At 71.3% G+C, this 115343-nt stretch carries 96 protein-coding genes and 2 pseudogenes (2 of these 98 cut by a window edge); 46 read left to right on the top strand and 52 right to left on the bottom strand.

Going from position 1 to position 115343, the window contains the following annotated elements; translation table 11 throughout:
- On the top strand, positions 1–636 hold the 3' portion of the coding sequence (locus IE262_RS02855) for an AraC family transcriptional regulator (RefSeq protein WP_189871015.1). Its footprint begins 135 nt before the window's first position; the window shows 636 of its 771 coding nt (coding positions 136–771); the start codon falls outside the window, past its left edge; it ends in the stop codon at positions 634–636.
- Here IE262_RS02855 and IE262_RS02850 read toward each other — a convergent pair.
- Positions 626–1774, bottom strand: coding sequence for a methyltransferase (locus IE262_RS02850; RefSeq protein WP_189871013.1), 1149 nt, complete (start codon positions 1772–1774; stop codon positions 626–628). The two genes, IE262_RS02855 and IE262_RS02850, sit on opposite strands and share 11 nt — an antisense overlap.
- Positions 1775–1872: 98 nt before the next feature.
- Here IE262_RS02850 and ku point away from each other — a divergent pair, with 98 nt between their 5' ends.
- Positions 1873–2658 (top strand): non-homologous end joining protein Ku, encoded by a 786-nt coding sequence (ku, locus tag IE262_RS02845; protein WP_134030377.1) that lies wholly within the window; start codon positions 1873–1875, stop codon positions 2656–2658.
- A gap of 69 nt (positions 2659–2727) precedes the next feature.
- Positions 2728–3963, top strand: a complete 1236-nt coding sequence (locus tag IE262_RS02840; RefSeq protein ID WP_134031598.1) for an ROK family protein — start codon at positions 2728–2730, stop codon at positions 3961–3963.
- A 4-nt stretch (positions 3964–3967) separates the two neighbouring features.
- Here the strand turns inward: IE262_RS02840 and IE262_RS02835 are convergent, their stop codons facing one another.
- Complete coding sequence (locus tag IE262_RS02835; RefSeq protein ID WP_189871011.1) at positions 3968–4159, bottom strand: hypothetical protein; 192 nt, start codon at positions 4157–4159, stop codon at positions 3968–3970.
- Positions 4160–4638: 479 nt separating this feature from the next.
- Here IE262_RS02835 and IE262_RS02830 point away from each other — a divergent pair, with 479 nt between their 5' ends.
- Positions 4639–4929, top strand: coding sequence for an SHOCT domain-containing protein (locus IE262_RS02830; protein ID WP_189871009.1), 291 nt, complete (start codon positions 4639–4641; stop codon positions 4927–4929).
- Positions 4930–5066: 137 nt separating this feature from the next.
- On the opposite strand, the gene IE262_RS02825 is transcribed toward IE262_RS02830, so the two are convergent.
- Together IE262_RS02825 and IE262_RS02820 are read right to left on the bottom strand one after the other, a co-directional pair.
- Positions 5067–5573, bottom strand: a complete 507-nt coding sequence (locus IE262_RS02825; RefSeq protein WP_134030368.1) for an ATP-binding protein — start codon at positions 5571–5573, stop codon at positions 5067–5069.
- A 247-nt stretch (positions 5574–5820) separates the two neighbouring features.
- Positions 5821–6144: a hypothetical protein gene (locus tag IE262_RS02820; protein ID WP_134030365.1), complete on the bottom strand. Its 324-nt coding sequence runs from the start codon at positions 6142–6144 to the stop codon at positions 5821–5823.
- A gap of 347 nt (positions 6145–6491) precedes the next feature.
- Here IE262_RS02820 and IE262_RS02815 point away from each other — a divergent pair, with 347 nt between their 5' ends.
- Both IE262_RS02815 and IE262_RS02810 read left to right on the top strand, forming a co-directional pair.
- Positions 6492–7628, top strand: coding sequence for a PLP-dependent cysteine synthase family protein (locus IE262_RS02815; RefSeq protein WP_189871007.1), 1137 nt, complete (start codon positions 6492–6494; stop codon positions 7626–7628).
- Between the two features lie 165 nt (positions 7629–7793).
- The gene (locus IE262_RS02810; protein WP_189871005.1) at positions 7794–10667 is read left to right on the top strand and encodes an AfsR/SARP family transcriptional regulator; all 2874 of its coding nucleotides are present in this window, start codon (positions 7794–7796) and stop codon (positions 10665–10667) included.
- A 24-nt stretch (positions 10668–10691) separates the two neighbouring features.
- Here the strand turns inward: IE262_RS02810 and IE262_RS02805 are convergent, their stop codons facing one another.
- Positions 10692–11525, bottom strand: coding sequence for a DeoR/GlpR family DNA-binding transcription regulator (locus tag IE262_RS02805; RefSeq protein ID WP_189871003.1), 834 nt, complete (start codon positions 11523–11525; stop codon positions 10692–10694).
- 405 nt (positions 11526–11930) lie between these two features.
- On the opposite strand from IE262_RS02805, the gene IE262_RS02800 reads away from it, so the two are divergent.
- Positions 11931–14183 (top strand): hypothetical protein, encoded by a 2253-nt coding sequence (locus IE262_RS02800; protein WP_189871617.1) that lies wholly within the window; start codon positions 11931–11933, stop codon positions 14181–14183.
- An 84-nt stretch (positions 14184–14267) separates the two neighbouring features.
- On the opposite strand, the gene IE262_RS02795 is transcribed toward IE262_RS02800, so the two are convergent.
- The 4 genes from IE262_RS02795 to IE262_RS02780 form a co-directional block, all read right to left on the bottom strand.
- Positions 14268–16715 (bottom strand): right-handed parallel beta-helix repeat-containing protein, encoded by a 2448-nt coding sequence (locus IE262_RS02795; protein ID WP_166681555.1) that lies wholly within the window; start codon positions 16713–16715, stop codon positions 14268–14270.
- A 159-nt stretch (positions 16716–16874) separates the two neighbouring features.
- The gene (locus tag IE262_RS02790; RefSeq protein WP_189871001.1) at positions 16875–17480 is read right to left on the bottom strand and encodes an Rv1733c family protein; all 606 of its coding nucleotides are present in this window, start codon (positions 17478–17480) and stop codon (positions 16875–16877) included.
- 211 nt (positions 17481–17691) lie between these two features.
- A complete protein-coding gene (locus IE262_RS02785; RefSeq protein ID WP_189870999.1) occupies positions 17692–18516 on the bottom strand; it encodes an MOSC domain-containing protein in 825 nt (274 codons plus the stop codon).
- A gap of 44 nt (positions 18517–18560) precedes the next feature.
- Positions 18561–19001: a DUF6643 family protein gene (locus IE262_RS02780; protein WP_134030349.1), complete on the bottom strand. Its 441-nt coding sequence runs from the start codon at positions 18999–19001 to the stop codon at positions 18561–18563.
- Between the two features lie 299 nt (positions 19002–19300).
- Here IE262_RS02780 and IE262_RS02775 point away from each other — a divergent pair, with 299 nt between their 5' ends.
- Positions 19301–20581 (top strand): TerD family protein, encoded by a 1281-nt coding sequence (locus IE262_RS02775; protein ID WP_189870996.1) that lies wholly within the window; start codon positions 19301–19303, stop codon positions 20579–20581.
- 31 nt (positions 20582–20612) lie between these two features.
- Here the strand turns inward: IE262_RS02775 and IE262_RS02770 are convergent, their stop codons facing one another.
- Positions 20613–21782, bottom strand: a complete 1170-nt coding sequence (locus tag IE262_RS02770) for a glycosyltransferase (RefSeq protein ID WP_189870994.1) — start codon at positions 21780–21782, stop codon at positions 20613–20615.
- Positions 21783–21855: 73 nt separating this feature from the next.
- Here IE262_RS02770 and IE262_RS02765 point away from each other — a divergent pair, with 73 nt between their 5' ends.
- Both IE262_RS02765 and IE262_RS02760 read left to right on the top strand, forming a co-directional pair.
- On the top strand, positions 21856–22629 hold the full coding sequence (locus IE262_RS02765; protein ID WP_166681554.1) for a glutamate racemase: 774 nt from the start codon (positions 21856–21858) through the stop codon (positions 22627–22629).
- Between the two features lie 84 nt (positions 22630–22713).
- Positions 22714–23274, top strand: coding sequence for a hypothetical protein (locus tag IE262_RS02760; RefSeq protein ID WP_134030337.1), 561 nt, complete (start codon positions 22714–22716; stop codon positions 23272–23274).
- A 9-nt stretch (positions 23275–23283) separates the two neighbouring features.
- Here the strand turns inward: IE262_RS02760 and IE262_RS02755 are convergent, their stop codons facing one another.
- Complete coding sequence (locus IE262_RS02755) at positions 23284–24363, bottom strand: O-antigen ligase family protein (protein WP_189870990.1); 1080 nt, start codon at positions 24361–24363, stop codon at positions 23284–23286.
- A gap of 204 nt (positions 24364–24567) precedes the next feature.
- Between IE262_RS02755 and lnt the strand changes: the two genes are divergently transcribed.
- The 4 genes from lnt to IE262_RS02735 all read left to right on the top strand — a co-directional run bounded on the left by lnt (position 24568) and on the right by IE262_RS02735 (position 29596).
- Positions 24568–26181 carry an apolipoprotein N-acyltransferase gene (gene lnt, locus IE262_RS02750; protein WP_189870988.1) on the top strand — a complete coding sequence of 538 codons (1614 nt, stop codon included), beginning with the start codon at positions 24568–24570 and terminating at the stop codon, positions 26179–26181.
- Positions 26182–26247: 66 nt separating this feature from the next.
- Entirely contained in the window at positions 26248–26721 is a 474-nt protein-coding gene (locus IE262_RS02745; protein ID WP_134030326.1) for an NUDIX hydrolase, read from the top strand.
- Positions 26722–26781: 60 nt separating this feature from the next.
- Complete coding sequence (locus tag IE262_RS02740) at positions 26782–27582, top strand: 3-hydroxybutyrate dehydrogenase (protein ID WP_189870986.1); 801 nt, start codon at positions 26782–26784, stop codon at positions 27580–27582.
- A gap of 100 nt (positions 27583–27682) precedes the next feature.
- A complete protein-coding gene (locus IE262_RS02735; protein ID WP_134030320.1) occupies positions 27683–29596 on the top strand; it encodes a helix-turn-helix domain-containing protein in 1914 nt (637 codons plus the stop codon).
- A 26-nt stretch (positions 29597–29622) separates the two neighbouring features.
- On the opposite strand, the gene IE262_RS02730 is transcribed toward IE262_RS02735, so the two are convergent.
- Positions 29623–31002, bottom strand: coding sequence for an MFS transporter (locus IE262_RS02730; protein ID WP_134030317.1), 1380 nt, complete (start codon positions 31000–31002; stop codon positions 29623–29625).
- A 275-nt stretch (positions 31003–31277) separates the two neighbouring features.
- Between IE262_RS02730 and IE262_RS02725 the strand changes: the two genes are divergently transcribed.
- Complete coding sequence (locus IE262_RS02725) at positions 31278–31922, top strand: DUF998 domain-containing protein (RefSeq protein WP_189870984.1); 645 nt, start codon at positions 31278–31280, stop codon at positions 31920–31922.
- On the opposite strand, the gene IE262_RS02720 is transcribed toward IE262_RS02725, so the two are convergent.
- On the bottom strand, positions 31870–32274 hold the full coding sequence (locus tag IE262_RS02720; RefSeq protein ID WP_189870982.1) for a DUF5997 family protein: 405 nt from the start codon (positions 32272–32274) through the stop codon (positions 31870–31872). The genes IE262_RS02725 and IE262_RS02720 overlap by 53 nt on opposite strands.
- Before the next feature lie 96 nt (positions 32275–32370).
- Here IE262_RS02720 and IE262_RS02715 point away from each other — a divergent pair, with 96 nt between their 5' ends.
- Complete coding sequence (locus IE262_RS02715) at positions 32371–33147, top strand: LysR family substrate-binding domain-containing protein (protein WP_134030308.1); 777 nt, start codon at positions 32371–32373, stop codon at positions 33145–33147.
- A 115-nt stretch (positions 33148–33262) separates the two neighbouring features.
- On the opposite strand, the gene IE262_RS02710 is transcribed toward IE262_RS02715, so the two are convergent.
- A complete protein-coding gene (locus tag IE262_RS02710; protein WP_189870980.1) occupies positions 33263–34717 on the bottom strand; it encodes a glyceraldehyde-3-phosphate dehydrogenase in 1455 nt (484 codons plus the stop codon).
- 438 nt (positions 34718–35155) lie between these two features.
- Here IE262_RS02710 and IE262_RS02705 point away from each other — a divergent pair, with 438 nt between their 5' ends.
- The gene (locus IE262_RS02705; RefSeq protein WP_189870978.1) at positions 35156–36169 is read left to right on the top strand and encodes a LacI family DNA-binding transcriptional regulator; all 1014 of its coding nucleotides are present in this window, start codon (positions 35156–35158) and stop codon (positions 36167–36169) included.
- A 94-nt stretch (positions 36170–36263) separates the two neighbouring features.
- On the opposite strand, the gene IE262_RS02700 is transcribed toward IE262_RS02705, so the two are convergent.
- The 6 genes from IE262_RS02700 to manD form a co-directional block, all read right to left on the bottom strand.
- Entirely contained in the window at positions 36264–37274 is a 1011-nt protein-coding gene (locus tag IE262_RS02700; protein WP_189870976.1) for a sugar ABC transporter substrate-binding protein, read from the bottom strand.
- 281 nt (positions 37275–37555) lie between these two features.
- The gene (locus IE262_RS02695; protein ID WP_229877062.1) at positions 37556–38530 is read right to left on the bottom strand and encodes a sugar kinase; all 975 of its coding nucleotides are present in this window, start codon (positions 38528–38530) and stop codon (positions 37556–37558) included.
- A 104-nt stretch (positions 38531–38634) separates the two neighbouring features.
- Entirely contained in the window at positions 38635–39681 is a 1047-nt protein-coding gene (locus tag IE262_RS02690; RefSeq protein ID WP_134030296.1) for an L-idonate 5-dehydrogenase, read from the bottom strand.
- Positions 39678–41078: an MFS transporter gene (locus IE262_RS02685; RefSeq protein WP_229877061.1), complete on the bottom strand. Its 1401-nt coding sequence runs from the start codon at positions 41076–41078 to the stop codon at positions 39678–39680. The genes IE262_RS02690 and IE262_RS02685 overlap by 4 nt, the downstream gene beginning before the upstream one ends.
- Before the next feature lie 55 nt (positions 41079–41133).
- Positions 41134–42546, bottom strand: a complete 1413-nt coding sequence (locus IE262_RS02680) for a mannitol dehydrogenase family protein (protein WP_189870974.1) — start codon at positions 42544–42546, stop codon at positions 41134–41136.
- Positions 42547–42551: 5 nt separating this feature from the next.
- Positions 42552–43760 (bottom strand): D-mannonate dehydratase ManD, encoded by a 1209-nt coding sequence (manD, locus tag IE262_RS02675; protein WP_189870972.1) that lies wholly within the window; start codon positions 43758–43760, stop codon positions 42552–42554.
- Positions 43761–43947: 187 nt separating this feature from the next.
- Between manD and IE262_RS02670 the strand changes: the two genes are divergently transcribed.
- Positions 43948–44670 carry a GntR family transcriptional regulator gene (locus IE262_RS02670; RefSeq protein ID WP_189870970.1) on the top strand — a complete coding sequence of 241 codons (723 nt, stop codon included), beginning with the start codon at positions 43948–43950 and terminating at the stop codon, positions 44668–44670.
- 41 nt (positions 44671–44711) lie between these two features.
- Here the strand turns inward: IE262_RS02670 and IE262_RS02665 are convergent, their stop codons facing one another.
- Positions 44712–45617, bottom strand: a complete 906-nt coding sequence (locus IE262_RS02665) for a 2-hydroxy-3-oxopropionate reductase (protein ID WP_189870967.1) — start codon at positions 45615–45617, stop codon at positions 44712–44714.
- A 304-nt stretch (positions 45618–45921) separates the two neighbouring features.
- Here IE262_RS02665 and IE262_RS02660 point away from each other — a divergent pair, with 304 nt between their 5' ends.
- Positions 45922–46827 (top strand): sugar phosphate isomerase/epimerase family protein, encoded by a 906-nt coding sequence (locus IE262_RS02660; protein ID WP_134030280.1) that lies wholly within the window; start codon positions 45922–45924, stop codon positions 46825–46827.
- Positions 46806–47825, top strand: coding sequence for a Gfo/Idh/MocA family protein (locus IE262_RS02655; RefSeq protein WP_189870965.1), 1020 nt, complete (start codon positions 46806–46808; stop codon positions 47823–47825). The genes IE262_RS02660 and IE262_RS02655 overlap by 22 nt, the downstream gene beginning before the upstream one ends.
- Before the next feature lie 58 nt (positions 47826–47883).
- On the opposite strand, the gene IE262_RS02650 is transcribed toward IE262_RS02655, so the two are convergent.
- From IE262_RS02650 to IE262_RS02635, 4 genes are read right to left on the bottom strand one after another with little or no spacing between them, the layout of a single operon-like run.
- Positions 47884–48903, bottom strand: a complete 1020-nt coding sequence (locus tag IE262_RS02650) for a Gfo/Idh/MocA family protein (RefSeq protein WP_189870964.1) — start codon at positions 48901–48903, stop codon at positions 47884–47886.
- Entirely contained in the window at positions 48900–49904 is a 1005-nt protein-coding gene (locus IE262_RS02645) for a Gfo/Idh/MocA family protein (protein ID WP_189870962.1), read from the bottom strand. Before IE262_RS02645 ends, IE262_RS02650 begins: the two co-directional genes overlap by 4 nt.
- A 29-nt stretch (positions 49905–49933) precedes the next feature.
- Positions 49934–50695: an SDR family oxidoreductase gene (locus IE262_RS02640; protein ID WP_134030267.1), complete on the bottom strand. Its 762-nt coding sequence runs from the start codon at positions 50693–50695 to the stop codon at positions 49934–49936.
- Between the two features lie 16 nt (positions 50696–50711).
- Positions 50712–51890 (bottom strand): phytanoyl-CoA dioxygenase family protein, encoded by a 1179-nt coding sequence (locus IE262_RS02635; RefSeq protein ID WP_189870959.1) that lies wholly within the window; start codon positions 51888–51890, stop codon positions 50712–50714.
- Positions 51891–52036: 146 nt separating this feature from the next.
- On the opposite strand from IE262_RS02635, the gene IE262_RS02630 reads away from it, so the two are divergent.
- Both IE262_RS02630 and IE262_RS02625 read left to right on the top strand, forming a co-directional pair.
- A complete protein-coding gene (locus IE262_RS02630) occupies positions 52037–53068 on the top strand; it encodes a LacI family DNA-binding transcriptional regulator (protein ID WP_134030261.1) in 1032 nt (343 codons plus the stop codon).
- Between the two features lie 237 nt (positions 53069–53305).
- Positions 53306–56680, top strand: coding sequence for a pyruvate carboxylase (locus IE262_RS02625; RefSeq protein WP_189870957.1), 3375 nt, complete (start codon positions 53306–53308; stop codon positions 56678–56680).
- 257 nt (positions 56681–56937) lie between these two features.
- Here the strand turns inward: IE262_RS02625 and IE262_RS02620 are convergent, their stop codons facing one another.
- Positions 56938–57843 carry a LysR family transcriptional regulator gene (locus IE262_RS02620; RefSeq protein ID WP_189870955.1) on the bottom strand — a complete coding sequence of 302 codons (906 nt, stop codon included), beginning with the start codon at positions 57841–57843 and terminating at the stop codon, positions 56938–56940.
- A 146-nt stretch (positions 57844–57989) separates the two neighbouring features.
- Between IE262_RS02620 and IE262_RS02615 the strand changes: the two genes are divergently transcribed.
- Positions 57990–58406 (top strand): tautomerase family protein, encoded by a 417-nt coding sequence (locus IE262_RS02615; RefSeq protein ID WP_189870953.1) that lies wholly within the window; start codon positions 57990–57992, stop codon positions 58404–58406.
- A gap of 17 nt (positions 58407–58423) precedes the next feature.
- On the opposite strand, the gene IE262_RS02610 is transcribed toward IE262_RS02615, so the two are convergent.
- Positions 58424–59713 carry an alpha-L-fucosidase gene (locus tag IE262_RS02610; protein ID WP_134043996.1) on the bottom strand — a complete coding sequence of 430 codons (1290 nt, stop codon included), beginning with the start codon at positions 59711–59713 and terminating at the stop codon, positions 58424–58426.
- Between the two features lie 233 nt (positions 59714–59946).
- Between IE262_RS02610 and IE262_RS02605 the strand changes: the two genes are divergently transcribed.
- Entirely contained in the window at positions 59947–60366 is a 420-nt protein-coding gene (locus tag IE262_RS02605; RefSeq protein ID WP_134043993.1) for an SseB family protein, read from the top strand.
- A gap of 81 nt (positions 60367–60447) precedes the next feature.
- On the opposite strand, the gene IE262_RS02600 is transcribed toward IE262_RS02605, so the two are convergent.
- From IE262_RS02600 to IE262_RS02575, 6 genes are all read right to left on the bottom strand, one after another.
- Positions 60448–60852: a MarR family winged helix-turn-helix transcriptional regulator gene (locus IE262_RS02600; RefSeq protein WP_189870951.1), complete on the bottom strand. Its 405-nt coding sequence runs from the start codon at positions 60850–60852 to the stop codon at positions 60448–60450.
- An 87-nt stretch (positions 60853–60939) separates the two neighbouring features.
- Positions 60940–61290, bottom strand: coding sequence for a VOC family protein (locus IE262_RS02595; RefSeq protein WP_134043987.1), 351 nt, complete (start codon positions 61288–61290; stop codon positions 60940–60942).
- A 134-nt stretch (positions 61291–61424) separates the two neighbouring features.
- A complete protein-coding gene (locus IE262_RS02590) occupies positions 61425–62456 on the bottom strand; it encodes a LacI family DNA-binding transcriptional regulator (RefSeq protein ID WP_189870949.1) in 1032 nt (343 codons plus the stop codon).
- The gene (locus IE262_RS02585; protein WP_189870947.1) at positions 62453–63358 is read right to left on the bottom strand and encodes a carbohydrate ABC transporter permease; all 906 of its coding nucleotides are present in this window, start codon (positions 63356–63358) and stop codon (positions 62453–62455) included. The genes IE262_RS02590 and IE262_RS02585 overlap by 4 nt, the downstream gene beginning before the upstream one ends.
- Positions 63355–64329, bottom strand: coding sequence for a carbohydrate ABC transporter permease (locus IE262_RS02580; protein WP_189870945.1), 975 nt, complete (start codon positions 64327–64329; stop codon positions 63355–63357). The genes IE262_RS02585 and IE262_RS02580 overlap by 4 nt, the downstream gene beginning before the upstream one ends.
- Positions 64326–65642: an ABC transporter substrate-binding protein gene (locus IE262_RS02575; protein ID WP_189870943.1), complete on the bottom strand. Its 1317-nt coding sequence runs from the start codon at positions 65640–65642 to the stop codon at positions 64326–64328. Before IE262_RS02575 ends, IE262_RS02580 begins: the two co-directional genes overlap by 4 nt.
- 187 nt (positions 65643–65829) lie before the next feature.
- Between IE262_RS02575 and IE262_RS02570 the strand changes: the two genes are divergently transcribed.
- From IE262_RS02570 to IE262_RS02525, 10 genes are all read left to right on the top strand, one after another.
- Positions 65830–67851, top strand: coding sequence for a beta-galactosidase (locus IE262_RS02570; protein WP_189870941.1), 2022 nt, complete (start codon positions 65830–65832; stop codon positions 67849–67851).
- Between the two features lie 69 nt (positions 67852–67920).
- Positions 67921–69498 carry a glycoside hydrolase family 53 protein gene (locus tag IE262_RS02565; protein ID WP_189870939.1) on the top strand — a complete coding sequence of 526 codons (1578 nt, stop codon included), beginning with the start codon at positions 67921–67923 and terminating at the stop codon, positions 69496–69498.
- Positions 69499–69606: 108 nt separating this feature from the next.
- A complete protein-coding gene (gene crcB, locus IE262_RS02560; RefSeq protein WP_189870937.1) occupies positions 69607–70086 on the top strand; it encodes a fluoride efflux transporter CrcB in 480 nt (159 codons plus the stop codon).
- Positions 70083–70424 (top strand): DUF190 domain-containing protein, encoded by a 342-nt coding sequence (locus IE262_RS02555; protein ID WP_189870934.1) that lies wholly within the window; start codon positions 70083–70085, stop codon positions 70422–70424. The genes crcB and IE262_RS02555 overlap by 4 nt, the downstream gene beginning before the upstream one ends.
- Positions 70425–70534: 110 nt before the next feature.
- Complete coding sequence (locus tag IE262_RS02550; RefSeq protein WP_189870932.1) at positions 70535–71368, top strand: undecaprenyl-diphosphate phosphatase; 834 nt, start codon at positions 70535–70537, stop codon at positions 71366–71368.
- A gap of 133 nt (positions 71369–71501) precedes the next feature.
- A complete protein-coding gene (locus tag IE262_RS02545) occupies positions 71502–72179 on the top strand; it encodes a FadR/GntR family transcriptional regulator (protein WP_134044011.1) in 678 nt (225 codons plus the stop codon).
- On the top strand, positions 72176–73612 hold the full coding sequence (locus IE262_RS02540) for an amino acid permease (protein ID WP_134043956.1): 1437 nt from the start codon (positions 72176–72178) through the stop codon (positions 73610–73612). Before IE262_RS02545 ends, IE262_RS02540 begins: the two co-directional genes overlap by 4 nt.
- A 47-nt stretch (positions 73613–73659) precedes the next feature.
- Entirely contained in the window at positions 73660–74658 is a 999-nt protein-coding gene (locus tag IE262_RS02535) for an asparaginase (protein WP_189871611.1), read from the top strand.
- A 118-nt stretch (positions 74659–74776) separates the two neighbouring features.
- Positions 74777–76192 carry an aspartate ammonia-lyase gene (gene aspA, locus IE262_RS02530; protein ID WP_134043952.1) on the top strand — a complete coding sequence of 472 codons (1416 nt, stop codon included), beginning with the start codon at positions 74777–74779 and terminating at the stop codon, positions 76190–76192.
- Between the two features lie 233 nt (positions 76193–76425).
- Positions 76426–80094, top strand: coding sequence for a family 78 glycoside hydrolase catalytic domain (locus IE262_RS02525; RefSeq protein ID WP_229877060.1), 3669 nt, complete (start codon positions 76426–76428; stop codon positions 80092–80094).
- Positions 80095–80104: 10 nt separating this feature from the next.
- On the opposite strand, the gene IE262_RS02520 is transcribed toward IE262_RS02525, so the two are convergent.
- Positions 80105–81622 carry a discoidin domain-containing protein gene (locus tag IE262_RS02520; RefSeq protein WP_189870930.1) on the bottom strand — a complete coding sequence of 506 codons (1518 nt, stop codon included), beginning with the start codon at positions 81620–81622 and terminating at the stop codon, positions 80105–80107.
- Between the two features lie 169 nt (positions 81623–81791).
- Here IE262_RS02520 and IE262_RS02515 point away from each other — a divergent pair, with 169 nt between their 5' ends.
- From IE262_RS02515 to IE262_RS40140, 3 genes are all read left to right on the top strand, one after another.
- Complete coding sequence (locus IE262_RS02515) at positions 81792–81959, top strand: hypothetical protein (protein ID WP_189870928.1); 168 nt, start codon at positions 81792–81794, stop codon at positions 81957–81959.
- 267 nt (positions 81960–82226) lie between these two features.
- Positions 82227–83615, top strand: a complete 1389-nt coding sequence (gene mptB / locus IE262_RS02510) for a polyprenol phosphomannose-dependent alpha 1,6 mannosyltransferase MptB (protein WP_134043946.1) — start codon at positions 82227–82229, stop codon at positions 83613–83615.
- Positions 83612–85126: a glycosyltransferase 87 family protein gene (locus IE262_RS40140; protein ID WP_189870926.1), complete on the top strand. Its 1515-nt coding sequence runs from the start codon at positions 83612–83614 to the stop codon at positions 85124–85126. Before mptB ends, IE262_RS40140 begins: the two co-directional genes overlap by 4 nt.
- An 11-nt stretch (positions 85127–85137) precedes the next feature.
- Here the strand turns inward: IE262_RS40140 and IE262_RS02500 are convergent.
- Both IE262_RS02500 and rho read right to left on the bottom strand, forming a co-directional pair.
- Positions 85138–85956, bottom strand: a pseudogene (locus IE262_RS02500) (D-alanyl-D-alanine carboxypeptidase family protein); the annotation flags it as partial.
- 184 nt (positions 85957–86140) lie between these two features.
- A complete protein-coding gene (gene rho / locus IE262_RS02495; RefSeq protein ID WP_189870924.1) occupies positions 86141–87283 on the bottom strand; it encodes a transcription termination factor Rho in 1143 nt (380 codons plus the stop codon).
- 211 nt (positions 87284–87494) lie between these two features.
- Between rho and IE262_RS02490 the strand changes: the two genes are divergently transcribed.
- From IE262_RS02490 to IE262_RS02480, 3 genes are all read left to right on the top strand, one after another.
- Complete coding sequence (locus IE262_RS02490; protein WP_189870921.1) at positions 87495–88715, top strand: IS110 family RNA-guided transposase; 1221 nt, start codon at positions 87495–87497, stop codon at positions 88713–88715.
- Positions 88716–89199: 484 nt separating this feature from the next.
- Positions 89200–90963: a sulfatase-like hydrolase/transferase gene (locus tag IE262_RS02485; RefSeq protein WP_373304961.1), complete on the top strand. Its 1764-nt coding sequence runs from the start codon at positions 89200–89202 to the stop codon at positions 90961–90963.
- 141 nt (positions 90964–91104) lie between these two features.
- Positions 91105–92313: a cytochrome P450 family protein gene (locus IE262_RS02480; protein ID WP_189871607.1), complete on the top strand. Its 1209-nt coding sequence runs from the start codon at positions 91105–91107 to the stop codon at positions 92311–92313.
- 22 nt (positions 92314–92335) lie between these two features.
- Here IE262_RS02480 and IE262_RS02475 read toward each other — a convergent pair whose 3' ends face one another.
- Positions 92336–93937, bottom strand: coding sequence for an alpha-amylase family glycosyl hydrolase (locus IE262_RS02475; protein ID WP_189870919.1), 1602 nt, complete (start codon positions 93935–93937; stop codon positions 92336–92338).
- Positions 93938–93989: 52 nt separating this feature from the next.
- On the opposite strand from IE262_RS02475, the gene IE262_RS02470 reads away from it, so the two are divergent.
- The gene (locus tag IE262_RS02470; protein WP_189870917.1) at positions 93990–94739 is read left to right on the top strand and encodes a class I SAM-dependent methyltransferase; all 750 of its coding nucleotides are present in this window, start codon (positions 93990–93992) and stop codon (positions 94737–94739) included.
- Here IE262_RS02470 and IE262_RS02465 read toward each other — a convergent pair.
- The 3 genes from IE262_RS02465 to IE262_RS40470 form a co-directional block, all read right to left on the bottom strand.
- Complete coding sequence (locus tag IE262_RS02465; RefSeq protein WP_134042178.1) at positions 94728–95696, bottom strand: acetylxylan esterase; 969 nt, start codon at positions 95694–95696, stop codon at positions 94728–94730. The two genes, IE262_RS02470 and IE262_RS02465, sit on opposite strands and share 12 nt — an antisense overlap.
- Before the next feature lie 123 nt (positions 95697–95819).
- Entirely contained in the window at positions 95820–97430 is a 1611-nt protein-coding gene (locus IE262_RS02460; RefSeq protein WP_189870915.1) for a solute symporter family protein, read from the bottom strand.
- Positions 97424–97705, bottom strand: coding sequence for a DUF485 domain-containing protein (locus tag IE262_RS40470; RefSeq protein ID WP_229877058.1), 282 nt, complete (start codon positions 97703–97705; stop codon positions 97424–97426). The genes IE262_RS02460 and IE262_RS40470 overlap by 7 nt, the downstream gene beginning before the upstream one ends.
- A gap of 688 nt (positions 97706–98393) precedes the next feature.
- Here IE262_RS40470 and IE262_RS02450 point away from each other — a divergent pair.
- On the top strand, positions 98394–99314 hold the full coding sequence (locus IE262_RS02450) for an NADP-dependent oxidoreductase (protein ID WP_189870913.1): 921 nt from the start codon (positions 98394–98396) through the stop codon (positions 99312–99314).
- 255 nt (positions 99315–99569) lie between these two features.
- Positions 99570–100373 (top strand): putative protein N(5)-glutamine methyltransferase, encoded by an 804-nt coding sequence (locus IE262_RS02445; protein WP_189870911.1) that lies wholly within the window; start codon positions 99570–99572, stop codon positions 100371–100373.
- A gap of 14 nt (positions 100374–100387) precedes the next feature.
- Here IE262_RS02445 and IE262_RS02440 read toward each other — a convergent pair whose 3' ends face one another.
- Both IE262_RS02440 and IE262_RS02435 read right to left on the bottom strand, forming a co-directional pair.
- Entirely contained in the window at positions 100388–100957 is a 570-nt protein-coding gene (locus tag IE262_RS02440; RefSeq protein ID WP_134042170.1) for a hypothetical protein, read from the bottom strand.
- A gap of 198 nt (positions 100958–101155) precedes the next feature.
- Positions 101156–102124, bottom strand: a complete 969-nt coding sequence (locus IE262_RS02435; RefSeq protein WP_189870909.1) for a fibronectin type III domain-containing protein — start codon at positions 102122–102124, stop codon at positions 101156–101158.
- 427 nt (positions 102125–102551) lie between these two features.
- On the opposite strand from IE262_RS02435, the gene IE262_RS02430 reads away from it, so the two are divergent.
- On the top strand, positions 102552–103271 hold the full coding sequence (locus IE262_RS02430) for a glycoside hydrolase family 75 protein (protein ID WP_189870907.1): 720 nt from the start codon (positions 102552–102554) through the stop codon (positions 103269–103271).
- Between the two features lie 24 nt (positions 103272–103295).
- Here the strand turns inward: IE262_RS02430 and IE262_RS02425 are convergent, their stop codons facing one another.
- The 7 genes from IE262_RS02425 to IE262_RS02395 form a co-directional block, all read right to left on the bottom strand.
- Positions 103296–103736: a PTS-dependent dihydroxyacetone kinase phosphotransferase subunit DhaM gene (locus tag IE262_RS02425; RefSeq protein WP_189870905.1), complete on the bottom strand. Its 441-nt coding sequence runs from the start codon at positions 103734–103736 to the stop codon at positions 103296–103298.
- Between the two features lie 4 nt (positions 103737–103740).
- Entirely contained in the window at positions 103741–104367 is a 627-nt protein-coding gene (dhaL, locus tag IE262_RS02420) for a dihydroxyacetone kinase subunit DhaL (RefSeq protein ID WP_189870904.1), read from the bottom strand.
- A 92-nt stretch (positions 104368–104459) separates the two neighbouring features.
- Positions 104460–105452 (bottom strand): dihydroxyacetone kinase subunit DhaK, encoded by a 993-nt coding sequence (gene dhaK, locus IE262_RS02415; RefSeq protein ID WP_134042162.1) that lies wholly within the window; start codon positions 105450–105452, stop codon positions 104460–104462.
- Positions 105453–106071: 619 nt separating this feature from the next.
- Positions 106072–106698, bottom strand: a complete 627-nt coding sequence (locus tag IE262_RS02410) for an NAD(P)-dependent oxidoreductase (protein WP_189870902.1) — start codon at positions 106696–106698, stop codon at positions 106072–106074.
- A gap of 390 nt (positions 106699–107088) precedes the next feature.
- Complete coding sequence (locus tag IE262_RS02405) at positions 107089–107670, bottom strand: TetR/AcrR family transcriptional regulator (RefSeq protein WP_189870900.1); 582 nt, start codon at positions 107668–107670, stop codon at positions 107089–107091.
- Positions 107671–108021: 351 nt separating this feature from the next.
- Entirely contained in the window at positions 108022–108573 is a 552-nt protein-coding gene (locus IE262_RS02400) for a putative immunity protein (protein WP_229877057.1), read from the bottom strand.
- A 217-nt stretch (positions 108574–108790) separates the two neighbouring features.
- Positions 108791–109456, bottom strand: coding sequence for a helix-turn-helix transcriptional regulator (locus IE262_RS02395; RefSeq protein WP_189870898.1), 666 nt, complete (start codon positions 109454–109456; stop codon positions 108791–108793).
- Positions 109457–109528: 72 nt separating this feature from the next.
- On the opposite strand from IE262_RS02395, the gene IE262_RS02390 reads away from it, so the two are divergent.
- Together IE262_RS02390 and IE262_RS39280 are read left to right on the top strand one after the other, a co-directional pair.
- Positions 109529–110371, top strand: coding sequence for an aldo/keto reductase (locus tag IE262_RS02390; protein ID WP_189870896.1), 843 nt, complete (start codon positions 109529–109531; stop codon positions 110369–110371).
- Positions 110372–110410: 39 nt separating this feature from the next.
- Positions 110411–110548, top strand: a pseudogene (locus IE262_RS39280) (tautomerase family protein); the annotation flags it as partial.
- A 116-nt stretch (positions 110549–110664) separates the two neighbouring features.
- On the opposite strand, the gene IE262_RS02385 reads toward IE262_RS39280, so the two are convergent.
- The 3 genes from IE262_RS02385 to IE262_RS02375 form a co-directional block, all read right to left on the bottom strand.
- Positions 110665–113115: a glycoside hydrolase family 3 protein gene (locus tag IE262_RS02385; RefSeq protein WP_189870894.1), complete on the bottom strand. Its 2451-nt coding sequence runs from the start codon at positions 113113–113115 to the stop codon at positions 110665–110667.
- Between the two features lie 96 nt (positions 113116–113211).
- Positions 113212–114564 (bottom strand): MFS transporter, encoded by a 1353-nt coding sequence (locus IE262_RS02380; RefSeq protein ID WP_189870891.1) that lies wholly within the window; start codon positions 114562–114564, stop codon positions 113212–113214.
- A 41-nt stretch (positions 114565–114605) separates the two neighbouring features.
- On the bottom strand, positions 114606–115343 hold the final stretch of the coding sequence (locus IE262_RS02375; RefSeq protein WP_189870889.1) for a sulfatase. 1011 nt of this gene lie beyond the right edge of the window; the window shows 738 of its 1749 coding nt (coding positions 1012–1749); its start codon lies off the right edge, out of view; it ends in the stop codon at positions 114606–114608.

The following is a 115343-nucleotide window of genomic DNA, read 5'->3' as shown; positions in this document are numbered from 1 at the left end:
GCCGAACTGACCGTCGACGGCGCGGCGCACATCATCCGCCCCGGCCGCGTCAGCCTCGTACCGCCCGGCACCACGGTCCGCTACCGTTACCAGGGCCGCTCGGAGCACCTCTACGCACATCTGCGCATCCCACCGGCCGGCCCCTCCCGCACCATCCCCGTGGTGCAGGACGCGGGGCCCGAATTTCCGTTCCTCACTGGCTTGTTGCTTCAGGCGGTGGCGTCCGCCCCGGGCACCCCCGAGCGCACCCGGGCCGAGATCTGGACGGCCCTGTGGCGCATCGCCCACCTCACCCCGGCCGTGGCGCACCCCTGCCCCCACCCGGCGGTCACGGCCGCGATCGCCCACATCGAGGCTCACCTGGCCGCCCCGCTCACCGTCCCGGGCATCGCCCGGGCGGCGGGTGTGTCGCACAACCACCTCACTCGGCTGTTCCGCGCCGAGACGGGCACCACGGTCGTCGGCTACATCCGGCGCCGCAGACTCGACCGCGCCCACCACCTGCTGCGGGCCACGACCCTCTCGATCCCCGCCGTGGCCGCCTCCGTCGGCATCCCCGACCTCCAGGCCTTCAACAAGGCGTGCCGACGCGAACTGGGCGCCTCGCCGCGCGCCCTGCGGGGAGCTACCGCCTGACCGCCTTCAGCACCACGAACTTCGCGTCACTGGCGACGAGTTCACTGTTCCCGAAGAGCCGCCGCAGCTTCACGTGGTAGCCGAGGTGCCGGTTGCCGACCACCCACAGCTCGCCGCCCGGCCGCAGCGCGCGCCGCGCGCCCTTGAACATCCGCCACGCCGTGGCGTCCGTCATCGCTTGGTGGGAGTGGAACGGCGGATTGTTCAGCACGAGATCGACGCTGCCGGCCGGGAAGCCCTCCATCCCGTCGCCGACGACGAACTCCGCCTTCCCCTCGGCGTTGGCGGTGTACGTCGCCTCCGCCGAGGCCACCGCCTGGTACGACTCGTCGACGAACACCACGTCGGCCTCGGGATCGCCCAGCGCCACCGCTGTACCGACGACCCCGTTGCCGCACCCCAGGTCCACGACGCGCCCGCCGTCACGGCCGTGCGGCAGGTGCCGGAGGAAGAAGCGGGTGCCGATGTCGAGCCGGTCGGCGCAGAACACGCCCGCGTGGTTGACGACCGTGCGGCCGGACAACAGGCCGATGTCGTCGGGGAGTCGGTAGGAGTACGGCCACGGGTTGGCGCCCCGCGCCCGCGCGTGCGACGGCTCGGGGGTGCAGAAGACCAGCCGGGCCTTCTGCTGCGCGAGGGAGGTGCGGGTCGGGCCGATGATCCGCTCGAACAGCTTCAGCGTCGAGGTGTGGATCTCCTTGACCATGCCGGCGCCGACGACGACCGTCCCCTCGTGCACGCCGGGCGCGAGCCGGTGCAGTTGGTCCTCCAGCAGGGCAAGGCTCTTGGGAACCCGGACCAGCAGCACGTCGATACGGCCGGGAGGCGTGTCCCGCGTGGTCAGGAGCCGTACCGCGTCCTCGTCGACCTGATTGCGGGCCAGGTTCGCGCGGGTCGCCTGCCGGGCCAGGAAGGAGTCGGTGAGCTGCGTCGGCCGGTGCGCCGCCAGCGCCGTGACCAGGGCGCCCCACCGGTCGCCGACCACCACGACCGACCCTGTCAGCGGTGTCCCGCTCTCCGCGAGGTGGCGCAGCAGATACGCGTCGGCCGCGTCCCAGGCACGCAGCCGGTCGCGGGGATCCTCGGGGAAGCGGGCCAGTTCGTACGCGGCCCAGGGCGCGGTCATACGGTCGTTCATCGTGCGCCCAGGCTAACCGAGCCACGGCCCACGCCTGCGCCGAGCCGCGGCCACGACCTGCCCGTGCGTGCGTGTCCGCGGCGTAGGAGGCTGGAGGTATGGAGGACGAGCCGGCGCAGGCGGTATGGACGGGCTGGATCTCCTACGGCCTGGTCAGCATGCCTGTGCGCTTGTTCCCGGCGACCCGGGAACACGGAGTGGCCCTGCACGAGGTTCATGTCGCGGACGGCTCCCGCATCCGGCACCGCCGGGTGTGCGAGGCCGAGGGCCGGGAGGTCGACTGGCCTGAGGTCGCCAAGGGATACGAGGCACCGGACGGGCGCACCGTCGTGCTGCGCCAGGAGGATCTGGAGGCGCTGCCACTGCCCAGCAGGCAGGTGATCGAAGTCCTCGGTTTCGTGCCGGTCGACGGCCTGGACCCGATCCTGTTCTCCCGCGCCTACTACGCCACCCCCGCGCGGGACACCGCCCGCCGGCCGTACACGCTGCTGGTGGCGGCACTGGCCCGAGCCGAGCGGGCGGCTCTGGCCAAGGTGACGCTGCGCACCAGGGAGCGCCTGGCCGCGGTGTGGCCGCGGCGGGAGACGCTGGTGGTCCAGACGCTGCTGTGGCCGGAGGAAGTACGCGAACCCCACGGCCCGGCACAGGCCGCGCCGGTGACCGGGCAGGAACTGGAGCTCGCCTCCCTGCTGGTGGCCCAGTTTCCCGAGCTCGACCTCGCTTCCCTGCACGACGAGTACACCACCGCTCTCAAGGAACTGGTGGCGGCGAAGCAGGCTGGAGAAGAACTCACGCAGCCTCGTGAACCGAAGCAGGCGGCGGACCTGATCGCCGCCCTGGAGGCGAGCCTGCGCGCAGCGTCCGACCGCCGGCCCCAGCGGTGAACCTCGGTGGACACTCCCGCCGCGGTCGCCCCGCGCACCCGCCGTGCGGATCATGGGAGACTCGCCATCATGGACGGCAAGGCGGCCCCCAGGGCGACGGGCGAAGGGACCACGCGGACGCGGCTGGACCGGGGGCGTGGCGCGCTCGGCCCGGCCTTGGAACTCGTGCACACGGGACGCGCGCCGACACGGGCCGTGCTGACCGCCGAGCTCGGGGTCACCCGGGCGACCGCGGGCGCCGTCGCCGCCGAGCTGGAGGCCCTGGGACTGATCCGGGTCGACGCGCATCCCGGGGCCGCCGCCGGTTCCCAGGGCCGCCCCTCGCACCGGCTGGAGGTCGCCGAGGACGGGCCCGTCGCGCTGGCCGCGCAGGTCCACGCCGACGGATGGCGGGCCGCGCTCGTCGGGCTGGGCGGGCGGATCGTCGCCACCGCGCCCGGCTGCGAGACCGTCGACGCCGACCCGGCGAAGGTGCTCGGCTCGGTCGTCGACGCGGCCGCCGAGCTGCTGCACGACACCGGCCGGAGATGCGTGGGCGCCGGTCTCGCCGTACCGTCGGCGGTCGCCGAGCCGGAAGGGCTGGCCCTCAACCCGCTGCACGTGGCCTGGCCCCCGGGCGCGCCCGTCCGGGAGATCTTCGCCGAGCGGGTGCGCGCGGCCGGGATCGAGGGGCCGGCGTTCGCGGCCAACGACGTCAACCTCGCCGCGCTCGCCGAGCACCGTCATGGCGCGGGGCGCGGCGCTCGTGATCTGCTGTGTGTGGCCACCGGGCACCGGGGCGTGGGCGGCGCCCTCGTGCTCGACGGCCGTCTGCACTCGGGGAGTTCGGGCCTCGCCCTGGAGGTCGGCCACCTCACGGTCAACCCCGAGGGCCGCCCCTGCCACTGCGGCAGCCGCGGCTGCCTCGACGTCGAGGCCGACCCGCTGGCCCTTCTCGCGGCGGCGGGTCGTGACCCCGGCCCCGAGGTGTCGCTGCTCCAGCAGGCCAACGACCTCATCCGCACCCGGTACGCCGACCCGTCCGTCCGTACGGCCACGGAGATGTTGATCGACCGGCTGGGTCTGGGCCTCGCGGGCCTGGTCAACATCCTCAACCCGGACCGCATCATTCTCGGCGGCCTGCACCGCACGCTCCTCGACGCCGATCCCGAGCGGCTGCGGGCGGTCGTCGCCGACCGCAGCCTGTGGGGGCAGAGCGGGAGTGTGCCGATCCTGGCCTGCACGCTGGACCACAACAGCCTCGTGGGAGCCGCCGAGTTGGCCTGGCAACCGGTCCTCGACGACCCCCTCGTGGCGCTGGTCTGACGGCTCAGAGGCTGAGCTCGATCACCTGGCCGTCACGCTCGACGTAGGTCCCGCCGATGGTGAGGCTGTCGTAGCAGTCGTTGCTGCTGAAGACCTGGATCCACTGTCCCTCGGCCACCGACACGGGGATGTCCTTCGCCGTGCCGACCGTGAAGTCCCGGTAGCAGGTGTAGTCGCCGTTGATCTGGGTGTACACGGAGTCGCCGCTCGTGACGGTGACCCGCAAGGTGGCGGAGACGTCACCGGACGCGGACGCGGAAGCGGGCGCGGAGAGCGCCAGTGAGCCGGCGGCGGCGAGACCGGCCGGCCAGGGCTGAGACGCGGGTGATGTGGGGGGTGGGGCGAAGACGCATGATGCCTCCAGGTTCTCGGCTCCGGATACCGGGTGGCGGCCGGAGTGGGGTGCCTCGAATCGGATGGTGCGGTCGTGCGGCGCGTCGCAGGAGGGTCACACGCTGGACGACACTTGCACTCTCAACAAGATCCGGTGTCGGCGGAGCAGGCGCCGCGGCCCCGACTACTCCCCGCGGGGTACGCGCGCGGCCGCCGGCCGTACGACGACCCGGGCCCCCTGCCTGCGCGAGTCTCAAGGCATCCCGGAAAACGGGCCCCGGTGGCCCCACAGGCCCAGAGGCCCTGAGAGGCAGCCAGAGACTCGGAGGAGATGAGTTCGAGATGCAGACCCTTGCGCACTGGGACGGCGGGCCCGGCCCGTGGATCCTGTTCTTCCCGCTGGTCTGGGCGGCCGTCGTCGTCGGCGCCGTGACCGTCCTCCGCCGCACCGTCTGGAGCGGCCGGCAAGGACCCTGGCGTGCGATGGGCGGCTCCCGTCCGTCCGTCGACTCGCCCGACTCGCCGATGGCGGTCCTCGGCCGCCGCTTCGCCTCCGGCGAGATCGACGAGGACGAGTACTGGCGCCGGGTGTCCGTCCTGGACGAGCACTTCGGCCGCACGGGGAAGGGGTGAACGGAGTTCACCCGGCCTTGCGGGCCCTGGGCAGGGTGAGCCTGTCGTCGCCGCCAAGTGGCGTGTCATCGCCACCGAGTGAGAGGTGACCGCCGCCGCGTCGGCTGTGCGACGACGGTCACCCGGTCACCGCCCGGTCAGCCTGCGACGGCGGACCGGGCGGGAGCATGTTCGGCCCTGCCGCGCCTGCGGGCGGCGGGCCGGTGGCCCGTGACGTACCGCGAGCGCTTCGGCGCCGCCACCGGCTCCGAGTGGGCCGGAAGGGTGAACCACACGACTTTGCCCGACTCCTCGTGCGGTCGGGCACCCCAGCTCTCGCTCACCGCGGCGACCATCGCGAGGCCGCGGCCGCACGTGGCGAAGAGCTCCGCGTCCTGCACCACGGGAAGGCGCGGGTCGTTGTCACGCACCGAGACCGTCAGCCGGTCGAGCAGCAGTTCGATCTCCACGGTGCACAGCTTGTCCGGCTCTGCGTGCCGGTGGACGTTGGTCAGCAGCTCGGTCACTCCGAGTGCCGCCCGGTCGATCAAGAAATCCAGGTGCCAGTAGCGCAATTGCGCAGAGACGATTCTGCGGACCTGGCCGATCCGCGACGGCAGGGCTTGGAGCTCCACCGTGCAGTGCCTGCTTGGCTTGCTGATCACGGCTGCGACTCCCCGAATTGAGGTCCGGAAGAAGACGGAGAACGGATCCAGCGAGGTGGCTGCGGGACAATCGCCGCCTGCTGCGGGCGACCGCGCACGGCGGTCGCATCTCTTGGCGCGGTGTGGCTGCGTACGACGGCCGTCCGCGGTCGTGACCGGCGGCTGGTTCGCAGCGTTATCGCCGGTAAACCCAGAGTGACGTGAGAACAGCGTGACTCAGGGAGGGGGGTTCCGCAACTCGCGGTCCTCAGCCGCCGCGCCCCGCGGCCTTGCGTACCGCCTCGATGAACCGGCGGGCCGAGGGCGGGCCGGGCTTCCCCGGAGCGGGATCGGTCTCACCGAGGGTCAGTGTGTAACGCGTGCCGTTCACATCGGCCAACGCACGGTCCTCATGGGCGAACCAGGGCTTGGACGCGCGCACCGCCTGTACCGGCGCGCTGTCGATCTCGCTGCCGTAGCTGGTCAGCAACTGCAGCCGGCCGTCCTTGATCCGCACCTGCCCGGCGCGTGTCAGTGAGCGCAGCCTCTTCTCGATCCGCACCCCCCTGGCCGTGAACTCCTGCTCCGCCATGCTTCCCGCCCCCTCGTGCGTGTCGGCTCTGCCCTGTCACGAACCCGCCTGGTTCGTGACCATTGTGCGTGCCCCGTTCGAGTGTGCATCCCCGTCCGGCCAACTCGGCCATGCGGTGCAGTCTGCACGTCTGCCGCGTCGAGCACCAGTGCGTAGGGTGCGGCGGGGGTGCGAGTGGGGGAGCACTTGGTGCATGCGCCCCCATGCGCCCGCGCACCCCCTGCCACAGGGGCGCTTTGAGCTGCTCAAAGGGGCGTTTATGCAGGTGAGGAGCGCGCTCCTGCTGTCTATGATCAGGGCGTCCGACCGCGCGACCCGCCGTCGGCGCGACGCGGAAGGAGCCCGCCGTGAGCATTCCCCACCCCACTACGACCGGTGAGTCCGTCAACACCCTTGACGCCGACCACAGCGACGCGGAGTACCGGGCGTGGCTCAAGGAGGCCGTCCGCAGGGTTCAGGCCGACGCCCAGCGTTCGGCCGACACCCACCTGCTCTCCTTCCCCCTTCCGGAGCACTGGGGCATCGACCTGTACCTGAAGGACGAGTCGACCCACCCCACGGGCAGCCTCAAGCACCGCCTGGCCCGCTCCCTCTTCCTCTACGGCCTGTGCAACGGCTGGATCCGGCCGGACCGCCCGGTGATCGAGGCGTCCAGCGGCTCGACGGCCGTCTCCGAGGCGTACTTCGCGGGGCTCATCGGCGTGCCCTTCATCGCCGTCATGCCCCGCACGACCAGCGCCGAGAAGTGCCGGCTGATCGAGTTCCACGGCGGACGATGTCACTTCGTGGACGACCCCCGGACGATGTACGAGGCGTCCGCCGCGCTCGCGGCCGCGACCGGCGGCCACTACATGGACCAGTTCACCTACGCCGAACGGGCCACGGACTGGCGCGGCAACAACAACATCGCCGAATCCATCTTCCGCCAGCTGGAGTTGGAGCGCTTCCCGGAACCCACGTGGATCGTCGCCACGGCCGGTACCGGCGGCACCTCGGCGACCATCGCGCGCTACGTCCACTACATGCAGTACGACACCCGCGTCTGCGTCGCCGACCCGGAGAACTCCTGCTTCTTCGAGGGCTGGACCACCGGCGACCCGGACGTCACCTGCGACCGCGGCTCCCGCATCGAGGGCATCGGCCGCCCGCGCATGGAGCCCAGCTTCGTGCCCGGTGCCATCGACCGGATGATGAAGGTCCCGGACGCGGCGAGCGTCGCGGCCGTACGGGCCCTGGAGGCGGCCATCGGCCGCAAGGCGGGCGGTTCCACGGGCACCGGCCTGTGGAGCGCCCTGAAGATCGTGGCGGAGATGGTGGCCGAGGGACGCCGGGGCAGCGTGGTGACGTTGCTCTGCGATCCCGGGGACCGCTACCTGGACAAGTACTACTCGGATGCCTGGCTGGCCGAGCAGGGACTGGACATCGGGCGGTACGAGGCGGCGATCGAGTCGTTGTTGCGGACGGGAATGTGGCCCGCCCCGTAGGGACGCGAGGCACCGCGGGTCACCCGCAGCGGCCGCCATCCGTTTGGTGGCCGTGGGTGCCCCCCCGGGGACCAATCTTGGCCAGATCTTGAATTGGCTGGTGGGACGGGTTGGGCCAAGACTGGGGCTCGAATCGAGCGCGGCACAGGGGGACTGGGGGGCGCGGTGACGATCGCTTTCGGCGTGCTCGGAGAGATTCAGGCGCACAGGGACGGCATCGCCGTGGACCTGGGCCCGGCCAGGCAGCGCTGTGTACTCGCGGCACTGCTGGTGGACCTGGGCCGCACGGTGCCGGTGGACGGCCTGGTCGACCGGGTGTGGGGGGACCGCCCGCCGCAGCGCGTCAAGGCGACGCTGTACAGCTACCTGTCCCGGCTGCGGCAGGCGCTGGGCACGGCGGCTGACCCGCCCCTGGCCGGCACGACCTCCATCGAACGGCGCTCGGGCGGGTATGCGCTGGTCACCGCTCCGGGCCTGGTGGACATGCATGTCTTCCGCGACCTGGCCGGGCAGGCCCGCGCCGCCGCCACCCACGACGACGATGACGACGGCCGAGCCGCGGCCCTGTTCGAGCGGGCGCTGGGGCTGTGGCGGGACGAACCGTTCGCCGGGGTGGACACACCGTGGTTCAACTCGCTGCGGGAGTCGCTGCTGCGGGAGCTGCACGCCTGCCGACTCGACCGCAACGACGTCCAGTTGCGCCGCGGTCACCACGGCGCGCTGCTGACCGAGCTGACCGAGCGCCACAGGAGCCATCCGCTGGACGAGCGCCTCGCCGCACAGTACATGCTGGCGCTCTACCGCAGCGGCCGCACGGCCGACGCCCTGCGCTGCTTCGAGCGGGTCCGGCGCGCCCTCGCCGAGGAACTGGGCAGCGACCCGGGGCCCGAACTGCGCCGACTCCACCAGAGCGTCCTCGCCGGCGACCCGGCGATCGACACCCCCGGCGGCGCCCCCACCGCGGTCCCGGTGGCCGGTGGCGAAGCCGCCCCCGGCAGCCCGAAGACCCGGGCCCCTGTCGTGCCGCGCCAACTGCCCGCCGCACCACGGTGGTTCACCGGGCGCGCACCCGAACTCGCGCTCCTCGACGGCCTGCTGGACCCCCACAGCGAGCAGGACCGCGCGGTGGTGATCTCCGCGATAGACGGATCCGGCGGCATCGGCAAGACCTGGCTCGCCCTGCACTGGGCCCACCAGCAGCAGGACCGGTTCCCCGACGGCGAGCTCTACGCCAACCTGCGCGGCTTCGACCCCACCGGCGAACCGGTCCCACCCCACACGGCACTGCGCGGCTTCCTCGGCGCCCTCGGCACCGACCCCTCCCGGATCCCCGCGGAGCCCGACGTGCAGACCGCGCTCTACCGCAGTCTGACCGCGGGCAAGCGCATGCTGATCGTGCTGGACGACGCCCGCGACACCACCCAGGTCGTTCCCCTGCTGCCCGGCAGCCCCACCTGCACGGTCCTGGTCACCAGCCGATCCCTGCTCACCGGCCTGTCCACCGCCCACGGCGCCCGCTCCCTCACCCTGGACGTGCTCACCGACAGCGAGGCCCACCAACTGCTCACCCGCCACCTGGGCACCGCACGAGCGGGCGCCGAGCCCGAAGCAGTCGCCACCCTGCTGGAACACTGCGCGGGGCTGCCCCTGGCGATCAGCATCCTGGCCGCCCGCGCCACCACGAACCCCGACCTGCCCCTGGCGGTCCTGGCCGAGGAACTCCACGAGACCCAGACCCGGCTCGACGCCCTGGACACCGGCGACATCACCGCCGACCTGCGCGCGGTCTTCGCCTCCTCCTACCACGCCCTCGACCCCGACAGCGCCCGCGGGTTCGCCCTGCTCGGCCTCGCACCAGGCCCCGACATCAGCCTGTCCGCCACCGCCGGTCTCACCGCCCTCCCCACCGCGCGGGCCCGCGCGCTCCTGCGCAGACTGCGGGCCGCCCACCTGGTCCAGGAACACACCCCGGGCCGCTACCGCATGCACGACCTGACCCGGCTCTACGCAGCCGAACAGGCGCGGGGGAACCCGGCGGGCGACAACGACGAGGCGCTGCTGAGGCTGGTGGACTTCTACGTCCACACAGCCCGCGCCGGCGAAGCCATACTCGACCCGCACGCCGTGCCCACCGAGGCGGAAGCCCCCGCGGAGGGCAGCGCGCCGTACACACCGGACGGGCCGGAGGCGGCGATGGCGTGGTTCGAGTCCGAGTACGCCTGCGTACTCGCCGCGCAGACCTCCGCCATGACGCGGGGCTGGTACGGCAGGGCCTGGCAGTTGGCCTGGTCGGTGGACACCTTCCTGTGGCGCCGCGGCCGTATCCACGACCACCTCGTCGTCTGGCGATCCGGCCTCCTCGCCGCGGAACGGCTCGGCGATCCGGGCGCCCGCGCCCTGGCCCACCGACGGGTCAGTGCGGCGCACCTGCGGGTCGGCGAGGACGACACGGCGCGGGACCATCTGCGGCGCGCGCTCACCCTGTTCCAGGACGCCGGCGACCTCCTCAACCAGGGCCACACCCATCAAGCCCTCGCGCAGGCCTGGCAGCAGACCGGCGACGACCGGCAGGCCCTGCACCACGCCGAGCGGTCACTGCGGATCTACCGGCAACTGAAGGACACGGTGTGGGAGGCGAACGCCTCCAACACGGTGGGCTGGTTCCAGGCCAGGCTCGGCGCCTACGAACAGGCCCGCGCCCGCTGCCAGGAGGCCCTCGTGCTGTGCCGCGAGGTCGGTTACCGCGAAGGCGAAGCCGCCACCCTCGACAGCCTCGGCTACACCGCCCGCCGCTGCGGAGACCTGGAACTCGCCCTGGAGCACTACGGCCAGGCACTGGCTCTGCGCCGTCTGCTCAACGATACCTACGAGGAGGCGAACGCCCTGTCATGCATCGGCGAGACCCACCACGCTCTCGGCCGGTACGGTCACGCCCGCGACGCCTGGCAGCAGGCCCTCGCCCTCTACCAGGCGCAACAACGCACCCCGGAAGCCGAAAACGTCCAGGAACAACTCGACACCCTCCACGACCGCGGTTAGGGCCCGTCCCTGGCCGGCGGCCCGTCAGATGTCTGAACCGTCCTCCCCGGACTCACCCGCGACCACCAGCTCCCTGAGGTGCTCCGAGATCTCCGCGCGGGCCCCCGCCGGCAGCCCGGCGTCGGTGACCAGGGTGTCGACCTGCTCCAGGGACGCGAACGAACTCAAGCCCACCGTGCCCCACTTGGTGTGGTCGGCCACCACGACGACGCGTCGTGCGGACTGCACCAGCCGCCGGTTCGTCTCGGCCTCCGCCAGGTTCGGCGTGGACAGGCCCGCCTCGACCGATATCCCGTGCACCCCCAGGAACAGCACGTCGAAGTGGAGCGCCGCGATCGCCTGGTCGGCCACCGGCCCCACGAGCGAGTCGGAGGGGGTCCGCACCCCGCCGGTCAGTACGACGGTGGCCGCGCCCTGGCGCTGTCCCGAACTGCGCTGTGAGGCATGGAAGACATCGGCCACGCGCACCGAGTTGGTGACCACGGTCAGGTCCGGCACGTCGAGCAGCCGGTGGGCCAGCGCGTACGTCGTCGTGCCACCGGAGAGCGCGATCGCCGTACCGGGCGAGACCAGTTCGGCCGCGGCCCGGGCGATGTCCTCCTTGGCGGTCAGCTCCAGCCCCGACTTGGCCTCGAAGCCCGGCTCGTGCGTGCTCGCCTCGGCCACCGGCACCGCGCCGCCGTGCACCTTCTCCACCGCGCCCTGGCGCGCCAGCGCGTCGAGGTCCCGGCGGACCGTCATGTCGGACACGCCGAGCTTGCGCGTCAGCTCGTTGACCCGGACCCCGCCGCGCCGCCGCACCTCGTCGAGGATCAGGGCGCGACGCTGCTCCGCGAGGAGGTTCTGGTTGTCACTCACGCCCGCTCCGGTCCTTTCGCCCCATCACGCCTTCATACCCCCTCCGACGAGCACATTCTCCCCGTCGCTCTTCCCGAGGACGTCCCATACTCGCACGCTCCCGCACCGCGGGCGCCCCTGCCGGTACCGATGTGAACACGTCACGCTGTGCGATTCCGGGCCCCGATCGTGCCCGGTTCGGGGGAGATTCCGTGTCCTCGGGTGTACGCCGTGTCCGGAGCGGAGATCATGTGCCTGCACATCACACCTGCCATCGGCGTATCACGGGGGAAGGGCAGAACAGTGGCGAGTGCGACCGAGCACGCCCCGACGGGGGAGCACCACGGACCGGACCGGCCGGCCGGGCCCGCCGGAGCGGCCCTCGAACTGCTGGTGCACGGCGTGGGCGGCACCACGCCCGAGGAGATGCTGAACGATCCGCGGACCGTGCGGGTCACCGGCGACGGCACCGCGGCCGTCTTCCGGCGCGTCGACGACGCCGACGCGGAGGACACCCCCGAGGACCACCGCGGCAAACCGGTGCCCGAGGCGTACGTCTGGTGCAACCTGACCTCCGGAAACGGCTCCCGCGCCCTGTGGCTGTTGCTGCTGCCGTTCATGGTGGTCAACCTGGCCCACTGGATGCGCCCGACGGCTCAGGGCCGACGGCGTGCCGTCCGCCTGTACGGCCTGCTCGTCCGGCTGGCCGGACTGACCCTGACCGTGCTGCTCGTCGCCGCCGCCTGCGAGGTCGCCCTCGACCTGACCGCCTGGCAGTGCGCGGGCACCCCGGCGTGTGCCGAGCACCATGCGTGGCTGGGCTTCCTGTCGCCCGAGGCGTCCGGCGACGGCTGGTGGAGCCAGCCCGGTCGCCGTCTCGCTCTGGCCTCCCTGGTGCCCGCCGCGCTCACCGGACTGTTGTGGTACCTGTCCCACCGCACCTGGAGCGCGTACGAGTCCCAGAAGCCGATGAACCGCGAGACAGAACCCGACGACGACGCCACCACAGGCCGCACCGCGCTCGGCCGCCCCGGCTTCTGGTACGGGCGCCGTCTGGTGGCCCGGCTGCGTGCCGCGCACACGGCGGCCGGCTTCCTGACGGTCGCGGCGGCCGTCGGCGCCTCCGCGGCCCGTCATGACCGCGGTCCCGGCGGGCCCGTCCTGCTGGAGAGCCTGGGCCTGCTGGTGAACGCGCTGCTCGTGGCGGGTGCGGTCGTCGTGGTGTGGGTGGTGTGCCGGCGGGGCCGCAGCGAGAACCGCCTGGACAGGGAGCTGGACCGCAACCTGGTGCGCGGGCTGCCCCTGGCCTCCCTCGTCGTGCTGGCCCTCGCCATGCTGTACGCGGGCTGGTCGCGCCCCGAGTGGCAGTCGCGGGGGCGGCTGCCGGGCGACATGACGTTCGGTGGGATCGCCTTCGTCCAGGGGCTGCTCGTGATCGTGCTCGCCGTGGTGGCCCACACCCTGTACCGCTCCCACCCCGACTCCCGTACCGCGATGCGCGGCCTGGCCGGACCGGCCGTCGCCATGCTCGCGTGCGCCCTCGGCGGAGTGATGTCCGGCGGGGTGGCCCAGCGCGTCGCCGACTGGCTGGACGGCGGCGGCAACGCGTTCCTGGGCCCGCCGGTGCTGCTGACCTGGCAGGCGTCCGTCATCCCCCCGCTGCTGCTGGTCGTCCTGCTGCTCGTCGGCTGGCTGGCGTGGCGGACCTGGGTCCTCAGACGCGGCGAACTCGACGTCGTGGAGGGGGAGTACGGGCTGCGGGCGGGGAAGGAGCCGTCCGGCCGGTCCGGCGAGGAGCCGGAGCGGCAGGACACGGCCCGCACCCGCCGTATCGCCGGTACGCGCGCCATGGCCACCCTCACCGACCGGGCGCCCCTCGTGGTCGGCATCATCGCGGCCGTGACGCTGCTCCTGGGCCTCGGTGCCCTGGTGGGCGCGACGATCACCGAGAAGGCGCCGGGCGAGGCCGCGCGCGGCACGTACCCCTTCGTGGAGGGAGCCGCCGACACCGCGCAGGCCCTCGGGTCCTGGCTGATCGGCTTCGGATTCATACTGTTCGTCGCGTCCGGCCGCCGCGCCTACAAGGACGCCTCCGCGCGGCGCACCATCGGCATCCTGTGGGACGTCGGCACATTCTGGCCGCGCGCCGCCCACCCCTTCGCACCGCCCTGCTACGCCGAGCGTGCCGTGCCCGACCTGACCTGGCGGATGGCGACGTGGACACGGTCCACGGGCGGGCGGCTGGTGATCTCCGGGCACTCCCAGGGCAGTGTCCTCGCGGCGGCCGCCGCCTGGCAGCTGACGCCGTCGGTTCGCAAACGGATCGCGCTGCTCACCTACGGCTCACCGCTGGAGCGGCTGTACGGACGCTGGTTCCCGGCCCACTTCGGGCCGCACGCCCTCGACGCCCTGCACCGCGAGGTCGACTGCTGGCGCAATCTGTACCGCCTCACCGATCCCATCGGCGGTCCGGTGCGTCTGCCCGGCGATCGCGGACCCGGGGTCGACGCCGAGCCCTTCAAGGACCCCCTCGCCTACGGCCGAACCCGGGCTCATCCGCTGCCCGCCCCGATCCTCGGCCACTCCGACTACCAGGCCGACCCGGCCTTCGCGGCGGAACGCAAGCGGCTGCTGGACCGGATCGGTCCGGAGGTACCGGTACCGCGCGGCGGGGAGTAGCGGCGGAGGGTGAGGCCCGCGGCGAGCGGACGGCATGGCAGGTCCGCTCGGTCACTTCCCGGGCGGGCTCGCCGTGCCACGCCGTCAGGGCAGCTCCGGCAGGTCCTCCGGGTACAGCAGGGTGAGGTCGTCCGTGCTCGGCTCGGCGACCTGCGCGACGCGGCCCGCGTGGCGCTCGACCATCCCCTCGAAGGTCTGGCGCGCGGTGCGGCCGTTGCCGAACGTCGGCCCCTTGGGGATCGTCGTGAAGTACTTCAGCAGGGCCTCCGAGGCGCCCGGGCCCAGCCGGTACTCGTGCTCCTCGGCCTGCTGCTCGACGATCCGCAGCAACTCCTCGGGCCCGTAGTCACCGAACCTGATGGTTCGTGAGAAACGGGACGCGACACCGGGGTTGATGGAAAGGAACCGTTCCATCTCGGCCGTGTAACCCGCGACGATCACCACGACCGCGTCCCGGTGGTCCTCCATCAGCTTCACCAGTGTGTCGATGGCCTCACGCCCGAAGTCGCGGCCCGAGTCCTCCGGTGACAGCGCGTACGCCTCGTCGATGAACAGCACTCCGCCGCGCGCCCGGTCGAACGCCTCCTGTGTGCGGATCGCCGTGGAGCCGATGTGCTCGCCGACCAGGTCGACCCGGGACACCTCGACGAGGTGCCCCTTCTCCAGGACGCCCAGGGAGGCAAGGATCTCGCCGTACAGGCGGGCGACCGTCGTCTTGCCGGTGCCCGGGGAGCCGGTGAAGACCAGGTGGCGCCGGGCGGAGGCCGCCTTGAGGCCCGCCTGCTGACGGCGCCGGCCCACCTCGATCATGTCCGTGAGGGCCCGCACCTCGCGTTTGACGCTGTCCAGGCCCACCAGCGCGTCGAGTTCGCCCAGCACGTCCTCCGACGTCCGTGCGGGCCGCTCGGGTTCAGGGGCAGCCGCGACGAACGGCTCCTGCTCGGTGGTGCGCTGGCCGGGGATCGCCCCCAGCAGGCCGGGGGACTGGCTCGCGGTCTGCACCGCGGTCTCCCGCGCCGCCGGGGCCGCCGGAGGCCGCACCCCGGCGCTCTCGTCGCTCGTGCAGTCCTCCACCACGGGCCCGCCGCCCGCGTCGCCGGGGCCGCCGTCCGCGAACTCGTATCCCCCGCGCGCACAGCGCTCCGTACGGCACTTCCGCAGCGTCGTACGGCAGCCGTCGATCACGTGGAAGCCGTAGCCGCCGCTGCCCGTCACCCGGCAGCCCACGAAGCTGCCGCGGCCCTCGGCCGAGACGTAGAAACCGGCCTCCGCGGGCGAGGTGACCGTGCAGCGCTCGATGGTGGGGTCGGCGCCCTTGGTGACGATCACGCCCGTCTGCGTGCCGTCCACGGTGCAGCCGGACAGCGTGCCGCCGCTGCCGTGGTCACGGAACCAGGCGCCCGTCGCGGCCTCCCGGATCCGGCAGTCGTCCAGCTGCGCGGTCGCACCGTCGCTGACGGACACGGCCGTGTTGCGGACCTGCGAGAGGTCGCTGTCGACGACGTCCGCGCGCGAGCCGCGGTCCAGGACGAACAGGGCGTCGGGCACGTCGTGCACGCGGCACGACTCCAGCACGGCCGTCGCGCCGTCACTGACCCAGACCGCCGGATAGTCACCGGTGCTGTCGTGGATCTCGCACTGGTTCGCGTCCACGCGCGTGCCCGGGTCCCATACCGACAGGCCGTTGCGCCCGAACCGCCGTACGGTCGTGCGTGTCAGCGTGAGTACGGAGCGGGAGCGCAGGTCGATCGCGTTCTCCGGGATGTCGTGGATACGGCAGTCGGCGAGCGTGAGTACGGCGTCCGTGTCCAAGGTGACCCCGTCCGCGCTGGTCCGGTGCACATCGCAGTCCGTGAGGTGTGCGGTGGCCCGCCCGGTGATCTGCACTCCGGAGCCCCGGACCTCGTACACCTCGCAACCGACCGCCTCCAGCGAGGAGTTCTCACCGGTCGCGGACAGGCCCACGCCCGAGGCGTGGTGCACCCGGCAGCGCTCGAAGCGCGGGTGGGCGCCCGAGCGGACGGCGACGGCCGCCTGCCCGGCCGCCACGACCTCGCACTCCTCGAACACTCCGCTGCCGCCGTCCACCACGGCGATGCCGATTCCGGCCGGATTGTCGACCGTGCAGCGGCGCACCGTCGGACGCGCCTCGCCGCGGACCTCGATGCCGGCCGCGGACCGTGTCACGATCCGCACGTCCAGAAGTTCCGGCACGCCGCTCTCGACGAGCAGGGCGGGCGCGGCCGAGTCCTGGCCCTCCACGTGCAGGTCCTGCACCACCGCGGAGGCCCGCACGGTCAGCGGCACCCCGTCCACCGGGGCGATGCGCACGGAGCCCGGGGAGCCCTCGGGGCCCCGCAGGGTCACGGACCGCTCCAGCACGAGATTCTCCCGGTACGTACCGGGAGCGATGGTGAGCACGTCGCCGTCGCTCGCGGCCTCCAGAGCCGCGGCGAGCGAAGCGTACTCACCTGTGCGGCGCCGCCACCTCGATGTTCCGGTGTGCGTCACCTGGACCGTGCCCTGTGCCATGGCGCTGCTGTGCCCCCACCTCGTGGTACTCATGGCTCGTTCGCCTTCGGGGCGCTCCAGCCCCGACGGCTCCCTCGCACGCGGGTCGTCTGCCGAACAGTTCGGCCGGTCCACCGTAGCGTGCGCGAGGACGGGTGGTTGACCAGAGCAGCAAGGCCGTCAGCTGCCCGTGCCCGTCCTGCCCCAGTCCGGGCCCGCCTTGTCCCATGCCTGATCCCAACGGGCGTACCTACGGCGGACCATGCGCCAGACGATCAGCCGCCGGGCTCCCTCCACACACCCCACAACCAGCACCGCGGAGCCGAAACCGGCCAGCACCGCATGCGTCCTGGCCGTGGCGGAGTCCAGTGGGCGGCCCACTATTCGGCCTTGCTCGTCGGTCCACAGCTTGAAGCGATCACCGGGGTGCGGGTCTCTGAGGCCCGCCGGTACCGTGCCGTGCCGCTCGGTGCCGTCCGGGGCGGTCCAGTCGGCGACCACACGGCTGCTTCGGTCACGGGCGGTCGCCGTCTCGGGGTCCGGATCCAGGGGCGAGGTGCCGGCCTTCTTGACGACGGTGGCCGTCACCTGGTGCCGGGCCTGGCGCTGTTCCCTCACGGACTGCTGCAGGGCGTCCTGCGCGGCGGACCCGACGACGGCGCCGATCACCGGCGCGGCCACGAGGATCAGCACGAGGGCGGCGAGGGCCAGCCAGGCCTCGACCAGATCCGTCGTGCGGCGCAGCGGATTGTGCCGCCAGCGCCAGAGTCCACCGATTGCCCGCACCGTCCCGCACCCCCTTCCGCGTCCGTGGTAACCCCAGTTGGAGCCGTCCACGCGGGTCCCCGGCGAAGAGAGAGCGAAATCACCCTTCCCCGAGTTCTCTCATGAACTTCTCACAAAATCCCAACGAACGTGAACCTGGCCGGTGTTCCCCACATCAAGTGATTCCAGGAACGAGATCTTGCCGCCCGGCCCGCTCGGGGCCCGGCCGGGCCTATGCGAGGACGCGCACCGGGTCGCCGATCCGGACCGTACCGACGGATTCCGGAACGAGGTTCTGGCCGAAGACCAGCTTGTCGCCGAACCGGCGATGGCGGCCGAGGGTGCGCAGCGGCTCCCGGCCGCGCTCGGCGGTGCCCTGGCCGGTGGTGGTCACCACGCATCGCCCGCACATCTTGGCCACCCGGAAGGTGACCTCGCCGATCGCGATCCGCCGCCAGTCGTCCTCGGCCCAGGCGCCGGTACCCGACACGACCACGTTCGGCCGGAACCGGTTCATCGGCAGCGGGCCCTCGTCGGGGTGGTCGCCCTGCGCGATCAGGGAGTTGAGGGCGTCGAGCGAGGCCAGCGTGGTGAGCAGCAGCGGATACCCGTCGGCGAAGCTGACGGTCTCACCGGGACGGGCGTACTCCGGATCGATGGGGCGGCGGGTGGCCGGGTCGTCGAGGTGCACGAGACGCACGTCGAGCCCCAGGAAGTCGCTGAACCAGGCGTGCGCCGCGGAGTCGGCGAGGACCCCCTCCACCTTGTCCCGCCAGATCTCGACCGTGGTCGTGCCGGCCGGCTCGGGCACCGTGACGGTCAGCGGCTCGCGGCCGGGCGCGGAGAACACGAGGCCGCCGCCGGGCATCGGCTCGGCGGCGGCCAGCGCCATGCGCGGATGGGGGCGTTGCGAGATGAACCTGCCCGCCTCGTCGACCAGCACCCAGCGCCGGTCCCCCGCCAGCCCCCAGGGCTCCACCACGGCCTCGTGGGGCGCGACGCCCCGGGCCGCCTTCAGCGGGTGGACATGGATCGAGTGCAGCGACGGATTCCCCATGGGGCCATCCTGCCAGCAGGCACGGACAGCCCCGCGCGGGCGCCTCAGTATCCGCGGTACTGCTGACCGTTGTACGGGTCCTGGTACGGGGCGGACTGCGCCGGGCGCGGAGCCGCCGGGCGCATCGCCTCGTAGCCCGTGCCGCTCGCCGCCGGGCGCGGCGGCTGCGGCTGCGTGCCCGGGTACCCGCGCGGAGCCGCGGCCTGCTGAGGGACGTACGCCGCCGGCGCCTGCTGCAGCGGCGAGGGCTGCTGGGCCGGCGGATAGCCGTACGAGGGAGCCGACTGCGACGGGCCGGCCGGCAGGGCGGGGAGCGCCGACGGCAGCGCGGGCAGGTTGCTGCCCGGCGTGTCGTACGCCGCGGGGACCCGGATCGGGGCGATCTGCGGGGTGCCCCGCTCGGCCACGAGAGAGTCGTAGATGGGCGTGTCGCCGAAGGACGAGGCGGAGTAGTAGCCGCCGCCATAGGAGCGGGGGGAGGTCATGGCACATAAGTTAAGCCCACGATGTGCTGGTTGGGGAGACCGATAAGAGGGTTGTTTTCCGCGTGGGCAGTGACTCCGGATCCCCAATGCGAGCGAACGCGGCGAAAAGGGGCAGCGACGACAACGACATTCTTGTAAAAGCCGAGTTCCGGGCGGGTTACCGGCGGGTTGGGCTCCGCCTCTTCCTGTACGGCTTCTGGGGGTTGACGACCCCGAGGGAATAGGTTTGGCCCGAACGGATCGGACTGCCCAGGGCACGGCCCGGTGGTGAGCAGGCAAGCATGGGGGCGAAGATGTCAATGCCCAAGGGATCGAATGTCGCGGTGCCGACGACCGTGCTACGCATCGAACTGGGCTGGCGTGCAGGCCCGGCCGTGCCCGACGCGGACGCCTCGGCGCTCCTGCTGGTCTCCGGAAAAGTGCGCTCCGACGCGGACTTCGTCTTCTACAACCAGCCCGCGCACCCCTCGGGCGCGGTCCGTCACGAGGGCAAACGCACCGCGGGCGGCCAGGTGACCGACACCCTGCTCGTCGAACTCGCGCGCGTGGAGCCCGCCGTCGAGACCGTGGTACTCGCCGCCTCCGCCGACGGCGGCTCCTTCGGACAGGTGCCGGGCCTGTACATCCGCGTGGTCGACGACCGCAGCGGCACCGAGGTCGCGCGCTATGACAGCACCGACGCGAGCGTGGAGACCGCGTTCGTCCTGGGCGAGCTCTACCGCCGCCAGGGCGCCTGGAAGTTCCGGGCCGTCGGGCAGGGTTACAGCAGCGGGCTCGAAGGACTGGCGACGGACTTCGGTATCACCGTCGACGAACCGCCCCACGCGCCGCCGGCGGTCCCCCTCGCCCCGCCCGCCACCACGCCGTCCCCCATGGCCCCGCCCGTCACCGTGCCGCCGCCGGTGAACGCCCCTCCACCGCCCGCCGCGCCCCCGAGCCCGGTCCGCCTGACCAAGGTCACCCTGACGAAGGCGGCCCCGGCGGTCTCCCTGACCAAGCAGGGCGGAACATCGGGCGCCATGCGCGTGAACCTGAACTGGCAGGTGCGCAAGCAGTTCACCGGGTGGGCCGCCAAACTGGGCCGGCCGGTCGCCATGCACGCGGATCTCGACCTCGACCTGTGCGCCCTCTACGAGCTGTCCGACGGCCGCAAGGGCGTGATCCAGTCACTCGGCAACGCCTTCGGCGCGCTGCACCAGCCGCCGTACATCCACCTCGACGGCGACGACCGCACCGGAGCCGCCACGAGCGGCGAGAACCTCACCATCAACCTCGACCACCAGCACGCCTTCCGGCGCATCCTCATCTTCGTGACCATCTACGAAGGCGCCCGCTCCTTCGCCGACCTGCACGCCACGGTCACCCTCCAGCCGCAGCACGGCGCGGCCGTCGACTTCTCCCTGGACGAGTGCACGGTCCCCTCCACGGTGTGCGCGCTCGCCCTGATCACCCACCAGAACGGCGACCTGGTCGTCCACCGCGAGGCCCGTTACCTGGTCCCCGAGCGGGGGGTCAGCCCGCAGCGCACGGTCGACCACGCCTACAACTGGGGCATGAACTGGACCCCGGGCCGGAAGTGACCGTGGGCAGAAGAGAACAGGACAGGACGGCTCACCGCTGCTCAGGAGCGGGCCGCGCGTACGTACGTCCCTTCCAGGCCGCGCCCCGCCCCCGGTAGTGCTGCACCGCGGAGTCGACCGTCATGAAGAGGTACAGCAGCGCGGTGAACGGCAGCAGCGGAGCCAGCCCGAGCGGCTGCCGGTAGTAGCGGAGCATCGGCACGTACGTCGCCGCCATCAGCAGCCACGCGAGCCCTCCGGCGACCGCCGCCGCCGTGCTCCCCGTGACCAGACCCACGACGAACGCCACCGGCGGCACCAGATAGACCACGGCGAGGCCGAGCACCGTACCGAGCAACAGCAGCGGATTGTGCCGCAGTTGGGCGTAGGCACTGCGCGAGACCATGCGCCACAGGTCATGCAGCCGCGGATACGGACGCACACTGTCCACACGGTCCGCCAGCCCCAGCCAGATGTGGCCGCCGCTGCCCTTGACCGCCTTCGCGAGGGCCACGTCGTCGATGACGGCCTGCCGGATGGCGTCCGGGACACCGGCGCGCTCGGCGGCGTCCGTCCGCAGCAGCACGCACCCGCCGGCCGCCGCCGCCGTCCGCGAGCCCCGCACGCCGACCCGGCGGAACGGGTAGAGCTGCGCGAAGAAGTAGACGAAGGCCGGCACGACGAGCCGCTCCCACGGGCGCTCCACGCGCAGCCGGGCCATCTGCGACACCAGGTCGAAGCCGCCGGTGCGCGCCGCGGCCACCAACTCCCGCAGGCTGTCCGGGACGTGCGCGATGTCCGCGTCCGTCAGCAACAGGAACTCGGGCCCACGCGCGCGTGCCAGCCCGATTCCGTGCCGTACGGCCCAGAGCTTGCCCGTCCAGCCCGCGGGCGGCTCGCCCGGAGAGGAGACGGTCAGCGGCAGCCCGCCGTGCCGTCGCGCGAGGTCCCGCGCCAGTTCCCCCGTGCCGTCCGCGCTGCCGTCGTCCACGAGGAAGACCTCCGCGTGCCCCGGATAGTCCTGTGTCAGCAGTGAGGGCAGGCTCACGGGCAGCACGGCCGCCTCGTCCCGCGCGGGGACGACGACACAGACCGACGGCCACACGTCCGGCTCCCCGCGCGGCGGCAGGCGCACGTCCGTACGCCAGAAGAAGCCCTGGCCGAGGAGCAGCCACAGCCAGGCGGCCAGTGATCCGGCAGCGGTCCACACGACGGCACTCATCGCTCGCAGTCTGCCCCACTGGAAGGGGCCGTCGAGACGGATCGTCTATGGTGACCGGGTGAAGATCGCGCTCATGGACTCCGGAATCGGACTGCTTCCCGCTGCCGCCGCGGTCCGCCGCCTGCGGCCTGACGCGGATCTCGTGCTCTCCTCCGACCCGGACGGCATGCCCTGGGGACCGCGCACCCCCGAGGACCTCACGGTGCGCGCCCTCGCCGTCGCCGAGGCCGCCGCCGCACAGCGGCCCGACGCCCTGATCGTCGGCTGCAACACGGCGTCCGTTCATGCCCTGCCCGCCCTGCGCGCCCGCCTCGAACCGGACCTGCCGGTCATCGGCACGGTTCCCGCGATCAAGCCGGCCGCCGCCGGCGGCGGACCCGTCGCCATCTGGGCCACGCCCGCCACGACCGGCAGCCCCTATCAGCGCGGCCTCATCAGGGAGTTCGCCGACGGAGTGTCCGTCACCGAGGTGCCCTGCCCCGGACTCGCCGAGGCCGTGGAGCGGGCCGACGACACCGCGATCGACGCGGCCGTCGCAGCTGCCGCCGCGCTGACCCCCGATGACGTAAGGGCCGTCGTCCTGGGCTGCACCCATTACGAGCTGGTCGCCGAACGCATCCGTGCGGCCCTGCGGCGCCCCGGACAGCCACCCCTCGTCCTGCACGGCTCGGCCGGGGCCGTCGCCGCCCAGGCGCTGCGCCGGATCGGCGAGCGCCCCGTTCCCGAGGCCTTCGCCGAACCCACCCTCACGGTGATCCTCAGCGGACGCGCGGCCGAACTGCCCGCGTTCGCGCTCACGTACGACGAGGGTCGCCTCCTCCAGGCAGTGAGCCCCGCCGGACGGTGAGCTCCGCACGCCGCCCACGCGCGTGGGAGCGATGACGCTCCGTGACGTGGTGCCCGCGCAGCGGAACCTGAGTAGTCTCGATATATGAGGTACCACCCCCACGGCCAGAGCGGTACCCCCGACGGTTCCGCGCATACCGACGTCTGGACCGGGCGCGCGACCAACCGCGCCCAGTGGCTGCTGTCACTCGGCGGATGCGCCTTCATGGCGCTCGGCATCGAGCTGGCCGTCGACTCCGCGTGGACGTCGGGCATCGCCCCGCTCGCCATGTCGGTCGTCGGCTGCATCGCGGTGGGGCTGCTGGTCCTGTTCGGCACGCTCGCGTTCGTCCACGTCGCCGTGAAGGTCGACAAGGAGTGTCTCGAAGTGCGCTGCGGGCATATCGGTCTGCCGCGCCGCCGCATCCCCCTCTCCCAGGTGGCAGGTGCCGACTTCGCGCCGCGGGTCACGCCCCGCCACTGGGGCGGCTGGGGCTACCGCTGGCGGCCCGAGAAAGGCACGGCCGTCATCGTCCGGCGCGGCGAGGGGCTCGTGCTGCGCCTCTGGGACGGCCACACGTTCACGATCACGGTGGACGACGCCGAGTCGGCCGTACGGGTCATCCGCGACCGGCTGCGCCCGGCATCGTCCGGGGCGACGCGCTGACCCGATCCGTCAGGGGGCCGGCTGATCACCGGACACTGACGGATCAGCCTCGGGCCGCGCCCCCGCCTCAGCGAGGGGCCGTGCCGTCGCGATCCCCGCGAGCAGTCCCGCGCCCGCCGTCACCGTGGTGAAGCTCAGCGCGTTCCCTACCGCGGCGACGGCCGCCAGCGCGGTCAGCGCCGCGCCCGCCGTGAGGACGACCGGCGCGGGGCGGGCGGCCCGCCACAGCGCGTACAGCACCCAGCAGAACACCGTGGCCAGCAGAGCCACGCCGATGACGCCCTGCTCGGCCGCCAGCTGGAACGGCGCGGAGTGCGGCTTGCCGTCGTGTGCCACCGCCCGCGCGAGTGCCGGGCTGAGGTGCTCGAAGTTCCCCGGACCCACACCGAGCACCGGTTCCCGACGGGCCATGTCCAGCGCGTCACGCCACAGCCGCACCCGATGCGGGCCGAGCCGGTCCTCCAGGGAGACGGCCGGCCCGTCCGGCAGGACGTCCACGGCGACCGCCCAGCTCGTCCCGGCCACCACGGCCGCGGCCACCGCGAGGCCCACGAGCCCCGGACCGGGGCGGCGCACCCGGGCCGCGGCGAGCGACCACAGCAGCACTCCGGCACAGGCCGCACTTCCCACGGTCGAGCCCAGCACGGCCGCGGCCACCGCGATCCCGCCCGCCACCACCCACAGCGCCAGCCGCGCCGGGCCACGGGCCGCCCAGGCCGCACAGCACGCGGCACCGGCCGACAGGGCCAGCAGTGCGGCGGTCGCGCCCGTACGACCGAGCGGGATGATCAGCGGCGAGGCGGCCGGGGTGTGCGGGGCGGTGATCGCGAGACCGAGCCCGGCCAGAGACGCCGCGCAGGGCGCCGCGACCGGCAGGAGCGCCCCGGAGATCCGGCCCGCCGCATACCCCGCGGCCAAGGCCAGCACCGCCAGCAGCACGCCCTCCGGGCGGCCGCCGTGCGCGGTGGCCGTGATCAGCGACCAGGCCGCGACCGCACCGAGCGCGATCACGCCCGTGACGTCCACGACGTCACGTCTCTCACTCGCGGCCGGCGCACCGGCCGCGGACTCCGTACCCGTGGACCCCACCCGTCATCCCCCCGACTGTGACGGGCCCCGACCGCCGTGGCCGGAGCCGGCCGCAGGTCAGAGGCTCGGGCACACCGTAACGGGTGATGTGCCGCTTTGGGGATGAGTAGGGCGGGAGTATCACGACAGATGTGTGGGTGATGCCTCGCCGGGCCGGGCGGACCACGCTGTCCGCGGCGAGGTCGTGCGCCGTAGACTCCCCGAGTGACCGCCACCGCAACATCCGTGGGCGAGCCGGAACAGCTCGACCCCCAGTCCGCGCCCGCATCACGGGCGGCCGGACTGGCGCGCAGGCTCCTTCCCGCCGCCGCGGCCGCGCTCTCCGGAGTGCTGCTGTACGTCAGCTTTCCCCCGCGCACCCTGTGGTGGCTGGCCCTGCCCGCCTTCGCGGTCCTCGGCTGGGTTCTGCGCGGCCGCACCTGGAAAACCGGCTTCGGACTCGGCTACCTCTTCGGGCTTGGATTCCTGCTGCCCCTGCTCGTGTGGACCGGTGTGGAGGTCGGCCCCGTTCCGTGGCTGGCGCTCGCCGTCATCGAGGCGGTGTTCGTCGGGCTCGTCGGCGCGGGAATCGCCGTCGCGTCGAGGCTGCCCGCGGCACCGGTGTGGGCGGCGGCCCTCTGGACCGCGGGTGAGGCGGCACGCGCGCGTGTACCGTTCGGCGGCTTCCCCTGGGGCAAGATCGCCTTCGGGCAGGCCGACGGAGTGTTCCTCCCGCTCGCCGCTCTGGGGGGTACTCCGGTGCTCGGCTTCGCGGTCGTCCTGTGCGGCTTCGGGCTGTACGAGCTCGTGCGCCTGGCCGTCGAGGCGCGGCGCACCCATGCCGTGCGGCGCGCGGCGGCGTCGGTGGCGCTGCTGAGCGTGGCCATGCCCGTGGTGGGGGCTCTCGGGGCCCGCTCCCTGGTGGGCGACACGGCCGAGGACGGCACCGCGACCGTTGCCGTCATTCAGGGCAACGTCCCGCGCGCGGGCCTCGAATTCAACGCCCAGCGGCGGGCCGTGCTCGACCACCACGTGCGCGAGACCGAGCGGCTGGCCGCCGAGGTCAGGGCGGGCAAGGTCCCCCGGCCGGACTTCGTCCTGTGGCCGGAGAACTCCTCCGACATCGACCCCTTCAGGAACCCCGACGCGTACGCCGTCATCGACGGTGCCGCCCGGGCGATCGGCGCCCCCATCTCGGTCGGCGGAGTGGTCGTGAGGGACGGCAAGCTCTACAACGAGCAGATCCTGTGGGACCCGCGCAAGGGTCCCACCGACACCTACGACAAGCGGCAGATACAGCCCTTCGGCGAGTACCTCCCGCTGCGGTCGCTGATCGGCGCCGTCAACAGCGAGTGGACGTCCATGGTCCGCCAGGACTTCAGCCGGGGCAGCCGGCCCGGCGTGTTCACCATGAACGGCACCAAGGTCGGCCTCGTCACCTGCTACGAGGCGGCCTTCGACTGGGCCGTGCGCTCCGAGGTCACCGACGGCGCGCAGCTGATCTCGGTGCCGAGCAACAACGCCACGTTCGACCGCAGCGAGATGACCTACCAGCAGCTGGCCATGTCCCGTGTGCGTGCCGTCGAGCACAGCCGCACGGTCACCGTGCCGGTGACCAGCGGAGTCAGCGCCGTGATCATGCCGGACGGGGAGATCACACAGAAGACGGGCATGTTCGTCGCGGACTCGCTGGTCCAGAAGGTGCCCCTGCGCTCCTCCGAGACTCCCGCGACCCGCCTCGGCGTGCTGCCGGAGACGCTTCTGGTGCTGGTCGCGGCCGGTGGGCTCGGATGGGCCGTCGTGACGGGAGTGCGCCAGCGGCGCGCCGGTGCCGTGTAGCCGTACGCCGGTCGTGCGCGGCCGAATCCGTCAAGGGGCCGCCCACCGGGCCGTTAGGGTCACCTCATGCCTACTCCTGACTTCATCCGCGAACTGCGGACCTCCATCGGTCACCAGCTGCTCTGGCTCCCCGGAGTCACCGCCATCGTCTTCGACGACGAGGGCAGAGTGCTGCTGAACCGCAGGTCGGACACGGGCAAGTGGGCGGTGCTCGGAGGCATCCCGGATCCGGGGGAGCAGCCGGCGGCCTGCGCCGTGCGGGAGGTCTTCGAGGAGACCGGGGTGCGCTGCGTGGCCGAACGGGTCGTCGTCGTCCAGGCCCTGGGCCCCGTGCGGTACGACAACGGCGACGTCTGCCAGTACATGGACACCACGTTCCGCTGCCGGGCCGTCGGTGGGGAGGCGCGCGTCAACGACGACGAGTCGCTCGACGTCGGCTGGTTCGAGATGGCCGCGCTGCCGGAGCTGAACGAGTTCGGGCTGCTCCGGATCAAGCAGGCCATGTCCGATGGCCCCACGTGGTTCGACCCTATGACCTGAGGGAGAAGTGTGGGGGCTGACCATATCGGTCGGGGCGTGAGCGGCGCCTAGGGTCCCCGCATGACCGCGCTCTCCGCCCCTCCGGGTCCCCACACCACCTCACTCGACCTCGGCGGCCGTACCGCCCTCGTCACCGGTGCCGCCGGAGGCATCGGCCGGGCCTGCGCGCTGCGGCTCGCCGACGCCGGAGCCACCGTGCGGGCCGTCGACCGGGACGCCGAGGGCCTGGCCGCACTCGCCGACCGGGCCCGGGGCCTCCCCGGCACCGTCGAACCGCACGTTCTCGACCTCACCGACCTCGACGCGGCCGAACTCGCCGCCGCGGGGACCGATGTCCTCGTCAACAACGCCGGCCTCCAACTGGTCCGCCCCGTCGAGGAGTTCCCGCCCGACGTCTTCCACACCGTGCTGACCGTCATGGTGGAGGCACCCTTCCGGCTCATCCGCGGGGCGCTGCCCCACATGTACGAGCAGGGATGGGGCCGCATCGTCAATGTGTCCTCGGTTCACGGACTGCGCGCCTCCGCGTACAAGTCGGCGTATGTGACCGCCAAACACGGCCTCGAAGGACTCTCGAAGACCGTGGCACTGGAAGGCGCACCCCACGGTGTCACCTCGAACTGTGTGGCCCCCGCCTATGTGCGCACCCCTCTGGTCGAAAAGCAGCTCGCCGACCAGGCACGGGCGCACGGCATCCCCGAAGAGCGGGTGCTGTCCGAGGTGCTGCTGACGGACAGCGCGGTCAAGCGGCTCATCGAGCCGCAGGAGGTGGCGGAGGCGGTGGCGTATCTGTGCGCCCCGCAGGCGTCCTTCGTGACGGGTACGTCCCTGGTCATGGACGGCGGCTGGACCGCACACTGACCAGGGAGTTCCGGGTTGTCCACAGCCGTGCACCCGGCGGGCCGGCCGAGTTGTCCACAGGTCTGGCGGGCGTGTCCATGCGATGGGTAATCCTGTGTCCATGTCCCGCGATCAAGCCCAGTCCCCCGACAGCGTCGAGACACCGTTCCTGGAGCTCCTGGCCAGGGGCGCGTCCGTCGACGCCTACGAGCAGCCGGTGCTCCTCGCCCGCGCCGAGGGCCGGCCGCCCGAGCATGTCGCCGCACTCCAACATGCCCAGCGGCTGGCGCTGCGCGTGCGGTCGGAGATGGAGGGGCGGCGCCGCCGCGAGGCCGAGCTGTCCGCGCTCTTCGAGACCGCGCACGACCTGGCGGGGCTGAGGGACCTCGGCTCCGTACTGCGGGCCATCGTCCAGCGCGCCCGCTCACTGCTGGGCACGGATGTCGCGTACCTCAGTCTGAACGACCCCGACAGGGGCGACACCTACATGCGCGTCACCGAGGGCTCGGTCGCGGCGCGCTTCCAGCAACTGCGGCTCGGCATGGGGGAGGGCCTCGGAGGGCTCGTCGCCCAGACCGCCCGGCCCTATGTCACCGAGGACTACTTCAAGGACGACCGCTTCCAGCACACCCGGACCATCGACGCCGGTGTACGGGACGAGGGGCTGGTGGCCATCCTCGGGGTGCCCCTCATGCTCGGCCCCCATGTCATCGGCGTGCTGTTCGCCGCCGACCGGCGTGAGCGGGTCTTCGAGCGGGAGCAGATCGCCCTGCTGGGTTCGTTCGCCGCCCTCGCGGCGGCCGCCATCGACACCGCGAACCTGCTCACCGAGACCCGCTCGGCCCTCGCCGACCTGGAGCGCGCCAACGAGATCATCCGGGACCGCAGCGGGGTCATCGAGCGCGCCTCGGAGGTCCACGACCGCCTCGCCGAGCTCGTGCTGCGCGGCGGAGGGGTCCACGACGTGGCCGCGGCTGTCTCCCGGGTCCTCGGTGGCACCGTGGAGTTCGCCGAGGAGGGGGCAGCGCCCGGTGCGGCCCTGGAGACGTCCCGCGCCGAGGGCCACGCGGTACGGCACGGGGACGACTGGATCGCCGCCGTGACGGGCGGCGGTGAGCTGCTCGGCGCGCTGGTGCTGCGCGGACACCCGGGTCTCGACCCCGTCGACCAGCGCACCCTGGAGCGCGCCGCCATGGTCACCTCCCTCCTGCTGCTCGCCAGACGTTCGGCTTCCGAGGCCGAACAGCGTGTCCGGGGCGAGCTGTTGGACGACCTGCTCGACGCGCGCGACCGGGACCCGCGGCTGTTGCGTGAGCGGGCGGCCCGGTTGGAGGCCGACCTCGACGCCACCCACGTGGTGCTGGCCGCCCGCCTCGACGGACCGGCGGCCGACGCCGACGAGGAGGCCGCGGCCCGCCGGCGCCTGTGGTCCGCGGCGTCCCACCTCGGGGCCACACGGCACGGACTCGCCTCGGCCCGCGACGGCGGCACCGTCCTGCTGCTGCCCCTCGACGAGGGCGACACGGCCACGGAGCTGGCCCGCCGTACGGCGGGCCTTCTCGGTACGGCCGTCCACGAGGCGGTCACCGTCGGCGCCTCCGCCCCCGTCGAGAACCTCGCCGCCCGCCCGGACGCCGTGGCCGCCGCCTACGCCGAGGGGCTGCGGTGCCTGGAAGCACTGCGACTGCTCGGCCGGACGGGAGACGGCGCCGCCGCCCAGGACTTCGGGTTCCTGGGGCTGCTGCTCGCCGGGGACCGGGACATCCCCGGGTTCGTGGAGCGCACGATCGGCGAGGTCGTCGCGTACGACGAACAGCGCGGTACGGATCTGCTGCGCACCCTCGACGCGTACTTCGCCTGCGGCATGAGCCCGGTTCGTACCAAGGACGCCCTGCATGTGCACGTGAACACCGTCGCCCAGCGGCTGGAGCGGGTGGGGCGGCTGCTCGGCGAGGACTGGCAACGCCCCGACCGCGTGCTGGAGGTCCAACTGGCCCTGAGGCTACGGCGGTTGTCGTCGCCCGCCCCCCGCTGAGAGCGCGGCGGCCCGTGCCACCCGGTTCAGGTGGAGCGGGCGTCCGCGGCGCGGGGCGCGGCCGCCTCCGCGTCGGCCGTCGCCGTGACGTCGGTCAGGTCGCGGTGGCGGGTCTCCTTCGCGGCGCCCACCGCGACGAGGGTCAGCACGGCCGCCGCGATCACGTACAGGGCGATCGGCGTCGAGCTGCCGTAGTCGGCCAGCAGCGCGGTCGCGATGAGCGGGGCGGGTGCGCCCGCCGCGACGGAGGCGAACTGGGCCCCTATGGAGGCGCCCGAGTAGCGCATCCTGGTCGCGAACATCTCGGAGAAGAAGGCCGCCTGCGGGGCGTACATCGCGCCGTGCAGGACGAGGCCCACGGTCACGGCGATGAGCAGGTTGCCGAAACCACCCGTGTCGATGAGCGAGAAGAACGGGAACATCCACAGGCCGACTCCGGCCGCGCCCAGCAGGTACACGGGCCGACGGCCGACCCGGTCGGACAGCGCACCCCAGAGCGGGATGACGGCGAAGTGCACGGCGGACGCGATGAGGACCGCGTTGAGCGCCGTCTGCTTGGAGACCCCGGCCGACGTGGTGGCGTACACGAGGATGAAGGCAGTGATCACGTAGTAGCTGATGTTCTCTGCCATGCGGGCGCCCATGGCGACCAGCACGTCCCGCCAGTGGTGCCGCAGCACGGCGACCAACGGGAGCTTCTCGGTGGCGGCGTCCGCCTTCCGGGCCTCGGCCTGCGCCAGGGCCTGCTGGAAGACGGGTGACTCATCGACGGACAGCCGAATCCACAGACCGACGATCACCAGGACGCCCGAGAGCAGGAACGGGACCCGCCAGCCCCAGGACGTGAAGGCCGCGTCCGACAACAGGGCCGTCAGCAGCGAGAGCACACCGGTGGCGAGGAGCTGCCCGGCGGGCGCCCCGGTCTGCGGCCACGAGGCCCAGAACCCCCGGCGTCGCGCGTCCCCGTGCTCGGACACGAGCAGGACGGCACCGCCCCACTCGCCACCGAGCGCGAAACCCTGCACGAGCCGCAGCACCGTCAGCAGCACGGGCGCCGCCGTCCCGATCGTGGCGTGCGTGGGCAGCAGACCGATCGCGAAGGTCGCCCCGCCCATCAGCAGCAGGCTCAGTACCAGCAGCTTCTTGCGGCCGAGCCGGTCACCGTAGTGCCCGAACACCAGCGCGCCCAGCGGCCGGGCCGCGAACCCCACCGCGTAGGTGAGGAACGACAACAGGGTGCCCACCAGCGGGTCGGAGTCCGGGAAGAAGAGCTTGTTGAAGACGAGCGCGGCGGCGGAACCGTAGAGGAAGAAGTCGTACCACTCGATGGTGGTGCCGATGAGGCTGGCGGTGACGATGCGCTTGAGGTTGGCGGCTGGTGGTGGAGCGGATGATGCTGAGGCCATGTGTGCCACTTCCTCGTGTGCGGTGGGGACGACGGTATGTGTCGGCACACCGTAGGAACTCGCACGTCGGGCACACATGTGGCGGGACAACACAGTTCGGGGGCGGGCTATGCGTCCGTCCCCCATGCTTGCTCGGTGCGGGGCCTCGGCTGACATCACCTGACGGCGTTTCATGGCCGGGCCTCCCGCCTCCTCGCCGAACGGCGGCTCGCTCGGATGCCGCACGCCTGCGTGTGCCCGGCCGGAGGGCCTTTGGGATGTTTTAACTTGTCTTGATGCGACTTGTGCCTAAATGGGCCTTGCTTTCGTCGGGGTGCGCGCCCGTCCTGCTGGTCGGAGGCTGGACGATCGCGGGGTTGCTTGAGGGGCCCGCCTACGACCCGGCCACTCAGACGATCAGCGTGCTGGCGGCCCACGGCGCTGCGGGGTTCTGGGTGATGACCGGAGCGCTGGTCGCTCTGGGGGTCTGCCATCTGCTGACGGCTTGGGGCCTGCGCGCGGCCGCGCTCGCCGGACGTGTGACGCTGGGCGGTGGTGGAGCGTCGGCGCTGGTGGTGGTGTTGGTGCCGGCACCGAGCAGCGGGGGCTCCCTGCGTCACGGTTCGGCTGTCGCGGTCGGATTCGCTCTCCTCGCGGTGTGGCCGGTCCTGGCCGCCCGTCGCGGCACAGCCGCACCGTGGGGGCTGCGGCCCGTGCCGTCCCTCGTGATGACCGCGCTGATGGGCGCCGGCGCGGCATGGTTCCTGATCGAAGTGCATGACCGGGGTGCCATCGGGGTCGCCGAACGCGTGGTGACGTCCGTTCAGTCCCTGTGGCCCTTTGTGGTCGTCGCCTCCTGCCTGCGCCACCAGCCGGGATTCACGGGATTCAGGCGCGCGACTGACGTGTCTGTGGGCCGGGGCCGGCGTTCTTCTCCTTGATGCGTGCGGCTTCCCTGCGAACCTCGGCCTGGGTGGCGCGCTCCTTCTCCAGCCACTCCGGCCGGTCCTTCAGCAGAGCCTCGATCTGCTCGGTGGTGAGAGGGTCCGTGATCCCACCGCGCGCGAGTCCCGAGATGGAGACGCCGAGTTTCGCGGCGACCACCGGACGCGGGTGGGGGCCGTTGCGCCGGAGCTCACGCAGCCACTCGGGAGGGTTGGTCTGGAGCTCGTTCAACTCGGCACGTGAGACGACACCGGCCTGGAACTCGGCCGGGGTGGCCTCAAGGTACACACCCAGCTTCTTCGCCGCGGTCGCGGGCTTCATCGTCTGGGTGGTCTGATGCGACTTCATGGTGTCCAGACTATCCGCACGTTTCCTCGTGCACGGGACCGCCGACCGCGAGACCTTCCCTGCGAGACCCCTGCCTGCGACCGGTAGCCTGGCCCAGTGACAGGTTCGGAAGTTTCCCCTTCGTTCCGGCTCGCGTATGTCCCGGGGGTGACGCCCGCCAAGTGGGTGCGGATCTGGAACGAGCGCCTGCCCGACGTGCCCTTGACCCTCGTCCCCGTGCCGGCCGCGGAGGCAGCGGATGTGCTGCGCGGCGAGGGGGCCGACGCGGCGCTGCTGCGGCTGCCGGTCGACCGTACGGTCTTCAGCGCGATTCCTCTCTACACCGAGACCACGGTGGTGGTCGTCCCCAAGGATCACCTCGCGACAGCCGTCGACGAGGTGTCGGCGGAGGACCTCGCCGACGAAGTCGTGTTCCACCCGCTCGACGATGTCCTCGGCTGGGACCGGCCGCCGGGGCGACCGGCCCTCGAACGCCCCGCCACGACGGCCGACGCCATCGAACTCGTGGCGGCAGGCGTGGGTGTCCTCATCGTCCCCCAGTCGCTGGCCCGCCTGTACCACCGCAGGGATCTCACCTACCGGCCGCTCGTGGACGCCCCCCAGTCGAGCGTCGCGCTCTCGTGGCCCGAGGACGCGACAACCGACCTGGTCGAGGACTTCATCGGGATCGTCCGCGGCCGGACGGTCAACAGCACCCGGGGGCGCACCGCGTCCACAGCACAGCCGGAGCGCAAGAACCCCGACGCGGCCCGCGCACGACGGAAGCCCGCGGCAGCGAACCCGAGCGGCAAGAGGACCAGGAGGACAGGGGGCGGGGCCGGCGGCTCCGGCGGCTCCAGAGGCGGCAAGCGTGGGAGGCCCCGCCACCGGTGAGGCGAACACCCGATCCCGATCGGGATCGGGTGTTCGCCTCACCGCCGTCCCACCTGCCGGGCCACCGCATCGGACACTCTCGGGGAGCGGTCCGCCCGAAGTGACTCCGCCGTGATCAGACCGCCGGGGCCGGGTATGTCGGGTACTCCACTCCGGAGACGTACTGGACGACGCGGATGACCTGGCAGGAGTAGCCGAACTCGTTGTCGTACCAGAGGTAGAGGATCGCGTTGTCGCCGTCGACCTTGGTGGCGCCGGCGTCGACGATCGAGGCGTGCCGCGAGCCGATGAAGTCGCTGGAGACCGCGTCGGGGGCGGTGGTGAAGTCGATCTGGCGTTTGAGCGGCGAGGTCAGCGACACGTCGCGGAGGTGGTCGAGGACCTCCTCGCGGGTGGTCTCGCGCCCGAGTCGCAGGCTGAGGATCGCGATGGACACGTCCGGCACCGGCACGCGGATCGAACTGCCGGTGATCGGCGCCTTGAGCTCGGGCAGCGCCTTGGCGACGGCCGAGGCGGCACCCGTCTCGGTGATGACCATGTTGAGCGGCGCCGAGCGGCCGCGGCGTTCGGCCTTGTGGTAGTTGTCCAGCAGGTTCTGGTCGTTGGTGAACGAGTGGACGGTCTCCACGTGGCCGCGCAGGACGCCGTACTCGTCCGCCATCGCCTTCAGCGGCGGGACGATCGCGTTGGTGGTGCAGGACGCGCAGGACAGGATCTGCTCGTCCGGCTTGATCTTGTCGTGGTTGACGCCATGGACGATGTTCGGGACGTCGCCCTTGCCCGGCGCGGTCAGGACGACCTTGTCGATGCCGGGACGGAGGTGCTTCGACAGGCCCTCGCGGTCGCGCCACTTGCCGGTGTTGTCGATGAGGATGGCGTTCTTGATGCCGTACGCGGTGTAGTCGACCTCCGACGGGTCGCTCGCGTGGATCACCCTGATCGCGTTGCCGTTGGCGATGATCGTGTCGTTCGCCTCGTCGACGGTGATCGTGCCCTGGAACTGGCCGTGGATGGAGTCGCGCCGCAGTAGCGAGGCGCGCTTGACGAGATCCTCGGCGGCCTGGCCACCACCCCCGCGGACGACGATGGCGCGCAGCCGCAGACCGTTGCCGGAGCCCGCCTTCTCTATCAGCAGGCGGGCGACGAGACGGCCGATCCGGCCGAATCCGTACAGGACGACGTCGCGCCCCTCGCCACGCTCGATCTTGTTGGCACCCGTGGCGCCGGCGACCGCCTCGGCGGTGAACTCCCGCACCGAGAGACCGCGGTCGTCGGCACTGTAGGTCGCGGCGAGCATGCCGATGTCGATCTGGGACGGGCCGAGATCGAGCGTGGTGAGCGCCTGCAGAAACGGCAGGGTCTCGGTGACCGACAGTTCCTCACCGGCGATCTGCCGGGCGAAGCGGTGGGTCTTGAGGATGCTGACCACCGACTTGTTCACCAGGGAGCGGCTGTGCAGCAGGACCGTGACGTCCCTCTCGCGGTGCAGCTTCCCGATCATCGGGATCATCGACTCCGCGATCTCCTCGCGGGTATTCCAGTTGGTGAACGAGTCCTCGTTGAGCGTCACTGGCTTCTCTTTCGAGCTAGGCGGCGCTCATATGCTAGCCCCTCGTCGTTTTGACTGTTCAGCGGGGTGCGGTCCCCTCGCCCACCGCGGGTCGGGTGCGGGCGATCGGCCTTGTCCGGTCCGGTAGTTGGTCCGCGGAAGTCGCGGGTGTACGGGGTCCGGGCGACTTGCCCACCTGAATGGCGTCGGCGTCGGCGTCGAGGCGCTGTGCGGGGCGGCCGGGTGTCCAAGCGCTCGATGCGCCGGCTCGCCCAGTAGCACCGGTGCCCGCCCCCGGGACTGGCACGCGCTACTAGCGCGCTCTATTGCGGAGTACCATGAACCCCGCCCACACGCCAGGTCAATCCTTGTTGCCGGTGTAACGGAGACTGCCCGTAAGGTGGGCGCCGGCGAAGGGTGGGGTCACAGGTGGATGGATCGGGCAGGCAGCGGCCCACGATGGCGGACGTCGCCGCCCGGGCAGGCGTGTCCAGGGCACTCGTCTCGATCATCTTCCGCGACCAGCCGGGAGCGAGCCGGGAGACCCGTGAGCGGGTCCTGCGCGTCGCCGACGAGATCGGCTACCGCCCCGACAACGCTGCCAGGCTGCTGGCCCGTGGCCGCAGCCGCACGCTCGGCGTGATGTTCACCGTCCACCAGACCTTCCACACCAATCTCATCGCGGGCATCTATCCCGAGGCCGAACGGCTCGGCTACGACGTCCTGCTCTCCGCCGCCACCCAGAGCCGCGACGAGGCCAAGGCCGTGGAGGCGCTGCTCAGTCACCGCTGTGAGGCGGTGATCCTGCTCGGCCCCGACGCCGAGCCCGGCTACCTCGACGCACTCGGCCGCCGTACGGTCGCCGTCTCGGTGAGCCGCCGGGTACCGCAGGCCCACGTCGACTTCGTGCACTCCGCCGAGGGCAAGGGCGTACGGCAGGCCATGGACCACCTCGTGGACCTGGGGCACCACCGCATCGTCCACATCGACGGCGGTCAGGGGCCCGGCTCGGCGGACCGGCGGCGCGCCTACCGGGCCGCGATGCGCCGCCATGGACTCCAGGCCGAACTGCGGGTGATCCCCGGTGACCACACCGAGCAGTCCGGCATCGAGGCGGGAGAACTGCTCCTGGGCGAGCGAGACAGCGGCCGGCCGCTGCCCACGGCGGTTCTCGCGGGCAACGACCGGTGCGCGTGGGGCCTGTTGATGGCGCTGACACGGGCGGGCATCGACGTCCCGCGCGACATGTCCGTCATCGGGTACGACGACAGCCACCTCTCCCACCTGATGCCGATCGGCCTGACCACCGTCCGCCAGGACGCGGCCCTCATGGCGGAGCACGCGGTACGGTTCGCCGTCGAGCGGCTGGAGAACGAGGGGCTGGAGCCGAGGGAAGCGGTAGTGGACCCGAAGCTGGTGGTGCGGGGGACCAGCGGACCGGTTCCGGAGGGCTCGTCTGAGGGCTCGGTCTGAAGGCTCGGCCGGCGGCAGAGGCGTGGGCGCGACGCGTGCCGCTGCTCATGCCGCTGCCGCCTGCGATGCCGATCCCTACCGCTGATCCCTACGGCTAGCGGGTCCCCTTCGCGGCGAACTTGGCGATGTCGGCGACGTTGTCCTTGGTGACGAAGGCCGGACCGGTGAGCACCGGTGCGGTGCCGCCGCCGCTGAAGTTGCCGTTCGTCCGGTACAGCCACAGGGCGTCGACGGAGAGGTAGCCCTGCAGATAGGGCTGCTGGTCGACCGCGAACTCGACCTGGCCGTCCTGGACGGCCTTCACCAGGTCCTTGTTGAGGTCGAAGGTCGCGACCTTGGCCCTGCCGCCCGAGTCGGACACCGACTGCACGGCGGTCAGCGCGAACGGGGCGCCCAGGGTGACCACCTGGTCGATGGAGGAGTCCTGCTTGAGCTTGGCCGTGATCGTCGACTTCACGGACGGCATGTCGGTGCCGTTGACGTACAGGGTCTCCGTCTTGCCCTTGAACCCCTTCTTCAGGCCCGCGCAGCGCGCCTCCAGGGCCACCTGCCCCTGTTCCTGGATGACGCAGACGGCGTGCTTGGCGCCGAGCTCGTTGAGCTGCTGGCCGAAGGCCTGGCCCGCGATGTTCTCGTCCTGGCCGAAGTACTCAAGCATGCCGAGTTGCCTCCAGTTGTCCAGGCCGGAGTTGAAGCCGACGACCGGGATGCCGGCCGCCCTGGCCTTGGCCACGACGTCCTTCATGGCGTCCGGCTTGGCCGCGGTGAGCGCGATGCCGTCGACCTTCTGGTCGATCGCGTTCTGCACCAGGTTGGCCTGGTTGCCCGCGTTGGGGTCGCTGGAGTAGACGAGCTTGACGTTGTCCTTGGCCGCCGCGGCCTGGGCGCCCTTGCGGATGAGGTCCCAGAAGGTGTCGCCGGGGGCCGCGTGCGTGATCATGGCCACGGTCATACGGGGGGTGCCGGCCTTGCCCGCCGAGGCATTCGCGCCGCCTTCCTCGGACTTCTTGCCGCCGGAGCCGCTGGAACAGCCGGCGGCGAGCAGCGTGCCGACGAGGACGGTGGCTGTCAGGGTGGCGGCGCGCGCCCGGTGGTGTCTGCGCATGTCTGTTGCACCTCGCTGTGCGGTTCGGGGTGGCGGCGGGTGGGGAAGGGGCGTCGGGAGCATCGGCGACCGGACCTTGTCGGAGGCCGATCCTGACGGCGATGACGACGAACGCCTCACTGGAGCGCTTTATTAGCGCGCTCTAGTGGCAAGCACTATGGAGCCGCCCGCAAGGGATGTCAACGGGTTTGTCATGACTTTCCAACAAAGCGCTCGGCGCCCCCGGTGCGGGAGCACCGGGGGCGCCAAGCGCACCGCGTGTTCGTGTGTCGCCGTCCGCTTCAGCCGGTCGCGGTGGGAACGTCGTCCCTGGTGCGGAGGACGGCCGCCGCCGTGAGGTGGCCGAGACGCAGCCGCGCCGTCTCGTCGCGGTCGTGCAGGACACCGGACAGGTACCCGGCCGCGAAGGCGTCGCCCGCGCCGACCGGCTCGACCACCTCGACGGGCGGCGTGGGCGCGAACGTACGGCTGCCCGCGGAGTAGGAGGTGGCCCCGTGCTCGGCGTCCTTGACGACGACGAGCGGTGCCGGCGCGAGCAGAGCCGCGATCTCGTCGGGCCGGGCAGTGTGCCAGAGGGCCTCGGCCTCGTCCCGCCCCACGAAGACGATGTCCGCGGCGCGCGCGAGATCCAGCAGGCTCTGCGCCGCGTCGGCACTGCGGTCGCGCCACAGGCCGGGACGGTGGTTGACGTCGAACGAGACGATCGGCCGGGTGCGCGTGCCGGAGACGTCCGCCGTCCATGGCGCGCGGCGTACCACGATCTCCTCCAGCAGGCGGGCACAGCTGTCGGAGAGGGCCGCGGTGATGCCGGACAGGTGCACGATGCGCGTGTCGTGCAGCTCGGGCGCCCGCGCCACTTCCGGTCCCATGTGAGAGGCGGCTGATCCGCGCCGGTAGTAGTGGGCTCGTGTCGCGTCCGGTCCGGGGTCCTTGAAATAGACGCCGGTCGGATGGAGGGGGTCGGTGCCGACCGCGCTCACCTCCACACCCCGGGAGGCGAGTTCCGTCAGGATGCGCTGCCCGAAGGGGTCGTCGCCCACCCGGCTGAGCCACGCGGCCCGGTGCCCGAGAGCGGCCAGCCCGCAGGCCACGTTGGACTCGGCACCCCCGATCGAGAGACGGAGCGTGGACTGGTCGGCGAGCGGCAGGGCGTCCGGTGGAGCGAGGACGGCCATGGTCTCACCGAGGCACACGACGTCCCGCGACGCATGCTCGGTACCTGCGGCTGCGCGGCGGCCGGCGGGCGAGTGGGGCAAGGCAATCTCCTGGCGACTGGTGCGAGGGCTCAACTCGGGGGACGGGCGGCGGGGTTGTACGTCGCTGGCGCGGTGCGGTTCCGTCCTGACGGTCCTGACTCCCGTCAGGCGCGCGGGGGCGGGTCCGTCGCCAGGCGCAGCATCACCTTGCTGCTGGCGCTGCCCGGGTCGGCGGCCACCGCGAGGGCCCGCTCGGCCTGGTCCAGCGGGAAGCGGTGGCTGATGACCGGGGAGACGTCCAGTCCGTCACGCAGGGCGACGAGGGCGTCGTCGATCTCGTCCACGAAGCGGTAGGAACCGATCCAGGTGATCTCGCGGGTCACCAGGTCGCCCAGCACGGAGGGCGCGGCCGTCCCGGGCAGGTTGCCGACCTGGACGAGGGTGCCGCCGCGTGCGGTGGCCCGCAGCGCCGGTCCCAGGGCGGCCGGTGCGCCGGACGCCTCGAACACGACATCGATGTCCTGTGGCAGCTCCTCGCCGCGGGAGATGTCGACCACCGCGTCCGCGCCCATGCGCCGCGCCACGGAGAGCGACGAGGCGGAGAGATCGGCCGCGATCACGGTGTGCGCTCCGCGGTACCGGGCGGCGGCGACGACCAGGGAGCCGATCGGTCCCGCGCCGTTGACCAGCACGGTCCGTCCCCGCAGCCCGGGTGCGCGGCCGACGGCGTGCAGGGCGACCGCCAACGGCTCGGCCAGCGCGCCCGACTCGGTGTCCACACCGTCGGGAAGCGGGCGGATCTGCGCCGCGGGCACGGCCCGGAACTCGCTGAACCCGCCGTCGGTGTGCGGGGTGAGGGCCGCCGAACCGAAGTAGCGGACACGGGGGTGGAGGTTGGTGCGCCCGGCGAGCCGCTCCGGCAGGAGATCGCCGCCCACAGGGCGGGCCGGGTGGACCGTCACCGGCTGCCCCTCCGACAGGCCGGTGACCTCCGCTCCCAGGGCCGCGATCCGGCCGGCGACCTCGTGGCCGAGGACCAGGGGGTGAGCCAGTGCCGCGGTGCCGGAGGCGCCCTTCCTCCAGTAGGAGACGTCGGATCCGCAGATGCCGCCCCACTCCATGGCGAGCAGCACCTCGTCCGGCGCCGGCTCGGGCCGGGGGCGCTCGTCGATCCTCACGTCCCCCGCCCCGTGCACGACGACGGCTTTCATACGGCATCCTCCAGTCGAACCAGGTCCCGGCCGCGTGTCTCGGGCGAGAGGAGCGCACCGGCGAGTGTGATCAGCGAGTAGACGACGAGCATCGCCGCGATGGGCCACCAGCTGCCGGTGGCGGCGGTCAGGCTCGCCGCGAGGACCGGACCGATGGCGGTGGCGAGGACGCCGCCGATCTCCTTGGCCAGGGCGAGCTGGGTGAACCGGGTACGCGCCCCGAAGAGTTCGGCCATGGTGACGCTCTCCAGCGCGAACAGCCCGAGGACGCCGACGTTCAGGCCGAGGATCATGCCCAGCATCAGTGCGGGGGTGCTTCCCGAGGTGATCAGCAGCATCACCGGGAGGGCCAGCACGACGGTGAGCACGGTGAGCGCCACGTACATCGTGCGCCGTCCGAAGCGGTCGCCGAGCATGCCCACGGCGGGCACCGTGAGGAAGCCCAGGAGCGAGCCGTACATGATGGCGTCCGTGGGGACGGAGCGCCCGGCCGCCAGGTTGGTCGCGATGTAGCCGACGAGGAACGTCTGGATCAGCCCGGAGTTGCCCGCCTGGCCGAAGCGCAGGGCGAGCGCCAGGAAGAACGCCTTGCCCTTGCGTTGCTTCATGCCCGCTTCCAGCAGGCCGGTGTCGCCCTGGGCACCCTCGGTGACCGCCGACTCGACCTCGCTTCGGGTCATCGCCACGCCGTCCACGACGTCGGGGCGCTCCTCGAACACCGGGCTCTCCTTGAGGTTGCGGCGCAGCCACACGGCGAACAGCAACAGGCCGAAGCTCATCAGGAAGGGCAGGCGCCATCCCCAGGACAGCAGCTGCTCCTCACTGAGGACGGCGAGCAGGATGGCCCACACGCCCGAGGCGGCGAGCGTCCCCGAGTTGGTGCCCAGCGACACCAGTGAGGCGACCAGACCGCGCCGCCGGGTGGGGGCGTACTCGGCGAGCATCACGGTGGCGCCGGCGATCTCCGCGCCGGCCCCGAAGCCCTGCGCCAGCCGGAGCACGACGAGCAGGACGGGTGCCAGGATGCCGATCGACGCGTAGGTGGGCAGGGCGCCGATGAGGGTGGTCGAGGCGCCCATCAGCAGGATGGTGATCGTCAGGACCTTCTTGCGGCCGAGCCGGTCTCCCATCCGGCCGAAGTAGACGGCGCCGGCGAGCCGGGCGACGTAGCCGACGCCGTAGGTGGCCATCGCGGCGATGAGGCCGATCGCGGGGCTGACGTCCGGGAAGAAGATCTTGTTGAAGACGATCGCGGCCGCCAGCGAGTACAGCTGGAAGTCCATGAACTCCATGGCCGTACCCAGCCAGCCGGACACGGCGGCCTTGGTCAGGTCACCGGTGGTGCGTTGTGCGGTGCTGGATGGCTCCGCTGTGGTGGCGGTGCTGTCCTTCATCATGAACTCCGTTGTTCGTGCGGGTGGGGACGGTGCGGCAGACGCGGGTCGCCCCGGTTCAGAGGTCGACGTGGCCGGCGCGCAGGGCGGGGAGATGCCGGGCCACGGCGGTGGTGAGAGCGGTGTCGTCGGCGAGGTCGGGTGCGCCGACGGTCGTCAGCAGGGCGCGGACGGTGTCCGCCGGGGCCGCGCCGGTACGCCAGCACGCGGCCAGCGCGTCCTGCGCGGGATCGGTGATGCCGTGGTCCTGGGAACCGGGCCCGGTGGTGTGGGCCCAGCCCGCGAGGGCGAGTTCGAGCACCGGGGTGGCCGCGCCGCGCTCGCGCAGTGACCGCAGCGCCGGCAGCCAGCGCTCGGTGATCTTCAGCGACCCGTCCGAGGCGATCTGCCGCAGAAAGTGTCGCATGGCCGTGTTGCCGAAGCGGGCGACGAGGTCCTCGGCGTACCGGTCCGGGTCCGGTCCGCCGGCGGGCAGGGTGGGCGCGACCTCGGCGCACAGCGCCTTCACGAGCCGTTCGCCCCAGCCGGCGGCCATGGTGTCGGAGATGGTGGTGCAGCCCGCGGCGATCCCGAGACAGGCGAGCGCCGAGTGCGAGCCGTTGAGCAGCCGCAGCTTGGTGAGCTGGTAGGGCGCGACATCGGGGACGAACAGGGCGCCGTCGAGCTCCCACGGCGGGCGCGGGGCGGCGAAGCGGTCCTGGAGAACCCACTGCCGGTACGGCTCCCCGCTCACGGGAAGCGCGTCGTGGACGCCCAGCGCGGTGGCCGTCGCCGTCACGTCGGCGGCCGTGGTGGCGGGGACGATCCGGTCCACGACGGTGGCGGGAAAGGCCACGTACTGGTCCATCAGCTCCAGGACCCGGTCGCGGTCGGGCTGCCCGGACGCCCGGACGACGTCATGGACGACTCGCTCCAGCACGGCGCCGTTGTCCGCCATGTTGTCGCAGGAGACGACACTGACCGGGGCCGCACCGGAGCGCATCCGCGCGGCCAGTCCGGCGGCCAGCCGCCCGATCACCGTGGTGCCGAGGTCGGGTACCGCCGGGTCCAGGCCGCCGGTCCGGGACGACCGGTGGTAGCCCTTCTCGGTGATGGTGAGCGTCACCACCGTCGTCTGCGGATCGGTGAGCAGGGCGTCGACGGCGGCCCCGTCCCGCCGCAGGGCGTAGGCGCCGGTGAGCGAGCCGACGATCCGGGGGACGCCGCCCTCGGGGCGACGTTCCGTGGCCGAGTACAAGCAGTCCTGCGCGCGGAGGGCGTCCACCGTCTCCGTCGACCGGGGGGCGACCGCGGCGATGCCCCAGGGCTCGCCCGACCGCGCCGCCGCGTTCTCCGTGTAGACGGCCTGGTGCGCCCGGTGGAAGGCGCCGATGCCGAAGTGGACGACACGGGTGCGCAGTCCGGCGGGATCCACCGGGGGACGCAGTTCGGGCGCGAGGTCGCGCAGCGCCCGCCGGTTCAGGGGCGTCATGCCGCTCACCAGTCGTGCACCGAGCCGTCGAGGCGGCGCGCCACCGGCAGATAGCGCCGCTGGTAGGGGAAGCGTTCGGCGGCCTTCTCGTCGTACTCCACTCCGAGTCCGGGCTCGTCGGAGGGGTGCAGCATCCCGTCGGCGAAGGTGACGCCCGTCCGGAAGACCTCGGCGGCCTCGTCCGGGTGGCCCATGTGCTCCTGGATGCCGAAGTTCGGCACGGCGATGTCGAGGTGCACGGCGGCCGCCATGCTGACGGGGGAGAGGTCGGTGGCGCCGTGCGAACCGGTCCGGACCTGGTACAGCGCGGCGAGGTCGAAGATCCGGCGCAGATGCGTGATACCGCCGGCATGGACCACGGTGGTCCGCACGTAGTCGATGAGCTGCTCGGTGATCAGCTGCTGGACGTCCCAGATCGAGTTGAAGACCTCGCCCACGGCGATCGGTGTCGTGGTGTGCTGCCGTATGAGCCGGAACGCCTCCTGGTTCTCGGCCGGGGTCGGGTCCTCCATCCAGAACAGGCGGCAGCCCTCGACGCTCTTGCCGAAGCGGGCCGCCTCGATTGGCGTCAGCCGGTGGTGAATGTCGTGCAGCAGGTGGAAGCCGAAGCCGAAGCGCTCCCGTACGGCCTCCAGGTACGTCGGCGCGAAGCCGAGGTAGGCCTCGGTGTCCCAGGGCTGTTCGTCGGGCAGGTCGCTCGCCGCGGGCTCGTACAGCTTGCCCTTGCGCACGCCGTAGGTGCCGCCGACCTCGGGTACCGCCGCCTGGGCCCGTACCGCCTTGTAGCCGAGTTCGAGGTACCGCTCGACGTCGTCGAGCAGGGACGGTACGTCGGTGCCGCTGGCGTGCGAGTAGACGAGCACGCCGTCCCGTGACCGGCCGCCGAGGAGCTGGTAGACGGGCAGCCCCGCGGTCTTGCCCTTGATGTCCCACAGGGCGGTGTCGACGGCGGCGATGGCGGTCATGGTGACCGGCCCGCGCCGCCAGTACGCACCCCGGTACAGGTACTGCCAGACGTCCTCGATCCGCGCCGGATCCCTGCCGATCAGCAGGGGGGCCACGTGGTCGCGCAGATAGCTCGCCACGGCCAGTTCGCGGCCGTTGAGCGTGGCGTCACCGAGGCCGGTCACTCCGTCGGTGGTGGTGATGCGCAGCGTGACGAACGTGCGCCCGGGGGAGGCGACGAACACCTCGACGCGCTCGATCCTGCTCACGGAAGAGCTCTCCTAACGGCAGCGGCATGGTCGGTCGGCCGGCACGAGCACCGTGCTGTCGGCCAGTGCTTGTATGCAAGCACTTGTCGTAGAGTTTCGGCAATGCCTCTGGCCTGGTTCTTTCCAGGGGGGAGGAGCTCCCCGGACGTGTGCCGGATGGTCATGATCCTGGCGATACGATGAGCCCATGGCCCAACCCAAACGGCAGCGGACCAGACGGACCGGTCGGCACGAGATCTATGTGACGCTGCGTCAGATGGTGCTGACACTCCAACTCCCGCCGGGCGCCGCGCTGTCGGAGAACGAGCTCGCGGCGTCGCTGGGCGTCAGCCGTACGCCGGTGCGGGAGAGCCTGATCCTCCTGGCCCAGGAAGGCCTCGTCCAGGTCTTCCCGCAGATCGGTTCGTTCGTCTCAAGGGTGGACCCGGCCCAGGTCTCCGACGCGCAGTTCCTGCGGGAGGCGGTCGAGCTGGCCGCGCTGGACGACCTGCCCCCGGAACTGGACGACGCGGTCCTCCAGGAACTGCGCGACAACCTCGAACGTCAGCAGCGAGAGGGCCTCGGAATCGAGGAGTTCTTCGAACTGGACGAGGCGTTCCACCAGGGCCTGATGCGGCTGAGTGGCCACGCGAACGCCTGGACGACCGTCGCCGCCGCCAAGGGGCATCTGGACCGCGCCCGCCGTCTGGGCCTGTACGAGAACGTGTCCCCCGCGGTCTTCGCGGACCAGCACCGGGAGATCTTCGACGCGGTGGTGGGCGGGGACGTGACGCTGGCGCGCACGGCGATGCGCACACATCTGCGGGCCGTCTTCAGCGACATCGAACGCATCAGAGCGCATTCGCCCGAACTGTTCGCCACCGACCCCTCCGCGGTGCCGGTACGGCGCAACGTCGTCGTCTGGGAGTAGTCCCCGCACCCGTCAGTTCGGTTGTGTTCGCGGCGTCGCGCTCACTCCGGGGTTCGGCCCGAGAGCCGTTCCACCCCGCGCAGCAGGGCGGAGTGGTCGAGCGGGCCGTCGCCGCCCGCGCGGGCGGCGGCCATCAGCTGGGCGGTGAGGGCACCGAGGGGGAGGACGGCGCCCGTGGCACGGGCCGCGTCGGTGACGATGCCCATGTCCTTGTGATGCAGGTCGATGCGGAAGCCCGGCTTGAAGTCCCGGTTCAGCATGGCGTCCTTCTTGCGGGCGAGAACCGTGGAACCGGCCAGACCGCCGCCGAGCACCTCCAGGGCGGAGGGGAGATCGGCGCCCGCCTTCTCCAGGAAGACGACCGCCTCGGCCAGGGCCTGGATGTTGACCGCGACGATGAGCTGGTTGGCGGCCTTGACGGTCTGCCCGGCGCCGTGCGGGCCCACGTGGACGACGGTCGTGCCGAGCGCGCCGAAGAGCGGTTCGGCCTCGGCGAAGTCTGCCGCGTCACCGCCGACCATGATGGACAGCACGGCCTCGACGGCACCGGCCTCACCACCGGACACCGGGGCGTCCAGGACCCGGACGCCCTTGTCCCTGCCCGCCTCGGCGATCGCGACGGCGGTCCGGGGGCTGACGCTGCTCATATCGATGACGAGGGTGCCCGGACGGGCGTGGGCCAGAACGCCGCTCTCGCCGAGGACGACCTCGGTGACCTGCGGGTCCGCGGGAAGCATCGTGATGACGACGTCCGCCTCGGCGACCGCGGCCGCCACGCTGTCCGCCGCCCGGCCTCCCGCCTCGACCAGACGGTCCACCGGCGGGCGGCTCCGGTTGTGTCCGACGACGGTGTGCCCGGCCCGGACGAGGTTGGCGGCCATGGGGGAACCCATGATGCCGAGGCCGATGAAGGCGATCGTGCGGGACTGGACGGCTGACGTACCCATGTGGTCTGCGTTTCCTTCTGCGGGGCGGCCTGGGCTGTGCGGGGCGGTGCGGTGAGGCGGGGGTTGATCGTGACCCGACACTACGACGCCGTGGGATCTCCTCCCAAGGGTGCGTCCGAGGCGCAGGAATGAGGGGAAGAAGATCTGCCCAATGATGGGTTAATGATGGGTTCTGCCTCTTCAGTATTACCTGGCGCCGCGCCTACGTTTGCGTCCAGGTGAACGGCCCGCCCGCCCGAACCGGCCACCGCCGCCCGCCCGCCGCGGGCGCGGGCCCCGACTGGACCGACCGAAAGGCCACGGCATGAACACCCCGTCGCAGCACAGGATCGCCGGTGCGCCCATCTCCTGGGGCGTGTGCGAAGTTCCCGGCTGGGGCCACCAGTTGACCCCGGAACGCGTCCTGAAGGAGATGCGTGAGGTCGGCCTCGCCGCCACCGAGATCGGCCCTGAGGGTTTCCTGCCCGGCGAACCGGACGCCATGGCCGAGATCCTCGCCCACCACGACCTCCAGGCCGTCGGCGGCTTCACTCCGCTCCTGCTCCACATCCCCGGCCACGATCCCGTGCCCGAGGTGGAACAACTGCTGGAGAGCTACGCCGCCTCGAAGGCGGACGTGCTCGTCCTGTCGGCCGTCACCGGCCAGGACGGCTACGACTCCCGCCCCGAACTCGACGCGGACGGCTGGAAGCTGCTGCTGTCCAACCTCGACCGGCTGTCGTCCCTGGCCGCCGAACGCGGCGTACGGGCCGTCCTGCACCCGCACGTGGGCACGATGATCGAGAACGGCGACGAGGTACGGCGCGTTCTGGAGCACTCGGCGATCTCCCTGTGTCTCGACACCGGCCACCTGCTCATCGGCGGCACCGACCCCGCGGAACTCACCCGCCAGGCACCCGAACGGATCGCCCACACCCATATGAAGGACGTGGACGCCTCCCTCGCCGCCAAGGTCCAGTCCGGCCGTCTCTCCTACACGGAGGCCGTGCGCGAGGGCATGTACCGCCCCCTGGGCGCCGGCGACGTCGACGTCCAGGCCATCGTGACCCACCTCAGCGCACGCGGGTACGACGGCTGGTACGTCCTGGAACAGGACACGATCCTCACCGAGGAACCCCGGCAGAAGGGCCCGGTCGAGGACGTGTGGGCCAGCGCCGAGCACCTGCGCTCGGTATTGCGGGGGGCAACATGCCGTCTCGGGGAACGCTGAGCGTCGCGGTCGTCGGCACCGGAAAGATGGGCGCCGACCATGTGCGCCGGATTCAGCGGGTCATCAGCGGCGCACGGGTGACCGCGGTCGTGGACCTCGACGAGGAGCGGGCCGAGGCCCTGGCCGCCACGATGGACGGGTGCCGGGCGTACACCGAACCCGTGGCCGCCATGGCGGCACCGGACGTGGACGCCGTCCTCATCGCCTCGCCCGGACCCGCCCACGAGGCGGCGCTGCTCGAAGCCCTCGACCGCGACCTGCCCGTCCTGTGCGAGAAGCCGCTCACCCCCGACGCGGCCTCCGCGCTCCGGGTGCTGGAGGCGGAGCGGCGGCTCGGGCACCGGCGCATCCAGGTGGGCTTCATGCGGCGGTACGACGCCGAGTACGCCGAACTCAAACGGCTCCTCGACGGTGGGGAACTGGGCAGGGCGCTGATGCTGCACCACCGGCACCGCAACCCGTCGATGCCACCGTGGTTCACCAACGAGATGCTCATCAACGACTCCGTGGTGCACGAGATGGACGTGACTCGCTGGCTCCTCGGCCAGGAGATCACCGCGGTCACCGTGCTCAAGCCGGCCCCGTCGTCGTACGCGCCCGAAGGCATGGACGACCCGCAACTCGTCCTGTTCGAAACGGAGTCGGGCGCGCTCGTCGACGTCGAGATCTTCGGTCACTGCGGCAACGGCTACCAGGTGCGGGCCGAAGCGGTGTGCGAGCGGGGCACCGTACGCATCGGTGACGAGGGCGGCCCGAGGGTCAGCGCCGACGGCCGGTGGGGCGGCCGCGTCACGCCGGACTATCTGGAGCGTTTCGCGGACGCGTACGACCGTCAGGTCCAGGCGTGGGTGGACGCCACCCGGCGCGGTGAGGTCACCGGACCCAGCGTGTGGGACGGCTACGCGGCGGCGGCCGTGTGCGAGGCGGGAGTGTCGGCCCAGCGGGAGGGGCGGCGCGTCGAGGTCGAGATGATCGAGCGGCCCGCCTTCTACGCGTAGACCGGACGGGGCAGGAAGGGGTGGCGCCGCACCGGTGCCACCCCCTCCTCTTTGCTTCTCACCCCGTGGGCGCGGGTGGGTTCCGCGGCCGGACGGGGAAGCCCGCCGCTCGGTAGCAGTCGTCGATGAGGCGCATGGTGGTCAGCGCGTCGTCGGCGTCCAGAGCGACGGGCGCGCCCTCCCGCAGATGGGCGGCGAAGGCGTCGAGCTGGTAGGTGTACGAGGACCGGCGGCCGAGTTCCTCGGTGCGCTCACCGGCTGCCGTGCGCACCACGACCCGGTCGTCCAGATGCGGCTGGACGAAGTTCAACGCCGTGGCCTCGCCCCGGCTGCCCACGATCCGGCAGCTGAACCGCACCTCGTGGTGCGCCATGTGGCAGCGGGCGCTGCCGGTCGCACCGTTCGGGAACTCCAGGTCGGCGTCCAGCCATTCGTCGACCCCGGGAGCGTCGGCCCGCTCGCCGCCACGTGCGGCGACCAGACGGGGCGCGCCGCCCGCCCAGGGGGCGACCATCCGCTGGGCGTGCAGGGCGTAGCAGCCCACGTCCATCAGGGCGCCACCGGCGAGCGGGAGCGACCAGCGGGGGTCACTCCCCGGGGGCGCGGGCATCGCCATCACCGTGTCCACGTGCCGGAGTTCGCCCAGCTCCCCGCTCTCCAGCAGTTCGTGGAGTCGCCGGGTGACCGGGTGGAACAGGTAGTGGAAGCCCTCCATGAAGACGGTGCCCGCCTTCGTGACGGCCTTGTGCACCTCGGCCGCCTCCTCCGCGTTGCTCGCGGACGGCTTCTCCGTCAGCACATGCTTGCCGGCGGCGACGGCGGCCATGTTCCACGGTCCGTGGAGACCGTTGGCGAGCGGGTTGTAGACCACCTCGACCTCGGGGTCGGCGACGAGTTCGGCGTACGAGCCGACGACCCGCTCCACGCCGTGCTGTTCCGCGAAGGCGGTGGCGCGGGCGTGGTCGCGGGCGGCCACCGCGACGAGGCGGTGGCCGCCCGCGCGGGCGGGGCCGACGATCGCGAGCCCGGCGATGCGGGCCGCGCCCAGCACCCCGATCCGCAGCGGTTCGTCCGTCATGCCTTGCGTACCTCTTCCAGGCGTACGGGCCGGTGCTCGTGCAGCGACAGCGTGCACGCCTCGGCGATCCAGCTCGCCTCGATCGCGTCCGCCACCGTGCAGGGGGAGGGCCGGGTGCCCGCCACGACCTCGGTGAACGCGGTCAGTTCCGCACGGTATGCGTCGGCGAAGCGGTCCATGAAGAAGGTGTGCGGCGTGCCCGAGGGGAACGTGACCCCCGGCTCGACCGAGCGCAGCGGCAGCCGGTCCTCCAGGCCCACCGCGATGCTGTCCTTCATGCCGTGCAGCTCCAGCCGCACGTCGTAACCGCGCGCGTTGTGCCGGGAGTTGGAGATGACGCCGATGGTTCCGTCGTCGAAGGTGAGCAGCGCGGACGCCGTGTCGACGTCACCCGCCGCCGCGATGTAGTCCGCGCCCCGGTTGCCGCCGGTCGCGTACACCTCGACCACCTCGCGGCCCGTCACCCAGCGCACGATGTCGAAGTCGTGGACGCTGCAGTCGCGGAAGATGCCCCCGGAGACGGCCACGTAGGCGGCCGGGGGAGGGGCGGGGTCCAGGGTGGTGGACCGTACGGTGTGCAGCGGGCCGAGCTCGCCGCTCACCACGGCGTTCCGCGCTGCGACGCAGCCCGCGTCGAAGCGGCGGTTGTAGCCGATGTGCACCTCGACACCGCCGTCCTCGACGGCGCGCAGCACTTCCAGGCTCTCCTCGACACCCTTGGCCACGGGCTTCTCGCAGAAGACCGGGACGCCCGCCTTGACGGCGGCGAGGATCAGCTCGGGGTGCGCGTCGGTCGCGGCGGCGATGACGACGCCGTCGACACCGGCGGCGAACACGGCCTCGGGGGAGTCCACGGCCGTCGCTCCGAACCGCTCGGCGGCGGACGAGGCGGCCGCGGCCACCGGGTCGGTCACCACCAGGGAGTCCACCACATCGAGCCCGGACAGGGTTTCCGCGTGGAACGCGCCGATCCGGCCCAGCCCCATGATGCCCAAACGCATGATCTTGCTCCTTCAGCCCAGGGGGCGGTTCAGTCAAGCCCGCCGAACACTATCTGGTCCCAGTCGATCACCGATCCGGTGACCACCCCGCTGCGGTCGGACAGCAGGAACACGACGAAGTCGGCGATTTCGTCGACCTGGCCGAGCTTGCCCATCGGCTGCGACTGGGCGGCCTTCTCCCGCCAGTCGTCGCCGGCGCCGTGGAAGGCGCGCTGGGTCGCGTCCTCGCCCTCGGTGTCCGTCCAGCCGATGTTGAGGCCGTTGATGCGGACACGGTCCCAGCGGTGCGCGTGGGCGGCGTTGCGGGTCAGCCCGGCGAGGCCGGCCTTGGCCGCGACGTAGGGGGCGAGGAAGGGCTGTCCGCCGTGCGAGGAGGACGTGATGATGTTGACGATGGTGCCCGGCGCCCTGCGGTCGAGCAGATGCTGAACCGCCGCCTGCATCGCGAAGAACGGCGCCCGCAGATTGATCGCGATGTGCGCGTCGAACAGCTCCGGAGGCGTGTCCAGCAGTGACCCACGCGAGGTCAGCCCGGCCGCGTTGACGAGACAGTCGACGCGACCGTGCCCGGCCACCGTCCGTACGACGCTGTCGCGCGCCTGCTCCGGGTCCGAGAGGTCCGCGGCCAGGAAGTGGGCGCCCGTGTCCGCGGCGAGCTTCTCGCCGAGCCCCACCCGGCGTCCCGTGAACGCGACGGTCGCTCCCTCGCGTACGGCCGCCCTCACGATGCCCGCGCCGACGCCCTGGCTGCCGCCGTTGACGAGGACGACCTTGTCATCGAGCAGTCCCATGAGTCCGTGGTCTCCTTCAGCTCCGGCGGCGCTTGGCGGCCGCTTGCAGTTCCTGGCTCAGCCGCTCGGGGGTCCATTCCTCGGTGACGGCCTGCCAGACGATGTCCGCCTGGGACGGCGGAGCGAGCCCGCCGACCGGCGGGTCGAGGTCGAGGTTGGTGGGGAACGGGTAGCCCTCGGCGGTGGCGGCCACCACCCGCCGCAGCCACCCCTCAGGGGCACCCTCGGCCTTGCGGCGCAGCAGCACCGGGAACACCGCGTTCACCATCGCCTCCCGGTCCACCGACTCCATGGAGCGTCCGAACGCGGACGAGATCTGCAGCAGGTTCGCCATGCGCCGGATGCCTGCCGAACGGTTGTGCCCGGCGGCGTGGAAGAGCGCCGGGTTGAAGAACACCGCGTCGCCCTTCTCCAGCGGCAACTGGACGTGGTGCTCGTCGAAGTACGCGATGAACTCCGGGAGGCGGAAGGCCAGATAGCCCGGCTCGTACTTCTGCGAGTGCGGCAGGAACAGCGTCGGCCCCGACTCGACCGGCATGTCGCAGTGCGCCACCGCTCCCTGCAGGGTCAGCACCGGGGAGAGGCGGTGGACGTGCGCGGGATAGGCGGCCGCCTGCTGCTGGGTGAGGAAGCCCAGGTGGTAGTCGCGGTGGACGCTCTGTGCGGCGCCGCCCGGGTTGACCACGTTGACCTGCGAGGTCACCTGGTAGGCGGGGCCGAGCCAGGCCTGAGCGACCAGCTCCAGCATGTCGCCCGCGTAGTAGTCGGCGAAAACCTCCGGGGCGCGTACCGCCACCTTGTCCAGGGCGTTCCAGACCCGGTCGTTGGCGCCCGGCTCGGCGAAGTGGTCGCCGCGCGCCGTGCCCGTCGCGCGCTCCTCCTCGATCAGCGCGTCGAAGGCCTCGGACGCACGGTCCACGACGGCCGGGTCCGTGTAGGCGGCCTTGAGGACCACGACACCGGGCCCGTCCAGCAGGGCCCGCACCAGCTCACTCCGCACCGCACGGCGGCCCTCCGGCGTGACCGTGAGGGCGCGGAGCCGCTCGCTGTCGTACACCGGCACGTTCTGCTCGGTCCGCTCCGCCGAGGGATACGCCTGTGGGTCGGTGTCCTGCTCGACCAGCGAGCGGAACGTGTCGAGATCGCAGTCGTCCTCGCTGAGCCAAGTCCGTGATCCCGCGTCTGTGGGGGACATCCCCGGTCCTTTCGCCATGCCTGCTTTTCTGCCAGTCTGATGAACCGGCGACCGTCATTCAATCCGCAGAAACCCATCAAAAACCCGTCATCGGCACACCGTCGCCAACCGTCCGTCATCCACTCTCGGGAAGCTCGGGAACAGTCATGCGGCATCCGTATCCGATCAGGGAGATCGCCCGTCAGGCCGGGCTGAGCGAGGCCACGGTGGACCGGGTCCTCAACAGCCGGGGAGGCGTCCGGGAGAGCACGGTCATGGAGGTCCACCAGGCGATCAAGGACCTGGACCGTCAGCGGACCCAGGTACGCATCGGCGGGCGCACCTTCATGATCGACATCGTGATGCAGACCCCGGAGCGGTTCTCGACGGCTGTACGGAACGCTCTGGAGGCCGAACTGCCGGCCCTGCACCCGGCGGTCGTGCGCTCGCGCTTCCACTTCCGGGAGACCGGCCCCGCATCGGAACTGATCGCCGTCATGGACAAGATCGCCAAGCGGGGATCGCAGGGAGTGATCCTCAAGGCCCCGGACCTGCCGGAGACCGGTGCGGCCGTCGGCCGGCTGGTCGCGGCCGGTATCCCCGTCGTCACCCTGGTCACCGACCTGCCCGGCAGCGCCCGCCTGGCATACGTCGGCATCGACAACCGCGCGGCCGGGGCCACCGCCGCCTACCTCGTCGGACAGTGGCTCGGTGACCGGCCCGGCCATGTGCTCATCACCATCAGCAGGGGCTTCTTCCGGGGTGAGGAGGAGCGCGAGATGGGTTTCCGCAGCGCGATGCGGCTCGCTCACCCCCAGCGGTCCCTGGTGGAGGTCACCGACAGCGATGGTCTGGACGCCACCCAGCGCGACCTCGTCCTGGCGGCGCTGGGGCAGGACGAGGACATCGTCGCCGTCTACTCCGCCGGAGGCGGCAACGCCGCGACCCTCGACGCCTTCGACGCTCTCGGACGTGAGTGTGCGGTGTTCGTCGCCCACGACCTGGACCACGACAACACCCGGCTGCTGCGCGAGCGCCGGCTGTCCGCCGTCCTCCATCACGACCTGCGCCAGGACATGCGCCGCGCCTGCCAGACCATCATGCGCGCCCACAGGGCCCTGCCCGACGAGGGGCCCGCCCTGCCCTCGGCGATCCAGGTGGTCACGCCGTACAACATGCCGCCCTGGGTGTCTCCCTGACCCCGGCGCCTCGGCGCCCCGAGTCCGATGGCGCCGAGCGCGCGGCGCCGGCGGACCTCTGAAGTGATGTGATCGACGACCCCCAGCCCTTCAGAAACCCACTGCTGGGCCCCTACTCTTGCCGCCGGACGAGAGGCCGGGCGTCGCACCGCTGGTGAGGAGCCGGGCTTCGCCTGGCGCGGCAGGGGGCGTCGCCGACACGATGGTTTCGTCACCGGCAGGCTGAAGGGATCAGGCATGTTCCGCAAGGTGCTGGTCGCCAACCGTGGAGAGATCGCGATTCGCGCGTTCCGTGCCGGCTTCGAGCTGGGCGCGAGGACGGTCGCCGTCTTCCCTTACGAGGACCGGAACTCGCTGCACCGGCTGAAGGCCGACGAGGCGTACGAGATCGGCGAGCCGGGCCATCCGGTGCGGGCGTACCTCTCGGTCGAGGAGATCGTCCGCGCGGCCCGCCTGGCCGGGGCCGACGCCGTCTACCCGGGGTACGGATTCCTGTCCGAGAACCCGGAACTGGCCCGCGCCTGCGAGGAGGCGGGCATCACGTTCGTCGGCCCGAGCGCACAGATCCTGGAACTCACCGGCAACAAGGCGCGCGCGGTGGCCGCCGCCCGGGAGGCCGGGGTACCGGTGCTCGGCTCCTCCGCCCCCTCCACCGACGTGGACGAGCTGGTCCGCGCCGCCGGAGACATCGGCTTCCCGGTGTTCGTCAAGGCCGTCGCCGGCGGTGGCGGGCGCGGCATGCGGCGGGTCGAGGACCCCGACCGGCTGCGCGAGTCCATCGAGGCGGCGGCCCGCGAGGCGGCGTCCGCGTTCGGCGACCCCACCGTGTTCCTGGAGAAGGCCGTCGTCGAGCCCCGCCACATCGAGGTACAGATCCTCGCCGACGGGCAGGGCAACGTCATCCACCTCTTCGAGCGCGACTGCTCGGTGCAGCGCCGCCACCAGAAGGTGATCGAACTCGCCCCCGCCCCGAACCTCGACCCGGAACTCCGGACGCGGATCTGCGCCGACGCCGTACGGTTCGCCGAGCGGATCGGCTACCGCAACGCGGGCACGGTGGAGTTCCTGCTCGACCGCGACGGCAACCACGTCTTCATCGAGATGAACCCGCGCATCCAGGTCGAGCACACGGTGACCGAGGAGGTCACCGACGTGGACCTCGTGCAGTCGCAGCTGCGGATCGCCGCCGGCGAGACGCTGGCCGACCTCGGGCTGACGCAGGAGACGGTCCACCTCCGCGGCGCCGCCCTCCAGTGCCGCATCACCACCGAGGACCCGGCCAACGGCTTCCGCCCCGACACCGGCAGGATCAGCGCCTACCGCTCGCCGGGCGGCTCGGGCATCCGCCTCGACGGCGGCACCACCCACGCCGGTACGGAGATCAGCGCGCACTTCGACTCCATGCTGGTCAAACTCACCTGCCGCGGACGGGACTTCACCACCGCGGTCAAGCGGGCCCGGCGCGCCGTGGCCGAGTTCCGTATCCGTGGCGTGGCCACCAACATCCCGTTCCTGCAAGCGGTGCTGGACGACCCCGACTTCCAGGCCGGGCGGGTCACCACGTCGTTCATCGAGCGGCGGCCGCACCTGCTGACGGCACGCCACTCCGCCGACCGCGGCACCAAGCTGCTCACCTATCTGGCCGACGTCACGGTGAACAAGCCGCACGGCGAGCGCCCCGACCTGATCGACCCCACCACCAAACTTCCGCGCCCCGACGGCACCGAGCCGCCCGCCGGCTCCAAGCAGCAGCTCACCCACCTCGGCCCCGAGGGCTTCGCCCGCTGGCTGCGCGCGTCACCGACGATCGGCGTCACCGACACCACGTTCCGCGACGCCCACCAGTCGCTGCTCGCCACCCGGGTCCGTACGAAGGACATGCTCGCCGTCGCCCCCGTGGTGGCGCGCACCCTGCCGCAGCTGCTGTCCCTGGAGTGCTGGGGCGGCGCCACCTACGACGTCGCCCTGCGTTTTCTCGCCGAGGACCCGTGGGAGCGCCTGGCCCGGCTGCGCGAGGCCGTACCGAACATCTGCCTCCAGATGCTGCTGCGCGGCCGCAACACCGTGGGCTACACGCCGTACCCGACCGAGGTGACCGACGCCTTCGTCCACGAGGCCGCGGCCACCGGCATCGACATCTTCCGCATCTTCGACGCGCTCAACGACATCGGCCAGATGAGGCCCGCCATCGACGCCGTGCGCGAGACCGGCACGGCCGTCGCCGAGGTCGCCCTGTGCTACACCTCCGACCTGTCCGATCCGTCGGAGCGCCTGTACACCCTCGACTACTACCTCCGCCTCGCCGAGCAGATCGTGGCCGCGGGCGCCCATGTCCTGGCCGTCAAGGACATGGCGGGCCTGCTCCGCGCCCCGGCCGCCGCGAAGCTCGTCTCCGCGCTGCGCCGCGAGTTCGACCTCCCCGTCCACATCCACACCCACGACACCGCGGGCGGCCAGCTCGCCACCTACCTGGCGGCGACCGGGGCCGGCGCGGACGCGGTGGACGGGGCGGTGGCGTCCATGGCGGGCACCACCTCGCAGCCGTCGCTGTCGGCGATCGTGGCCGCGACCGACCACTCCGAGCGCCCCACCGGCCTGGACCTCCAGGCCGTCGGGGACCTGGAGCCGTACTGGGAGAGCGTCCGCAAGATCTACGCCCCCTTCGAGGCGGGCCTCGCCTCGCCGACCGGGCGCGTCTACCACCACGAGATCCCCGGCGGGCAACTCTCCAACCTGCGTACCCAGGCCGTCGCACTCGGCCTCGGCGACCGCTTCGAGGACATCGAGGCCATGTACGCCGCCGCCGACCGGATGCTCGGCCGCCTGGTCAAGGTCACCCCGTCGTCGAAGGTGGTCGGCGACCTCGCCCTGCACCTGGTGGGCGCGGGGGTGAAGCCGGAGGACTTCGAGGCGGCGCCGAACTCCTACGACATCCCGGACTCCGTCATCGGCTTCCTGCGCGGCGAGCTGGGCAACCCGCCCGGCGGCTGGCCGGAGCCCTTCCGCAGCAAGGCACTTGAGGGCCGCGCCGAGCCCAAGCCCCCACAGGAACTGACCGAGGAGGACCGGGACGGGCTGGAGAAGGACCGGCGCGCCACACTCAACCGACTGCTCTTCCCGGGGCCGACGCGCGACTACGAGACACACCGCCAGACGTACGGCGACACCAGCGTCCTCGACAGCAAGGACTTCTTCTACGGGCTGCGACCCGGCAAGGAGTACGCCGTCGACCTGGAGCCCGGCGTCCGTCTTCTCATGGGTCTTGAGGCCATCGGCGAGGCCGACGAACGCGGTATGCGCACCGTGATGTCCACCCTGAACGGTCAACTGCGGCCGATCCAGGTGCGCGACACCGCCGCGGCTGCCGACGTCCCGGTGACGGAGAAGGCCGACCGGGCCAACCCCGGCCATGTCGCGGCGCCGTTCGCCGGAGTGGTGACGCTCGCGGTCGCCGAGGGCGACGAGATCGCGGCGGGCGCCACGGTGGCCACCATCGAGGCGATGAAGATGGAAGCCGCGATCACCGCCCCGAAGGCCGGGACGGTGTCGCGGCTCGCCATCAACAGGATCCAGCAGGTGGAGGGCGGCGACCTCCTCGTCGAGATCGCGTGAGCGGGTGAGCCGTCACTGGGCCCTGTCGTCAAACTCCCTCCCCCACTGCCTCAAGGGCGTGGGAGGTGCCCCCAGCCGCGCGACGCCATGCACGCTCCCCCACTGCCTTGAGGGCGTGGGAGGTACCCCCACTCGCCGCACCGGGCGAAAGCCCTAGTACATCCAGTACGAGGGCTTCCGCCCGGCACGCCGAGAGCACGCACCAGACGCCGCTCGGCCCGCCCTTCGGGCGGACGACGGGAGTTTGACGACAGGACCTAGCGCGGGTCGCCGCCCGGAGACTCGCCGGCCGGGTGCGGCAGGTCCAGCAGCGCCCGCAGCGGAGCCGACGCGTGCGGGCCCGCGCGCCAGATCAGCGCCTTGGCGTAGGGGATCCGCGGCGTCACCGGCACGACGGTGACCCTCGGGTCCCGGGTGATGCCCCGGACCGCGCCCGCGGCGAGAGCGATCCCGACCCCTGCGGCGACGAGCTCCAGTTGCAGCGCCACGTGGTTGGTCGCGTACGCGGGCCGGAAGGGCACCCGGGCCTCCTCGAAGGCCGTGCGCAGCCGCGTGTACAGCCCGCTGTCCGGACCGTAGGTGATCAACGGGGTGGTGGCGAACTCCTCCAGCGACAGCGAGGCGTGCTCCGCCTGGGGCCGCCCGGCGGCGACCAGCGCCACGATCTCGTCGCGGACGAGGACCCGGTGCCCGAACCCCGGATCGAGCCCCTCCGGCGGAACGGCCACGAACACCGCGTCCAGCGAGCCCTGCCGCACCTGGGGGATCAGACCGGCGCTCGATCCCTCCACCAGTTGCACACCGACACCCGGGTACAACCGGTGGAACGTGCCGAGCAGCGCCGGGAGACTACTGCTCTCCACTCCGTCGGCGGCACCCAGCTCAAGGGTGCCGGTGAGCAGGCCGGAACGGGCGGCGAACTCGGCCTTCGCGGCGGCGACGGACGCCGACACGGACCGCGCGTGCGGCAGCAGGGCCCGGCCCGCGTCGGTCAGCCGGACGGTGCGCGAGTCCCGCTCGAACAGCGCCTCGCCCAACTCGCGCTCCAGAGCGCGGATCTGCTGGCTGATGGCGGGCTGGGCGACATGACAGCGGGCCGCGGCCCGCGTGAACGACTCCTCCTCGGCGACAGCGAGGAAGTACCGCAGCGTGCGAACCTCCATGACCTCACTGTATGCGCAAGGTATTCGGAAAACTTATCGCTGGAGGAAGACCCAGGTCTTTGACGCATCACGCGGGCGGACAGCACGCTGGAAGCACCTCGGAGCTCCCCGTCGAGAGCTCCCCGACACGAGCGAGGAGTCCTTCCATGCCCCTGGTCCGCATCGATCTCGTCAAGGGCCGCAGCGAGGACCGGGTCCGGGCCGTCGCCGACGCCGTCCACTCGGCCGTCGTGGACGTGCTGGCCATCCCCGAACGCGACCGCTTCCAGATCGTCACCGAGCACGAGGCGAGCCGGATCGTCGCGCTCGACGCCGGGCTGGGGTTCGAACGCGGCGACGACCGCGTGCTGATCCAGATCTTCACGCAGAGCGGCCGCTCGACCGCGGTCAAGCAGCGGCTCTACGCGGCCATCGCCGCCTCGCTGGCGCGGATCGGTGTGGCCGGCGAGGACGTCTTCATCGGATACGTCGAGAAGACCCCGGCCGACTGGTCCTTCGGCTTCGGCCGCGCCCAGTACGTCGAGGGCGACCTGGGGGTCCCCGCCGCGGCGGCCGCGTCCTGACGTCTCCCGGTGCTCCCTCAGTCCCGGCCCGTACCCCGGTAGACGTCCAGCTCCCCGTCCAGCTCGACGGCCAGTACCGTCGCGTACGCGTCGAGGTCGGCCTCGGCTGGCGCGTCGATCCACGTCACGCCCGGCACGGCGTCCAGCCCACCGGTGACGTGGTGCCCCAGCTCGGTACCGGTGCCCAGGACCGTGACCCGCCGCACGCGGTTGCGCAGCCCGCGCACCGACACCGCCTCACGCGGCACGTCGAAGCAGACCAGGTACAGGGTGCGCCGGTCCGCGGACAGCGTGCTCGGCCCGTAGTGGTGCCCGGCGGGCAGCCCGGCGACCGTCCCGTACACGGCCTCGGAGTGCCGCCCGATCCACGCGCCGAGCGCCTCCAGCCGCTCGACCTGCTCGGCGGGGATCGTCCCGTCCTCCCGGGGCCCGACGTCGAGCAGCAGATTGCCGCCCATGCCGATCGTCTCGGCGAAGTAACGCACCAGCTGGCGCACCGACTTGTGGTGGTGGTCCTGGTGCTGGAAGCCCCACGAGTCGTTGATCGTCAGGCACAGCTCCCAGGGCCCGTCCGGCGCCTGGAGCGGGACGCCCTGCTCGGGGGTGGAGTAGTCGCCGTGGCTGAGCATGCGGGCGTTGAGGACGGTCTTCGGGTTCTCCGCGAGGATCAGTTCGGCGAGCTCACCGATCCGCCACTGCTCCTCGGTGCGCTCCCACTCGCCGTCGAACCACAGCAGGTCGGGGCGGAACCGCTGGACGAGCTCACCGACCTGGGCGTCGCGGTACGCCAGGAACCGCGCCCAGGCGGCGGGGTCCTCCTTGCCGGCCTCGGCGTGGGAGTAGGGATTGGCGTCGTTGCCGCCCGGATAGGTGTCCGGCCACTCGTCGATCCCGGGGTGCCGGACGCTCGCGTAGTCCGGGTGGTTCCAGTCGGAGTGCGAGTAGTACAGGCCCACCTTGAGGTCCTGCTCGCGCAGCGCCTCCACGTATCCCGCGATCAGGTCGCGGCCGGCCGGGGTACGCCGGACGACGTTCAGGTCGCCGTGCGCGGTGTCCCACAGAGCGACGCCGTCGTGGTGCCGGGCCGTGAGCACCGCGTACCGGGCGCCGGCGCGGGCGAACAGCTCCGCCCAGGCGCGCGGGTCGTACCGGGACGCCGTGAATCCGTCGAGCTGTCGCATGTACCGCTCATGGGGGACCTCGCCCCAGTAGAAGGACCAGGACTCCGGCACCCCTTCCACGGCGTAGATGCCCCAGTGGATGAAAATGCCCAGCTTGGCGTCGGTGAACCAGGGTTGCATCGGCATGCGCCCACGCTAGGCACGGCTGTGCCGCGGGCGCGTGGGCACGGGTCACCACTACTGGTCGATTTTCACCTGGAGAGGTGGCCTGCCGCCGCAACGGACAGCGCATGCGGCATTACTCCGGGGATGCGGCCTCGTACAGGATTGCCCGGGTCCTGGCCGGGTACGCGACGGGCGTTGCGCCCGGGACGGCAGGCGTCCCGGGTTGCCCACCCGCCACTACCCGGGGATCTGCCATGGACACACCCTCGAACGACAACAACGCGCCCCAGGCCGTGACACCGGCGCAGGAGGCGCTCACCGTGCTCGCCCTGAACACCGGGGACAGGGGTCCCGCGCTCGACACGCTCGCCGAGTCGGACGTGCTGGTCCCCGTGCCGGACGATGCCGGGGACGACGCCTCCGACCCGACGGTGGTGGCACTTCCGGTGCTGGAGCAGTCGGGCGGAGAACAGGTCGTACCCGTGTTCACCTCGGAACTGGAGATGGCCGACCTGCTGCCGTTCGTCTCGCGCTACCGCCTGGTGCCCCTCGGGGCCCTCGCCTCGCAGTGGCCCGACGCGGACCTGTCGCTGACCATAGACGCCAGCTCGCCGCACGGGCTGACCCTCGACTCCGAGGGCGTACGCACGCTGCTGGCGAGGCCACAGAGCTGAGAAACCAAGCGCACACCCCGGCAAGGCTCTTTCAGAGGGCCTTGCGGGGGTCGAGGCCGGCGTCGATAACGCCCTGATCCCTCAGAAGGGGCCCTGGCGCCGCAACATGCGGGACAGGACGGCCCGTTGCAGGGGCAGGACCTCGGCGTGCAGGGCACGTCCCTTCTGGGTGAGGACGACCCACACTCCGCGCCGGTCCTCCTGGCAGACCGAGCGCTCCACCAGACCGTCCTTCTCCAGACGGCTGATGAGACGGGACAGCGCGCTCTGGCTGAGGTGGACCCGGTCGGCGATGTTCTGCACCCGGCACTGCTCACCCTTGTGCGCGACCGTGCCCGAGGCGAGGATGTCGAGCACTTCGAAGTCGCTGGCGCCGAGGCCGTGCGGGTGCAGGGCGCGGTCGATCTCGCACATCGTGCGCGCGTGCACCGACAGGATGTCCCGCCACTGCTCCTCAAGCTGGGCGTCGGCCGTGTTCGCTGCCATACCTGCACGGTAACAGACAGGTGAACGTTTGTTGCGCGTGCAACTAGTGCAGGTGCATCCGGCTGGGGCGGGGGCCAGGGAAGGCCGTCACTCCGCGGGAGCCTGCTGCATCAGCCCGATCAGGTTCCCGTCAGGGTCCTTCACCGAGGCGATCAGCCTGCCGCCGCCCACGTCGCGCACGTCGTGCAGGGTCTCGGCCCCGGCAGCGAGGAGGGCCGCCAGGGTGGACCTGATATCGGAGACGTGCCAGTACGGCACCGGCCCTGTCATGCCCCTGGAGTGCCCGTGCGGGTCCAGGCCGACTTCCTGTCCGGCGTCCCTGAAGCCGACGTAGTAGGCCGAGTCCGCGTAGGGCGTGCCGAGCAACTCGCTGAACAGCGCCTTTGCCTGGTCGAGATCCTTGACGGGATAGATGATGGTGGTGAGACCGCGGGTCATGGCGTACTCCTCGCTCGGTCCTGTCGCCTGTCGCACCGACGGGATTCCGTCGGCAGTCCCACGCTAGGCCGGGGGGACGGTGCCCGCTTCTTCGATCCTGACGGGTCTTCGCTCACGCCCGGGGGGCGGAGCCCTCAGGTCGAGTCCCGGCGCACCAGCACCGTCGGCAGGATCACCGCCGCGGGGTCGTCGCCGCCGATCTGCGCCAGCAGGACCCGCACCATCTCGCTGCTGATCCGGTCCCAGGGCTGGCGGATCGTCGTGAGGGCGGGGGCGGACTCCGTCGCCGCGGGGGAGTCGTCGAAGCCGCCCACGGACACGTCCTCCGGAACCCGGCGGCCCGCCCGGCGCAGCGCGGTCAGGACGCCCTGCGCCATCAGGTCCGAGGCGACGAACACGGCATCCATGTCCGGCGCCCGCTCCAGCAGCCGCTCGGCGCCGGCCCCACCGCTGGCCCGGCTGTAGTCGCCGGTGACGACGAGCCGCTCGTCGACCTCGACGCCCGCCTCCGAGAGCACCTCCTTGTACCCGGCGAGGCGCTCCACACCACCCGGCGTGTCCAGTGGACCGGTCACGACACCGATGCGGCGGCGGCCCAGCGACAGCAGATGGCGCACCATGTCACGGGCGCCGTCCCGGTCGTCCGCCGCCACGTAACTCACCTTGGAGCCGAGCCCCATCGGCTTGCCGCACTGGACGAGAGGCACCCCCGCCTCGCGCAGTTCCTCGGCGACCGGGTCCCCGGAGTGGCTGGACACCAGCAGCACGCCGTCGACGTGGCCCGCCGTGATGTACCGCGTGATGCGGCGCCGTTCGTCCTCCGTACCGGCCAGCATCAGCAGCAGGGGGATGTCGTGCGCGGCCAGCGCCTGCGTGCAACCGCGCAGCAGGACGTTGAAGTTGGGGTCCTCGAACAGCTTTTCCTGGGGTTCGGTCAGCAGGAAGCCGATCGAGTCGGAGCGACCCGTGATCAGTGAGCGGGCGTGCCGGTTCACCACGTAACCGGTCTTGCGGATCGCCGCGTTGACCGCTTCCTGGGCCGCCGGGCTGACGTGGTGGCCGCCGTTGAGCACGCGTGACACGGTGCCCCGGGAGACCCCCGCCACGCGCGCCACGTCGTGGATGGTCGGCGGTCTGCGCCGTCCCGCGGTGTTGCTCATGGTCATGACTTTACGGCTCCGGACAACAGGTCGAGGCTCCAGAACCGCTGGACGACCAGGAACAGCGCGATCAGCGGGAGCACCGCGAGCAGCGCGCCCGTGATCACCAGGGTGTAGAGGGCCGGGGTGTTGGAGCCCTGTTCGAGGAGGGTGAACAGACCCAGCGTGATCGGGAACTTCTCGTCGTCGCTGAGCATGATGTACGGCAGCAGGAAGTTGTTCCACACCGCCACGAACTGGAACAGGAACACGGTCACCAGGCCCGGCACCATCATCGGCAGGGCGATCCGGGTGAAGATCCGCCACTCGCCCGCCCCGTCCACGCGCCCCGCCTCGACCACGTCACCGGGCACGGCGGCGGCCGCGTAGATCCGGGACAGGTACACGCCGTACGGCGACAGGACCAGCGGCAGCAGCACCGACCAGTAGGTGTCCGCCAGATCGATCCGGGCCAGCAGCAGGTACTGCGGGACGGCGAGGATCACCGGAGGCATCAGCACGCCCGTCAGCAGGATGTTGAAGACGGTCTCGCGGCCCCGGAAGCGGTAGACCGCCAGCGCGTAGCCGCTGATCGCGGAGACGGCCGTGGACAGCAGGGCGCCCAGGCCCGCGTACAGGGCGGAGTTGCCCATCCACCGCCAGTAGACGCCGTCGCGGTAGGCGCTCAGGCCGGACAGGTTGTCCGCGAGGCCGGTGCCCGGCAGGAAGGTGAACGTGGAGAACAGTTCGCTGCCGGACTTGGTGGCCGCGATCACGACCCAGGCCACGGGCAGCAGACAGTAGACCGCGCCCAGCAGCAGCGCCAGCGTCGGGACGAGCGCGATCCGGCGGCGCGACCGGGGGCCCTGAAGGGCGCCGGGTGTGCTGCCCGCCACCGGAGCGGCCTTGACGACGGCAGGAGAACTCATCGTGCTTCCCCCTGCCGGGATCGGGAGCCCGCGGCCCGCAGAAAACCGAAGGACAGAACCAGTGTGGCCACGGCGATGATGACGGCGCCCGCGGCGGCCGTGTGGATGTCCCCCTTGCCGAAGGCGTCCTGGTACACCTTCATCAGCGGACTCCATGTCGTGGAGACGGAGTTGGTGAGGGGCTTCAGGGTGGTCGGCTCGCTGAACACCTGGAGCGTCGCGATGATCGAGAAGAAGAAGGTCAGCACCAGCGAGGGCGCCACCATCGGGATCTTGATCCGCAGCGCGATCTGCAGCGGGGTCGCGCCGTCCAGCTTCGCGGCCTCGTGCACCTCGGCCGGGATCGCCCGCAGGGACGTGTAGATGACGATCATGTTGAAGCCGGTGCCGCCCCACACCGCGATGTTCGACAGCGCCGCGTACAGCCCGCCGCCGTCCAGCAGGTCCGGTTGCGGCAGCCCGAGTTTGTCGAGCACGAAGAAGAAGGGGCTGACGTCCGGCAGGTAGAGGAAGCCCCACAGCAGGGCCGCCACGACACCCGGGACGGCGTACGGCAGGAAGATGGCGAGCCGGGTGAAGGAGGCGAGCCGCACCTTCTCGCTGTCCAGCATCAGCGCGAGGAGCAGCGCCAGTCCGAGCATGACCGGAATGACGATGGCGCCGTAGCCCAGCACACGCAGCGCGCCGCCCAGGAACTCGGAATCCGTCAGGGCGCCGGCGTAGTTCTCCAGGCCGGCCCAGACCTCGCTCCGCGCACCCGCGCCCAGGCCCAGGCCCTTGACCTCGATCTTGTGGAGGCTGAGCCAGACCGCGTAGCCGATGGGCAGCGCGAAGAAGAGGGCGAACAGGACTGCCGCGGGCAGGAGGAAGAACAAGGGGGCGCTTCGCGCTCGTCGGAGGGCGGAAGCGGGGGAGCGGAGAGCGTACGGGGCCCCCTCGGCCCCGTACGACGTCCGGTGAGCGCTGGTCACTGGGCTACCTCGAAGCCCTGCTTCTTCAGGTCGGCGACCGTGTCGTCCTGCATCCTCCCCAGAGCCGCACCGAAGTCCGACCTGCTCTTGGCGGCGGCGCCGAACGCGTCCTTGAAGGCTGTGTACGCGACGTTCACGTTCGGGCCCCATGCGGAGGGCGCCGTGGTCTTCGCTATCCCGGCGGCACTGGCGTAGAAATCCGTCTGGTTCGAGAAGAAGGCCGGCGGCTCGGCGAACGCGTCACTGAGCTGCGCGCTGGTGGAAGCCGGGTAGATGCCGCCCTCCTTCGCCAGCGCGGTCAGCGCGTCCCGGTCGGTGTTCAGCCAGGCGGCGAATCTCGCGGCGGCCGCCTTGTGCCGGGAGTCCGTGGTGACGGCGGTGGAGGAGCCACCCCAACTGCCGGTCACGTCATCACCCTTCGACCACTGCGGCAGCGGCGCCATCCTCCACTTGCCCTTGGTGTCCGGCGCGGCCGTGGTCAGGGTGCCGGGCGCCCAGACCGCGCTCACCCAGGCGATCTGCCGGCCGGTGTTGAGAGCCTTGTTCCAGGCCGGTGTGTACATCGGCTGGTTGTCGATGGCGCCTTCCTTGACGAGACCGCCCCAGAAGTCGGCCACCTTCTGACTGGCCGCGTCGTCGATGCCCACCTTCCACGTGTCGCCCTCGGTGGTCCACCACCGGGCGCCCGCCTGCTGGGCGAGGCCCGCGAAGAGGCCGGAGTCGTTGGCGGAGAAGGTGGTCAGGTCCACGTCCGGCGCCTTCCGCTTCAGCGCGCGGGCCGTCTCGGCGAACTCGTCCCAGGTCGTCGGGACCGTCAGGCCGTACTTCTCGAACAGGTCCTCGCGGTAGTAGAACATCATCGGCCCGATGTCCTGGGGTATCGCGTACACCGCGTCCGTGCCCAGCGTCGTCTGCTGCCAGACGCCCTCGGCGAACTTGCCCTTCGCGCCTTCGGCGTCGCCCGAGATGTCGGCGACCGCGTCATTGCTCACCAGGGTCGGCAGCGCCTGGTACTCGGCCTGTACCAGGTCGGGGCCCTTGCCGGCCTTGTGCGCGGTGAGGATCTTGGTGACGAGGGTGTCGCCCGAGGCCTGCTTCTTGACCGTGACGGTGATCTCCTGCTCCTTGCCGGGACCCTTGTTCCACAGGTCCACGACCTTGTCCATGCCTGGCGTCCAGGTCCAGTACGTCAGCTGTGCGGGTCCGGACTGGGCCTCGCTGTCGTCGGACCCGCCGCAGGCGGCGAGCGTGGTGGCACCGAGGGCCACGGCGACGGCGGTGGCCACAAAGCGGCGTTGCTTCGTGTTGGGCATGGATCGCTCTCCCCTGACCTGGGGTCCTCGCCCTCGGCGAGGACCTCCCCCTGCGTTTGTGAGCGTTCACAGTAGAGAAACACTCACGACCCTTGTCAATGGTTGTTTCTGTGCGGTTATGTAAGGCGAGCGCCACCCGGCGCCGTATGTGCACGTTCCCAAATGATCGATTGAGCGGGAGAGTTCGATGCCGGAGACCACCCCCACGGGCCTCACCAGGCTCGCCTTCGGCGGGGACTACAACCCCGAGCAGTGGCCGGAAGGCGTCTGGCACGAGGACGTCCGGCTGATGCGCGAGGCGGGCGTCACCATGGTGAGCGTCGGGATCTTCTCCTGGGCCTTGCTGGAGCCCTCACCGGGCGCGAACGACTTCGCCTGGCTCGACCGTCTGCTGGACCTGCTGCACGAGAACGGCATACGCGCCGACCTCGGCACACCGACCGTCGTACCGCCCGTCTGGTTCTACCGCGCGCACCCCGAGGCACTGCCCGTGGCCGCCGACGGCACGCGGTACGAGTTCGGCTCGCGCGGCGCCATCTGCCACAGCAACGCCGACTACCGGGCCGCCGCCGCGAACATCACCACCAAGCTGGCCGAGCGGTACGCCGACCACCCGGCCCTCGCCCTGTGGCACGTGCACAACGAGTACGGCGTCCCTGTCTCGGCCTGCTACTGCGACACCTGCGCCGCGCACTTCCGCCGCTGGCTGGCGGCCGTGTACGAGACGGTCGACGCGGTCAACGAGGCCTGGGGCACCGCCTTCTGGGGTCAGCACTACACGGACTTCGAGCAGATCAACCCGCCCCGGTTGGCCCCCACCGTCGGCAACCCCGGCCAGGCCCTGGACTACAAACGGTTCGCCGACGCGACCATGCGGGAGAACTTCTGCGCGGAGCGGGACATCCTGCACCGCCTCGCCCCCGGCATCCCGGTCACCACCAACTTCATGACCGCGCTCAGCCAGTGTGACTCCGTCGACTACTGGGCCTGGGGCCGCGAGGTCGACCTCGTCACCAACGACCACTACCTGATCACCGACGGCCGCCGCACCCACGTCAACCTCGCCATGGCCGCCGACCTCACCCGCTCCGTCGCGGGCGGCGCGCCCTGGCTGCTGCTGGAGCACTCCACGTCCGGCGTCAACTGGCAGCCCCGCAACCCGGCCAAGGCCCCCGGCCAGATGGCCCGCAACTCCCTGGCCCATGTGGCGCGCGGCTCCGAGGGCGCCCTGTTCTTCCAGTGGCGGCAGTCCCGGCGCGGCGCCGAGAAGTTCCACTCGGCGATGCTGCCGCACGCGGGCACCGAGTCGCGGGTGTGGCGCGAGGTCGTCGAACTCGGTGCGTCTCTCGACTCGTTGAGGACGATCCGCTCCACCCGCACCCTGGCCGACGTGGCCGTCCTCTGGGACTGGCACTCCTGGTGGGCGCAGAACCTGGCGTGGCGCCCCACCGAGGACCACGACGCCCGCGAGCGCGCCGACGCCTTCTACGAGGCCCTTTACGACCGCCACCTCACCGTGGACTTCGCCCACCCGGAAGCCGACTTGTCGGCCTATCCCCTTGTCGTCGTGCCCGCGCTGTACCTGATGACCAAGGCCGCCGGGAACAATGTGCGCGCGTACGTCGAGAACGGCGGCACCCTCGTCGTCTCCTACTTCTCCGGCATCGTCGACGAGCACGACGCCGTGCACGAGGGCCCGTACCCCGGCGCCCTGCGGGACGTTCTCGGGCTGACCGTCGAGGAGTTCTCGCCGCTGCTGCCCGGTGAGAGCGTCCGTGTCGTCGGGCCCGACGGCTCCGAGCTCACGGGGGACGTGTGGACCGAGTTCGTGGTGCCGCGCGACGCCGAGACCGTGTGGACGTACGCCGACGGCCCGGCCGCGGGCCATCCCGCGGTGACCCGGCACCGACTGGGCGAGGGATCGGCCTGGTACGTGTCGACGCGCCTCGACGCCCAGGGGCTGGACGCGCTGCTGGGCTGGGCCCTGGACGACGCGGGCATCGCGCCGCGCGCCGATCTGCCGCGGGACGTCGAGGTGGTGCGGCGGGCGGGGGAGTCGGGCACCTATCTGTTCGCGATCAACCACGGCTCCTCGGACGTCAAGGTGCCGTTGGACGCGCACGGGACCGAGTTGCTGACGGGTGAACGTGCCGCGGGCCGCCTGGCGGTGCCCGCGGGGGTCGTGCGGGTCGTACGACTCGACGGCTGAGCCCGCTGTCGGTTCCGGGTCTCACCGGAGTACTCATCCCACCCCACGTCGAAGGGACGACGGACAACGATGTTCCATCCCAGACGCACCCTGCGGACCCTGCTGCTGCCTCTCACCGCCGGGCTCGCCCTCACCGCCCTGCCGGCCCTGCCCGCCCAGACCGCTCACGCCGCGAGCACGCTCACCAACGGCGGCTTCGAGTCCGACGGCACCGGCACCGCGACCCCGGCCGGCTGGTCGACGTACTCGGCGGCCGGGCAGAACTCCGCCTCCTTCACCGAGTCCGGTGGCCACGGCGGCAGTTACCGCCTGACCCACTGGTCGTCCTCCGCCTACAAGGTGGAGACGTACCAGTACCTGTCCGGCCTGACCAACGGGAACTACAAGCTCACCGCGTGGGTGCGCTCCGGCGGCGGCCAGAACGCGGCGTACATCGCGCTGAAGAACTGCGGGAGTTCCGAGCAGCGCACCGACATCCCCGTCTCCTCCAGCGGCTGGGTCAGGATCGTCACCTCCGTCGCGGTGACGAACAACCAGTGCACGATCAGCGTCACCTCCGACGCGAACGCGGGCAACTGGATCAATGTCGACGACCTGACCTTCACCTCGGGCTCGACCGGCCTGTCCATCAAGGGGTCCGACGTGTCGTCACTCGCCAAGAGCGAGGCCAAGGGAGGTGTCTACAAGAACAGTTCGGGCACGACCGGGGACGCGCTCGCCATCCTCAAATCCGCCGGACAGAACTACGCCCGCCTCAAGGTGTGGGTGAACCCCGCCGACGGCTACAACAACAAGACGCGCGTCCTCGCCGTCGCCAAGCGCGTCAAGGCACAGGGCATGAAGCTGCTGGTCGACTTCCACTACTCGGACACCTGGGCCGACCCGGGCGCGCAGTCCAAGCCCGCCGCGTGGGCCGGACACTCGTACAGCCAGCTGAAGACCGACGTCTACAACCACACGTACGACGTCCTGAACGCGCTGAAGGCGCAGGGCACCACGGCCGACATGGTGCAGGTCGGCAACGAGATCAACGGCGGCATGCTGTGGAACGAGGGCTCCACGGACAACTGGCCGCAACTCGCCGGACTCCTCAACTCCGGCTACGACGCGGTCAAGGCGGTCAACTCCGGTACGACCGTGGCGCTCCACCTCGCCAAGGGCGGCGACCTGCCGGGCACCCGCTGGTGGTTCGACAACGCGGTCGCGAGCGGGGTCAGGTTCGACGTCATCGGCCTGTCGTACTACGGCTACTGGCACGGCACGCTGTCCGACTTCCAGACGACCCTCGACGACGCGGCCTCCCGCTACGGCAAGCCGGTCTTCCTCGCCGAGACGGCCTACCCGTTCCGGCTGGACAGCGACGACGCGCACCAGAACATCATCGACACCACCGGTGAGCTCGTCCCCGGCTACCCGGCCTCGACGGCCGGGCAGACCCAGTGGATGAAGGACGTGGCGAGCATCGTGGAGGCCGTACCGAACGGCCGCGGCCTCGGCGTCTTCTACTGGGAGTCCACCTGGACCGCGGTCACCGGCAACGGCTGGGACCCGGCGGACCCCTCGTCCGGAAACGGCTGGGAGAACCAGGCGCTGTTCGGCTACGACGACAGGGCCCTTCCGGCGATGGCGTGGTTCAGCCACCGCTGAGCACATCCGTGACACGGGCCCGGTCGCCGTGGGTGGCCGGGCCCTGGGGAACTCGTGGGAACGAACGGTCGCGGTGCGCGAGCCGCCCGACGTGGCAGGCTGAGTCATATGACAGTTCCGCACCCCGACGGGCTCGGCGTCCCCCACGCCGCCGACCTCGTCGTCCCCGCCCGACGGCCGCCCCTCTGGCACGGTCAGGCGCCCGTGGTGGCCGTGGTCGCGCTCGGCGGCGGCATCGGCGCCGCGGCCCGGTACGGTGCGTCGCTGCTGTGGCCCACACCGACCGGCGGCTTTCCCTGGAGCACGTTCTGGGTGAACATCGTCGGGTGCGCCGTGATCGGTGTCTTCATGGTCGTGATCACCGACGTGTGGGCCGCCCACCGGCTGGTGCGCCCCTTCTTCGGCACCGGGGTGCTCGGCGGCTTCACCACCTTCTCGACGTACGCCGTCGAGATCGAGCGGCTGGTCGGCGCGGGTCGTCCCGGCACCGGCCTCGCCTATCTCGCCGCCACGCTCCTCGGAGCCCTCGCCTCGGTGTGGCTCGCGGTGGCGGCGGCACGCCGGGTCCTGGCGGTGAGGCAGAAATGACGCGATCCACCCGCCTCACGGGCCCTGCACTGCGGCTGACCGTCCTCGTCGGCGAGCACGACACCTGGCACCACAAGCCGCTCTACAGCGAGATCGTCCACCGCGCCCACGCGGCCGGCCTGGCGGGCGCGAGCGTGTTCCGGGGCATCGAGGGCTTCGGCGCCTCCTCGATCGTCCACACCTCGCGGCTGCTCTCCCTGAGCGAGGAACTGCCCGTCGCCGTCGTCATCGTGGACGAGGAGGACCGCGTCCGCGCCTTCCTGCCGGAGCTCGACGGGCTCGTCACCGAGGGGCTCGTGATGCTCGACGCGTGCGAGGTCGTCATCCCCGGAGGGTAAGAGCTCGTTGTGAGCCCTACCAGGTGAACCATGACTGGTCTGACCCGGTTCCTTACCCCGTCGTGGTAGGACTGTCCGCGCCCACCCGACGCCCACCGGAACTGGATCACATGAGCACCATCTCCCTAGGTCAAGCCGTCATCCTCGGAGTCGTCGAGGGGGTGACCGAGTTCCTGCCGGTGTCCTCGACGGGGCACCTCAAGATCGTCGAGGGGATCATGGGGATTCCCGTCGACGACCACGCGGTGGTCGGGTTCTCGGCGGTCATCCAGGTCGGCGCCATCGCCGCCGTACTCGTCTACTTCCGCAAGGACATCGCACGCATCGTCTCCGCCTGGTTCCGGGGCCTGACCAACCGGGAGGAGCGGTACCACCACGACTACCGGTTCGCCTGGTGGGTGATCGCCGCGACCATCCCGATCGTCGTCGTGGGGCTCGCCGCCAAGCCGCTCATCCAAGGACCGCTCGCCTCCCTCTGGGTGGTGGCCGCCTCACTGATCGTCGGCAGCGCGGTGATGTGGGCGGCGGACCAGATGGGGCGGCACAAGCGGGGAGAGGACGACACCTCGTTCAAGGACGCCATGCTGGTGGGCGGCTCGCAGATCCTCGCCCTGCTCTTTCCCGGCTTCTCCCGCTCCGGTGCCACCATGTCGACCGCGCTGATGCTCGACCTGGACCGCGTCGCGGCCACCAGGCTCTCCTTCTTCCTCGGAATCCCGGCCCTGACGGGTGCCGGTCTGTACGAACTGAAGGACGCCCTGGGCACGGGCGTGGGCGCCGCCCCCCTCGCCGTCGGCACCGTCGTGTCGTTCGCGGTCGCGTACGCCTCGATCGCCTGGCTGCTGAGGTTCGTGGCCAGGCACTCCTTCAACGCGTTCGTGATCTATCGGATCGCGATCGGCCTGCTGCTGTTCGGACTGCTGGGCACGGGCGTGCTCAGTTGATCAAGGGTGAGGGCAGAGGAGCGGAGTCAGAGGCGGCGCCCCTTGACAGCACCCTTGCGTCACCCTCAGGATCGCCTCCGTGAACCTGTCAGACAGCCAGACAGGTGGCTCGGCACCCCGGCGCGTCAGCGCCATGGAAGCGGTGCTCATCCACCTCCGCGGCGCCATAGAGCGCGGCGACTACGCCATCGGCGACAAGCTCCCCTCCGAGGCGGAGCTGTGCCGACGGCTCGACGTGAGCCGTCCGGTCCTGCGCGAGGCACTGCGCGCCCTGCAGACGATGGGACTGACCCAGTCCCGCACCGGCAAGGGCACCTTCGTCATCGCCAGCGCCGTCGAGGACCCCACCTTCGGCGACTTCACGGCGAGCGACCTGCTGGAGGTGCGCCGGCACGTGGAGATCCCGGTCGCCGGATACGCGGCGCTGCGCCGCGGCCCGGAGAACCTGGACCACCTGGCCCATCTGCTGGAGCGGATGGAGCGGGAGACCGACACGACCGCATGGGTCGCGATGGACACGCTGTTCCATCTGGCCGTCGCCGAGGCCGCGCAGAACCCGGTGTTCCGCCGGGTCATCGAGGAGATCCGGGACGCACTGGCCCGCCAGTCGGCCTTCCTCAACGAACTCGGCGGCCGCCGCGAGCAGTCCAACCGCGAGCACCGGGCCATCGTCGAGGCGCTGGCCGACGGCAGCGAACACGACGCGGTGGAGGCCATGTCCCACCACCTCGACCGTGTCGAAACCACCCTCACCGACATCGTGCGGCCCCCACGCACGGACAGTTCCACGGAAGGCGGACCCGAGGCGTGAGCGAGTCACTCCAGCAAGCCGTACAGAAACCGGCCGCGCACGTCGACGCCGGCGACGTGGGTTACAGCAAGTCCCTGAAGTCCCGTCACGTCAACATGATCGCCATCGGTGGCGCGATCGGCACCGGCCTCTTCCTCGGCGCCGGCGGCCGCCTCGCCGACGCGGGCCCGTCCCTGTTCATCGCCTACGCGGTCTGCGGCGTCTTCGCCTTCCTCGTGGTGCGCGCCCTCGGCGAACTCGTGCTGTACCGGCCCTCGTCCGGCGCCTTCGTGTCGTACGCCCGGGAGTTCCTCGGCGAGAAGGGCGCGTACACCGCGGGCTGGATGTACTTCCTCAACTGGGCCACCACCGGCATCGCCGACATCACCGCGGTGGCCACCTACACCCACTACTGGGGCATGTTCTCCGACATCCCGCAGTGGGTGATCGCCCTCATCGCGCTCGCTGTGGTGCTGACCGTGAACCTCATCTCGGTGAAGATCTTCGGCGAACTGGAGTTCTGGTTCGCGATCATCAAGGTCGGCGCGCTCGTCGTCTTCATGTGTATCGGCATCTTCCTGCTGGTCACCCAGCACCCGATCGACGGCGCCGCCCCCGGCCCCTCCCTGATCACCGACAACGGCGGTGTCTTTCCCAACGGCCTGCTGCCGATGCTGCTGATCATCCAGGGCGTCGTCTTCGCGTACGCCTCCGTCGAGCTGGTCGGTGTCGCGGCCGGTGAGACCGAGAACCCCGAGAAGATCATGCCAAAGGCGATCAACTCGATCATGTGGCGCGTGGGCCTGTTCTACGTCGGCTCCGTGGTGCTGCTGTCCATGCTGCTGCCCTGGTCCTCGTACAAGGCGGGCGAGAGCCCCTTCGTCACCGTGCTCTCCAACATCGGCATCCCGGCGGCCGGCGGCATCATGAACCTGGTCGTGCTGACCGCGGCCATGTCGTCGCTCAACTCGGGCCTGTACTCGACCGGTCGCATCCTGCGTTCCATGGCGATGTCCGGTTCGGCGCCGAAGTTCACCGGCGTGATGAGCCGCAGCCAGGTCCCGTACGGCGGCATCCTGCTCACCAGCGGTATCTGTGTGCTGGGCGTCGGGCTGAACTTCGTGGTCCCGGCCGAGGCCTTCGAGATCGTCCTGAACTTCGCCGCCATCGGCATCCTCGCCACCTGGGGCATGATCATGGTCTGTCACCTGATGTTCTGGCGGAAGACCCAGAACGGCGAACTGTCCCGGCCGGGTTACCGGCTCCCGGGTTCTCCGTGGACCGAGCTCGTGACGCTGTTCTTCCTCGCCTCGGTCCTCGTCCTGATGTACGCCGACGGCGGCGCGGGCCGTACGACGGTGCTGTGTCTCCCGCTGATCGTGGGGGCGTTGGTGGCGGGATGGTTCGGGATCAGGTCCCGGGTCGCCCGCCGTTCTAGCGGAGCGGATGCGTGATCCAGGCAGTGACGTACGGCAATTCAGCGGCCTCCGGTGTCCGGGCGATCCCCTCGTCGCCGGTGGCCGAGGCTCCCGCGATCCGGGAGCCCCTGCACGCCCCCGTCGCCCACCTCGTACGGGGTGGCGTCATCGAGGGCATCCACTTCGGCTCGGTGATCGTCCTGGCCGCCGACGGCGGCGTCGAGCTCCAGATAGGTGACATCGAGGCGGCCTTCTACCCTCGCTCGGCGCTCAAGCCCGTGCAGGCCGTGGCCATGCTGCGGGCCGGGCTGCCGCTCGACGGCGCGCTGCTCTCGCTGGCGGCGGCCAGCCACTCCGGCGAGGAACGGCACCTGGCCGGCACCCGGCGGATCCTGGAACTGGCCGGGCTCACCGAGGACCATCTCCGCAACGTGCCCGACCTGCCCTACGACCCGGCCGTCCGGGAGTCCTGGGTGCGCGAGGGCCGGCTGCCGTCGCGGCTCGCGCAGAACTGTTCCGGCAAGCACGCGGCCATGCTCTACACCGCGAGGCTCAACGGCTGGTCCCTCGACGACTACCTCGACCCGAAGCACCCACTCCAGCAGGCCATCGCCGAGATCGTCGAGGACCTCACCGGACAGGGCATCGCCGGGGTCACCGTGGACGGTTGCGGAGCGCCCCTGTTCTCCCTCTCGTTGCACGGGCTGGCGCGCGCCGTGGCCCGGATCACCACCGCCGCGGTGGGCACCCCCGAGCGGCTGGTGGCCGACGCGATGCGCGAGCACGCCGAGATGGCGTCCGGTTCCGGACGCGACGTCGCCGCGATGATGCGGGCCGTGCCGGGGCTGCTGACCAAGGACGGCTTCGAGGGCGTCCAGGTCGCGGCGCTGCCGGACGGCCGTGCCGTCGCCGTCAAGATCGCCGACGGCGCCGACCGGGCCCGCGTACCCGTCGCCGCGGCCGCGCTCGTCCGCGCGGGCATCGACCCGGCGGCGCTCGACGAGTTCCAGGGTGCCCCGCTGCTGGGCGGCGGGGAGGTGGTCGGACAGGTCAGGCCGGCCCGAGCCCTGACGCCCCTGTAAGGGGCGCGGGGAACTGCGCGACCCACCACGAAGCACCCGCACCCGCCGACGGCCGCAAGTCCCGAGCTCGTAGGCGGCATCCAGTCACCCTGCCGTACGAAAGAAGGCCCGCACAGCCATGACCGCCGCGACCCACCGCAGCGAACACGACCTGCTCGGCGACCGCGACATACCCGCCGACGCCTACTGGGGCGTCCACACCCTGCGCGCCACGGAGAACTTCCCCATCACGGGAACGCCGATCTCCGCCTACCCGCATCTGATCGACGCCCTCGCCGCGGTCAAGGAGGCCGCCGCCCGCGCCAACGAGGAACTCGGCCTGCTGGACTCCGCGAAGGCGTCCGCCATCGTCGCGGCCTGCCAGGAGATCCGCGACGGCAAACTGCACGACCAGTTCGTCGTCGACGTCGTCCAGGGCGGCGCGGGGACGTCGACGAACATGAACGCCAACGAGGTCGTCGCCAACCGGGCGCTGGAACTGCTGGGCCACCGCAAGGGCGAGTACGAGCACCTCCACCCCAACGAGGACGTCAACCTCGGCCAGTCGACCAACGACGTCTACCCGACCGCGGTGAAGATCGCGACGGTCTTCGCGGTGCGCGAGCTGCTGAAGGCGATGACCGTCCTTCAGGACTCCTTCGCCCGCAAGGCCGTCGAGTTCCGTGATGTGCTGAAGATGGGCCGCACCCAGCTCCAGGACGCGGTGCCGATGACGCTGGGGCAGGAGTTCTCGGCGTACGCGGTGATGCTGGACGAGGACCGCAGCCGACTCGCCGAGGCCGTGGAGCTGATCCACGAGATCAACCTGGGCGCCACGGCCATCGGCACCGGCCTCAACGCCCCCGCCGGATACGCCGAGTCGGCCCGCCGCCACCTCGCCGAGATCACCGGGCTGCCGCTGGTGACCGCGGCCAACCTGGTCGAGGCGACCCAGGACTGCGGCGCCTTCGTACAGATGTCGGGCGTGCTGAAGCGCGTCGCCGTCAAGCTGTCGAAGAGCTGCAACGACCTGCGCCTGCTGTCGTCCGGGCCGCGCGCGGGCCTGAACGAGATCAACCTGCCTGCCGTTCAGGCGGGTTCGAGCATCATGCCGGGCAAGGTCAACCCGGTGATCCCCGAGGTCGTCAACCAGGTCGCCTTCGAGGTGATCGGCAACGACGTCACCATCACCATGGCCGCGGAGGCCGGACAGCTCCAGCTCAACGCCTTCGAGCCGATCATCCTCCACTCGCTCATCGAGAGCATCACTCATCTGCGGGCGGCCTGCCTGACGCTGGCCGAGCGATGCGTCGACGGCATCACCGCCAACACGGAGGGGCTGCGCGCCGCCGTGGAGAACTCCATCGGCCTGGTCACCGCCCTCAACCCGCACATCGGCTACACGGCCGCCACCGACATCGCCAAGGAAGCCCTCGCCACGGGCCGCGGAGTCGCCGAACTGGTCCTGGAGAAGGGCCTGTTGCCCGCCGAGCGGCTTCAGGCCCTGCTCCGGCCGGAAGTCGTCGCGGGCAGTGGGGCGCCGCAGGCGGTCTGAGACCGGCTCGCTCGGCGACGAAACGGCGTACGGCGGGGGAGGGGGGAGTGGCGGCAGCCCTCCCCCCTCATGGGATTCGCCTGCCGGAAGGCTGCGTGGTCCCAGGTCATTGTGTTCCGGCCGGGGTTGTTCGTAAGCTTTCCACTTGGAAGGTATTGAATCGTTTCAATCCCGCTCGATCCATCGTTTCGATCCAAAGGAACTGAGCCGTGGCCGAGGAGAACAGAAGTGCGTTGAGCCGCCGACACATGCTCGGCATCATGACGGCGGCAGCAGCAGGGTCCTCCCTCCCGCTCGCCGCCGCGCCGAACGCCGTGGCGGCGCGTCCCGCAGCATCCGGCAGGCCCCGTTCCGCACCCGTGAACCTGCGGGTCAACTCCCGTATCGCGCCCCTGGGCACGGAGACCGCGCCCACGTTCGGCTGGGTGCCTCCGGTGGCCAGGCAGACCGCCTACGAGATCCAGGTCGGCACCGGGCCCGGCAGGTCGGACGTCTGGCGCAGCGGCAAGGTGGCGAGTTCGAACAGCACCGAGGTGGCCTACGACGGCGGTGCCCTGCGGTCCGGGCAGCCCTACTCCTGGCGGGTGCGCACCTGGGACGAGAAGGACGTACCCGGCCCCTGGAGCGAGCCCGCGACGTGGGAGACCGGTCTGCTGAAGGGCGAGGAGGACTGGGCGGGGGCGCGATGGGTCGGCGGCCGTGCGGCGCAGGACCACGACTGGAAGGACCTGAGCGCGACCGTCGTCTTCCGTGGCGGTTCCGACGCCGCCGGAGGGCTGTCCCTGCTGCTGCGCGCCGAACCCGTCGGCAAGACCTGGGGCGAGGGCCTGAACTGGACCCTCCGGCACAGCGGCGACGACATGCGGCTGGTCATGAAGACCCGTCACTACGCCGGCAACACCTGGGTGGACGACGGCACCTCGGAGCCCGACTGGGGCGTCAACCACTACGACCCGCAGAGCGAGACCAACCCCACCACCGCGGGCACCCGCGAGGTCCCGGTCGGCACGGTCACCCTCCCCGCCGCAACCGGGCTGACCAAGGAGACCTGGACCACCCGCGACCACACCGTGCAGGTCACGGCCCGCGGGCTCACCGTCACCACCTCCGTCAACGGCGTCGAGGTGGACAGCCGCACGCTCACCGGCGACCAGATCCGCCGCCACGGAAGCTTCGGCTTCGGCGGCGGCACCTCGGCCACCGTGCGCAGCGTCAAGGTGTCCGGCACCGGCGCCGCCGACTTCTCCGCCGACCTCACCACGGGCGCCAACCCGTTCGAGCACGGCATCGGCACTCTCGGCGGCCTGACCTTCCCGCCCAAGAACCCCTACATTCCCGCCAAGAGCACCGTGCTGCCCATCGCCAACCCGGCACCGGTGCTGCGCCGCGCGTTCATGCTGCCCCGCGGGCGCCGCATCGCCAGGGCACGTCTGCACCTGAGCGCCGCCGGCAACGTCACGTTCACCGTCAACGGCGACCCGATCACCGTCGACGGCAGGCGGGCGGCCGGCGACCGGTCCAATGTGCCCCGGTTGCTCACCGACCAGAGCACCTACGACCGCACCGTGCTGTACGACACCTTCGACGTCACCGGCCTGCTCAGGGCCGGCCGGGAGAACGTCGTCGCCGCGGAGCTCGGTCGTGGCTGGTACGGCGTGACGACGCCCCAGGAGTGGTACTGGCAGCTCGCGCCCTACGCCGGGCAGCCCCGCCTGCGCGCCAAGCTCGTCGTGACGTACACCGACGGTTCCGTCACCACGCTCGTCACGGACGAGGACTGGCTCGTCGCGGACGGGCCCACGACGTTCGACTCCGTGTACTCGGGAGAGAAGTACGACGCCCGGCGGGCGGACGAGCTGGGTGACTGGCGCTCGGCCGGCTACCGGACCGGCCGCGCATGGCGTCCGGCCACGGTGCTGATCCCGCCGGGCAGTTGCGCCGGCCCGTCGCCGAAGTACCATGGCTGGCTTCCCGCCACGACGATGCCCGACGGTTTCAAGCCCGCGGTCCTGCGGGCCCACGAGGCGGAGCCGGTGCTGGTCAGCCGGACGCTGCGCCCGGTCTCGCTCACGGAGACGGCTCCGGGCTCGGGCGTCTGGGTCCTGGACTACGGCCAGATCGTCACCGGCTTCGTCCGGCTCGCGCTCACCGGCGTACGCCCCGGCAAGGAGGGCCTCACCCTGCGGATCCGTGGCGGCAACCGGATCAGCGGCGGCGACGGCACGGCCGGTTCCCCGCTCTTGGTCGAGGAGGAGAACTTCCAGCACGACGCCAACCTCCAGACGCACTACTACACCCTCGGCGGGCGGTCGACGCAGACCTGGGAACAGCAGTTCAGCCACTTCGGCTTCCGCTACCTGGAGGTCATGAACCTCGGTGCCGTCCTCGGGAGGACCCCTGACCTGGAGCGGGACGCCGACGTGCTGACCGTCGACGTCGCCCGCACCGGCTTCGCCCGCACCGGCACCTTCACCACGGACAACGCCCTGATCAACCGGCTCCAGCGGAACCTGGAGTGGGCCGAGCAGAACAACCTGGTGCAGAAGCCCACCGACACCCCGTCACGGGAGAAGAACGGCTGGACCGGCGACGCCATGGCCAGTTCCGAGTCGCAGTCCCTCACCTGGGACGTCAACGCCGTCCTCACCCAGTACCTGCGCCACTTCCCCGACACGCAGATCTCCACCGGCCAGCTCCCCATGATCGTGCCCATCGCCAAGGGCGGATACGGCTACGACCACACCCCCGGCTGGAACGCCGCGTGGAAGGCGGTGCCGGCCTGGGACTCCGCGTACTTCGTCATCCCGAAGGAGCTGCACACCTACTACGGCAACAGCAGCCTGTTCGCCGAGCTGTACGACCACCAGGACACGCTCCTGACGTACTACGAGACCCTGTTCACCGCAGAGAACGACTACACGTTCGAAGCGTCCCTCGGCGCCTACTCCGGCGCCGAGAGCCCCGGCAGCAACGCCGTCATCAGCCTCGCCTTCTACATCCACTTCTGCGACTACATGGACGAGGTGGGCCGCGGACTCGGCCGCACCGAGCGCGCCGCCCACTACGCCAAGCTGGCGCGCACCCTGCGCAAGGCGTTCATCGCCAACTACTGGGACGCCGCACAGGGCCACTTCACCCAGGGCAGCATCTCCAGCGAGAACGCCATGGCCATCGCCTTCGGCCTGGTACCCGGCTCGGACCTGAGCTCCGACGACCCCCGTTACCTGCCCGGCAGCAAGACGGTCGCGGAGAACGAGAAGGCCCTGGCGAAGCTCCTCGCCGACCGCATCGTGGCCGCCGACCACCACATCCAGAACGACATGTACGGCTCGCGCTACGAGTTCACCCTCCTCAGCGAGTACGGCTATACGGACGTCGCGCTCAAGGCCGTCACACAGACCGGCGTACCGGGCTACGTCGACCAGATCGCCAAGGGCGCCACCTCACTGTGGGAACAGTGGACCGACCGCCTCTCGGTGAACCACCACTACCGCTCCAACGTGGCCACCTGGTTCTACCAGGGCCTGGCCGGCATCAAGCCGACCTCGACCGCCTACGAGACGCTGCGTATCCGCCCCTTCATCCCCTCGGCCGCGGTCAACAGCCGCGTCCCGGAGAACACCGAGGACACCGACCTGACGCCCGCCACTCTCGACCAGGTCAGTGCCTCGATCGACACCGTCCGCGGCAGGGTGTCGTCCCAGTGGCGGCGCCGGAAGGACGGCAGGATCGACCTTGCGGTCACCATCCCGTACAACACGGAGGCCGAGATCTGGGTCCCCACCCAGAACAAGTCGGTCACCGCTCCCCGAGGAGTCGACTTCCTCCGCGACGACACCTCCGGTGGAGCCCCCTACAAGGTCTACCGGGCCCGGGAGGGGGCGTACCGCTTCAACGCCTGACGACAGGCCCTCAGTGGTCGCGGAGTTGAGCGGCCAGGGCCGACAGGGTCCGGGCGGTGGCGGCCAGGCTTTCGGCGGCCGCTTCGAGGTCGGCGGCCAGCCCGGGAGCGGGGAGAGCGGCGGGTACGGGTGCGGGGAGGGCCGTGCCGCGGTAGCCGATGGGGCCCTCGTCGAAGCGCTGGTAGTAGCCCGTGAAGGCCTGGTCCGCGGGGGCGCCGGCAAAGTGGACGTGAGCGAGTTGGACCTCGGTCGCGCCGGAGTTGCGGGTGACGTCGAGGCGGTAGTGGCGGTAGGCCGCGGTGTTGGCGCCCAGCGAGAACTTCCTGGTCTGGTAACGGCCGGCGAAGGTCTCCCCCGTGCGGGAGTCCAGGGGAGTCCAGTGGCGGCCGTCGTGGGAGCCGTGGAGGGTCCAGTTGCGGGGGTCGCGGCCGGGGAAGTCGTTCGCCGACATCAGGGAGTACGAGGTGATCACGGTCGGGCAGGCGAGGGTGAAGTCGACCCAGGCGGTGTCGTAGCCGGCCAGCCACTTCCTCGGGGAATCGTCCAGGAGGTTGTCGGCCGTCTCACCCGCTGCCCCGAACTCGTCGCTCGCCTCGACATCGGTCACCTCGACACCGGTCGACGCGGACTGCAGAACGGCCACCCCGGAGTTGCCCTTCTGGTCGCGCCACGCCACCCGCTCCACCAGCGCTCCGCCGTCGTCCACCAGCAACCGCAGGTCGTGGGAGGGGTGCCAGCCGCCGCCCCACCCCTCCTCGGTGCGGAAGCGGTGCAGACGGGGGGAGTGCTCGATGCTCTGCGGACCGTTCTGTCCGCCGGTGCGGCGGCCGCGGTACTCGTACGTCGTCCCGTCGCCGGCGCGGTGGCAGCCGTAGAAGTCGGACATGCTCGACTGGAAGCTGATGGCCGATTCCGCGCCGTCCTCCCCTCGCCAGCTGAGCTGCGCGGGAAGCGAGTGCTCACCCCGGTCGATGTGGAACACCAGCCGCGGGGCGGGCTCCCAGGAGGAGGACTCGCAGTGTGCTGCGCGGCGTTCCGTGTCGTAGGCGAAGATCGACTCCCGCGCGGCCTCCGCCGCTCGGGCGCGCTCCGAGCGCCCCTGCTCATGGACGGGGTCCAGGGTGATGCGGTAGAGCCACAGCACGCTGCGTGCCTTGGCCGAAACCCGTATCTCCAAGGTGTTGGTGCCGGGCTTCAGCAGGTGCCCGGGTACCGCGAACACATTGTCGTGCGGAAGCTCGCCGCCGCCGGGCACGGTGAGCTCCTCGGCCAGCACCTCACCCTGGAGCAGTACGTCGATCGGTGCGTACCCCAGGGAGGAGCCCAGCCTGGAGACAAGGGCCGTGATGGTCAACGTCGCCTCGGGGATCTCCGCCGGGTCCGTCACCTCGAAGTCCAGTTCCACGGTGCCGCCCGCGTGCAGCGCCACGTGTGATCCGGCGACATCGCACTGGTGCTGCCTGGCCTCGGCGTTGGACAGCCGCGGAGGGTCGACGGAGAAGTCCGCGAAGGTGACGTTCAAGCTCATGGCAGGCTACAGCTCCTGAGGTAACGGGTCGTCAACTACGGTCGCCGCAAAGGCCGGTGACCTGATCAAGGACCCTAGCGCTCCGGTCTGACAGTCCGGTCTCCACGCAGTCCCGGACGAGCCGTGGCACGGGCGTGCGGCGGACGTCGCCCTGGCCTGTGGTGTCTTCGTGCTGGTGGCGGTGGGCAGCCTCAGGTCGCTCATCGACGAGCGGGAGGAGCCCTGGTCGGCGACCGTCCTCGGCCGGGTGCTGATCGCCGCCGCATGCGGGCTCTGTGCCTCTTCCGGCGCCGTCCCGTGGCCGTCGCCGCGTTCGTGCTGGGCGTGGCGGCGCTGACGGTGATCACGACCGGCAACGGCACACTCGCGGGCAACCACGACGTCAACAGTGTCGCCGCGTTCATGGTGACGGGATGGCTGGTCGGCGTGCCGGTGCCCGACCGCTGTACGACACCCCCCGGACCGTCCGTGTTCCCGTGCTGCTTGACGCGTCGTCGGCGGCCGGCGCCGTCGATCACATGGCGGTCACGTGCAGGCCGCCGCCCGGCGAGCGGGGCGTCGCCTCCCGGTCACCCGGTGTCGACAGGCTTGCCGAGTGTTGGCCATGGCTTTTCCCGTCGATCTCCGTCGCTGTCAGGCGCTGGGCCTCGTCGGCTCCGCCGTCCTCGCACTGGGGGGTGAGACCGCCGGCGCTCTCCCCGTGCGCGACCTGCTCGCGCCCGCATCGGCGCGCGCCGCGCTCGGTCTGGTCGGCGTGTACTTCGGCGTCGTCCTGCTGATCGCCGCATGGGCGCTGCTGGGCCGGGTCGTCCGAGGACCGCGACCGCCGACTCCTCGGTCCCTGCTGGCCGTTCTGGTCGTCTGGGCGGCTCCGTTGCTGCTCGCGCCGCCCCTGTTCAGCCGGGACGTGTACAGCTATCTGGCGCAGGGCGCCATGGTCGACGCGAACATCGACGTGTACGCCCACGGTCCCGCGCGCATGGGCGGGCCCCTCGCGGCCGAAGTGGCTCCGGTGTGGCAGCACACGGCGACGCCGTACGGCCCCGTCTTCCTCGCCATAGCCTCCGGGCTGGCCGGCCTGACCAGCGGTCAGCTGCCCGCCGGGCTGATCGGTATGCGCATGGTCGCCCTGCTCGGCGTGGGACTGATGGCCGTGGCCCTGCCCCGCCTCGCCCGGTACAGCGGTGTCGATCCGGCCGCCGCCCTGTGGCTGGGCGCCCTCAACCCGCTGGTGCTGCTGCACCTCGTGGCCGGGGCCCACAACGACGCCGTCATGCTCGGGCTGCTGGGCGTCGGACTGGTAGCGGCACGCGGCCGGCGGTACGTCCTCGGTGTCGTCCTCGTGACGCTCGCCGCGCTGGTCAAGGCACCCGCCGCGCTCGGTCTGCTGGCGATCGTCGTGATGCGAGGGCGCACCCACGTCGTGCGGACGACGGCCACCACGGTGGGTGTCGCCCTCGCCACCACCGCCGTGACCACCGCCCTGACCGGCACGGGATACGGCTGGATCGCCGCCCTGCGGACCCCGGTGTCCCCGGACAACTGGTCGCCCACCAGCGTCCTCGGGCGGGCCACCGGAGCCCTCCTGCACGACCTGGGCAGTGAACTCGCCCCCCTGGCCCTGCCGGCCTGGCACGCTGCCGGACTCGTCGCGACCGCCGCCGCCGTCCTCTACATATGGCTGAAACTGCGCCCGAGCCCCGTGTACGCCCTGGGCCTCAGCCTCGCCGCGGTGGCGGTGCTGGGTCCGGCGATCCGGCCCTGGTACGCGCTGTGGGGACTGTTCCTCATCGCCGCGGCGGCACCCAGCGGCTCCGTGCGCGGGCGCGTCGCCGCCGCCAGCGCATTGCTCGCGCTCGCCGTCCTGCCGAGCGGCGGCCCCCCGGACGCCGACCAGATCGCCCTGGCGGTGTCGGGTGGCGTGCTCGCGCTGGTCGTGCTCTGGCAGGCCCATCAGGCGGTCCGGGCACCCGTGCTGGAGCGGACGGCATGACATCGACCCCGCCGGACACCGAAAGAGCGGACGCCGCAAGGGTGGGCAACGAGAAGGTGGACAACGAGACGGTGGACCACGAGACGGTGGACAACGCGAGAGGGGACAACGACAGAGTGGGAATCGATCAGCGACGGCTCCTGCTGCTGCTCGGACTCGCCACCGCGGTCACCGTCTTCACCGCCACCGTGCCGCTCCTGCGCGACTGGTTCGACCTGCGCGTCTACTACGGGACCATCGACACGTGGGTGCACCACGACGGCCGTATCTACGACTACCGCGTGCCCGGGACGACGTACGGCTTCACCTACCCGCCGTTCGCGGCCGTCGCCATGCTCCCGATGGCGCTGGTCAGCCTGGACACGGCGATCGCGCTCTGCCTGCTGCTCAATCTCGCGGCGCTGGCGGCTGTGCTGTACATCCTTGTCGGGCCGCTGCTGCGCCGGTACGGCTGGTACGGCACGGCGGTCGCGGTCTGTGTCCTCGCCCTGCTCGAACCCGTGCGGGACACCATCAGCTTCGGGCAGGTCAATCTGCTGTTGCTGGCGCTCGTCCTCGCTGACGCCTGGCTGCTGTCCACGGGGCGGGGCCGCTGGGCGGGCGTGGGCATCGGGCTGGCCGCGGCCGTGAAGCTGACGCCCGCGCTGTTCATCGGGCTGCTCCTGATCGCCCGGCGCCGGCGTGCCGCCGGGCTCGCGACCGCCGTCGCAGCCGCCGCCACCGCGGCGGCGGCCTGGGTGTCGCCCGACGCCTCCCGCTTCTACTGGACCGAGGCGCTGTGGGACACGAACCGGATCGGCCGCCTCGCCTACGTCTCCAACCAGTCGTTGCAGGGCGTGCTGGCCCGGCTCACGGAACCGGCCGAACCGAGCCGTGCCGCCTGGGCGTCGGTGGTGCTGGTGGTGCTGTGCGTGTGGGCCTGGCGCACACACCGGGCGGTCACGGCCGGCGACTGGGTGGGGGCGTTCGCCGTCACCGGGCTGACCGCCTGCCTGGTCAGTCCGATCACCTGGGTGCACCACCTGGTGTGGCTGCTGCCGTCGTTCGCCGTACTGCTGCGGCACCGCCGGCTGCTGTGGCTCGCGGGGTGCCTGTACGCGGTGCTGTGCAGCAGCGTCGTGTGGCTGTGGTTCGACGACGCGTCCGGGCCGGGCGGCTTCCTCGGCAGCAACACCTACGTGTGGATCACACTGGGGCTGTTGCTCGGGTTGCCCGTCGGTCAGTCCGCGGCGGGCCGCCGTCTCCTGCGCCGCAGGGTCAGCGCGACGGCTCCCGCGCCGAACCCGGTGGTGCCCGCGATCACGCCCACCCATGTCCAGCGGGAAGGCGAGGCATCCTTCTCGGCGACCGGCACCGGCTCGGAGCCCGCTCCCGCCGACGGCCGTGGTGTTCTCGCCGAGGGGCGCGGGGGCAGCAGCGAGCCCACCGGGTCGACGCGCCCGGCTGCCCGGAAACCCCAGTCGAGCAGCGAACGCGCCTCCTCGTACACGGTGAAACCGCCGCCCGCCTGAGGGTTCATCACCGTGACGACCACGGTGCGCCCGTTGCGCTTGGCGGCCGCGACGAGCGTGTTGCCCGCCTTGCTGGTGTAGCCGTTCTTGACGCCGATCAGCCCCGGATAGCGGTCGACGCCCTGCGCCCCCGTGAGGAGGCGGTTGGTGTTCTGGATGGGATACGCCTCGCCGTCCCCCGGGAAGCGCGCCTCGGCCGTGGCGCAGTACCGTGCGAACTCCTTGTTGCGCAGCCCGGCCCGTCCGAACACCGCGAGGTCGTATGCCGACGAGACCTGTCCCGGCGCGTCGTACCCGTCGGGCGACACGACCCGTGTGTCGAGGGCGCCCAGGGCGCGGGCCTTGGCCTGCATCTGGGTCGCGGTGCTGCGCCAGCCGCCGTTGAGCGAGGCCAGGACGTGCACGGCGTCGTTGCCGGACCTGAGGAAGACACCGCGCCACAGGTCGGCCACGCGGTAGCTGTGGTTCTCCTGGACCCCGACCATGCTGCTGCCCTCGCCGATGCCGGCCAGCTCCTTGGGCTTGACGGTGTGCCGGGTGCCTCCCGGCACGTTCGGCAGCACGGTGAGCGCGAAGAGCGTCTTGAGGGTGCTGGCGGGCGGCAGCCTGCGGTGCGCGTCGTGCGCGGCCAGTACGTCACCGCTGTCGGCGTCGGCCACGATCCACGACAGCGCGGACAGATCCGCGGGAACCCTCGGTGCCCCCGTCCGCGGCCGTACCTGCGTCCCGTGCCGGTGCAGCGACGACTGCTGCCCCGGCGAGGCCGTCGCACGCGTGGCGTCCGGGTCCACTCCCGGCAGCGCGGCGGCGCCCGGAGCGAGGGCCAGCATCCCGATCACACAGACCGCGGAACAGGAGGCGGCGGCGCGGGAGGAGAATCCGATGGTCATGGCGTCAAGGTAAGAATGCGTGCGCTGTCCCGCCGTGCCACCAGGGCCGAGCGAGCGAATCCAACACCCGGATGCATCAAGGGTCGTGCCGACGGGGCCGGGGCGGCGCACAGGGCGGGCTGAGTCAGGAGGCGGGGAGCGTCGGCTGGACCTGGCGCAGGAAGGCCGCGTTGTCCGGGGTGGCGCGCATCCGCTCCAGGAGGGTTTCGAGGTACGTCCGCTCCTGACCGTCCCGCGACCGCAGGGCGCGCCGCAGCCCTCGTACGGCGGTCAGTTCGCCCGCCGACAGCAGGAGTTCCTCGCGACGGGTCCCGGACGGGGTGATGTCGACGGCCGGGAAGACCCGCCGGGCGGCCAGGGAGCGGTCCAGGCGGAGCTCCATGTTGCCCGTGCTCTTGAGTTCCTCGAAGAAGAAGTCGTCGGCGCGGGAGCCGGTCTCCACCAGGGCCGTGGCGAGGATGGTGAGCGAGCCGCGCTCCTCGGTCCGTCGTGCCGCGCCGAAGATCCGCTTGGGTCCGTGCAGTGCGGCGGCGTCGACACCGCCGCTGAGGGTGCGGCCACCGGCCGCGGCGGCGTTGTTGTGCGCCCGGCACAGGCGGGTGAGCGAGTCCAGGAGGATCACGACGTCCTCGCCCTGCTCGACGAGGCGCTTGGCGCGCTCCACGACGAGTTCGGCGAGCGCGATGTGCTGCTTCGGCGGCCGGTCGAACGTCGAGGCGTACACCTCGCCCCGCACGGAGCGCCGCATGTCGGTCACCTCCTCCGGGCGCTCGTCGAGCAGCACCACCATGAGGTGGCACTCGGGGTGGTTGCCGGCGATCGCGGCGGCCAGTTGCTGGAGCAGCACGGTCTTGCCGGTCTTGGGCGGGGCCACGATCAGGCCGCGCTGGCCCTTGCCGACGGGCGCGATCAGGTCGAGGACGCGTCCGGTGAGACCGCTCGCCCGGTGTTCGAGACGGAGCCGGTCGTGCGGGTGCAGTGGGGTGAGGTCGTGGAAGTGGGGGCGGCCGCGCAGTTCTTCCGGGGCGCGGCCGTTGATCCGCTCGACAGAGGTGAGCGCGCGTCGAGGGCCGCGTACGCCTTCGACGGTGTCGCCCTTGCGCAGGCCGTACCTGCGGATCAGAGCGGCGGGGACCTGCGGGTCGTCGGGGGCGGACTGGCAGCTCCCGGTGCGCAGGTACCCGTGCCCGCCCTGCGTGATGTCGAGGACACCGGTCACGGGGACCGGGAGCTGCTGGGCGGGAGGGGCTTCGAGTGTGGTGGTCATGCGCGCTGTCCTACCTTTCAAAGGTGGTTGCTCTGGTCATTCGTAAGATCGGAGGGCCCAGGGGTTCTGGGTATGGCTGTCATGCGGGCGCCGTTGGCAAGGCTCAAAGGACTTGGCCGCCCGGGGCCCCGCGACGACTCGACCGCCAATGGGGAGACGCGACTCCGATCGCTGCTGTAGGACAACGTCGGCGAGGTCGTCTGCGGGTGGCATGCGAGACGGCGAGTCGGCGGAGGTGACCGGGCCCGAGATCTGGGCCGGAGTGGACATCGGCAAGGAAAATCACCACTGCGTGGTGATCAACGCCGACGGTGAACGGCTTCTGTCCCGCCGGGTCCTGAATGACGAGACCGAGCTGCTCCAGCTCATCGGCGACGTCCTGGCCATATCCGCCGACGTGCTGTGGGCCGTCGACCTCAACCACGGCGGTGCCGCGCTGCTGATCGGCCTGCTTGTCGGCCACAACCAGCCCATGGCCTACCTCACCGGCCTGGCGGTCCACCGGGCCTCGGTCACCTACCGGGGCGAGGGGAAGACGGACGCGAAGGACGCTTTCGTCATCGCCGACCAGGCCCGCGTCCGCCGGGACCTCGGCCTGCTGCGGCCGGGCGACGAGATCGCCGTCGATCTGCGCACCCTGACCACCCGGCGTCTGGACGTGGTCTTCGACCGCACCCGGCAGATCAACCGCCTCCGCGCTCAGCTGCTGGAGATCTTCCCTGCGCTGGAGCGGTCGCTGGACCTGGTCAACAAGGGTCCGGTCATGTTGCTGACCGGCTATCAGACCCCGGCTGCGATCCGTCGGGCAGGCGCAAGCCGAATCGAGACCTGGCTGAAGAATCGCAAGGTCCGAGGCGCCGCCGTGCTGGCGAAGACGGCCGTCGAGGCCGCCCAGGCCCAGCAGACCGCGCTGCCCGGCGAGAAGCCGGCCGCCGCCATGGTCGTCCGCCTGGCGAAGGGGGTGATGGCCCTCGATGAGGAGATCGCCGAGCTCGACGCGCTGATCGAGGCCAGGTTTCGTGAGCATCCGCACGCCAAGGTGATCCGCAGCCTGCCCGGCATGGGACCCAAACTCGGCGCTGAGTTCATCGCCGCGACCGGCGGCGACATGGACGCTTTCGGCAGCGCCGACCGCCTGGCTGGCTTCGCCGGCCTGGCCCCCAGGCCCCGTGACTCCGGCCGCGTCAGCGGCAATCTGCGCAGGCCCAAGAGATACCACCGCGGTCTGCTGCGGTCGATGTACCTCTCGTCGATGGTCAGCATCACGACCTGCCCGGCCTCCAAGGCTTACTACCAACGGAAGAGAAGCGAGGGAAAGGGACACAAGCAGGCCCTGCTGGCGCTCGCCCGCCGACGCCTCAACGTCCTGTGGGCCATGATCCGTGACGGACAGTGCTACCAAGGTTCACCTCCCGTCACGGCTGCGGTTTGACATCACGATGGGGAAGTCCTTTCGGGACTGAGCCGGGCTCAGTGGACAGGAGCAATGGGGGAGGGGGATTGCCGCGAGGCGGAGTGGTCACGCCTGGGTGCGGCCGGGCACCACGTCATCGGGTACGGCGGCGACTGAGCCTGAGGCCGTACGCGAGAGGTGGTACTGCGAAAAAGATGAGGCAGAAAGCTGTGCAACCGGCACCGGCGCCCACGACGGGGCGAACACACGTGCCGTCAGAAGTGTAGCACCGTGCAATGGACTCACGCGGTGCGATCCATTGGACGGGGGTCCGGCGACCTGACTTGGCCCGCACTTGAACCGGGCTTGGACCCTGCTTGACCTGCAAGGAAACACTGGTTGGCTTTTTTGTGTGCGGTGAACCGCAGGCGTTCGTGAGCCGTACAGGGGAGGGCGGCGACCCGGGCCCCCGAGCCCGGCCCACCGTGCCACCACCGCGCTTCGCACCGGAAGGACACTCTGGGTGTCGCTCTTCACGCGCCTTCACCAACCGCCGGACACGGACGGAGCCACCACCAAGGAGGATCACGAACCGTCCGCGCCCCCCGAGGGCGGGGCCCGTGACGGCGGCATGGACAACGTCCTTTGGTGGACGGTCACCGTGCTGGCCGCCGCGCTCGTGTTCGTGGCGCTGATGCTGCCGGGCAACGTCGCGTACTTCGAGGCGAAGAGTTTCCTGCGGATACCGGCCGAGCCGATCCTCCTCGCGGCCCTGCTGCTGGTGCTGCCCGAGCGGCCGAGACGTGTCGTGGCCGTGCTCAGCGGGGTGGGGCTCGCCTTGGTGCTGATCCTGAAGCTGCTGGACATCGGCTTCAACCAGTTCCTCGGACGAGGGTTCAACGTGGTGCTCGACTGGGGCCTGCTCGACGACGCCGAGTCCTACCTCCAGGACACGGCCGGCGGCGCGGGCGCGCTGGCCGCCGTGATCGGGGTCGTCGTCCTGGTCCTGGCCCTGCTCGTCGTGATGCCGCTGGCGGTGGTCCGGCTCGTCGGCCTCATGCACCGCGACCGGCACACCGCGAGCCGGGCCACGATCGTCGCCGGAACCGTGTGGATCACCTGCTCGGCCCTGGGCCTGCACCTCATCGGCACCACGCCGCTCGCGACCAGCAACACGATCGGCCTCCTCCAGGACCGTGTCGCACGGGTGAAGGCGACCCTGAAGGACGAGGCGGCGTTCGCGAAGGAGGTCGACAGGGACGCCTTCGCCGACGTACCGCCCGACCGCCTGCTGACCGGGCTGCGCGGCAAGGACGTCATCTTCGCCTTCATCGAGAGCTACGGCCGTGCCGCCCTCCAGGATCCGGCCATCGCACCCGGCGTGGACGCGACCCTGGACGCCGCCACCGACGATCTGCGCGAGGCCGGGTTCTCGGCGAAGAGCGGCTGGCTCACCTCCGCGACGTACGGCGGCAGCAGCTGGCTCGGTCACTCCACGTTCCTGAGCGGTCTGTGGATCGACAACCAGGACCGCTACCGCACCGTCACCGCCGGCGAGCGCCTCACTCTCCCCGGGGCCTTCCACCGCACGGGCGCCTGGCGGACCGTCGGTGTCGTGCCCGGTGTCCAGTACAACTGGCCGGAGGGCCGGTTCTACGGCCTCGACAAGGTGTACGACTCCCGCGACCTCGGCTACCAGGGCCCGAAGTTCAGCTGGTCGACCATGCCGGACCAGTACGCCCTGACCGCGTTCCAGCGCCTGGAACACGGCAAGGAGCGCGACAAGCCGCTGATGTCGCAGATCATCCTGACCTCCAGCCACCAGCCGTGGGCGCCCCTGCCCGAGATGATCGACTGGGACCGGGTCGGTGACGGTTCCGTCTACAAGGCCATCGAGAAGGCGGGCAAGAACCCGGCGGACGTGTTCTCCGACGGCACCAGGGCGAAGAAGGAGTACGGCAGGTCCGTCCAGTACTCGGTGCGGAGCCTCACGGAGTTCGTGGAGCGGTACGGCGACAAGGACACCGTGGTCGTCTTCCTCGGCGACCACCAGCCCATGGCCCGCGTCAGCGGCAACGGCGCCAGTCATGACGTGCCCATCACGATCGTCGCCCATGACGAGAAGGTCCTCGACCGGATCTCCGACTGGGGCTGGTCGGACGGCCTGAAGCCCACGGACGACGCCCCGGTCTGGCGGATGGACCGCTTCCGGAACCGCTTCCTCACGGCATACGGCCCGCAGAACGCTGCCACCGCGACTCCGTCCGCGTCCCCGGCGAACCCGTGAGCCCGCAGGGGGCGTGGTTGGCCGAGTGCCCCCTTGAGACGGTGTGTACGGCGCTGTGAGCATGAGACCGACGTACGCGCCAACTCACCACTGTGGCCAAGGAGATCGACCGTGGGCACCCCATCGTCCGAGCCGCACCGCATGGACCCGTCCGGCGGTTGCCCGCACGCCGCGAACGCGTGGCTCCTCGCCCGGGGCGCCGTCGCGCCCGTGGTGCTCCCCGATGAGGTGGCGGGCATGGCCGTACTCGGACATGAGGCGCTGAAGGACTTCCTCGCGCACCCCGACGTCGCCAAGGACGCCCGGCACTTCACCGAGCTGAGAGAGGGCCGGATCGGCGCCGGATGGCCGCTGCGGACCTTCGCGACCGTCCACGGGATGACGACTGCCGACGGCGACGACCACCGGCGGCTGAGGGCGCTGGTGAGTACGGCCTTCACCGCTCGACGGGTGCGGAAACTACGGCCCCGCATAGAGGAGTTGACGGCAACGCTGCTCGACGGCCTCGCGGGCGCGGCCGAGGCCGGCGGCGGGGTCGCCGATCTGCGCCGGCACTTCGCGCTGCCGCTCCCGATGGGCGTCATCGCCGAGCTGCTCGGAGTGGAGGCCGAACACCAGGAGGCACTGCACGACTTGTCGAACCAGGTCGTGGCCACCGACATCCGCCCCGAGCAGGCCGTCGCCGCCAACCGCGACCTCGTGTCCCTGCTCGCTGACATCGCCGCGTCCCGGGCCGAACGCCCCGGCGACGACCTGACCAGCGCGCTCATCGCCGCCCGCGACGAGGGCGGCGACCGGCTCAGCCAGGAGGAACTCATCGGCACCCTCGTGCTGATGATCGTCGCCGGGCACGAGACCACGCTGAACCTCATCACCAACGCCGTACGGGCGCTGTGCGGGCACCGGGACCAGCTCGATCTCGTCCGGGCCGGGAAGGCGAGCTGGGCGGACGCCGTCGAGGAGACCCTGCGCTGGGACGCGCCCGTCAGCTACTTCCCGTTCCGTTATCCCGTGCGGGACCTGACAGTCGACGGGACGGTCATCCCCAAGGGGACGCCCGTGCTGGCGGGTTACTCGGCGGCCGGGCGCGATCCCGCCGTGCACGGGCCGGACGCCGAACTGTTCGACGTCACCCGGCCCGGACGGCCCGGAGCCGTACGCCACCTCTCGCTCGGGCACGGCGCCCACTACTGCCTCGGCGCGCCGCTGGCCCGCCTGGAGGCGACGATCGCGCTGGAGCGGCTGTTCACCCGCTTCCCCGACCTCGACCTGGCGGTGCCCGAGACGGAGCTTCCCCGTCACTCCAGCTTCGTGGGCAACAGCGTGCGGGCGCTTCCGGTACGCGTCTGAGCGCGGCTCGCCCGGGGGCCGTTCAGTGGCCGAGGTCGAAGATCCCGTATCCGAAGCCGCGGGCGGTGATCCTGTCGCCGTCGCACTCCACGCCCGACACTTCCAGGGGACGGGCGCCGGTGCAGTCGTAGGCGGTGCGGTCGTAGGCCCAACTCGCCTCCTGCCGCCGCGGGTTGAACACCGCCAGATACCGCCCGCCCCTGAGGTACACGAACGGACAGCCCATGTGCAGCACCTCCACCGAGCCGCCGGAGCCGAGCTCCGGGGTGGTGGTGCGCAGACGGACGAGGCGGCGGACCAGGTGGAGCAGAGACGCCTCGTCGGCCCGCTGGGCGGCGACGGTGGGGCGGTCGGGGGCCGGGTCGATGGGCAGGTACAGGTCGTCTGCGGGCGCCGAGGAGAAACCGGCGTTCTCGGTGTCGTCCCACTGCATCGGCGTGCGCGAGCCCGCCCGGTTGTAGCGGGGGCCGAGGACGCTGCCCTCCTTGTCGGGCAGTCCGTCGATGTAGCGCATGCCGATCTCGTCGCCGTAGTAGATCGCCGGCAGGGTCGGCCAGGTGAGCTGGAAGGCGAAGGCGGCGGGGAGCTGTTCCGCGGTGCGGGGGCCGCAGTTCAGGCGGGAGAAGTCGTGGTTGGCGGTGGGCAGGGAGATGAACCCCTTGCCGCCGACGGCGGTGGAGGCCCGCTGCCACGCCTCGACGAAGGGGCGGGGAGAGCCCCTGCCGTCGGCGTCGAAGAAACAGTCGAGCGGGGCCCAGTTCTCGTCGACCGTGCCCGCGCCGTTGCTCCACAGCGAGCGCAGGGCGAGGCCGTCGGTGGGGCCGCCGAACTGGAGGAAGAAGTCCGCGTGGAAGCCCGCCGGGACGGAGACCTCGGGCTCGCCCCACTCCGACAGCAGGACGGCCTCCGGGTGCGTGGCGTCCAGCCAGTGGCGCAGCTCCGACCAGATCCTGGTCGTCGCGCTCCGGTCCGGGTCGTCCTTGACGAGGGACGAGGCCATGTCGACGCGGAAGCCCGAGACGCCCAGACGCAGCCAGTGGTCCATGATCGAGCGGAGTGCCGCGCGGTTCGCGCGCGGGCCTTCGGCGTCGACCGGCTGGCGCCATGGTTCGGCCGGATTTTCGCGCGCGTAGCCGAAGTTGAGGGCCGGTTGCGAGTCGAAGAAGTTCGGCAGGTACGCGCCCGGGCGGGTGCCGGGGGAGGGAACGAAGCCGTCGGGGCGGCCCTCGGGCGCCCAGATGTAACGGTGGTCGTCCGGGTCGTTCGCGGAGGCCGTGAACCACGGGTGCGCGGTGGAGGTGTGGCCCGCAACGAGGTCGAGCAGGACACGGATGCGGTGGCGGCGGGCCTCATCGACGAGCTTGGCGAACTCGTCGTTCGAACCGTAGCGAGGCGCCATGGTCAGGTAGTCGGCGACGTCGTATCCGGCGTCGCGGAACGGCGAGACGAAGCACGGGTTGAGCCAGACGGTGTTGACGCCCAGCCAGGCCAGGTGGTCCAGGTGCTCGGCGATTCCGTTGAAGTCGCCGATGCCGTCGCCGCCCGAGTCGGCGAACGACTGCGGATAGATCTGGTAGAAGACGGCGTCTGCCAGCCAGGCGGGGGTGGCACGGAACGAAGTCATGATGTAACGATAAGTGACTGTGCGGGTCGGGCGCTGCCCTAAGCTGAAGGTGATGTTCACTCCGCACGGTCCCAGCCTCCGCGAACTGGCTGTTCAGGCGTTGTCGTCCGTCGAGCGCGGATACGACCTGCTCGCGCCCAAGTTCGACCACACCCCGTTCCGCACGCCGGACTCGGTCCTGGAGGCGGTGGAGGGGGCCCTGTCCGCCCTGGGGCCGTTCGGTCGCGGGCTCGACCTGTGCTGCGGCACCGGGGCGGGCATGGGCGTCCTGCGCGCGGTGTGCCGGGAGAGCGTGACCGGGGTCGACATCAGCGCGGGGATGCTCGCGGTGGGCAGGCAGCGGGAGTCGCGCCCCGCGGAACCCGGGCCCCCTGTCGCCTGGGTGCGCGGTGACGCCCTGGCCCTCCCCTTCAGGCCCGTCTTCGATCTCGTCGTGAGCTTCGGGGCGTTCGGGCACTTCCTGCCGCGCGAGTTCCCGGAGCTGTTCGGCCAGGTCCACGCCGTGCTGCGGCCGGGCGGACGCTTCGCGTTCCCGCTGCCGGCGCCCGCGCCGCCGAGCTCCCCCTGGTACTGGGCCCTGCTGGGCTTCGACACGGTGATGCGGGTGCGCAACGCCGTCTGGCGTCCGCCGTTCGTCATGTACTACCGGGCGTTCCGGCTCGGGGACGTGCGACGCGAGCTGGAACGCGCCGGGTTCGACGTCGAGCTGTACGCGCTGCCGGAGTTCGGGCGTCGGCGTGACGGGAGCCCGCGCTGCCGGATGGTCGTGGCGACCCGCGGGGACGACCCCTCAGAGGCGTGAGGCCAGCCACTCCAGCTTGGCCGCTTCCTGGTAAGGGCCGCCGCCCTCGTGGTCGTTGAAGTCGTACACCTCGATGTGCTTGTCGCCGTACGCCCAGGCGTTGAAGGCCGCGAAGACCGTCGACGGCGGGCACGTCTGGTCCTCCAGGGCCGCCGAGAACAGGGCGGGCGCCCGGCCGCGCGCGGCGAAGTGGACACCGTCGAAGTAGGAGAGCGTGCGCTGGACCTGCCCGGTGCGGCCGCGGTGCGTCTTGAGGTAGTTGCCGATCTCCCGGTACGGGTCGCGATCGGTCAGCGTCGTCGCGCGCGGGAAGTCGCACAGGAACGGTACGTCAGGGGCGACCGCGGCCAGGTCGGGCACCAGGCCGCCGACCGCGAGGGAAATGCCGCCGCCCTGGCTGGCGCCGACGACCGCCGCCTTCGTGGCGTCGACCAGCGGGTGGGACCGGGCCGCCTCCACGGCCCGTACGGCGTCCGTGTACACGCGCCGGTAGTAGTAGTTCTCGGGGGCGTCGACACCTCGCGTCATGAAACCGGGGAACGCGGGGCCGCCGCCCACCGGGTCGGGTGTGCCGCCGCCACCGCCCCATGCGCTGCCCTGGCCCCGGGTGTCCATCACGAAGTGCGCGAAGCCCGCCGACGCCCACAGCAGATGGGTGTGGGGCAGGCCCCGGCCGCCCCCGTACCCGATGAACTCGACGACCGCGGGACGCGGGGTGTCCGCCCACGCCGGCAGGACCAGCCAGCCCTTCACCGGGTGCCCGCCGAACCCGGCGAAGGTGACGTCGTACACCTTGACCGTCTTCAGACGGGTTTCGACTGGTTCGAAGTGTGCGTCGAGGTCGTGCGCGCGCGCCTCCTGGAGCGTTTTCGCCCAGAACGCGTCGAAATCCTCCGGTTCTGGTGAAGCGCTTCGATAACCGCGCAGCTCGTCCAGGGGGAGGTCGAACAGGGCCATGCAGGACCACCTTCGAGGTCAGGGGTGCGGCTGAGCACACCGTACGGTGCGATTGCCGCGCGCCGCCAGGGTCGGGCGGTCTGTTGCGCCCACCCCTGACCTCGGGTCATCGCCGGCGCCCGGTCACCGCTGGTCGGGTCCGACCAGGGCGCGGACCTCGAACTCCGCGAACGCGTCGGTGGAGGTCACGGCCTGACCGCGCCCGCCGGCCAGCGAGCCGAGCCATCCCAGCAGGAAGCCCGCGGGGATGGACACGATGCCCGGATTCTGCAACGGGAACCAGGCGAAGTCCGCGTCCGGGTAGACCGAGTTGGGCTGCGAGGAGATGATCGGGGAGAACACCACCAGGAGCACCGAGCAGAGCAGCCCGCCGTACAGGCTGAGCAGTGCGCCGCGCGTGGTGAACCCGCGCCAGAAGAGGCTGTAGACGATGGCCGGCAGGATGGCCGACGCGGCGATCGCGAAGGCGAGGAACGCCAGCGTGGCCGTGCTCGTCCCCCATGACAGCAGGGCCAGCAGCATGCCCATGACGCCGATGACCACCGCGGCGAGCCGGGCGACGCCCAGTTCCTCCGTCTGCTTCGCCTTTCCCTTGCGGATCACCTCGCTGTAGAGGTCGTGGGCGAGGGACGAGGCCGCGGCGAGCGTGAGCCCGGCCGCCACGGCCAGCAGCGTGATGAAGGCGAGGCTGGACAGGAGCGCTTCGAGCACGGCGCCGCCGAGCTTGTGCGCGAGCAGCAGAATGGCCGCGTCGCCCCGGGGGTCGACTTGCGCGATGTTCTCGCGGCCCACGATCGCCGTGGCGCCCAGACCCAGCACACCCGCCGCCAGGCAGACGAAGCCGACCAGCCCGACGGCCCACACCACGGAGCCGCGCAGGACGCGGTTGGTGCGCGGGGCGAGCAGCCGCATCATGATGTGCGGCAGCGCGGCGAGCCCGAGCACGATGGCCAGTTGCAGGCTGAAGAAGTCGAGCTTGTTGGTGGTGGTCCCGCCGTACCGCAGCCCGGGTTCGAGGAAACGGTCGCCCAGGGCGCTGTTGTCGGAGGCCGTCGACAGGAGCCTGTCGATGTTCCAGCTGAAGTGCTGCAGCACCATGACGGCGGTGATCGCGACCCCGGCGATCAGCATCACGGCCTTGACCACCTGGATGAACGTGGCGCCCGGCATGCCGCCGATCGCCGCGTACACCACGACCATGGAGCCGATGACCACCACGCACATCGCCCGCGTCGTCGGGCTCGGATCACCGATGAACTGGGTCAACAGGGCGATGCTGCCCACGAGTTGGGCCACCAGGTAGAGAAGGCACACGGCCAGCGTGCACAGGGCGAGCGCCAGCCGGACCGACCGCTGCCCGTGCGGCAGGCGCAGCGCGAGGGTGTCGCCCAGGGTGAACTTGCCGGAGTTGCGCAGCGGTTCGGCGACCATCAGCAGAACCATCATCCAGGCGACCATCGTGCCGCCCAGGTAGAGCAGACCGTCGTACCCGTTCAGCGCGACCAGTCCCGTGCTGCCGAGCAGCGTCGCCGCCGACACGTAGTCACCGCACATCGCGAGTCCGTTGCGCAGAGGCGACATGTCACGGTTGCCGAGGTAGAACTCGCTGATCTCATCGCGCTGCGGTGCCGTCAGCAGCGCCGTGAACAGGGTGACCACGACGACGGACACGAACAGGATGAACGTCAGCCGCAGGCTGAACTGGTCGGCTATGGCAGCCGATTGCGTCACCACGCGCGGAACCGCCTTCCGGCCGCGACGCGGGCCTGCTCCTGCTCACGCTCTTGCTCGCGCTGCTGGGCGCGCAGCCGGAGGACGATCGGGTCGACCCGCTCACGCATGTGCCGCACGTAGCACCATGTCGCGACCCCCATGACAAGGAACTGGACGAGTCCGAGCGCCAGTCCGAGGGTGAGCCGGCCGAACAACTCCTGGTTCATCAGGGCCGGAGCAAAACTCGACAGCAGAACGTACGACAGAAATCCGCCAACGGACAGAAGAACCGCCACCGCGCCGAAAGAACGATATGCGCGCCGCAGTGAATGGAATTCGGGATCGTCGTATATCGCCTGCGAGCCGGCCGATCGCGCCGATCCGGCCGGTTCGTACCCGGTGGGTGGAGGCGGAGCATAACCACCGTGCGGTGGGTGGTGTTGGGACACAAGCACCTTCTTCGCTGCCTTATGTCACGAACGTGACTCATTCCAGCTGGGAATGGACTCAAAAGAGCCGTCGGCACCCTGGAGAGCCACGTTTTCCGTGCGGACCGTGGGGGAGTGGAAAGCCGGAGTATGGCAGTGCGGCCATTGAAGGATCAACAGCCTCGCCGAATGGGAGTCGCGCCTCTTCGGACAAGGACGTCGGAGATCCGAGGACGCGTGACCTGGCTCCGAGAAGACGGATGACGTCCTCGGTGCCGTCAGCGTGACCCACAGCGTACGGAGAGTCGTGATCGCCAGCAAGCGCCTTCTATGCAGGGTGAGTTCGGATGAAGTGAAGATCACGGAGCCGGTTTCGGACGGCTTGTCCCAGGTCCGGCGACGTCCCTGCTCCACCCGCGCTGATCATTGCGGCGGCGTGAACGCGCCCGCTCCCCGGGAATAGCCGCGGCGTGATCTTCCTTGCCGCAAGGTGCCGACTACGGTGGCCGCGGTGCGACCGGCCACCCGGTGACAGTGAAGGAGAGTGAGGAAGCCCATGCCCAAGGCGTACGTCTTCACGCGGTACGGCGGCCCGGAGGCCGAGGCCCTCGTCGAGCAGGAGAAGCCGAGCCCCGGCCCCGGACAGCTGCTCGTCGCGGTGCGCGCGGCCGGCGTCAACCCCGTCGACTTCAAGCAGCGGACCGGCTATGCCCGGCCGGGCCAGAGCGCCCGCGACCTGCCCGCCGTGTTCGGCAACGAGGCCGCCGGGGTCGTCGAGCGGGTCGGCCCGGACGTGACCGGATTCGCCGTGGGCGACGAGGTGTTCGGCAACCCGGTCGCCGGCGGATACGCCGAGTACGCGCTGCTGCCCGTCGCCGTGACCGCGCACAAGCCCCCGGAGATCTCCTTCACGGACGCCGCCGCGCTGCCCGTCGCGGCCGCGACCGCGTACGACGGCGTCCGCCAGCTGGATCTGCCCGCGGGCGCCACCCTCGTCGTCACGGGCGCGGGCGGCGGCGTCGGCGTGGCCGCCGTGCAGATCGCCAGGGCCTTCGGGGTGAAGGTCATCGGCGTGGCGAGCGCCGGCAAGAAGGAGTTCGTCGAGTCGCTGGGCGCCGTGCACGTGCCCTCCGGCCCCGACTTCGTGTCGGGCGTACGGGCCGCGGCCCCGGAAGGCGTGGACGCGGTCTACGACCTGGTGGGCGGCGAGGTCCTGGAGGCGGCGGCCACGCTGCCGGCCGACCGGACGAAGCTGATCACCGCGGGCGGCAAGGACATCGTGGGACGGCTCGGCGGCGCGCCCGTCGCGCGTGCCCGCACCGCCGCCGTGCTCGACGAGGTGGCCCAGCTGGTCGTCGACGGCAGCCTGAAGCCGTACGTGACGCAGACCTTCCCGCTCGACCGGGCCGCCGAAGCCCTGCGCGTGGTCGAGGGGGGCCACGCCCGGGGCAAGATCGTGATCGAGGTCGGCGTATGAGCCGTACGGCCCGCCCGGACCACGCCGCGGGTGGCCGGCCGCGCGGGCCTGACGCGGTGATCCCGCCGAAGGCGCACGAGTGGCAGTGGGCGGCCGTGGGGTAATGTGGCCCGGCCAGTCGTCACGTCGCCGGAGGAGGTGGGACCCATCACCGCAGTGTCAGATCGGGTGCTCTCACTCCCGAGCGGTACGGTGCGCTGACACCGGTCCACCGCCCAGAGCGCCCTTCGGCCCACCGAAAGGCTCTCGGCCCCCATGCCACCTCTCTCGACTTCCGCTGTCGTCACCGCGCTTCGCTGCGCCGGATGCGTCTTCGCCGAGGACGAAGCGGAGCTGATCCTCTCCACCGCCCGCACCGCCGACGAGGCCGCCGCCATGCTGGACCGGCGCGTGGCGGGCCTCCCCCTCGAACTCGTCCTCGGCTGGGCGGAGTTCCGGGGCCTGCGCATCACCGTCGAGCCGGGTGTGTTCATACCCCGCCGCCGTACCGAGTTCCTCGTCGAACAGGCACTGGCCGCGGCACCCGGAGCGTCCGTCGTCGTGGATCTGTGCTGCGGGTCGGGCGCGGTGGGGGCGGCGCTGGCCGCCGCCCTCGACGGTGCCGCACTGCACGCCGCCGACATCGAGCCGGCGGCGGTGCGGTGCGCCCGCCGCAACCTCGCTCCCTTCGGCGGTCAGGTCCACGAAGGCGATCTGTTCGCGGCCCTGCCCGATACCCTGCTCGGCGGCGTCGACCTCCTCACGGCGAACGTCCCCTACGTCCCCACGGGCGAGGTCCCCCTCCTGCCGGCGGAGGCCCGCGACCACGAACCCCTGACCGCGCTCGACGGGGGCGCGGACGGGCTCGACGTGCTGCGCCGGGTGGCCGCCGAGGCACCGCGCTGGCTGGCCCCCGGCGGCCATCTGCTCATCGAGACGAGCGCACGGCAGGCACCCCTCGCCGTGCGGACCCTCACCCACAGCGGGCTGAGCACGCGCCTGGCGGTGTCGGAGGAGTGGGACGCCCACGTCGTGATCGGCACCAGACCCGGAGCGAGACGTTCCGGACACGGTGGCTGACCCGTGCTGCCGTCTCACAGACGGTGCGGCTTGGCGCGGCGGCGCAGGTACCAGACCGTCGCCCCCAGCCCCGTGACGACGAGGACACCGCCGCCCACCAGGGTGAGTGTGCGGTAGTCCTCGGCCGTCCCACCGAAACCGCCCATGACACCACGCGTGGGCGAGGGCGAGGCGGTGACGGAGCGCGTGGGTGTGGGGGTAGGGGTGCGGGTGGGGGTGGCGGTGCCGGAGACGATGATGGACTGAGTGCCGGCCGTGGTCCCGTTGTTGCACACCACGGTGACGGTGAAGGTGCCGGGACTGACGTTCGCGAAGGCGGCGGACTGGCTGCTGCTCGTTCCGGTCAGCGTCGCCTGGCGTCCTTGGGAGAAGTTCGTCTGCCCGCTGGACAGCAGCGAGGCCCGGCCGAACACGCCGTTGGCGTCGATGGTGGTGCACGCACTGGTGGTGACCGAGACGGTGGACCCGGTGGTACTCACCGAGATCCCCCCCTCGGCGTCCGCCGGGGCGGCCAGGGCGAGCGGCAGCGCGGCAGCGGCGGTCGAGGTCAGGCAGGAGCGGAGGAGTGGCTGAGTGGTACGCATAGGACTGCCCTCCAGCGGCACGGTTGGCGGGACATCCCTTGCGCCGCCGAGGATCGGGAAACCCCGTGCCGCCTCAGACCGAGCCAACGCGCCCGCGGCCCCTCCCGCATGCGGACCGCCCCCGGGCAGGTGACGGATTCCTTCCTCCGGGGGAGCGCGTGGCCTTTCGTGCCGCTCCGTTTCCCGCCGCCGAACTCCTCATCGACCCGTGGTCACGGTGCGCTCCGCCGAGAACCCGCCCCACGTTCCGTCCGGCAGTTTCGCCCTGATCCGCACCCGGTGGGTCACTCCGGCCTCACGTCCCACGTAGAAGCCGTACTCGGCCCGGTCCTGGGGCGCCGTGCCACCCCAGACGAGCGAGGTGGCGACCTGCCCGTCGAGATGGATCTCGTACTCCGTGATCGCGCCGTCGGCGCGCGGCGGGACCCAGGCCAGATCGATGTAGTACGCCCCGTCGGTCCTCCGGGTCGTCGCACGGAACCGGGCGGGCGCGGTACCCCGGCCGTCGTCCGTTCCCGGCGGGGTGGTGAGCCGGACGGCCTCGCTCGCGGGTGAGACGTTGTCCGCGGCGTCCCGCGCCCGCACGGTGAACGAGTACCGGGTGCCGGGCCGCAGTCCCGTCACCACGGCCGCGGTCTGCCCGCCACCCACACTGTGGACCTTCGAGCCGCCCTGCAGGATGTCGTACGAGACCACGCCCCGGTCGTCCGCCGACCTCCCCCAGGACAGCTGAACCGCCCGGCTGCCGGCCACCGTGCCCTGGGGAGGCCCCGGCCGGCTCGGTGCCCTGCTGTCGGTGGCGACCGCCTCGGGCGTCGTGGCGCGCACCCGCCGGCTGGGCGGCCCGAGCACCCCTCCGGCGCTCCGCGCCCGCACCGTGAACACGTATGTGGTGGACGGGGCCAAACCGGTGACGTCCACCATGTGCTCACCGCCGGAGACGTCCTTCACCTTCGTGGTGCCGCGATACACCTCGTAGCGGGTGACCTCCGGCTTCCCGGAGGCCCGGTTCCACATGACGTGCACAGTGGTGGCGCTGCCCGCCGCGGCGGTGACCCCGACGGGAGCCGCGGGCGTGCGGAGCTCTGGCGGCCGGTCCTGGCCACAGGCAACAGTGAGGAACAACGAGCCGCAGATCACCGGTACAAGTACAGGAACGAGACGCACGGCTCCGCCCTCCCCGGTACGGGATTGGTCTGTACCTGTATGGCGCTGTCGGCATGCTCTCGTCAAGGGGTGCGGGTGATTCCCGGCGCGGGGTGTCGGCCACGGGCAGGTGGCGCATCGTCACACAGGCGGCGCTTCCGCCGGATCGGCACACGACTTACGTATGCTGGGTCTCTGACGCGGCGTTAACTTTTTCTCTTCGGGGGGAGGTTCGCGCCGCGGGGCGCGGCTTGCTGTCGTCGTTGATCCCGCGCCGACGGGGGCGGCCGAGCGGCCCGGGCCGCAACGGACCCGGGCGCTCGGCCGCATGCCCGCACCGGAGTGATGCCGTGCTCCAACCGGACGTGTCGCACTGGCCCCGCCGCGTGGCTTTCCAGCACCGTGGGCGCATGACCGTCCATGTCTGCCGACGAGAGGGTCCCTCATCGTGCGTGCCCAGTCGCTGGTGCCGGCCGCGGCCGGCACCACCTTGCTCGCCTTTACGACGGTGTCCGCCGCGGCACACCCACGGGAGCCGGTCGTGGTCGAGCGTGCCGGCGCTGCCAGCCATGGCAGCCGTGCCAGTCGTGTCAGCGCCGCCGACCTGCTGGCCAAGCTGGACGCGTGCGAGCCCGTGTCGAAAGGCCGTTACCGAAGTGACGTCGACGCCCCCGACGGCATCCCTGTCTGCGATACGCGGGACGCGGTGTTCTGGAAGGCCGACATGGACATCGACTGTGACGGCCGGCCGGGCCCTCGTTGCAACGACACGACCGACCCCTGGTTCCGGCCCTCCACCGCCTACAGGCAGTCGGACGGCCGCTATCTGAACGCCGAGACCCTCCCCTTCGTCGTCATCCCCGCCCCGAGCCACATCTGGGACCACCGTGCCCACGACGTCGGGGAGGGATCCGTCGCCGCCGTCATCCACGGCGACCGAGTCCAGTACGCCGTCGTCGGGGACGTCGGCCCCCATCGCCTCATCGGCGAGGCCTCGTACGCCATGGCCACGAGCCTCGGTCTCCGCGGCGACCCACGGTCCGGCGGCGCCCCCTCCGGGGTCACCTACGTCGTGTTCAAGAACAGCCGTGTGACTCCCATCGAGGACCACGAGGAGGCGGTGGCCCAAGGGGAGGCGCTGGCGCGGAAACTCGTGAGCAAGGAGTGACCGCGGCGTCCGGACGGGCTCAGATCACTCCTTCCGGTACGCGTACGCCTCCGTGGCCGCCGCCTCCACCGCCGCGAGGTCCGCACCCGCGGAGGCCGTGACGACCGCGGCGACCGCGCCCTCGACGAAGGGGGCGTCGACGAGGCGGGTGCCCGCGGGCAGTTCGTCGTCCTCGGCGAGGAGGGCCTTCACGGTGAGGACCGCGCTGCCGAGGTCGGCCAGGACCGCGACACCGGCACCGCGGTCCACGGCGGCGGCGGCCGCCGCCACCAACTCGGCGCTGGTGCCCAGTCCGCCGTCCGGAGTACCGCCCGCCGGGGCGACCGGCGCGGTGGGGCCGCCGCCCGCGAGTCCCTTCGCCAACTCGGCGACCGAGGACGCGACGGCGGCGCTGTGCGACACGAGCACGATCCCCACCGGTCCGTCCGTGACCTCCGTGGCGTCCGTGACTTTCGTGGTGCCCATGGCCTCACTCACCGGCTGCCTCGCCTGCTTCGGCGGCTCCGGCCGCTTCCATGAGCGCCGCGATCAGCAGCGCACTCGACGTGGCGCCGGGATCCTGGTGCCCGATGCTGCGCTCACCCAGGTAGCTGGCCCGGCCCTTGCGGGCCTGCAGCGGCGTCGTCGCCTCGGCGCCCTGCTCGGCGGCGGCCCGCGCCGCGGCGAACGAGTCACCGAGCGCGTCGACGGCCGGCGTCAGCGCGTCGATCATCGTCTTGTCGCCGGGCGCGGCACCACCGAGCGCCATCACCGCGTCGACGCCCGTACGCAGCGCGCTCGTGAGCTGCTCCTCGGTGACCTCCTCCGCCTCCCCGAGCGCCTTCCCGGTACGGCGCAGCAGCGTCCCGTACAGCGGCCCGGAGGCGCCGCCCACCGTCGAGATCAACTGCCGTCCGGCGAGCACCAGGACCGCGCCCGGCGTTTCGGGGGACTCCTTCTCCAGCGTGGCCACCACGGCGGTGAAGCCGCGCTGCAGATTGCTGCCGTGGTCGGCGTCGCCGATCGGCGAGTCCAGAGCGGTGAGCCGCTCGGCCTCGCGGTCCACGGCCGCCGCGGTGGCCGTCATCCAGCGGCGGAAGAAGTCGGCGTCGAGCACGATATCTCCTTGCGTGGTACGGAAGTTGACGTGGGGGGCGGAGAGGGGGGAGTTGTGGCGGGGGGCCGTCGACGCGTCTGCGGGCGTGCCGCTCAGACCCCCCACCGCAGCCCCGGCGTCTTCACCGGCGCGTCGTACAGCCGCAGCAGTTCCTCGTCGATCTGGCACAGCGTCACCGACGCGCCCGCCATGTCGAGCGAGGTGACGTAGTTGCCGACGAGGGTGCGTGCCACGGCGACTCCGCGCTCGGTGAGCACGCGCTGCACCTCCGCGTTGAAGCCGTACAACTCCAGCAGCGGGGTGGCGCCCATGCCGTTGACGAGCAGCAGCACCGGGTTGCGCGGATTCAGGTCCTCCAGGATGGCGTTCACGGCGAAGTCGGCGATCTCGCCCGAGGTCATCATCGCGCGCCGCTCGCGCCCAGGTTCGCCGTGGATGCCGATGCCCAACTCCAGTTCCCCGGCGGGCAGATCGAAGGTCGGGCTGCCCTTCGCTGGGGTCGTACAGGCGCTCAGTGCGACACCGAAGCTGCGGGAGTTCTCGTTGACCTGACGGGCCAGCGACTCGACGCGCTCCAGGGGCTGCCCCTCCTCGGCGGCGGCCCCGGCGATCTTCTCCACGTACAGCGTGGCACCGGTGCCACGCCGACCCGCGGTGTAGAGGCTGTCGGTCACGGCGACGTCGTCGTTCACGAGCACCTTGGCGACCTGGATGCCCTCGTCCTCGGCGAGTTCGGCCGCCATGTCGAAGTTGAGCACGTCGCCGGTGTAGTTCTTCACGATGAACAGCACGCCCGCGCCGCTGTCCACCGCGGCGGCCGCGCGCACCATCTGGTCCGGCACGGGCGAGGTGAACACCTCACCGGGGCATGCCGCGGACAGCATCCCCGGGCCCACGAACCCACCGTGCAACGGCTCGTGTCCCGAACCCCCGCCCGAGACCAGCGCCACCTTCCCGTCCACCGGAGCGTCCCGCCGCACGATCACCCGGTTCTCGACATCCACGGTCAGCTCGGGATGCGCCGCCGCCAGCCCGCGGAGCGCGTCCGCGACGACGGTTTCCGCGACGTTGATCAGCATCTTCATGGGTACCTCCTGGTGAGACTGGCAGGGGAGCTCATGACCCTTATTTTTGCAGGTCGGTGTCGGCTTGGCGCATTGTTGATCTTCGCGGTACGTGGCGGTCGGAGGCGGTTTCCGGCGATTCTGATGCCGACTCAATGCTGACTTAATGCTGAGTGTAGTGACGGAATGTCAGGTACCTGTGGCACGTGGAAGTGTGGCAGCTGGAGTACTGCTGTCGGCAGCATCGACCTTGCGGCAGCGAAGGTCACGTGCGCGGGTTCTCCCGAGCGCGCTCTGGCCTCGTCGGGACTGCCGCAGCGGTTCGGGGAACGGGCCGTACTCGCCGGAGTCCGGCTCAACGGTTCCCGGAACGGGGCGTCGGTCACGGGGGCGTCCAAGTCCGGCGCCCGCTGCTGGAGTACGTGTCTTCTGGGTTGGACCACTGCCACTGTCGAGCACGGTTGCTGGGACGGTGTCCTGTCCGAGGCGTCCTGTCGGCCGAACTGGTCCGTGGGCGTGAGGTGCTGGCGAAGCGGGAGGCCCGATGGTGCGTGCCGGGGGAGGCCGGCGTTGGGGGACTGCGTTCGAGGTTCGGGCCGTGTCGTGGGCCGGGGATCGGTCGAGGGCGGAAGGGAGGTCGTCAGTCGCTGATCACGGGGCTGCGGTGGATCCACTCCCTGCCGTGCGCCGCCTGGTGCATGAAGGCGGCCACGTCCGCGCGGCTGATCGTCGGGTTGCCCTTCATCGGCAGCCGGTCCCCCGCGCTGTACGCGCCGTTGGCGGGGCCGTGGGTGAGCCGGGTGGGGTAGACGACGGTCCAGTCCAGCCTGCTGTTGCGGATGCGTTCGTCCGCGATCTCCTTGTCGGCGTAGATCGACCGCAGCAGCGTGCGGTAGATCGCCTTCTGTGTGGTGCTCGCCCAGTCCAAGGTGCGGCCGACGCCGAACGAGGACAGCCACACCAGCCGGGAGACGCCCGCTTCCTTGGCCGCACCGATCACGGCTGCCGAGGAGCGCGTGAAGAATTCGTCGGCGCGTATCGAGGCACCCCTGCCAAGGGCGGAGACGATTGCGTCGTGCCCGACCGCGGCGGCGCGGACGTCGCGGTGCGATGTGGCGTCTCCGGTGACCACCGTGACCTTGTCGGCCAGGTCACCGAGAGCCGCCGGGTTGCGTACGAAGGTGGTGACCGAGTCACCGGCCTCCAGGGCCAGGTCGATGACATGGCGGCCGGTGGGGCCGGTCGCACCGAGGATGAGCAGTTTCATGGCGAGGGAATTTCCGTGAGAGCGTCGGGTGGGGATGGGCGTACGTCTGTAGCGCCGGGCGGCCGCATGCGGGCCGCGATGACAGAAGCCGAACCGGACGGCTGTCCGCTATCGGGAACGTAGCGGACTGCTGTCCGGTTGGCAAGGGCGGATCCGGTGCGAGTCGGGTACGGGCGCCGGGCGGCGCGCCCGTCGGGTACCGGCACCGGGGGTGCGGGATGAAGCGGCCGGGCGGCCGGTATCGCGGGGTGGATGCGAAGCGGATACACAACAGGGCGGTCGGCGCATTCCGTCCGCCCGCCGCCCGCCGCCCGCCGCCCGCCGCCCGCCGCCCGCCGCCCGCCGTCCACCGCTCACCGCTCACCGTCGTTCTCGCGGGCCTGGCGGTCCTCAGTGCCGCCCCGGGGCCCCCGTGCGCAGGCCGTCCATGACGAGGTCGAGCAGCCGGGTGGTCTTGGTGTGCCAGTCTCCGCGGATGTCGATCTGCCAGATGCCGGCGATGGCGAGGAGGAAGTCGTCGGCGGTCACCCCCGGGCGGATGGTGCCGGCCTCGTGGTTGGCGTTGAGCAGAAGTTCGATCGACGCGACCACCAGTGCGTATCCCGACAGCTCCGACCCTCCCGTGGTGCTGGCGGCCTGACGCAGCGCGTCCGCCAGTCCGGTCTTGGCCATGATGAAGCGGGCCAGGCGGTCCATCCATGCACGCAGGGCCTGATCGGGCTCCCTGGTCTTCAGTAGCTCGGCCGCGCTGTCGGTGAGTTGCTGTACCTCGTGGCGGTACGCCTCAAGGGCGAGCGCCTCACGATTGGGGAAGTTGCGGTAGAGCGTGCCCTGCCCGACGCCCGCCTTCTTGGCGATCACACTCATCGGGACATTCACGGAATGCGCCAGTTCGACCAGCGCCACCTCCAGGATGCGCTCCCGGTTGCGCTGCGCGTCCGACCGCTGGGGCCCGCCATTCCTCGACTGCACATGCCCTCCTCCCGGGCCCGCGTCCGAAGCCAGCCCTTGCCTAACCGGACGGCCGTCCGCTACGCCCTCATACCGGATTGCTGTCCGGTTGTGTTTCACCATAGAGGGCGAAATCGTTCGGCGTCATTGGGCCCGTGGCGTGTTCCTCGGCGCCGGCATCCTCGCCGCGGCCGCGCCGACCGCAGGCGCCACCGCCATTCGCCGGCCCCGACACCGCGCTGCCGCCACCGGCATCGGGACCCGCACCCACTGCGGCCACCACGCACGGCGCTCAGGTGAGCCAGGATGCGGTCAACAGGCGCATCGCGGTCGCGTTCCTTGGCCTGGCCGTCAACCAAGCCACCTGTGCGTTCAAGTCCCGCTTGCGGGGACCCCACGGAGAGAGGTGTCCAGAGCAGTCATCAGCTGCGCAGCGCGGCTCTTACCGCTCGGCGCGAGCGGGTACCGCTGGAGGACATCGATCAGGACCGGTGTAGCTCGTTCGCGGGCCTCTTCGATCGCCCTGTTCCCGGCCCTGGGATCCTCGCCTGCGTCGATTTCGGCGATGCGTGCCGCATTCGCAGCGGCGCGCAGGATGTGGCCCACCTGGTGAGCCTTCGCGATCGGGTGCAGATAAGCGGCAGATGCGGCATCACCGGCGGCTTGTGCAGCGAGACGTGCTGTTTCGGTGGCAGTCTCCTTCGCCGCGCGGTGAGCGTCCATCGACGTGACACGCTGGAGCTTGGTCCTGGGCGCACCGTTGATGAACTCCCATGCCGCATCGATGGCCGCCCGCGGTCGGGTGTCACCGGGGTTGGCGTGCTCGTACACCGGGAGAACTTCCTGCGCCGTCTCGGCGACGTAGCGCGCTACGACTCGCAATTCCTCCATGGACAGTTCGAAGTCACCGTTCACGCCCGTCACGAAGCCGATCGTCCCACATTCGGGAGTGGGGCACGCTCGCGGGCAGGCCCAGCCCCTTGGTCCGACTGAGAGCGTCGAGCTTGGCTCCGCCCATGATCCGCCGGACAGGCACTAATGCCGCCTGCTGAGGCTGGACACCAGTGCGTCGAACTCGGCGGACGTCAGCCCGAGTTCGTTCCGCCGCGGCGGAGATCGACGTACTCGCCACGCACAGGCCTCACCTGCGGGTCAGGCCCATCTCGCCCGCGCGCAGGCCGGCCTGGAAACGTGAGCCCGCACCCAGGGCGACGAGGAGTTCGGCGACCCGGCGACGGTAGGTGCGCAGCGACATGCCCAGTTCGCGTGCGGCTGTCATGTCGGTCATGCCGGAGCCCAGCGCGTACAGCACCGTGCGGGCCTGCGCGTCGATCCGGGGCCGGTCGAGGTCGAAGAAGGCCGCCAGGTCGGTGGCCGTCTCCCACGCGGCTTCGAACAACGCGTACGCCCCGCTGACCAGGACAGGTTCGGCACTCATCGTGTACGTACGGTGAACGTGCGCGGACGGGCTCGCGGGCGCCGGGTCGGTGAGGATCATGGTGCGCCGGTCGATGAAGACCGTTCCCTGCAACAACGGGGTGACGGCGATGCGCACCTGGATCCCGTGAGCGGTCATCTCGCGCAGGGTCTCCCGGTCCCGCTCGTCGGCGAGGACGGCGGGGCTGTACAGCTTGCGGGCCTTACGTGCCCCGTCACGTCGTATCCGCAGGCGGGCGGCCTCGCGGGCGCCGGGCCAGGTGTCGAGGTCGCGCGCGGTGTTGACCCATTCCGCGTCGCTCGACTCCGTCAAGGGTCTGATCCGCGCCTGGAGCTCAAGGTCACTGTTGAGGACCATGATCTGTGGCATACGTCCATGGTGCCTCTGGCAGCAAGATGCCAGAGCCTGGGCAGCGCGTTGTGGGCCGTGGAGGCTGGGCCCATGAACAGAGATTTCCGTCTCGGCGGCGACCTGCCCATCAACCGGCTCGGCTTCGGAGCCATGCGCCTGCCGTCCCAGCAGGGCATGGGCGGTCCCTCCCGCGACCCCGAGAACGGCCGTGCCGTACTGCGCCACGCCGTCGAACTTGGCGTCAACCACCTCGACACCGCCGATTTCTATGTCAGCGTCGGTGGCGAGGTGCGCGCGAACACCCTGATCCGCGAAGCCCTGCACCCGTACCCGTCAGGTCTGGTCATCGCCACCAAGGTGGGCCCCGTCTTCGGCCCCGGCGGCCTCTCCCACGGCACCCCGGCCGACATGCGTGGCTTTGTCGAGGCCAACCTCGAAGGCCTGGGCGTGGACCGCCTCGACCTGGTCTACCTGCGCGTCGGTGCCATGGAACCCCCGCACGGCGAGTCCATCGCCGACCGCTTCGAGGCGCTCGCGGCGCTGCGCGAGGAGGGCCTGATCCGTCACCTCGGCCTCAGCAACGTCGACACCGGCCATCTCGCGGAGGCCCGCGCCATCGCACCCGTGGCGGCCGTGCAGAACCACGCCGCCCAGAGCGACGAAGCGGATCTCCTGTTCGTGTGCGAGGAGTCCGGCATCGCTTTCGTGCCGTTCTTCCCGGTGGGTGGCGGCCAAGGGCTCGACGACGAGCGGCTGGCCAAGGTCGCGGCCCGGTACGGCGCCACCGCCCAGCAGATCAGCTTGGCCCGGCTGCTGGCCTCCTCCCCGGTCACCCTGGCCATCCCTGGTACGGGCTCGCTCTCTCACCTGGAGGACAACATGAACGCCGCCGGGATCACCCTCACCGAAGAAGACCTCGCCGATCTCGCCTGACGTCACTGCCACCGGACGAGGGGGGACTCAGAACAGGCCCTGGTCGAGTTGCCGGAAGGGGCCCGGAGCATGGCCGAGGACGACGCGCCGCGCTTTCTGGTGGAGGCCACCGTGCCGCAGGGTGTCCTCTCCGAGCGTCGCAAGGCGGGGCTGGTTGAGGAGGCGACGAAGACCGTCCCGCAGGTGATGCCGAGCACGCGTTCCACCTCGCGGATGTGTCCGCTGCCGTTGAGTCGTCCGCGGCGGGCCAGGCACGGTCCCCGGCCCGCCGCGGGCTTCACTGCGACCGGTGGTCAGCGCAGGCGCACCGGCATTGAGGTGGGCAGGTCGTCGGCGCTGGAGCCGACGTGGAGTGTGAACTCTCCCGGTTCGTAAGCCCACGCGCCCTCGGCCCAGTGTGCGAAGGCACGGGCCGGGACGGTGATCTTCACGGGCTCCGTGGCGCCCGGGGCGAGGCGGACCACTTCGTGGCCGACCAGCCACCGCGCCGGGCGGTCGACGGCCGTGTGCGCGCGCGACGCGTAGACCTGGACGACGTGTTTGCCCGCGCGGTCGCCGGTGTTGGTCACCTCGGCGCGGACCTCCACCGCACTGTCGGGGCCGAATTCGGTGGTGGCGGTGGCCCGGTTCACAGCCCAGGTGGTGTAGCCGAGTCCGTAGCCGAACGGGTAGGCGGGGGTGGCCCCGGATCGCAGCCACGCGCGGTAGCCCACGTGGACACCTTCGTCGTACCGCACTGTGCCGTTCACGGGCGTGACGTCGAGCACGGGCACGTCGCTCTGCCGCGCCGGCCATGTGGTGGGCAGCCGGCCGCCGGGCTCGCGGGTTCCGGTGAGTACGTCGGCCAGGGCGTTGCCGTACTCCTGGCCGCCGAACCAGGTCAGCAGGACGGCGGCGGTGTCGTCGCGCCAGGGCAGTTCGACCGGTGAGCCGGAGTTGACGGCCACCACCGTGCGGGGGTTGGCGCGGGCGACGGCGGACACGAGGGCGTCCTGGCGGCCGGGCAGGGCGAGCGAGGTCCGGTCGAAGCCCTCCGATTCGACGCCGCTGTTCGTGCCGACGACGACCACCGCCACGTCGGCCCGCGCCGCCGCGGCGGCGGCCCGTTCGATCAGCCCGTCGGGGTCGGAGTCGTCTGCCTCCGTACCGAGCGTGTACGCGAGGGCTCCGGCGAGGCCGGTGTCCTTGGGAATCTCGTACTCGACGCGGATCTCCACCACTTGGCCCGCGGTCACCGGGAGGGCCGCGGAGGTGGTCGGCGGGTGCAGGAAGGCGGCGCCGAGTTGTTCGTCGGCGAGCGGGACATCGGCGTCCAGGACGAGTTCCCCGTCGGCCCAGATGCGCGAGACTCCCGGGGCGGCGACGCCGAGGCGCAGTGTCTCGGAGCGGGGGGAGGTGTAGCGGGTGGTGATTTCCAGGGTGTCGGAGCGGTCGACCGGGGCGCTTCCGCCGAACCAGACGAGCCGGGTGGCGCGGCGGTCCTCGGTGAAGAGTTCGCGCTTTTCCTCCAGGAAGCGTACGTGTACCCCCGGCTCGCCGGTGGCGGGGTTGGTGAGGGCGTCCAGGGGCAGTTCGGCGATGCCTTCCTGGACGACGGCGCCGAGGGCGTATTCGACGTCGGCTTCGGGGAAGGCGGCGATGATGCCGTCGAGGGGGCTGACGACCTTCTCCGGTACGACGGTGGCGCTGCCGCCGCCCTGGGTGCGGGCGAGGTCGGCGTTGTGTCCGATGACGGCGATCCGGGTCACCGCGCCGGGGTCGAGCGGCAGCACACCGGTGTTGCGCACCAGTACCATGCCCTCCGCCGCCGCCTCGCGTGCGAACCCGGCGCCGGAGCCGCAGTCGGGCGTCGCGGCCGGTTCCACGGCGCTGGTGCCCTCCAGGGCGCCGACGCGCGCGGCGAGGGTGAGGATGCGCAGGACCTTTCGGTCGATGTCCGCCTCTTCGACGGCGCCGGATTCGACGGCGGCGAGCAGGGCGTCGCCCCAGGCTCCGCGAGGACCGGGCATCTCCAGGTCCTGGGCGGCCCTGGCGGCGTTCGTGGAGCGGACGGCCGTCCAGTCGCTGATCACCACGCCGTCGAAGCCCCACTCCGAGTTCAGCGGGGTCTCCAACAGGTCGTTCTCGGTCGCGGTGACTCCGTTGACGGCGTTGTAGGCGCTCATGACGGCCCAGGCCCGGGCCTCGGTCACGGCCTTCTCGAACGGCAGGAGGTACACCTCGCGCAGTGTGCGCTCGGAGACCTCCGTCGAAGCCGTGAAGCGGTCGGTCTCGTAGTCGTTGGCGATGTAGTGCTTGGGGGTCGCGGCGACCCCGTTGTCCTGGATGCCCCGCACGTAGGCGGCGGCGAGGCGGCCGGTCAGCAGCGGGTCCTCGCTGAACGCCTCGAAGTGCCGCCCGCCCAGCGGGGAGCGGTGGAGGTTGATGGTGGGGCCGAGCACCACGTCGACGCCCTTGGCGCGGGCCTCGTGGGCGATGACCGCGCCGTAGCGGTACGCGACGGTGTCGTCCCAGGAGGCCGAGAGGGAGGTCGCGCTGGGCAGGTTCAGGGAGGGTGCGCGTTCGTCCCAGACCGGTCCACGTACCCCGGAGGGGCCGTCGGACATCAGGATGCTGCGCAGTCCGATCTTTTCGAGGGGCCAGGTCGACCAGAAGTCGCGTCCGGTGAGCAGCTTGACCTTCTCGGCGAGGGTCAGGCGACCCAGGAGTTCTCGCGTATCGGGGGCCGCGGGGTTGGCGGGCACGGTGGTGCCTTTCTCTGTGGGACGAGGGGAAGAGGCGAGTTTCTCCGCCGGGAGCAGGTGCGGTGGACGTCCTCGCCGGAGACGGGGGCCTGCGGATCAGGCGGGCCCGTGGGCGAGCCTGCGGCGCTCTTCGAGTGCGTGCCTGACACGCCGCGCGTCCCGTGGGTAGGTGGTGTGAAGCACGCCGAGCACCGCTGCGTTGAGGAGCATGCAGACCACCATGACCCAGAGGAAGACCTCCTGGAGGCCGAGGCTCTCGGCGAGTTGGCCGGCGGCGAGGGCGAAGATGGCCCAGGCGATGGTCTCGAAGACGGACAGCCAGATGGCGAATGCCTGGCCCCGGAGTTCGGGGAGGACGACCGCGGTCACCAGGGGCCGGTTCGCCGAGGGGTTCACGCCCTGGCCGAAGCCCATGAGGGCCCAGAAGACGCAGTAGATCCCGATCCCGCCGGGGTAGTGGAACTGGGTCCCGAAGAAGGCCACGACGGCGAAGAGGACCTGGGCGAGCTGGAGGTAGCTCACGCGCCCCCGCTGCGGCCAACGCCGGTCGACCCAGGCCAGGAGGTAGCCGCCGCCGACAGTTCCGGCCAGGTAGCCGATGCCGAAGGGGATGCCCACCACGGCCGCGACGGCGTTGCTGAACCCGCGTTCGGAGACCAGGAACTGGATCCCGAAGATGACGATGAGCAGGTGCCCGGAGAGGAGCCGGGAGAGCATCATCACCGAGTAGGTCGGGATGCGGAAGAGCGAGAGCACGGACTTCACCGTGACGGTGTTCTTCACCCGGGCCGTCTCGTCCAGGTCCGCGAGCTGTTCCTCGGCCGCGCCGACCCCGGGGTCCTTGAAGGCGAACGCGACGAGGAGCCCGGCGAGGACGCAGACCCCGCCGATCGCCCACATCCCATAGCGCCAGCCGTCGGTGAAGCCCGTGAAGAGAGCGATGACCGGGCCGATGACCTGGCCGAACGTGTTGGCGATGCCGTAGAGGATGCCGACCGCCTTTCCCCGTTCGCGGTCGGCGAAGGAGTCGGCGATCACGGCGTTGGCGATCGGGGAGGCGCCGATCAGACAGGCGGCCATGAGGGTGTTGAACAGCAGCAGCGTGCCGAAGTTCTGCGCGAACCCCGCGAGCACTCCGAAGAGACCGCCGAGGACGGTGGTGAGCACCAGGGTGGCGCGGCGGCCCATCCGTCCCGCCACCCACACCCAGAACGGGCCGGTCGGCACGGAGGCGACCTTTCCGAGCGCCGCGAGCGTGCCCAGATGGCCACTGGTGAGGCTCAGGGCGCTGGATATGGAGGGGAAGAGGGTGGCGGTCGCGTTGCCCTCGGTGTTGTCCACGGAGATGACGCCGGTGAGGGTCAGCAGGTTGCGCCAGCGGTGGGGGACGCGGGAGGCGGTGGCGGTGTGGGGTGCGGCAGCAGGTGCCGCGGACTGTTCCGTTGCCATGGGGTGGTTCCTGTCGGTTCAGGCAGCCATGGGGAAGATGGCTACACGTCCTGAAGGCAGTCCGCGAGGGACCGCAGCGTGCCGGCGGGAATGACCGCCCACCGCGCCAGGTCGACCAGGCTCGACTGCGAGGGGAAAGCGATGAGTTCGGTGTGGGTGAGGCCGGGGAGGTGTTCCTCGACCGCCGTCCTGACGGCTGGATCCTGAAGCAGTTCGAGGACCGGCCGCGTGAGGAGACCGCCGTCCGGCAACTCCTCGGGCGCCGGCATCGGCTCCGCGAGTGCGGCCGCGCGTTGCGCCTGGTCCCGGACGAGCAGGTGCTGCTCGGTGATCTCGCCGTCGTAAGGGATGCCGAGCCGTTCGAACTGGCTGCGGGGAGCGTCGCAGTCGTGGAGGAGGCCGGCCAGCAGGCGCAGCATGCGCAACTCGGCCTCCGGATCGTCGAGGGGGTGCTGCTGCCCGGGGTCGTTCTCAAGGTCGAAGAGCAGGGTTCCGTGCCGCCAGGGGTTCATCCACCCGCCGGTCGTGGGGATCCGCAGGGTGCGCAGCCCCTTGGTGAACGGGAACGGGTCGGCCGGCTCCCAGTCGGCCAGTTCCGTCACGCCGAAGCGCGCCCGCATGTGCGTCGGCATGAGCGTGTACTCCTCCAGCGGGCCGTTCTCCGGGCTCGCCGCGGCGCGCATGTACACATGGCGGCCGTCCGTCACGTTCACATGACCGCCGTGGATACCGAACAGCGCGCCCTCGCGCAGTCGCCGGTCGTCGCCGAGAACGGCCGC

The organism is Streptomyces bluensis (assembly GCF_014650715.1).
GTDB lineage: Bacteria > Actinomycetota > Actinomycetes > Streptomycetales > Streptomycetaceae > Streptomyces > Streptomyces bluensis.
Note: the sequence above shows the minus strand (reverse complement) of the source record. Positions and strands in the feature narration are given on the sequence as shown.

What these genes read in the sequence shown, in the direction of transcription:
- IE262_RS02850 (WP_189871013.1), bottom strand. Translation starts at nt 1,774, where the DNA reads ATGAACGACCGTATGACCGCGCCCTGGGCCGCGTACGAACTGGCCCGC.
- ku (WP_134030377.1), top strand. Translation starts at nt 1,873, where the DNA reads ATGGAGGACGAGCCGGCGCAGGCGGTATGGACGGGCTGGATCTCCTAC.
- IE262_RS02840 (WP_134031598.1), top strand. Translation starts at nt 2,728, where the DNA reads ATGGACGGCAAGGCGGCCCCCAGGGCGACGGGCGAAGGGACCACGCGG.
- IE262_RS02830 (WP_189871009.1), top strand. Translation starts at nt 4,639, where the DNA reads ATGCAGACCCTTGCGCACTGGGACGGCGGGCCCGGCCCGTGGATCCTG.
- IE262_RS02820 (WP_134030365.1), bottom strand. Translation starts at nt 6,144, where the DNA reads ATGGCGGAGCAGGAGTTCACGGCCAGGGGGGTGCGGATCGAGAAGAGG.
- IE262_RS02800 (WP_189871617.1), top strand. Translation starts at nt 11,931, where the DNA reads ATGCTGAACGATCCGCGGACCGTGCGGGTCACCGGCGACGGCACCGCG.
- IE262_RS02795 (WP_166681555.1), bottom strand. Translation starts at nt 16,715, where the DNA reads ATGGCACAGGGCACGGTCCAGGTGACGCACACCGGAACATCGAGGTGG.
- IE262_RS02785 (WP_189870999.1), bottom strand. Translation starts at nt 18,516, where the DNA reads ATGGGGAATCCGTCGCTGCACTCGATCCATGTCCACCCGCTGAAGGCG.
- IE262_RS02780 (WP_134030349.1), bottom strand. Translation starts at nt 19,001, where the DNA reads ATGACCTCCCCCCGCTCCTATGGCGGCGGCTACTACTCCGCCTCGTCC.
- IE262_RS02775 (WP_189870996.1), top strand. Translation starts at nt 19,301, where the DNA reads ATGCCCAAGGGATCGAATGTCGCGGTGCCGACGACCGTGCTACGCATC.
- IE262_RS02770 (WP_189870994.1), bottom strand. Translation starts at nt 21,782, where the DNA reads ATGAGTGCCGTCGTGTGGACCGCTGCCGGATCACTGGCCGCCTGGCTG.
- IE262_RS02765 (WP_166681554.1), top strand. Translation starts at nt 21,856, where the DNA reads ATGGACTCCGGAATCGGACTGCTTCCCGCTGCCGCCGCGGTCCGCCGC.
- IE262_RS02760 (WP_134030337.1), top strand. Translation starts at nt 22,714, where the DNA reads ATGAGGTACCACCCCCACGGCCAGAGCGGTACCCCCGACGGTTCCGCG.
- IE262_RS02745 (WP_134030326.1), top strand. Translation starts at nt 26,248, where the DNA reads ATGCCTACTCCTGACTTCATCCGCGAACTGCGGACCTCCATCGGTCAC.
- IE262_RS02740 (WP_189870986.1), top strand. Translation starts at nt 26,782, where the DNA reads ATGACCGCGCTCTCCGCCCCTCCGGGTCCCCACACCACCTCACTCGAC.
- IE262_RS02735 (WP_134030320.1), top strand. Translation starts at nt 27,683, where the DNA reads ATGTCCCGCGATCAAGCCCAGTCCCCCGACAGCGTCGAGACACCGTTC.
- IE262_RS02730 (WP_134030317.1), bottom strand. Translation starts at nt 31,002, where the DNA reads ATGGCCTCAGCATCATCCGCTCCACCACCAGCCGCCAACCTCAAGCGC.
- IE262_RS02725 (WP_189870984.1), top strand. Translation starts at nt 31,278, where the DNA reads ATGCGACTTGTGCCTAAATGGGCCTTGCTTTCGTCGGGGTGCGCGCCC.
- IE262_RS02720 (WP_189870982.1), bottom strand. Translation starts at nt 32,274, where the DNA reads ATGAAGTCGCATCAGACCACCCAGACGATGAAGCCCGCGACCGCGGCG.
- IE262_RS02705 (WP_189870978.1), top strand. Translation starts at nt 35,156, where the DNA reads ATGGCGGACGTCGCCGCCCGGGCAGGCGTGTCCAGGGCACTCGTCTCG.
- IE262_RS02700 (WP_189870976.1), bottom strand. Translation starts at nt 37,274, where the DNA reads ATGCGCAGACACCACCGGGCGCGCGCCGCCACCCTGACAGCCACCGTC.
- IE262_RS02690 (WP_134030296.1), bottom strand. Translation starts at nt 39,681, where the DNA reads ATGAAAGCCGTCGTCGTGCACGGGGCGGGGGACGTGAGGATCGACGAG.
- IE262_RS02685 (WP_229877061.1), bottom strand. Translation starts at nt 41,078, where the DNA reads ATGATGAAGGACAGCACCGCCACCACAGCGGAGCCATCCAGCACCGCA.
- IE262_RS02680 (WP_189870974.1), bottom strand. Translation starts at nt 42,546, where the DNA reads ATGACGCCCCTGAACCGGCGGGCGCTGCGCGACCTCGCGCCCGAACTG.
- IE262_RS02670 (WP_189870970.1), top strand. Translation starts at nt 43,948, where the DNA reads ATGGCCCAACCCAAACGGCAGCGGACCAGACGGACCGGTCGGCACGAG.
- IE262_RS02665 (WP_189870967.1), bottom strand. Translation starts at nt 45,617, where the DNA reads ATGGGTACGTCAGCCGTCCAGTCCCGCACGATCGCCTTCATCGGCCTC.
- IE262_RS02660 (WP_134030280.1), top strand. Translation starts at nt 45,922, where the DNA reads ATGAACACCCCGTCGCAGCACAGGATCGCCGGTGCGCCCATCTCCTGG.
- IE262_RS02655 (WP_189870965.1), top strand. Translation starts at nt 46,806, where the DNA reads ATGCCGTCTCGGGGAACGCTGAGCGTCGCGGTCGTCGGCACCGGAAAG.
- IE262_RS02650 (WP_189870964.1), bottom strand. Translation starts at nt 48,903, where the DNA reads ATGACGGACGAACCGCTGCGGATCGGGGTGCTGGGCGCGGCCCGCATC.
- IE262_RS02645 (WP_189870962.1), bottom strand. Translation starts at nt 49,904, where the DNA reads ATGCGTTTGGGCATCATGGGGCTGGGCCGGATCGGCGCGTTCCACGCG.
- IE262_RS02640 (WP_134030267.1), bottom strand. Translation starts at nt 50,695, where the DNA reads ATGGGACTGCTCGATGACAAGGTCGTCCTCGTCAACGGCGGCAGCCAG.
- IE262_RS02635 (WP_189870959.1), bottom strand. Translation starts at nt 51,890, where the DNA reads ATGTCCCCCACAGACGCGGGATCACGGACTTGGCTCAGCGAGGACGAC.
- IE262_RS02630 (WP_134030261.1), top strand. Translation starts at nt 52,037, where the DNA reads ATGCGGCATCCGTATCCGATCAGGGAGATCGCCCGTCAGGCCGGGCTG.
- IE262_RS02625 (WP_189870957.1), top strand. Translation starts at nt 53,306, where the DNA reads ATGTTCCGCAAGGTGCTGGTCGCCAACCGTGGAGAGATCGCGATTCGC.
- IE262_RS02620 (WP_189870955.1), bottom strand. Translation starts at nt 57,843, where the DNA reads ATGGAGGTTCGCACGCTGCGGTACTTCCTCGCTGTCGCCGAGGAGGAG.
- IE262_RS02615 (WP_189870953.1), top strand. Translation starts at nt 57,990, where the DNA reads ATGCCCCTGGTCCGCATCGATCTCGTCAAGGGCCGCAGCGAGGACCGG.
- IE262_RS02610 (WP_134043996.1), bottom strand. Translation starts at nt 59,713, where the DNA reads ATGCCGATGCAACCCTGGTTCACCGACGCCAAGCTGGGCATTTTCATC.
- IE262_RS02605 (WP_134043993.1), top strand. Translation starts at nt 59,947, where the DNA reads ATGGACACACCCTCGAACGACAACAACGCGCCCCAGGCCGTGACACCG.
- IE262_RS02600 (WP_189870951.1), bottom strand. Translation starts at nt 60,852, where the DNA reads ATGGCAGCGAACACGGCCGACGCCCAGCTTGAGGAGCAGTGGCGGGAC.
- IE262_RS02595 (WP_134043987.1), bottom strand. Translation starts at nt 61,290, where the DNA reads ATGACCCGCGGTCTCACCACCATCATCTATCCCGTCAAGGATCTCGAC.
- IE262_RS02590 (WP_189870949.1), bottom strand. Translation starts at nt 62,456, where the DNA reads ATGACCATGAGCAACACCGCGGGACGGCGCAGACCGCCGACCATCCAC.
- IE262_RS02585 (WP_189870947.1), bottom strand. Translation starts at nt 63,358, where the DNA reads ATGAGTTCTCCTGCCGTCGTCAAGGCCGCTCCGGTGGCGGGCAGCACA.
- IE262_RS02575 (WP_189870943.1), bottom strand. Translation starts at nt 65,642, where the DNA reads ATGCCCAACACGAAGCAACGCCGCTTTGTGGCCACCGCCGTCGCCGTG.
- IE262_RS02570 (WP_189870941.1), top strand. Translation starts at nt 65,830, where the DNA reads ATGCCGGAGACCACCCCCACGGGCCTCACCAGGCTCGCCTTCGGCGGG.
- IE262_RS02565 (WP_189870939.1), top strand. Translation starts at nt 67,921, where the DNA reads ATGTTCCATCCCAGACGCACCCTGCGGACCCTGCTGCTGCCTCTCACC.
- crcB (WP_189870937.1), top strand. Translation starts at nt 69,607, where the DNA reads ATGACAGTTCCGCACCCCGACGGGCTCGGCGTCCCCCACGCCGCCGAC.
- IE262_RS02555 (WP_189870934.1), top strand. Translation starts at nt 70,083, where the DNA reads ATGACGCGATCCACCCGCCTCACGGGCCCTGCACTGCGGCTGACCGTC.
- IE262_RS02550 (WP_189870932.1), top strand. Translation starts at nt 70,535, where the DNA reads ATGAGCACCATCTCCCTAGGTCAAGCCGTCATCCTCGGAGTCGTCGAG.
- IE262_RS02545 (WP_134044011.1), top strand. Translation starts at nt 71,502, where the DNA reads ATGGAAGCGGTGCTCATCCACCTCCGCGGCGCCATAGAGCGCGGCGAC.
- aspA (WP_134043952.1), top strand. Translation starts at nt 74,777, where the DNA reads ATGACCGCCGCGACCCACCGCAGCGAACACGACCTGCTCGGCGACCGC.
- IE262_RS02520 (WP_189870930.1), bottom strand. Translation starts at nt 81,622, where the DNA reads ATGAGCTTGAACGTCACCTTCGCGGACTTCTCCGTCGACCCTCCGCGG.
- mptB (WP_134043946.1), top strand. Translation starts at nt 82,227, where the DNA reads ATGGCTTTTCCCGTCGATCTCCGTCGCTGTCAGGCGCTGGGCCTCGTC.
- IE262_RS40140 (WP_189870926.1), top strand. Translation starts at nt 83,612, where the DNA reads ATGACATCGACCCCGCCGGACACCGAAAGAGCGGACGCCGCAAGGGTG.
- rho (WP_189870924.1), bottom strand. Translation starts at nt 87,283, where the DNA reads ATGACCACCACACTCGAAGCCCCTCCCGCCCAGCAGCTCCCGGTCCCC.
- IE262_RS02490 (WP_189870921.1), top strand. Translation starts at nt 87,495, where the DNA reads ATGCGAGACGGCGAGTCGGCGGAGGTGACCGGGCCCGAGATCTGGGCC.
- IE262_RS02480 (WP_189871607.1), top strand. Translation starts at nt 91,105, where the DNA reads ATGGACCCGTCCGGCGGTTGCCCGCACGCCGCGAACGCGTGGCTCCTC.
- IE262_RS02475 (WP_189870919.1), bottom strand. Translation starts at nt 93,937, where the DNA reads ATGACTTCGTTCCGTGCCACCCCCGCCTGGCTGGCAGACGCCGTCTTC.
- IE262_RS02470 (WP_189870917.1), top strand. Translation starts at nt 93,990, where the DNA reads ATGTTCACTCCGCACGGTCCCAGCCTCCGCGAACTGGCTGTTCAGGCG.
- IE262_RS02465 (WP_134042178.1), bottom strand. Translation starts at nt 95,696, where the DNA reads ATGGCCCTGTTCGACCTCCCCCTGGACGAGCTGCGCGGTTATCGAAGC.
- IE262_RS02450 (WP_189870913.1), top strand. Translation starts at nt 98,394, where the DNA reads ATGCCCAAGGCGTACGTCTTCACGCGGTACGGCGGCCCGGAGGCCGAG.
- IE262_RS02445 (WP_189870911.1), top strand. Translation starts at nt 99,570, where the DNA reads ATGCCACCTCTCTCGACTTCCGCTGTCGTCACCGCGCTTCGCTGCGCC.
- IE262_RS02440 (WP_134042170.1), bottom strand. Translation starts at nt 100,957, where the DNA reads ATGCGTACCACTCAGCCACTCCTCCGCTCCTGCCTGACCTCGACCGCC.
- IE262_RS02425 (WP_189870905.1), bottom strand. Translation starts at nt 103,736, where the DNA reads ATGGGCACCACGAAAGTCACGGACGCCACGGAGGTCACGGACGGACCG.
- dhaK (WP_134042162.1), bottom strand. Translation starts at nt 105,452, where the DNA reads ATGAAGATGCTGATCAACGTCGCGGAAACCGTCGTCGCGGACGCGCTC.
- IE262_RS02410 (WP_189870902.1), bottom strand. Translation starts at nt 106,698, where the DNA reads ATGAAACTGCTCATCCTCGGTGCGACCGGCCCCACCGGCCGCCATGTC.
- IE262_RS02395 (WP_189870898.1), bottom strand. Translation starts at nt 109,456, where the DNA reads ATGCCACAGATCATGGTCCTCAACAGTGACCTTGAGCTCCAGGCGCGG.
- IE262_RS02390 (WP_189870896.1), top strand. Translation starts at nt 109,529, where the DNA reads ATGAACAGAGATTTCCGTCTCGGCGGCGACCTGCCCATCAACCGGCTC.
- IE262_RS02380 (WP_189870891.1), bottom strand. Translation starts at nt 114,564, where the DNA reads ATGGCAACGGAACAGTCCGCGGCACCTGCTGCCGCACCCCACACCGCC.